The sequence below is a fragment of the Neorhizobium sp. S3-V5DH genome (genome assembly GCF_004343065.1).
Taxonomy (GTDB): domain Bacteria; phylum Pseudomonadota; class Alphaproteobacteria; order Rhizobiales; family Rhizobiaceae; genus Neorhizobium; species Neorhizobium huautlense.
This window is the reverse complement of record NZ_SMCL01000014.1, coordinates 1-115,343: the sequence shown is the minus strand read 5'-3', so window position 1 is coordinate 115,343 and position 115,343 is coordinate 1. Positions and strand designations below refer to the sequence as shown.

At 59.5% G+C, this 115,343-nt stretch carries 94 protein-coding genes, 8 pseudogenes and 1 other annotated feature (1 of these 103 running past the window's edge); of the genes and pseudogenes, 57 read left to right on the top strand and 45 right to left on the bottom strand.

Features of this window, described 5'->3' with window-relative positions:
* Positions 1-91, top strand: partial view of an ABC transporter permease gene (locus tag EDE09_RS18880; RefSeq protein ID WP_132412370.1) — the 3' portion only. The gene continues 752 nt to the left of window position 1, outside the view; only the last 91 of its 843 coding nucleotides appear in the window; its start codon lies beyond the left edge, outside the window; it ends in the stop codon at positions 89-91.
* A 75-nt stretch (positions 92-166) separates the two neighbouring features.
* Here EDE09_RS18880 and EDE09_RS18875 read toward each other — a convergent pair whose 3' ends face one another.
* Both EDE09_RS18875 and EDE09_RS18870 read right to left on the bottom strand, forming a co-directional pair.
* Positions 167-847, bottom strand: a complete 681-nt coding sequence (locus EDE09_RS18875) for an ATP-binding cassette domain-containing protein (protein WP_132412368.1) — start codon at positions 845-847, stop codon at positions 167-169.
* Entirely contained in the window at positions 819-1,793 is a 975-nt protein-coding gene (locus EDE09_RS18870; protein WP_132412366.1) for an ABC transporter substrate-binding protein, read from the bottom strand. The genes EDE09_RS18875 and EDE09_RS18870 overlap by 29 nt, the downstream gene beginning before the upstream one ends.
* A 190-nt stretch (positions 1,794-1,983) precedes the next feature.
* Here EDE09_RS18870 and EDE09_RS18865 point away from each other — a divergent pair, with 190 nt between their 5' ends.
* The 5 genes from EDE09_RS18865 to EDE09_RS18845 all read left to right on the top strand — a co-directional run bounded on the left by EDE09_RS18865 (position 1,984) and on the right by EDE09_RS18845 (position 8,494).
* On the top strand, positions 1,984-3,750 hold the full coding sequence (locus tag EDE09_RS18865; protein WP_132412364.1) for a PQQ-dependent methanol/ethanol family dehydrogenase: 1,767 nt from the start codon (positions 1,984-1,986) through the stop codon (positions 3,748-3,750).
* 111 nt (positions 3,751-3,861) lie between these two features.
* Positions 3,862-4,545 (top strand): response regulator transcription factor, encoded by a 684-nt coding sequence (locus EDE09_RS18860; RefSeq protein WP_245505198.1) that lies wholly within the window; start codon positions 3,862-3,864, stop codon positions 4,543-4,545.
* Positions 4,546-4,640: 95 nt separating this feature from the next.
* On the top strand, positions 4,641-5,792 hold the full coding sequence (locus tag EDE09_RS18855; RefSeq protein ID WP_245505197.1) for an FIST N-terminal domain-containing protein: 1,152 nt from the start codon (positions 4,641-4,643) through the stop codon (positions 5,790-5,792).
* Positions 5,789-7,981: a PAS-domain containing protein gene (locus EDE09_RS18850; protein WP_132412358.1), complete on the top strand. Its 2,193-nt coding sequence runs from the start codon at positions 5,789-5,791 to the stop codon at positions 7,979-7,981. The genes EDE09_RS18855 and EDE09_RS18850 overlap by 4 nt, the downstream gene beginning before the upstream one ends.
* A 75-nt stretch (positions 7,982-8,056) precedes the next feature.
* A complete protein-coding gene (locus tag EDE09_RS18845; RefSeq protein ID WP_132412356.1) occupies positions 8,057-8,494 on the top strand; it encodes a pseudoazurin in 438 nt (145 codons plus the stop codon).
* Positions 8,495-8,590: 96 nt separating this feature from the next.
* Here the strand turns inward: EDE09_RS18845 and EDE09_RS18840 are convergent, their stop codons facing one another.
* The 4 genes from EDE09_RS18840 to EDE09_RS18825 form a co-directional block, all read right to left on the bottom strand.
* The gene (locus EDE09_RS18840) at positions 8,591-9,376 is read right to left on the bottom strand and encodes a TIM barrel protein (RefSeq protein ID WP_132412354.1); all 786 of its coding nucleotides are present in this window, start codon (positions 9,374-9,376) and stop codon (positions 8,591-8,593) included.
* An 8-nt stretch (positions 9,377-9,384) separates the two neighbouring features.
* Entirely contained in the window at positions 9,385-10,395 is a 1,011-nt protein-coding gene (locus tag EDE09_RS18835; protein ID WP_132412352.1) for a Gfo/Idh/MocA family oxidoreductase, read from the bottom strand.
* Between the two features lie 10 nt (positions 10,396-10,405).
* Positions 10,406-11,305 (bottom strand): sugar phosphate isomerase/epimerase, encoded by a 900-nt coding sequence (locus EDE09_RS18830; RefSeq protein WP_132412350.1) that lies wholly within the window; start codon positions 11,303-11,305, stop codon positions 10,406-10,408.
* Between the two features lie 257 nt (positions 11,306-11,562).
* Positions 11,563-12,591 (bottom strand): LacI family DNA-binding transcriptional regulator, encoded by a 1,029-nt coding sequence (locus EDE09_RS18825; RefSeq protein WP_132412415.1) that lies wholly within the window; start codon positions 12,589-12,591, stop codon positions 11,563-11,565.
* A gap of 339 nt (positions 12,592-12,930) precedes the next feature.
* On the opposite strand from EDE09_RS18825, the gene EDE09_RS18820 reads away from it, so the two are divergent.
* The 4 genes from EDE09_RS18820 to EDE09_RS18810 are packed head-to-tail and all read left to right on the top strand — an operon-like array spanning position 12,931 to position 18,459.
* On the top strand, positions 12,931-13,986 hold the full coding sequence (locus EDE09_RS18820) for an imelysin family protein (protein WP_165924230.1): 1,056 nt from the start codon (positions 12,931-12,933) through the stop codon (positions 13,984-13,986).
* A gap of 50 nt (positions 13,987-14,036) precedes the next feature.
* Entirely contained in the window at positions 14,037-14,564 is a 528-nt protein-coding gene (locus EDE09_RS28270) for a hypothetical protein (RefSeq protein ID WP_165924229.1), read from the top strand.
* Positions 14,561-16,111: a multiheme c-type cytochrome gene (locus tag EDE09_RS18815; RefSeq protein ID WP_165924228.1), complete on the top strand. Its 1,551-nt coding sequence runs from the start codon at positions 14,561-14,563 to the stop codon at positions 16,109-16,111. Before EDE09_RS28270 ends, EDE09_RS18815 begins: the two co-directional genes overlap by 4 nt.
* Positions 16,108-18,459 carry an FTR1 family protein gene (locus EDE09_RS18810; protein ID WP_132412344.1) on the top strand — a complete coding sequence of 784 codons (2,352 nt, stop codon included), beginning with the start codon at positions 16,108-16,110 and terminating at the stop codon, positions 18,457-18,459. Before EDE09_RS18815 ends, EDE09_RS18810 begins: the two co-directional genes overlap by 4 nt.
* A 177-nt stretch (positions 18,460-18,636) precedes the next feature.
* Here the strand turns inward: EDE09_RS18810 and EDE09_RS18805 are convergent, their stop codons facing one another.
* Positions 18,637-19,473, bottom strand: a complete 837-nt coding sequence (locus EDE09_RS18805) for a ferritin family protein (protein ID WP_132412342.1) — start codon at positions 19,471-19,473, stop codon at positions 18,637-18,639.
* 155 nt (positions 19,474-19,628) lie between these two features.
* Between EDE09_RS18805 and EDE09_RS18800 the strand changes: the two genes are divergently transcribed.
* The 8 genes from EDE09_RS18800 to EDE09_RS18765 all read left to right on the top strand — a co-directional run bounded on the left by EDE09_RS18800 (position 19,629) and on the right by EDE09_RS18765 (position 28,797).
* Positions 19,629-21,920, top strand: coding sequence for a NosR/NirI family protein (locus EDE09_RS18800; protein WP_165924227.1), 2,292 nt, complete (start codon positions 19,629-19,631; stop codon positions 21,918-21,920).
* 24 nt (positions 21,921-21,944) lie between these two features.
* On the top strand, positions 21,945-23,864 hold the full coding sequence (gene nosZ / locus EDE09_RS18795; RefSeq protein ID WP_105372355.1) for a TAT-dependent nitrous-oxide reductase: 1,920 nt from the start codon (positions 21,945-21,947) through the stop codon (positions 23,862-23,864).
* Positions 23,865-23,896: 32 nt separating this feature from the next.
* Positions 23,897-25,237 (top strand): nitrous oxide reductase family maturation protein NosD, encoded by a 1,341-nt coding sequence (locus EDE09_RS18790; RefSeq protein WP_245505196.1) that lies wholly within the window; start codon positions 23,897-23,899, stop codon positions 25,235-25,237.
* On the top strand, positions 25,234-26,145 hold the full coding sequence (locus EDE09_RS18785; RefSeq protein WP_132412338.1) for an ABC transporter ATP-binding protein: 912 nt from the start codon (positions 25,234-25,236) through the stop codon (positions 26,143-26,145). Before EDE09_RS18790 ends, EDE09_RS18785 begins: the two co-directional genes overlap by 4 nt.
* Entirely contained in the window at positions 26,142-26,969 is an 828-nt protein-coding gene (locus tag EDE09_RS18780; protein WP_132412337.1) for an ABC transporter permease, read from the top strand. The genes EDE09_RS18785 and EDE09_RS18780 overlap by 4 nt, the downstream gene beginning before the upstream one ends.
* Positions 26,966-27,517 (top strand): nitrous oxide reductase accessory protein NosL, encoded by a 552-nt coding sequence (locus EDE09_RS18775; RefSeq protein WP_132412335.1) that lies wholly within the window; start codon positions 26,966-26,968, stop codon positions 27,515-27,517. Before EDE09_RS18780 ends, EDE09_RS18775 begins: the two co-directional genes overlap by 4 nt.
* Positions 27,510-28,481: an FAD:protein FMN transferase gene (locus tag EDE09_RS18770; RefSeq protein ID WP_165924226.1), complete on the top strand. Its 972-nt coding sequence runs from the start codon at positions 27,510-27,512 to the stop codon at positions 28,479-28,481. The genes EDE09_RS18775 and EDE09_RS18770 overlap by 8 nt, the downstream gene beginning before the upstream one ends.
* Before the next feature lie 148 nt (positions 28,482-28,629).
* The gene (locus EDE09_RS18765) at positions 28,630-28,797 is read left to right on the top strand and encodes a twin-arginine translocase TatA/TatE family subunit (protein ID WP_132412331.1); all 168 of its coding nucleotides are present in this window, start codon (positions 28,630-28,632) and stop codon (positions 28,795-28,797) included.
* A gap of 105 nt (positions 28,798-28,902) precedes the next feature.
* Here the strand turns inward: EDE09_RS18765 and EDE09_RS18760 are convergent, their stop codons facing one another.
* The 7 genes from EDE09_RS18760 to EDE09_RS18730 form a co-directional block, all read right to left on the bottom strand.
* Complete coding sequence (locus EDE09_RS18760) at positions 28,903-29,703, bottom strand: SDR family NAD(P)-dependent oxidoreductase (RefSeq protein ID WP_132412329.1); 801 nt, start codon at positions 29,701-29,703, stop codon at positions 28,903-28,905.
* Positions 29,704-29,714: 11 nt separating this feature from the next.
* Complete coding sequence (locus EDE09_RS18755; protein ID WP_132412327.1) at positions 29,715-30,884, bottom strand: zinc-dependent alcohol dehydrogenase; 1,170 nt, start codon at positions 30,882-30,884, stop codon at positions 29,715-29,717.
* A 144-nt stretch (positions 30,885-31,028) separates the two neighbouring features.
* Positions 31,029-31,556, bottom strand: coding sequence for a DUF4142 domain-containing protein (locus tag EDE09_RS18750; RefSeq protein ID WP_132412325.1), 528 nt, complete (start codon positions 31,554-31,556; stop codon positions 31,029-31,031).
* 188 nt (positions 31,557-31,744) lie between these two features.
* Positions 31,745-33,301 (bottom strand): SpoVR family protein, encoded by a 1,557-nt coding sequence (locus tag EDE09_RS18745; protein ID WP_132412323.1) that lies wholly within the window; start codon positions 33,299-33,301, stop codon positions 31,745-31,747.
* 12 nt (positions 33,302-33,313) lie between these two features.
* Positions 33,314-34,633, bottom strand: a complete 1,320-nt coding sequence (locus tag EDE09_RS18740; RefSeq protein ID WP_132412321.1) for a YeaH/YhbH family protein — start codon at positions 34,631-34,633, stop codon at positions 33,314-33,316.
* A gap of 24 nt (positions 34,634-34,657) precedes the next feature.
* Positions 34,658-36,607, bottom strand: a complete 1,950-nt coding sequence (locus EDE09_RS18735) for a PrkA family serine protein kinase (protein ID WP_105372344.1) — start codon at positions 36,605-36,607, stop codon at positions 34,658-34,660.
* Positions 36,608-37,239: 632 nt separating this feature from the next.
* Positions 37,240-38,139: a GNAT family N-acetyltransferase gene (locus EDE09_RS18730; protein WP_132412319.1), complete on the bottom strand. Its 900-nt coding sequence runs from the start codon at positions 38,137-38,139 to the stop codon at positions 37,240-37,242.
* A 249-nt stretch (positions 38,140-38,388) separates the two neighbouring features.
* On the opposite strand from EDE09_RS18730, the gene argE reads away from it, so the two are divergent.
* The 6 genes from argE to EDE09_RS18700 all read left to right on the top strand — a co-directional run bounded on the left by argE (position 38,389) and on the right by EDE09_RS18700 (position 45,030).
* Positions 38,389-39,525 carry an acetylornithine deacetylase gene (gene argE / locus EDE09_RS18725; RefSeq protein WP_105372342.1) on the top strand — a complete coding sequence of 379 codons (1,137 nt, stop codon included), beginning with the start codon at positions 38,389-38,391 and terminating at the stop codon, positions 39,523-39,525.
* 22 nt (positions 39,526-39,547) lie between these two features.
* Positions 39,548-40,471: a glyoxylate/hydroxypyruvate reductase A gene (locus EDE09_RS18720; protein WP_132412317.1), complete on the top strand. Its 924-nt coding sequence runs from the start codon at positions 39,548-39,550 to the stop codon at positions 40,469-40,471.
* Between the two features lie 59 nt (positions 40,472-40,530).
* The gene (locus EDE09_RS18715; protein ID WP_105372340.1) at positions 40,531-40,887 is read left to right on the top strand and encodes a cupin domain-containing protein; all 357 of its coding nucleotides are present in this window, start codon (positions 40,531-40,533) and stop codon (positions 40,885-40,887) included.
* A gap of 149 nt (positions 40,888-41,036) precedes the next feature.
* Positions 41,037-42,500 (top strand): aldehyde dehydrogenase family protein, encoded by a 1,464-nt coding sequence (locus EDE09_RS18710; protein ID WP_132412315.1) that lies wholly within the window; start codon positions 41,037-41,039, stop codon positions 42,498-42,500.
* Positions 42,501-42,514: 14 nt separating this feature from the next.
* A complete protein-coding gene (locus EDE09_RS18705; protein ID WP_105372430.1) occupies positions 42,515-43,555 on the top strand; it encodes a tartrate dehydrogenase in 1,041 nt (346 codons plus the stop codon).
* A 17-nt stretch (positions 43,556-43,572) separates the two neighbouring features.
* Positions 43,573-45,030 carry an NAD-dependent succinate-semialdehyde dehydrogenase gene (locus EDE09_RS18700; protein WP_132412313.1) on the top strand — a complete coding sequence of 486 codons (1,458 nt, stop codon included), beginning with the start codon at positions 43,573-43,575 and terminating at the stop codon, positions 45,028-45,030.
* 85 nt (positions 45,031-45,115) lie between these two features.
* Here the strand turns inward: EDE09_RS18700 and EDE09_RS18695 are convergent, their stop codons facing one another.
* Together EDE09_RS18695 and EDE09_RS18690 are read right to left on the bottom strand one after the other, a co-directional pair.
* Positions 45,116-46,390 carry an FAD-binding oxidoreductase gene (locus EDE09_RS18695; protein ID WP_132412311.1) on the bottom strand — a complete coding sequence of 425 codons (1,275 nt, stop codon included), beginning with the start codon at positions 46,388-46,390 and terminating at the stop codon, positions 45,116-45,118.
* 17 nt (positions 46,391-46,407) lie between these two features.
* Complete coding sequence (locus EDE09_RS18690; RefSeq protein ID WP_132412309.1) at positions 46,408-47,076, bottom strand: haloacid dehalogenase type II; 669 nt, start codon at positions 47,074-47,076, stop codon at positions 46,408-46,410.
* Positions 47,077-47,401: 325 nt separating this feature from the next.
* Between EDE09_RS18690 and EDE09_RS18685 the strand changes: the two genes are divergently transcribed.
* The 7 genes from EDE09_RS18685 (at position 47,402) to EDE09_RS18655 (ending at position 55,842) form a co-directional block, all read left to right on the top strand.
* The gene (locus tag EDE09_RS18685) at positions 47,402-48,238 is read left to right on the top strand and encodes a GNAT family N-acetyltransferase (RefSeq protein WP_132412307.1); all 837 of its coding nucleotides are present in this window, start codon (positions 47,402-47,404) and stop codon (positions 48,236-48,238) included.
* A 14-nt stretch (positions 48,239-48,252) separates the two neighbouring features.
* Positions 48,253-49,629 carry an aspartate aminotransferase family protein gene (locus tag EDE09_RS18680; RefSeq protein WP_132412305.1) on the top strand — a complete coding sequence of 459 codons (1,377 nt, stop codon included), beginning with the start codon at positions 48,253-48,255 and terminating at the stop codon, positions 49,627-49,629.
* Between the two features lie 239 nt (positions 49,630-49,868).
* Positions 49,869-50,585: an HAD-IA family hydrolase gene (locus EDE09_RS18675; protein WP_165924225.1), complete on the top strand. Its 717-nt coding sequence runs from the start codon at positions 49,869-49,871 to the stop codon at positions 50,583-50,585.
* Between the two features lie 79 nt (positions 50,586-50,664).
* Positions 50,665-52,272, top strand: a complete 1,608-nt coding sequence (locus tag EDE09_RS18670) for an ABC transporter substrate-binding protein (RefSeq protein WP_105372333.1) — start codon at positions 50,665-50,667, stop codon at positions 52,270-52,272.
* A gap of 118 nt (positions 52,273-52,390) precedes the next feature.
* Positions 52,391-53,341, top strand: coding sequence for an ABC transporter permease (locus tag EDE09_RS18665; protein WP_132412302.1), 951 nt, complete (start codon positions 52,391-52,393; stop codon positions 53,339-53,341).
* Between the two features lie 2 nt (positions 53,342-53,343).
* Positions 53,344-54,186, top strand: coding sequence for an ABC transporter permease (locus EDE09_RS18660; RefSeq protein WP_105372331.1), 843 nt, complete (start codon positions 53,344-53,346; stop codon positions 54,184-54,186).
* The gene (locus EDE09_RS18655; RefSeq protein ID WP_132412300.1) at positions 54,187-55,842 is read left to right on the top strand and encodes an ABC transporter ATP-binding protein; all 1,656 of its coding nucleotides are present in this window, start codon (positions 54,187-54,189) and stop codon (positions 55,840-55,842) included.
* Positions 55,843-55,883: 41 nt separating this feature from the next.
* On the opposite strand, the gene EDE09_RS18650 is transcribed toward EDE09_RS18655, so the two are convergent.
* Positions 55,884-56,360 (bottom strand): Lrp/AsnC family transcriptional regulator, encoded by a 477-nt coding sequence (locus EDE09_RS18650; RefSeq protein WP_105372329.1) that lies wholly within the window; start codon positions 56,358-56,360, stop codon positions 55,884-55,886.
* Between the two features lie 245 nt (positions 56,361-56,605).
* Here EDE09_RS18650 and EDE09_RS18645 point away from each other — a divergent pair, with 245 nt between their 5' ends.
* Complete coding sequence (locus EDE09_RS18645; protein ID WP_132412298.1) at positions 56,606-57,931, top strand: FAD-binding oxidoreductase; 1,326 nt, start codon at positions 56,606-56,608, stop codon at positions 57,929-57,931.
* 59 nt (positions 57,932-57,990) lie between these two features.
* Entirely contained in the window at positions 57,991-58,896 is a 906-nt protein-coding gene (locus EDE09_RS18640; RefSeq protein ID WP_132412296.1) for a LysR family transcriptional regulator, read from the top strand.
* Positions 58,897-58,905: 9 nt separating this feature from the next.
* Here EDE09_RS18640 and EDE09_RS18635 read toward each other — a convergent pair whose 3' ends face one another.
* Genes EDE09_RS18635 through EDE09_RS18620 form a run of 4 tightly spaced genes read right to left on the bottom strand, consistent with a single transcriptional unit; the run spans position 58,906 to position 64,669 of the window.
* Positions 58,906-60,273: an FAD/NAD(P)-binding oxidoreductase gene (locus EDE09_RS18635; protein WP_132412294.1), complete on the bottom strand. Its 1,368-nt coding sequence runs from the start codon at positions 60,271-60,273 to the stop codon at positions 58,906-58,908.
* Entirely contained in the window at positions 60,270-60,593 is a 324-nt protein-coding gene (locus EDE09_RS18630; RefSeq protein WP_105372325.1) for a (2Fe-2S)-binding protein, read from the bottom strand. Before EDE09_RS18630 ends, EDE09_RS18635 begins: the two co-directional genes overlap by 4 nt.
* Complete coding sequence (locus tag EDE09_RS18625; protein ID WP_132412292.1) at positions 60,590-62,578, bottom strand: hydantoinase B/oxoprolinase family protein; 1,989 nt, start codon at positions 62,576-62,578, stop codon at positions 60,590-60,592. Before EDE09_RS18625 ends, EDE09_RS18630 begins: the two co-directional genes overlap by 4 nt.
* A 6-nt stretch (positions 62,579-62,584) precedes the next feature.
* Entirely contained in the window at positions 62,585-64,669 is a 2,085-nt protein-coding gene (locus EDE09_RS18620) for a hydantoinase/oxoprolinase family protein (RefSeq protein WP_132412290.1), read from the bottom strand.
* A gap of 213 nt (positions 64,670-64,882) precedes the next feature.
* On the opposite strand from EDE09_RS18620, the gene EDE09_RS18615 reads away from it, so the two are divergent.
* Together EDE09_RS18615 and EDE09_RS28265 are read left to right on the top strand one after the other, a co-directional pair.
* The gene (locus EDE09_RS18615) at positions 64,883-65,989 is read left to right on the top strand and encodes an FAD-binding oxidoreductase (protein WP_105372322.1); all 1,107 of its coding nucleotides are present in this window, start codon (positions 64,883-64,885) and stop codon (positions 65,987-65,989) included.
* Positions 65,990-66,884: 895 nt separating this feature from the next.
* Entirely contained in the window at positions 66,885-67,046 is a 162-nt protein-coding gene (locus EDE09_RS28265; RefSeq protein ID WP_157949042.1) for a hypothetical protein, read from the top strand.
* Positions 67,047-67,384: 338 nt separating this feature from the next.
* Here the strand turns inward: EDE09_RS28265 and EDE09_RS18605 are convergent, their stop codons facing one another.
* Entirely contained in the window at positions 67,385-68,461 is a 1,077-nt protein-coding gene (locus tag EDE09_RS18605; protein WP_132412288.1) for a histidine kinase dimerization/phosphoacceptor domain -containing protein, read from the bottom strand.
* 88 nt (positions 68,462-68,549) lie between these two features.
* Entirely contained in the window at positions 68,550-68,909 is a 360-nt protein-coding gene (locus EDE09_RS18600) for a response regulator (RefSeq protein ID WP_105372319.1), read from the bottom strand.
* Positions 68,910-69,344: 435 nt separating this feature from the next.
* On the opposite strand from EDE09_RS18600, the gene EDE09_RS18595 reads away from it, so the two are divergent.
* The 3 genes and pseudogenes from EDE09_RS18595 to EDE09_RS18585 all read left to right on the top strand — a co-directional run.
* Positions 69,345-69,827 (top strand): Hsp20 family protein, encoded by a 483-nt coding sequence (locus EDE09_RS18595; protein ID WP_105372318.1) that lies wholly within the window; start codon positions 69,345-69,347, stop codon positions 69,825-69,827.
* 128 nt (positions 69,828-69,955) lie between these two features.
* Positions 69,956-70,282, top strand: a pseudogene (locus EDE09_RS18590) (IS110 family transposase); the annotation flags it as partial.
* Between the two features lie 54 nt (positions 70,283-70,336).
* A pseudogene (locus EDE09_RS18585) lies at positions 70,337-70,621 on the top strand (hypothetical protein); the annotation flags it as partial.
* A 99-nt stretch (positions 70,622-70,720) separates the two neighbouring features.
* Here the strand turns inward: EDE09_RS18585 and malQ are convergent.
* A complete protein-coding gene (gene malQ / locus EDE09_RS18580) occupies positions 70,721-72,637 on the bottom strand; it encodes a 4-alpha-glucanotransferase (RefSeq protein ID WP_132412286.1) in 1,917 nt (638 codons plus the stop codon).
* A 118-nt stretch (positions 72,638-72,755) separates the two neighbouring features.
* A complete protein-coding gene (locus EDE09_RS18575; protein WP_245505195.1) occupies positions 72,756-73,553 on the bottom strand; it encodes a MipA/OmpV family protein in 798 nt (265 codons plus the stop codon).
* Positions 73,554-73,923: 370 nt separating this feature from the next.
* Here EDE09_RS18575 and EDE09_RS18570 point away from each other — a divergent pair, with 370 nt between their 5' ends.
* On the top strand, positions 73,924-75,249 hold the full coding sequence (locus tag EDE09_RS18570; protein ID WP_105372315.1) for an ATP-binding protein: 1,326 nt from the start codon (positions 73,924-73,926) through the stop codon (positions 75,247-75,249).
* Positions 75,250-75,356: 107 nt separating this feature from the next.
* Here EDE09_RS18570 and EDE09_RS18565 read toward each other — a convergent pair whose 3' ends face one another.
* From EDE09_RS18565 to EDE09_RS18555, 3 genes are all read right to left on the bottom strand, one after another.
* Positions 75,357-76,079 (bottom strand): response regulator transcription factor, encoded by a 723-nt coding sequence (locus EDE09_RS18565; protein WP_105372314.1) that lies wholly within the window; start codon positions 76,077-76,079, stop codon positions 75,357-75,359.
* A 214-nt stretch (positions 76,080-76,293) separates the two neighbouring features.
* Positions 76,294-79,371, bottom strand: a complete 3,078-nt coding sequence (locus EDE09_RS18560; protein WP_132412282.1) for an efflux RND transporter permease subunit — start codon at positions 79,369-79,371, stop codon at positions 76,294-76,296.
* A complete protein-coding gene (locus EDE09_RS18555; RefSeq protein ID WP_132412280.1) occupies positions 79,371-80,618 on the bottom strand; it encodes an efflux RND transporter periplasmic adaptor subunit in 1,248 nt (415 codons plus the stop codon). The genes EDE09_RS18560 and EDE09_RS18555 overlap by 1 nt, the downstream gene beginning before the upstream one ends.
* A 421-nt stretch (positions 80,619-81,039) precedes the next feature.
* Between EDE09_RS18555 and EDE09_RS18550 the strand changes: the two genes are divergently transcribed.
* Positions 81,040-82,008 (top strand): glycosyltransferase, encoded by a 969-nt coding sequence (locus tag EDE09_RS18550; protein ID WP_132412278.1) that lies wholly within the window; start codon positions 81,040-81,042, stop codon positions 82,006-82,008.
* Between the two features lie 199 nt (positions 82,009-82,207).
* A complete protein-coding gene (locus EDE09_RS18545; RefSeq protein WP_245505194.1) occupies positions 82,208-82,684 on the top strand; it encodes an AAA family ATPase in 477 nt (158 codons plus the stop codon).
* Between the two features lie 338 nt (positions 82,685-83,022).
* On the opposite strand, the pseudogene EDE09_RS18540 reads toward EDE09_RS18545, so the two are convergent.
* The 6 genes and pseudogenes from EDE09_RS18540 to EDE09_RS18515 all read right to left on the bottom strand — a co-directional run bounded on the left by EDE09_RS18540 (position 83,023) and on the right by EDE09_RS18515 (position 88,281).
* A pseudogene (locus EDE09_RS18540) lies at positions 83,023-83,278 on the bottom strand (putative quinol monooxygenase).
* A gap of 299 nt (positions 83,279-83,577) precedes the next feature.
* On the bottom strand, positions 83,578-84,087 hold the full coding sequence (locus tag EDE09_RS18535; RefSeq protein WP_132412276.1) for a hypothetical protein: 510 nt from the start codon (positions 84,085-84,087) through the stop codon (positions 83,578-83,580).
* Positions 84,080-85,390 carry a hypothetical protein gene (locus tag EDE09_RS28475; RefSeq protein WP_132412274.1) on the bottom strand — a complete coding sequence of 437 codons (1,311 nt, stop codon included), beginning with the start codon at positions 85,388-85,390 and terminating at the stop codon, positions 84,080-84,082. Before EDE09_RS28475 ends, EDE09_RS18535 begins: the two co-directional genes overlap by 8 nt.
* The gene (locus EDE09_RS18525) at positions 85,387-86,145 is read right to left on the bottom strand and encodes an ABC transporter ATP-binding protein (RefSeq protein ID WP_132412272.1); all 759 of its coding nucleotides are present in this window, start codon (positions 86,143-86,145) and stop codon (positions 85,387-85,389) included. Before EDE09_RS18525 ends, EDE09_RS28475 begins: the two co-directional genes overlap by 4 nt.
* Positions 86,142-87,194 (bottom strand): iron ABC transporter permease, encoded by a 1,053-nt coding sequence (locus EDE09_RS18520; RefSeq protein WP_105372306.1) that lies wholly within the window; start codon positions 87,192-87,194, stop codon positions 86,142-86,144. Before EDE09_RS18520 ends, EDE09_RS18525 begins: the two co-directional genes overlap by 4 nt.
* Position 87,195: 1 nt before the next feature.
* Positions 87,196-88,281 carry an ABC transporter substrate-binding protein gene (locus tag EDE09_RS18515; protein WP_105372305.1) on the bottom strand — a complete coding sequence of 362 codons (1,086 nt, stop codon included), beginning with the start codon at positions 88,279-88,281 and terminating at the stop codon, positions 87,196-87,198.
* An 86-nt stretch (positions 88,282-88,367) separates the two neighbouring features.
* Here EDE09_RS18515 and EDE09_RS28255 point away from each other — a divergent pair.
* Positions 88,368-88,615 (top strand): annotated as a pseudogene (locus tag EDE09_RS28255) (IS3 family transposase); the annotation flags it as partial.
* Positions 88,502-88,618 (top strand) — a sequence feature (AL1L pseudoknot). It overlaps the preceding pseudogene by 114 nt.
* Before the next feature lie 978 nt (positions 88,619-89,596).
* Complete coding sequence (locus tag EDE09_RS18505) at positions 89,597-89,899, top strand: hypothetical protein (RefSeq protein ID WP_105372304.1); 303 nt, start codon at positions 89,597-89,599, stop codon at positions 89,897-89,899.
* Between the two features lie 200 nt (positions 89,900-90,099).
* Here the strand turns inward: EDE09_RS18505 and EDE09_RS18500 are convergent, their stop codons facing one another.
* From EDE09_RS18500 to EDE09_RS18475, 6 genes are all read right to left on the bottom strand, one after another.
* Complete coding sequence (locus EDE09_RS18500; RefSeq protein ID WP_105372303.1) at positions 90,100-90,315, bottom strand: hypothetical protein; 216 nt, start codon at positions 90,313-90,315, stop codon at positions 90,100-90,102.
* 97 nt (positions 90,316-90,412) lie between these two features.
* On the bottom strand, positions 90,413-91,108 hold the full coding sequence (locus tag EDE09_RS18495) for a TfuA-like protein (protein WP_132412270.1): 696 nt from the start codon (positions 91,106-91,108) through the stop codon (positions 90,413-90,415).
* Positions 91,105-92,256 carry a YcaO-like family protein gene (locus tag EDE09_RS18490; RefSeq protein ID WP_132412268.1) on the bottom strand — a complete coding sequence of 384 codons (1,152 nt, stop codon included), beginning with the start codon at positions 92,254-92,256 and terminating at the stop codon, positions 91,105-91,107. Before EDE09_RS18490 ends, EDE09_RS18495 begins: the two co-directional genes overlap by 4 nt.
* Positions 92,257-92,275: 19 nt before the next feature.
* Complete coding sequence (locus tag EDE09_RS18485) at positions 92,276-92,494, bottom strand: hypothetical protein (protein ID WP_105372300.1); 219 nt, start codon at positions 92,492-92,494, stop codon at positions 92,276-92,278.
* Positions 92,495-92,519: 25 nt separating this feature from the next.
* A complete protein-coding gene (locus EDE09_RS18480) occupies positions 92,520-94,334 on the bottom strand; it encodes a hypothetical protein (protein WP_132412266.1) in 1,815 nt (604 codons plus the stop codon).
* A gap of 11 nt (positions 94,335-94,345) precedes the next feature.
* On the bottom strand, positions 94,346-94,795 hold the full coding sequence (locus tag EDE09_RS18475) for a helix-turn-helix domain-containing protein (protein WP_105372298.1): 450 nt from the start codon (positions 94,793-94,795) through the stop codon (positions 94,346-94,348).
* 535 nt (positions 94,796-95,330) lie between these two features.
* Here EDE09_RS18475 and EDE09_RS28720 point away from each other — a divergent pair.
* From EDE09_RS28720 to EDE09_RS18425, 11 genes and pseudogenes are all read left to right on the top strand, one after another.
* Positions 95,331-95,672 (top strand): annotated as a pseudogene (locus EDE09_RS28720) (hypothetical protein); the annotation flags it as partial.
* Positions 95,673-95,750: 78 nt separating this feature from the next.
* Positions 95,751-96,260 carry a GNAT family N-acetyltransferase gene (locus tag EDE09_RS18470; RefSeq protein WP_132412264.1) on the top strand — a complete coding sequence of 170 codons (510 nt, stop codon included), beginning with the start codon at positions 95,751-95,753 and terminating at the stop codon, positions 96,258-96,260.
* A 433-nt stretch (positions 96,261-96,693) separates the two neighbouring features.
* The gene (locus tag EDE09_RS18465; RefSeq protein WP_105372295.1) at positions 96,694-97,452 is read left to right on the top strand and encodes an IclR family transcriptional regulator; all 759 of its coding nucleotides are present in this window, start codon (positions 96,694-96,696) and stop codon (positions 97,450-97,452) included.
* Positions 97,453-97,456: 4 nt separating this feature from the next.
* On the top strand, positions 97,457-99,166 hold the full coding sequence (locus EDE09_RS18460; RefSeq protein WP_165924224.1) for a hypothetical protein: 1,710 nt from the start codon (positions 97,457-97,459) through the stop codon (positions 99,164-99,166).
* Complete coding sequence (locus EDE09_RS18455; RefSeq protein WP_105372294.1) at positions 99,163-99,882, top strand: hypothetical protein; 720 nt, start codon at positions 99,163-99,165, stop codon at positions 99,880-99,882. Before EDE09_RS18460 ends, EDE09_RS18455 begins: the two co-directional genes overlap by 4 nt.
* Positions 99,879-100,850, top strand: coding sequence for a membrane dipeptidase (locus EDE09_RS18450; RefSeq protein ID WP_105372293.1), 972 nt, complete (start codon positions 99,879-99,881; stop codon positions 100,848-100,850). The genes EDE09_RS18455 and EDE09_RS18450 overlap by 4 nt, the downstream gene beginning before the upstream one ends.
* 17 nt (positions 100,851-100,867) lie before the next feature.
* Positions 100,868-101,899, top strand: a complete 1,032-nt coding sequence (locus EDE09_RS18445) for an ABC transporter substrate-binding protein (protein ID WP_132412262.1) — start codon at positions 100,868-100,870, stop codon at positions 101,897-101,899.
* Positions 101,900-101,987: 88 nt separating this feature from the next.
* Complete coding sequence (locus EDE09_RS18440) at positions 101,988-102,836, top strand: ABC transporter permease (protein ID WP_105372291.1); 849 nt, start codon at positions 101,988-101,990, stop codon at positions 102,834-102,836.
* A gap of 6 nt (positions 102,837-102,842) precedes the next feature.
* Entirely contained in the window at positions 102,843-103,649 is an 807-nt protein-coding gene (locus EDE09_RS18435; RefSeq protein ID WP_112800149.1) for an ABC transporter permease, read from the top strand.
* Between the two features lie 18 nt (positions 103,650-103,667).
* Positions 103,668-104,735 (top strand): ABC transporter ATP-binding protein, encoded by a 1,068-nt coding sequence (locus EDE09_RS18430; RefSeq protein WP_105372289.1) that lies wholly within the window; start codon positions 103,668-103,670, stop codon positions 104,733-104,735.
* A 17-nt stretch (positions 104,736-104,752) separates the two neighbouring features.
* Positions 104,753-105,133 (top strand): RidA family protein, encoded by a 381-nt coding sequence (locus EDE09_RS18425; RefSeq protein WP_132412260.1) that lies wholly within the window; start codon positions 104,753-104,755, stop codon positions 105,131-105,133.
* Here EDE09_RS18425 and EDE09_RS18420 read toward each other — a convergent pair whose 3' ends face one another.
* From EDE09_RS18420 to EDE09_RS18410, 3 genes are all read right to left on the bottom strand, one after another.
* Positions 105,134-106,687, bottom strand: coding sequence for an acetolactate synthase large subunit (locus tag EDE09_RS18420; RefSeq protein WP_132412258.1), 1,554 nt, complete (start codon positions 106,685-106,687; stop codon positions 105,134-105,136).
* A gap of 30 nt (positions 106,688-106,717) precedes the next feature.
* Complete coding sequence (gene gabT, locus EDE09_RS18415; RefSeq protein WP_132412256.1) at positions 106,718-108,025, bottom strand: 4-aminobutyrate--2-oxoglutarate transaminase; 1,308 nt, start codon at positions 108,023-108,025, stop codon at positions 106,718-106,720.
* 72 nt (positions 108,026-108,097) lie between these two features.
* Complete coding sequence (locus tag EDE09_RS18410; protein ID WP_105372285.1) at positions 108,098-108,685, bottom strand: cupin domain-containing protein; 588 nt, start codon at positions 108,683-108,685, stop codon at positions 108,098-108,100.
* A 352-nt stretch (positions 108,686-109,037) separates the two neighbouring features.
* Between EDE09_RS18410 and EDE09_RS18405 the strand changes: the two genes are divergently transcribed.
* Both EDE09_RS18405 and EDE09_RS18400 read left to right on the top strand, forming a co-directional pair.
* The gene (locus EDE09_RS18405; protein WP_245422881.1) at positions 109,038-110,291 is read left to right on the top strand and encodes a cation:proton antiporter; all 1,254 of its coding nucleotides are present in this window, start codon (positions 109,038-109,040) and stop codon (positions 110,289-110,291) included.
* Positions 110,292-110,941: 650 nt separating this feature from the next.
* Positions 110,942-112,393, top strand: coding sequence for a PAS domain-containing protein (locus EDE09_RS18400; RefSeq protein WP_132412254.1), 1,452 nt, complete (start codon positions 110,942-110,944; stop codon positions 112,391-112,393).
* Here EDE09_RS18400 and EDE09_RS18395 read toward each other — a convergent pair.
* A pseudogene (locus EDE09_RS18395) lies at positions 112,390-112,791 on the bottom strand (response regulator); the annotation flags it as partial. The gene EDE09_RS18400 and the pseudogene EDE09_RS18395 overlap by 4 nt on opposite strands.
* 304 nt (positions 112,792-113,095) lie before the next feature.
* Here EDE09_RS18395 and EDE09_RS18390 point away from each other — a divergent pair.
* A pseudogene (locus EDE09_RS18390) lies at positions 113,096-114,945 on the top strand (ABC transporter ATP-binding protein).
* 166 nt (positions 114,946-115,111) lie between these two features.
* On the opposite strand, the pseudogene EDE09_RS18385 reads toward EDE09_RS18390, so the two are convergent.
* Positions 115,112-115,343: pseudogene (locus EDE09_RS18385) on the bottom strand (IS110 family transposase); the annotation flags it as partial.

Sequence of the window (115,343 nt, the reverse complement as noted above, 5' to 3'; positions counted from 1 at the left end):
TGCCGTCACGCTCGCCACCTTCGTCGTATTTGGCCTTGTCGCCGTCTGGGGCTACGATCCTGCACGCGGGATGACCGCGCGAAAGGCATGACGCGCTGAGCGCTCGACACCGCCTTGGAGGAGAAGTGTCTGCGCCTCGTCGCCGCCCGACAATGCGGGGCGGCGACTACGATCTCGACATCGTCCCGCCGGCCGCCGACAACTGAAAAAACGCCCCGACCTTCCGATCCTCCTCGACGATCCGTGCCGGGCGACCCTCCATCCGGAGAATGCGTCCGGCAAGCCGCTCGGCCTCGGCGCGCACATGGGTGACCAGAAGCGTTGCACAGGGACGGTCGGCGATCAGACGTTCGAGCAGGCCCATCATCTCCGAGGCAAGCGACGGATCGAGGCTGACGAAGGGTTCGTCCATCAGCAGCAGGTCCGGTGCGCAGGCAAAGGCTCGCGCCAGCGACAACCGCCGCTGCTGTCCGAGGGAAAGCATGCCCGGGAAGCGATCTCCCAGTCCCGCCAACCCCACATCCTCCAGCCAGCGCCCGGCTTCCTCATGGGAAATCCGGGCGACGACCTTGAGATTTTCAATGGCCGTACGCCATGGCAGGAGGACAGGCTCCTGAAAGACCATGGCCAGCCGGGCCGTCACCCGACGACGTCCGGTAAAGCTGCGGTCGAGACCGGCGATGATGCGCAGCAACGATGTCTTGCCGATGCCTGACGGGCCGGTCAGCGCCACCGTCTCTCCCGGCGCCAGCGAAAGCGCGATCGAGCCGAGCACACCGCCCGGCCCGCCGCTTTGAAGATCGAGCCTGAGGACAGGCTCAGCTGCCGGGGTGATGGAAGACGCCATCGGGCAGCTCTTTCAGATCACCGACCAGATCGGTACCACCAAGTTCGGTCATCAGCGCCAGCATCCGCGCCGCAGCCCGTTCGTCGACCGCTCCCTGCTTCGGCGTGCCCGCCAGGAAGCCCGCTTTCAGCGCCTCGAACTCCGCATCGGTCTCCGCCCGCATCATCGGCCGGATGCGGTCCCAAGCCGACGGATCGGCGGAAAGCTTCTCTTTTGCCTGGCGAGAGGCTGCCGCAATCGCCTCGCCGAGTTTGGGATGAGCCTTCAGGACCTCGCCACGCACCACATAACCGACGAGCGGCGTTTCGGGATCGAGGCCGAGAGCCACGGCGGCCTCGTTTACCCCAAGCAGCGTGCGCATGCCCGCCGCCTGCATCCGGGCGCCGAAATTCCAGAAGTTCAGGGCGCCCTGCACCTCGCCGTCGAGCGCGGCCTTGTAGACCAGCGGCGGAGCGCCGAAGACCTGCTCGGTCGTGCCGGCAAGATCGAAATGCTCCACTTTCTGCGCATAGGCGCGCAGGATGAGCCAGCTTTTGTCGACCGGGCCGCCGGCGACGCCAATCTTCTGCCCTTTCAGGTCGGCAAGGCTCTTGGCCTGGCTGTCAGCCGGCACCATCAGCCCGCCAACGGCGCGCGAATAGGGAATGAAGACAAAATCGCGGCCGGCGGCCCGCTCGCGCGCCACCCAAAGCCAGTCGGAAACAATCATGTCCACCTCGCCGCCGATGAGCGCGATCTGGGCCGCGGGGGCGCCGGCGATATCGGTGACTTCCATCGAGAACCCGTTCGCCTTGTCGAAACCGTAGTGACGGATGGTGGCGGCTTCCCAGTTCACGGTGCCCGAAAGCTGAAGTGCCGCCCTCACCACGGGCGTTTCGGCAAATGCCGGCATGCTGGAAAGAAGCGCGGCGACTGCGGCGCCGGCAAGTGATTTCAGGAATGTCATGGTTCTCCTCCCCTTGACTAGGCGAATGGTATCTCCCGCTCACAAGGCTCGATATACGACCTATTGGGGGGGCCGACCGGCGCCGGGAACACCGACATTACGACCAAGGTCCAATTCATCGCGGTGGCGACTAGGCAGATGATCCGCGCTGTGGAGCCCGCATCCTTTGTGGGCATGGAGGGAGGATGTCATGAGGAGTTTCGTTCTGGCCGCGGTTGCGGCCATCGCCTGCGCAACTGCGGTGCAGGCCGGCGTAACGGAAGAGGATCTTGCAAAGGACGCCGAAACCGTCGGCGACGTCTTGACCAATGGCATGGGGCGCGGCCTGCAGCGCTTTTCGCCGATGGAAACGCTGAACACCAAGAACGTCAAGAATCTGGTGCCTGCCTGGGCGTTCTCGCTCGGCGGCGAAAAGCAGCGCGGCCAGGAAAGCCAGCCGATCATCTACGACGGCATCATGTACATCACCGGCTCCTATAGCCGCCTCTACGCCATCAACATCAAGACCGGCAAGGAAGTCTGGCAATATGATGCGCGCCTCCCGGAAGGCATTCTGCCCTGTTGCGACGTGGTCAACCGCGGCGCGGCGATCTTCGGCGACAACATCTATTTCGGCACGCTCGATGCTCGTCTCGTGGCATTGAACCGCAAGACCGGTGATGTCGTCTGGAACAAGAAAATCGCGGACTACAAGGAAGGTTACAGCTATACGGCCGCACCGCTGATCGTGAACGGCCTCGTCGTCACGGGCAATTCCGGCGGCGAATTCGGCGTCGTCGGCGAAGTGCAGGCGCGCAATGCGGAGACCGGCGAACTTGTCTGGACCCGGCCGGTGATCGAAGGCCACATGGGCACCTTCAAGGGCAAAGAAAGCACGATGACCGGGACGCTGAATGCGACCTGGCCTGGCGACTTGTGGAAGACCGGCGGCGGGGCGACCTGGCTCGGCGGCTCCTATGACGAAGACACCAAGACGCTCGTCTTCGGCGCCGGCAACCCCGCTCCGTGGAACAGCCATCTTCGCAACGCCGGCAAACCGGTAGAGGGCAACAAAGGCGACAACCTTTATGCCGCCTCCCGTCTCGGGATCGATCCGCAGAACGGCGAGATCAAGTGGCACTTCCAGACCACGCCGCGTGAGGGCTGGGACTTCGACGGCGTCAATGAGGTCGTTCCTTTCGTCGACAAGGACGGCAAAAAGCGCTTTGCGACGGCCGACCGCAACGGTTTCTTCTATGTGCTGAACCGTGAAGACGGCAAATTCGTCTCCGCTCATCCTTTCGTGAAGAACATCACCTGGGCGAAGGGCATCGATAAAACGGGCCGTCCGATCTACAACGAGGACAACCGCCCAGGCGATGCCGCGGCGGCGGCCAATGGCTCGAAAGGTCAGCAGGTCTTCGCCGTTCCCTCGTTTCTCGGTGGCAAAAACTGGATGCCGATGGCCTACAGCCCGAAGACCGGCTTGTTCTATGTTCCCTCCAACGAATGGGGCATGGACATCTGGAACGAGCCGATCAGCTACAAGAAGGGTGCCGCCTACCTCGGTGCCGGCTTTACCATCAAGCCGCTCTTCGAAGACCATATCGGCAGCCTGAAGGCGATCGATCCCAACACCGGCGAGATCAAGTGGGAGTATAAAAACGGTGCTCCGCTCTGGGGTGGAGCGATGGCTACCGCCGGCGGTCTCGTTTTCTTCGGAACGCCCGAAGGTGATTTCATCGCTCTCGACAACCAGACCGGCGAGGAGCTCTGGAAATTCCAGACCGGTTCCGGGATCGTCGGACAGCCGGTCACCTGGGAACAGGACGGCGAGCAATATGTCTCGGTGATTTCGGGCTGGGGCGGAGCTGTGCCACTATGGGGCGGCGAAGTGGCCAAGAAGGTCAACTACCTCAATCAGGGTGGCATGATCTGGACCTTCCGTCTGCCCAAACAGCTCGCATCGCTGAACTGAAGGAGCCGGGCGGAAACGCCCGGCTTCATCCTTTTCACCCGGGCCAGACAAGGCCGATGAAGACGGACCAAATCCATGTTAAGCTATCGCCAGCCCTTTCGGGAATTTCGCATGATGCCAGTTCCAGTACTCGAGAAACCCGTGCGCACGCTGAAATCGGCGCTGATCGTCGACGATCACCCGCTGTTCTGCGATGCGCTGGCGATGACCTTGACAGGCCCGGTCGGCATTCCCGACGTCGAGGCCGTCGGCACTTTGGAGGCGGCGCTCACCCGATTGGAAACTGGGCCCTTGCCTGACGTCGTGGTGCTCGACCTCAACCTGCCCGATGTCAACGGGCTCGATGGGGTGGTGCGCCTTCGCCGCGCCGTGTCGGAAACGCCGATCGTCGTGGTCTCGTCGCTCGATGAGATCCGGGTGGTGCGGGCCGCGCTGAAAGCCGGCGTGAACGCCTTCGTACCGAAGCATGCCTCGCGCGAAGAGTTCCGCGAGGCCTTCGCCGTCATCGCGCGAGGCGAAATCCACGCGAGCCGAATGGCACTCGAAGCCTCGGCGCCCACGCCGTCCGAAGAAGCGGTGAAGCGGCTGGCACTGCTGACGCGCCAGCAGGCGCGTATCCTGCAGCTCGTCTGCGCCGGCCGGATGAACAAGCACATCGCCTATGAGCTTTCCATCGCCGAAACCACGGTGAAGGCGCATATCACCGCCATCATGCGAAAGCTCGGCGTACAGACGCGCATGCAAGCCGTACTCTTCGCGCAGGAGGCGAGTTTCAGCACGATGGTAAGCGACTGAAAACAGTCTGGCCAAGCCGAACTTCGCGCTGGCGCATAGTCTCGGCGGATGCTTTAAACTTGATGACGGGGGAAAGGCGGAGGAGGCCATCGCCCGTGGATGAACGGTTCGTCGCGCGTGCGCTCGTTTCAGCGCACGACACCTGTCCGGTCGAGCGCCTGGCGGCAAGCCTTGGCCCTGGCCCGTTTTCGCTTGTCCTCCTTTTTGTCTCCCCTGAGGCCGATGTGCCTGCCATCGTTTCCGACGCGGCACAAGCCTGGCCGGGCGCACGGATCGCCGGCTGCACCACGGCTGGAGAGATTTCCGGTGCAGGTTATGATGAGGCGAGCATCGTGGCGGTCGGATTCCATTCTCGCTATTTTGCCGCCGAGACGCTGCTCGTCCCGGATCTCTCGAAGCTTGTGGCGAGCGAGCTTTCCGATGCGCTGCTTCATCTTCGCCAAACGCTTGCTCGTGACCACGGGCACTTTCCGGAAGAATTCGCCTTGCTTCTGGTCGACGGTCTCTCGACCCGAGAGGACGAACTGGCCTCGGCGCTCGCTGCGGGCACAGGGGCAATGCCGCTGATTGGCGGATCGGCCGGCGACGGCGCGTGCTTCCGCGAGACCTTCGTCTTCGACGGCAAACGGCTTCTTGCAAACGCCGCCGTGATATCCGTCATGCGTGGCGCCTGTCCGCTGCGAGCTTTCAAGATGGATCATATAAAGCCGACGGAACGCCGGATGGTGGTGACTGAGGCGGATCCGGCCGCCCGTATCGTGCGGCGTATCAATGCCGAGCCTGCCGTGCGCGAATATGCCCGCCTCATCGGTATGCAGCCGGAGAGCGTCAATACACTCACCTTCGCGATCCACCCCCTTACCGTCTGCATGGGTGAACGCCACCATGTCCGCGCGATTCAGCGCGTCCTGCCCTCGGGAGAACTTCTGTTTTTTTCCGCAATCGATGAAGGCATGGTTCTGACGATCGCAGAGCCACAGGATCTCGTCGGTCACCTGGCAAGCGAACTGCAAGCTCTTAAGAAACCGGGAGATCCGGTCGCCGTTCTCGCTTTCGATTGCGTTCTGCGGCGTGTCGAAGCTCAGGAAAAGCAAATGACAGGGCAGGTTTCAGCGCTGTTGCGGGAACATGGCGTCATTGGCTTCTCGACCTATGGCGAGCAGATCGGCCCCATGCATATCAACCACACGATGACCGGGCTCGCCTTCTATCCGCCCGGCACGGTCGTCTCGGAAAGCGCCCCATGAACAAACGCATCTCCGATGGTCTGCTCGATCCCGCAGATGGCGAGGCGCGCAATCTCGAAAAGATGCTCGACATCGCGGACGCCCTGATGCGCCATGTCGAGCAGAGCTCCGGAGACAGGGGAGCCGCCTTCGAGCAGTTTCGCCGTGCGGCCATACTCGAAGAGCGGGTCCGCCAACGCACGCGCGACCTGGAAGCCACGCTGAAGCAGCTCAACGACGCCAACAGCGCCACCGAGCGGGCAAGACGCGATCTCTCGCAGGCGATCGAGGCGATCGAAGAAGGCTTTGCGCTGTTTGATCCGGCGGAGGTGCTCGTTCTTTGCAACTCGCGCTTTTGCCGTGATCTTGGGGATGTGCGCCGCCAACTCTCGCCGGGGATAACTTTTGCCGACTATGTCGAGGTCGTGAGCCGTTCCGCACTGCTGGCGCTTCCCTCGGGGGTAACACCGAATGCATGGGCCGCGGAACGCATGCGGCTGCACCGGGCCCGGCAGGTTTTCAACGTCGGCTTGAGCGGCGACCGCTGGCTCCAAGTCAGCGAACAGCGCACTGCGGACGGCGGCACGGTCGTCCTTCAGACCGACATCACCGACATCATTCGCATGGAACGTTCCGAACGCGGCAAGCTGCTGGACGATCAGGCGCGCATGATCCGCGCGACGCTGGAGCACATCAACCAGGGCGTGGGCATCTTCGACGCCAACCGCCGATTAGCTGGATGGAACAGTCGGTTCGCCCAGCTTCTGGACATTCCCCTGCGGCTGTTGCGGCGGGGAACGCCCTTCAAATTGCTTGCCGACCGCATCGCCCGTACCGCGACCCTCGGCGACGGCTTTCCCGTCGACATACTGGCTCGCTGGGTTGAAGGCACGCTGCCGCGCGGGCGGCTTTCCTTCGAACTCCAGCATTCCTCGGGAATCATACTGGATGTGTTTGCGCAGGAGATGCCCGGGCGAGGGTTTGTCATGTCGTTCGCCGATGTCACGCGGGAGCGTCACGCGATACAGGCCATGATCCGCGCCAATGCCACACTCGAAGCGCGCGTGGCATCCCGCACGGGAGATCTGGCGGCGGCGCTCGCCGAGGCCGAACGAGCGAATTCGGCCAGAGTCCGCTTCGTAGCCGCGGCGAGCCACGATCTGCTGCAGCCGCTTTCCGCCGCAAAACTGTTCGTTGCGGCCGCACGGGACGATGCGGAAGCGACACCGATGCGAGGCACCCTCGAAAAAGCGCACAATGCCCTTGTCAGCGTGGAAGGGATACTCGGAGCCTTGCTCGACATCTCGCGACTGGAGGCGGGCGGAGCGGCAGTCGACATCGGGCCGGTCCCCCTTTCGGTCCTGCTGAAACAGCTTACCGATGAATATGCGCCCATTGCCGCCCGCAAGGGCCTGAGACTCGACATCCTGCCCTGCAGTCTGACGGTATCGAGCGACCCGACCTATCTGCGCCGTATCCTGCAGAATTTGATCAGCAACGCCATTCGCTACACCAACAGCGGTCGGGTTCTCGTCGGGCCTCGCCGGACGAAAGGTCATGTACGCATCGAAGTCCACGATACCGGACCTGGCATCGCTGCGGATCAGCAGCAAGCGATCTTCCGCGAATTTCATCGCATCCAGGGCTCGGCCTCGGCGTCCGAAGGCATGGGCCTTGGCCTTGCGATCGTGCAAAGAGCTTGCGGCCTGCTTGATCACGGGCTGGCGCTTCGCTCGGTGCCGGGACGCGGCACCTGTTTCTCGATCGATCTGGCCGTCGTCGCGCAGCACGCGAAACCCGCCTACCGGGAGGCAACGCCGACGATACAGGAGGAGCCTGGTGACAACAGCGATCGCATCGCGCTTCTGGTTGAAAACGATCTGGACCTGCGCCGGGCCATCGCGCTGCTGCTGGAGCGGCGCGGAGTGAGCGTGCTTGAGGCGACAAGCGGCGAAGAAGCGCTCTCTCTGCTGGAAGAGATCGGAATCGTGCCCGATGTCTACCTGGTCGACCAGCAGTTGGACGGAACGCTCACCGGGATAGAAACCGTGCAAGCCCTACATGCGGAATATGGCGAACGCCCGACCCGCATCCTCACTGCCAACCGCACCCCACAGACACGTCTTTCCGCGGACGCCGCGGGCATCGAAATCATGTACAAGCCGATCGCAGCCGAGGCGCTTGAGGCCTTCGTGCTGCATGCCGGCTGATCGGCACCAAGGTCGCATTGCGGCAGGCACCACCCTATGGGACATCCCTTCCACCCGAATTGGAGGAGGAAGGACATGAAGAAACTATTGGCGGCATCTGCCCTGATGATCCTTGCGGCCGGCGCGGTCCATGCGGGCGAGCACACCATCAAGATGATGAACAAGGGCGAAAGCGGCACCATGGTCTTCGAACCGGCCGCCGTCGTCGCGGCCCCCGGCGATACGATCCGCTTCGTTCCGACGGACAAGAGCCACAATGTCGAGGCCATCAAGGGAATGCTCCCCGAAGGCGTCCAGCCCTTTAAGAGCGAGATGAGCCAGGAATACGTGCTGACGGTCGCCGAGCCCGGCTACTACGGGGTGAAATGTTCTCCGCATTTCAGCATGGGCATGGTCGCCCTCATCCGCGTCGGAGACCCGCCCGCCAATCTGGAACTGGTAAAAGCCGTGAAGCTGCCCAAAAAAGCAGACGAGCGGATGACCGCTGCGTTTGAAGCTCTGGCGTCAAAGTAGGGCCCGTTGGGCGCGAGGCAAGAAGCCTGGAGCGCGGCGCGCAATTGCCTTGCATTACACGCTGCCCGAGCCTGGGCACGGGCAGCGGTTCTCGGTTCAAAGTTTGCTGGAAACGTAGCCAATGCTCTGGCGCACGGCGGCTTCCGGATGGGCCAGCGCATGCACTTCCTCGGCGAAAGGCTCGAAACTGTAGGGGCCGTCGAAGCCTGCGGCGATGAGCGCCCTGATCTGCGGAACATTCTCCAACCGGTCGGAAGCGTCGACCATCACACGATGCGCGTCGAGCATATCTTCGACAGCGACAGCCGGATCCACAACGCCGGAAATGTGCACCAGTCCGGTCCGATCCGGGAAGAACTCCGTTTCACCGGCAAGGTGATGGTGGAAGGTGTCGTGCACCAGTTTGTAGACGGCGCCGCCCTTTGCCGCATCGATGGCGCGAACTGCTTCCTTCTTGGTCCGCAGCGACGAAACCGGAAAGCCAAGCGGCTCGACAAGCCCCGTCAGTCCACGCTCCTCAAGAATGGGCTTCATGGCCCTCAGCGCCGCGACAAGATCGTCGAACGACACCTTGGTGCCGTCGTTGAGCGGGCACATGACGAGCGCGTTGGCTCCGCTCGCTGCCGCATAATCCGCAAGCGCCACCGCCTTCGACGGCAGATCGCCTGACCAGACGTTGAAGGGGTAGAGCGCGTTGATCGAGACGATTGTCACGCCTGACTTTTCGGCGGCAGCCTTGACTGCTTCGGGTTTGACCGTCCCGACGATATCGGGAAGATCGTTGCGGATCTCGACTTCTGTCAGGCCCAGACTACGGGCTGTCGCGAAGAATTGCTCGAGCGAAAGTTTGGGCGCGGTGATGTGATTGATGGCGAAACGCATCGAAGACCTCAATTGTAGAGCGCAGGACGCGGCGGCAGGTTGATTGCGATAGGTTGTCCCTCGGCCTCCTGGGCAAGAACACAGGCATCCGACGTGATCGCGGCCACATAGCCATCCCAGCAGTTCGGGCCCGCAGCGGTGCCCTTGGCAGCCGCGTTGACGAAATCCTGGAGTTCGACGTCGTAGCTGGCGATGAAACGATCCTTCCAATCGGTAAGAATATCGTTTTGGAGTTTGGCGCCAAGGCGCGTCTGGATTGCCATCGGTTCGGGCAGGCTGGCGATGCCGTCTTCGCCCACCACTTCGCACTGGATGTCATAACCATAGTGGCAATTGACGAAGATCTCGACGTCGATGATTGTCCCCTTGGCCGTCTCCAGGATGACAATCTGGGGGTCCCTGAGCTTCGCGTGACTGCGTGCCGCTGAACGGGGGAAGATCACTCTTGCCGAAACGTAGTCGTCGTCGAGCAGCCAGCGCAGCACGTCGATCTCATGGATCATCGTGTCATGGATCGCCATCGGCGTTACATATTGTTCCGGAACGGCCGGATTGCGGTGGGCAGCGTGAACCATGATCGGCGCACCGATCTTGGTGTCGACCGCCTGTTTCAGCGCAATATAACCGGCGTCGTATCTGCGCATGAAACCGACCTGCACCAGCCGCTTTCCATGAGCCGTTTCCGCATCCACGATGCGCTTTGCTCCCTCGGCGGTCGTTGCTAGAGGTTTTTCGCAAAAGCAGGGCTTGCCGGCGGCAATCGCCGCAAGCACGTATTGCTCGTGGGTTGCACCCCAGGATGTGATTAGCACGGCGTCGACATTGGGTGACGCGATCAGTTCTTCCCCCGTGCGGAAAACCACGGCATCTGGCGCTATGTCTCTTTTTACCGCTTCGGCGGAGGCGAGATTCAGGTCGCTCAGAGCGACGATCTTCGCACCCCCAAGAACCTGATTGATCCGGCGCGCATGGTCGCGCCCGATTGCGCCGGTGCCGATGACACCAATTCCGACAGTCATTGGAAAAGCCTCACTGTTGATACTTTTGAATGTAGTTGTTCATCTCGGCGCACATGAAGCGACCCGACTGGTCTGCTTTGTCTTCCCAGGCGAAGACGCAGGAGGTCATGATGCCGTCGAAACCGATCTCGGCGAGCGTCCCGAAAAAGTCGTCCCACGGCACTTCACCCTGACCGATGTTGAGGTGCTGGTGCACGCGCGCCTGGGTGCCGGGCGGATTGAGAATGTAGCGCAGACCGGAAGACGCCTTGTGATTGAACGTGTCGCCGACATGCACATGGGCCAACACGTCCTTCGCCTCGCGAAGCATCGCCCTCGTGTCGTCCCCGAAATAGAAGGTATGCGGCGCACAGTAGAGGAACTTGACATTTTTCGAATTGACCGTGCGGATGATGTCGAGGGCCGGCTGCAGTGTTTCGCACCAGTCCTCCGGATGCGGCTCCACATGCAGGTTGATGCCTTCCCGCTCGAAGATCGGAACGAGCTCTTCCATCGAGCGCCACCAGGCGTCCTCGCAGGCTTCGATCATCGAGCCGGTATGGCAGCAGTAACACGACCCCTTGTCCGGGTGCGGGCCGCGACCGAACTCCGAGTTCATCGTGTCGACTTCCAACTCGACCGCGATCTGAATGGCACGTTTCCAGTGCTTCACCGCCGCTTGCCGCTCGCTCTCGTCGTTGGAAGCCCAACGGTACATGGGCAGGAGCGAGGCGATCTTCACGTTCTCGGCGGCCAGCGCCTTCTTGAACGATTTGATCCGCTCCGGGAAAACCCGCGGCGCCTTGAACCACTCGAGAAAGTCGGACCGTGGGCTGAGTTCGATCCACTCGTAGCCTAGCTCACGCACCTTCCGCGGCAGCTCCTCAAGGCTAAGATGTCGATGCATGAACGGGTCGAGGGCGATACGCATGATGCTCCTTGCCTCCTTGCTGGAAATGACGCCTGAGGGCGTTTTAGGACAACAGAAATTCACTGACGAGGATCGGTGATCTTCATCATCATCGTTCGGGTTAGGACTTAAGTTATCCAGGTGGAGCTGCCTCCTGTCGCCACCACCGGACAGGACATTTTCCGAGTGAAGGGGAGTCGTCAACGTCTCTTGACGATCACAGGCTATCAGCGCTGATAGAAACAACAGGATGACGCATGATAGAATCTATCAAACCATCAAAGGCTTTCAGGAACCCAAAGCTGCGCGGGAAGGAAGCGTTGTCCCGGGGTTTCCGCCATGCCTTGTTCGATCGTATGAACCATGGTGGCAATCAAGTCGGCGCATAATTCGCGCAGCGGCGTCTGGAATACACCTGAGATACGCCGTTCAAGCAGAGCCTGTCGTGATTGCGGCGTCAACTCATTGACGAGGCAGCCGATCTTTTCGCTCTTGTTGGTTTCTCGCATAGCTTCGATTGCGCCCTCCATACCGCCCCCGATGCAGTAGACACCGACTAGATCGTCATGGCGAGAAATCGCGTCCATCAGCAATTCGTAGGTCAGGCGCCGTGTTTCAAGGTTGATGAGCGCATCCAGCACCTCGAACGTCGGAGCGTATTCCCGCATGTAGCTGCGAAATCCGGTCTCGCGGAGCGAGTGCCCGTGAAATCGGTGGCCGCCCAGCAGGAGCAGCAGTTTCCCCGATGAATGCGATAGCTTGGACAAAAGCCACGCTGCAGTCCGTCCCACTTTCATGTTGTTCGTGCCGAGATAGGCCTCCCGTACGCCTTGCGCAAAGTCGGAAAGCAGCGAGAAGGTGGGAATCCCGTGAGATTTGAGGGCGCTGACTGCCGAGGTGACATCGTAATGGTCTGGGCCGGTAGCACCAACAGCCTGCACCTTGCCCTTCATGCCGAGCAACAGGTCTGAAAGCTCGCCGGGCTCGCCGGACTTTGCAAACCGGACGTGCACCTGAAGGCGTCGGTCCTTGACCGCATGTGCGGCAGCCTGCAACTCCTCAGCGAAGGCCTGGTAGAACGCGTGGCGCTCCTTGCGCAATACAAAGCCGAGATCGTACGAAGGCAAATCTGCCAGCATTCGCTGCCGAATTATATTTGTACCGTGAAATCCGATCTGCTCGGCAGCAGAGAACACCCTCCTTGATGTTTCCTCCCGCACCGGCAATCGGGCATTCAAGACGCGATCGACAGTTGCAACGCTGACGCCGGCCGCTAATGCGACATCGGCAATGGTGGGACGCTTCATTGATACCACCTCTAAGGATAGGATTTCTTCGCAAGGCTGACATAAACTGTCATGAAGATTGAAGGAAACCAATCAGCAATTCGATGGTTTGTCGAGCATAGCAAGCGGCTCACGTGGACCTGTCTCATGCATCCCGAGCGCAGCCGCTACAGCGCCCCCACCTCCCCGACATTTCGTAAAAAATACATGACTGGCATAGTCAATATTTGCGCTGGCGCAAAGAGCGCTCGTGTCGCGATTGATAATCGTTCGCAACTGGCGTCTCACATCTCCACGTGAGGCGCCAGCATGATGCCAAGCGCCATTTCATCTCCGAAGCGATCAGACGAAGGATTTGCCATGAACACGAGTAAGCCAGCCCTGGCCATGATGCTTACGTCCGCCCTGCTGCTGCCATGCGGTGCCGTCGCAGCGGACGACGCGGAGAGCCGAGGCCTCGCGAATGTCAAGCAATTCACGCTCGATCACAATCGTCGCCTGATCGTCCAGGCTGAACTTCTGGAGGCTGCTCTTGTCGACTATGCTGGAACGATAGCCGCACATGGCGGCGACTATGCATCAGCCTGGTCTGCAGAAGGCCCGCGGCTTGCAAAGCAGATAGCATCAATCCGTAGCCTTTGGCTGGAAGCCTCGAACCATTACGAGACCATCGAGGGTATCGTTGCCGGCATTCCGGCTACCGCGAAATACGACCTCATCCTCGACGCGGGTAATCCGGGAACGGAAAGCGAGGACGTCGCCGAATACGATTTGAAGCTTCCCGACGGTACCGTTCTCAAACGTCCGGGCAACCTGTTCCACGGTGTCACGGAGCCGCTCTTTTGGGGGATGAACGAGGCCGGCATCAAACTCTCCGCCGACCTTAACGGCGATGGCAAGACCACCCGAGGAGAGATTCTTTTCGACGCCAATGTCGGTCTCGGCGCCGCCAGAGCGCTGGCTTTCTGGGCAAAAGCGCTGGAAGCGGACATGAGCGCCTGGACACCCAATCGCGAGGATGCCTTCACCTCCGTCGTCGTCATGACTCCGACCGTTGGGGACTATTTCGGCGAATGGAAGGAATCGCAGTTCATTTCCGGCGAAATCGGCGCCTTTGTCGCTCAAAGCCGTCTCGCCGATGTGCAGGGCATCATGGGTGGTTGCCGGAAGATGTATGCCGAGGCGCTCTCTCCGGTGGTAGCCGCCGGCGATGCCGATCTCGACAGCCGCATCAAGGCAGGTTTTGAGGAACTGCTTGCACTCGTGGACGACACGTATGCCAGGGAAGCTTCCGGTGCGGAATTCGGTGTCGAGGAGGCGGACGCGCTAGGCAACGACGCGCAGGACACTGCAGACCGTATCGTTGCCCTCGTCCTTCAAGCGGCCGCCAAGGCCGGTGTCCGGATCCGCGGCTGAGGTTTCTCGACTGAGCAGGCCCCCACGGGCCGACTACAGGAAGCGATGAGATGGAACACATCCGCCTCACTCCCCCGCCGGCCTGTCGGCAGCTCCTGGCCGATTACGGCCCGCGCAGACCGGGGCTTCGGCGTGCGTTGACGCTATGCCTGCTGTTTGCATTTTTGTTCGGCACGGGGTTGCATGTCGAATTTCTTGCGGCGCGCAACTGGAACGCCGGCGAGGTGGTGCTGTTGCTCCACATCATCCTTGGTCTGATCTTTGCAGCCGTTTTCCTGTCCTGGATCGCCGGGCATGTACTGCGCGGCCTGCCGAAGAGCCAACGGCCAGGTTTCACCTGGCTCAGTTGGATCCTGCTCGCAAAATATGCGGTCGTCCTCGTGACGGGCCTGATGATGGTGTTGCCAGCGTTGATCCATTTCGGTGGTGGCCTCTGGTTCTGGCGCTTCGAGGCGACTTATGTGCTGACCTTTCTGCATCTCTGGAGCACGGTTGCCGCAGCTGCGGGCCTTATTGTCCATCTCACGCTGCGGCACTGGGCGCCACCACCGGCCGGAAAGAGACGGCGTGCGTCATGAAGTACCAGTTCAAGGCCCATCTTCCCCCGCTTGCGCTCGGGATGCTTTCCGCTCTTGTCTTTCTAGCTGGGGCGGAACTGTTGCGCCCCGAAATCCCGGAGCCGGGGGTCGAAGTCGCAGACATCCCGTTCTATCAGTTGCCGTTCGGTCCGGATGAAGCGGGGCGTGAGCGGCCCTTCTGGCCGTCGCGCGTGCAGACGGAGAATGGCAAGATGGCGGATCCCAGCCAAATCCGGTCAGCAGCGGAGTGCGCGGCCTGCCACAGGCGCGAGTTCGATGAATGGGCGCCGTCCCTGCATGCCATCGCCGGCCGGGATACGGTCTATGAAAGAGCCGTTGAAGCCAACGAGGACCTCCATAAGGATGGCGTGGAGAAGGCACGGTTCTGTGAAGGCTGTCATGCGCCGGGCGAGGTGCTGGCCGGACGGACCAATCGTTTCAAATCCGTCATGCCGTCTGATGCGGAAACCGAGGGCATCACCTGCGTCATGTGTCATACGGCGATCCATGCCGATCCCGAGGAGGGCAACGGAGCACTGACGCTTGCGGTGAATACCGGGGTAGACCAGTTGTCCGATCCAATGATCCTGGCTGCGCCGCGTGATCACGCTCGCGCCTACGGTGCAGCGGAGACCAACGCGTTGATCGCGAGCGGGGATTTCTGCGGCGCGTGCCACACCGAGGCCTATGACGGCTCCATGTCGAAGGCGCAGAGCCGGCAGCATGTGCAGACGACCTTCAGCGAATGGCGCGACAGCTGGTACGGCCGCAACAATGTCACCTGCCAGGATTGCCACATGGCGCCGGATCCGGCTGCCTATGTGCGGCAGATCCGATCCGGTGATCTCAGCAAGCCCGTGCGGTATGCCCACAATTTCGTCGGCTCGAACTACTTGATGTTCGATACCAGCCTCGGATCCAAGCTCACCTTCCTGCGGGGAGGAATCCTGCCTGGTCTTTCGGATGCAAGAAACACCGAACTTGTTGCCCGGCAGGGCGAGGCTACACGGGCGCTGTTGCGCTCGGCCGCAGGACTTGCGCTGCGCAAGAGTGAAGTCGCCGAGGGGAATCTGCGTTTTTCGGTGGCCGTACAAAATCTCGGCGCCGGGCACAATCTGCCGACCGGGGTGATTGATCAGAAATACATGTGGCTGGAAGTCATCGTCCGGGATTCGACCGGCGCCGAGATCTATCATTCGGGTGCTTTCGACGCGGAACGCGGCGAGACCGATCCGGAGGCCGTGATCTGGCGGGAAGACTTCCTCGACGCAGAGGGCAAGCGCATTCCCGACCATCTCACGTTCGTTACGGCCACCATCTCGCATGTACGTCGCGGTGTGCCGCCGAAGGGAGAGGACGCTGTCATCTACGAGACGCAGCTTCCGCCGGATGCCAAGGGGCCATTCAGGCTGGAGGCGCGGCTCTGGTACCGCGTCGCCACCCAGGAATTTACCTATAACACGCTGAAGACGGACCTCGTCATTCCGCCGTTCGAGCTGGCGACCGCTACATTCAGCCTTCCCGATACCGAAAAGGTCCGACCATGATCAAAAATGCCTGCCGCGCCGCCGTGCTCGTGTTTGTTCTCATACTGGGATCGACAGCGCAGGCGCAGGTGGTTCCCTGGCAGGACGCCGAAGTGGTGAGGACGGAAAGTGCGCAGATACAGCGCCGATTGTTCCGGACGCCGGACGCCGCCCTTCGCAAAGAGGTCGAAGAGCGGCTGGAGCGGGTCACCCATCTGTGGAGCAACCAGCTCGAGGCAGCTTATGAACGGATGGGACCCAATGAGGCCCATCGTGTGGCCGAGTCCGTTGCGGCATTTGCCGAGGCTGTTTCCCGATGGGATTCGGTGAACGCCGCCACCGCGCGTGCACAAATTTGGACAGCCATGCTCGACGGCGCCTTTCGCGCGACCCTGGATTGCCTGGAGCAAGGTCGCATGGAGGATGCCGCCGCCTGGCTCAACATTCGTGAATATGCGCGCACATCCCGCGATACGGCTGCCAGCATCGCCATGCGCGAAGCGCTTGCGGGCCGCATTGAGGCGGAGCGTGCTCGCGAGGTCATCGAGGCGGAGCTGCTTGGCATCTATGCGGGTGAATTGCGCAAGGCAATCGCCGAAGCGCGGTCGCACCTAGCCACAGGCTATGGAGTGCAGTTATCCGCAGCTCTGTCTCGCGCAATCGGTCTTTACGCACTGCTATCCGACAATATTGCGAGCCGGCTCGAACCCGATGAGGGCAGGATACTCGGCGACGCCTTCGCGCGGCTCGCCCAAGCGTCGCCGACCGACGGGCAGGCCCTTCACTCGTTGGTCGTGCAGATCGAGGCGACCCTTGCCACCTATGCGCCGACCATCTTGTCCGCAGATGAACTCGACCGACGTGTTCGGCTACTGGCGCGCTTCATCGGCCTCGTTCCGGTGGAATACGAAAAGGGAGTGAGGGACGGCGAGATCACCATCCCTTTCGAATACTTCGAGGCCGGCCTGTTTCGCGACCGTGCGGAGATGCTGTTCGGTGACCTCGGCTACGACCTTGCCGCCCGGTCTCCCGGGTCGTTCGAGCGCTTTACTGCAATTCTCGCTCAGATGAAGACCCTGGTCGCGGACAAGGGTGACGAGACAGTTGTGCGATCTCTCGCGGACGAGGCGGGTAGCCTTCTTGCGGATCTCTATGGGACGAAGCTGAATCAGGGCGGCCATGAGGCCGCTCTGTCGCTGCTGCCGGATATTCTCAACGGAATTCTGCTGGTATCTCAGGCTGGCGACTGGGAGGAAGCCGAACTGAAACGGCTGGAAGCCTATGCGCTGTTCGATCCCGACATCGAGCAACGCCTGATGCCGCGCGCCCCGAGCCTGGCGCTGAAGATGGAGGCGGGCTTCTGGGAGGGCAGCGTCGCTGAACCGGGTCTGGGGCGCATCATTGCCGACCGCAGTCCGGAGTTGCTGAAGCAAACCATTGCCCGGATGAAGAGCGCGACGGAGGAGGCGAAAGAGGTGCTGAATACCCAGCTTTCATCATCCGGCGCCTTCCTGCAATCCCTTGCCATCCTGCTGCGAGAAGGATTGGAAGCCGTGCTGGTTCTTGCGTGCATGGTCGGTGCCCTGAAAGCGAACCGCATGCCGGCCGCCGGGAGAGGAGGCTGGCGCTGGCCGTTGAGCTGCGGTGTAGCGGTTGCGCTCGTCGGTTCCCTCGTACTCTGGCTGGTCGTCGGCAAATTGTTTGCAATGAGCACCCTGCAACGTGAACTCCTCGAGGGCGCAACCGCACTGATCGCGGCAGCGGTTCTTGTCTACGTGACCCATTGGATATTCCGCAAAGCCTATGTCGGGGATTGGGTGGGCGAAATACGCAGGAAGACTGCAGCCGCCACCCAAGCCAGGACCGGGGAAAAAGTGAGGTATTTCGGTTGGTTCACGCTGTTTGCACTGTCCTTCCTCGTCGTTTTCCGGGAAGGGTTCGAGACGGTTCTGTTCTACGAGGCCTTGCTGTTCGATGCCCCAGCCCTACCGGTGCTTGCAGGACTTGCAATCGGCGGACTGCTCGCCGCGGCCGTTGCCTATGCCATCCTCGGCCTGGGGGCGAAGTTGCCGGTCGCGGCCTTCTTTCGGCTAACGGGATGCCTGCTCGCTCTCCTCAGCATCGTCCTTATCGGAAGTGGGGTCCGTGGCCTGCAGACCGCAGCCCTCCTCTCCGCGACGCCGGTGGCTTGGTTCCCCGATCGCCCCTGGATGCAGCTCTATTTCGGCCTCTATCCTGTCGCCGAAGCATTGCTGGCACAGGCGGGTATGGCGGCTCTGCTGCTGCTGTCGGTAATCTGGCTGCTGCTGACAAAGGCGTTGGAGACGCGCGCCAGCAACACGCCGGTAGCGCCTCGGGAGCCGGTCTAGAGCTTGAGCATGAGAACCGCCGTCCCACACAACGCCGTCCGATCGCCATGCAGACCTGACATATCGACTTGCAAACACGTCAAGGGAGGCGTGGCTCATGGCTCGATCAAAGGCCGGCCGTCGGCAACTTGATCGGCGTGTGGCGAGCCCTGTGCGGCTGCCTATACCTACCTTCATCTACTCGCGGATGAATACGAGGCATTCGATGAGAGCTCCGGCCGAGAACTGCGCCTTCGCGCGCATATCTTCGTTCCTTTCGTGCTCCGCGAGATCCAGATAGGCATCGAGGATGAGTTCGCAGAGCGGAACAAGCCGTGTGTCGGCGCCTGGCAAGGCATTGTCCAGCACGCTGGTCCTGCCGTAGGGCTTGGCGAGGATATCTCCGCTACGTGCCCGCGACGCCACCGCCAACTTGCGCAATCTTTCCGCTTCATCCCGCGTAACCTCGTTGGCTTTTGCTTCAAGGTGATCTGCAAGGCGCAGTTCCAGCTGGGCCAGACCAGGACGCGCCGGATTTCCCTCCGCATGGCGCAAATTGTGAAAGGCACGCCGACGTTCGCGGCGAAGAGTTGCCACATGGCCCAGTTCCTCGCGCGCCATCTGTTCGGCAGCGTCCCGTATCTCGTCGGATGGCGCGTGGGCGGCGACATAGGTCCAGAACACAAAGGCGCGTTCCTCATTGCGTACCGCCATGGAGAAGGCCCGATATGAGCTGAGAAGTTCCGGCGCGACCATGCTCGCTCCCTCATCGTCGAACATTGCCTGCTCGGGGCGAACCACCGCCGGAATGGCAACAGCCGACTGCTCGATCCATCGATCGACATTGCCGAGATGCCCCTCTTCCTCCGCACACAAGGTTTCGAAGACAGCAGCAAGATCCGGGCGATGCTCTCTTCTCATGCGTTCGGCAAGCGCCCTATATCCGGCGATCGCCTCCTGTTCGAGAGCCCGGGCCATCGACAGAAGCGCTTGCATCGATTCGATCTGCCACGGTTGTTTTCCGTCGTCTGCCATTCTTGCTCCCTCGCCGGCTTTCCTGACGCGCATCCGCCAAGTCCAGCCAATCTGCGCGAAAGATGCCTCTCAAAGTTTGACTTAGCACAAAGTGCACCCGTGTTGCCCTCGATAGACAGGCTTCAACAGCATAGAGGCGTCGCGAAACGAAGCGGATGATAAAGAGCATAATTTCGAGCGGCAGTTGCAGGCCTCTGATCTGGCTGATCGCGTTGGTGGCCTTCCTCTTTTCCGCCATGGCGTTTACATCGTCCAGCCACGCCGCAGGTGCACTTTCCGGCTATCTCCACAAGGTGGAGCCGGACGACCTCTTCACGGGCGCTGACCGTTTCGGCGAGCCTGTTGGCGAGCCCCCGATCGTACCGGTTCTGCGTGGACAGGAATTGCTGGGTTACGCCTACCTCAACTCCGATTTCACGAGCTCTATCGGCTATTCGGGCAAGCCTATCCATATCGTCGTCGGCATTGATCCGAAGGGCATCATCCGCGGCTTCAAGCTCGTTGACCACAAGGAGCCGATCGTATTGATCGGCATTCCTGAGGAAAAGGTCGTTGCTTCCATGAACGCCCTGATCGACAAGGACATGGGCCGCGTGGCGTCAGGCGCCGAGCGGCCACCCCAGGTCGATATCGTCAGCGGCGCCACGGTCACGGTACTTGTCATGGGCGACAGCGTGTCGCGTGCGGCAGTCCAGCTCATTCGCGCCAACCGCATCGGTGTCGCTCTCGCACCGACGGCGGCGCCTTCCGCAGAGAACCGCAAGCTCGATCTGGCAAGGACCGCCACTAGCGATTGGCAGACACTTCTGGGCGACGGATCGGTTCGCAGCTTACGGATGACAGTGGGAGAGGTCTCCGATGCATTCCGCGCGGCCCGCCAAACGATTGCAGCGGACAAGCCGGAAACGAAGAACCGGGACGATCGTTTCATCGATCTCTATCTCGCGCCTGTCAGCGTCCCGGCGATCGGCCGTACTCTTCTTGGAAATTCCGCCTATGAGCGGTTGGCCGCGCAGTTGAAGCCGGGGCAGTCGGCAATCCTGGTGGCAGGCGACGGCGCCTACTCCTTCAAGGGTTCCGGTTATGTGCGCGGCGGCATTTTCGACCGCATCGAGCTTCTCCAGGACGGCCAAGGCCTGCGGTTCCGCGATCGAGATCACACCCGCATCCCGGCGCTGGCGGCGGAGGGCGCTCCCCGCCTGCGCGAAATCGCGCTGTTCGTGGTGCCCGCCGAATTTGCCTTCGACGTGACCGAGCCGTTCGAACTGCAGATGCTGGTGCAGCGCAGCGCCGAAGGCCGGGACAAATCGATTCTGCCCTACAACCTCTCCTATGTCCTACCGGACAGCTACGTAACGAAAGAGGCGCCGCCGGCACCGGCGCAGGCCGCAGCACCCCAAGCGGCCACGCCGGCGAGCGATATCCTTTCGGACGCGCAGGTCGCAGAGGGACAGCCGTTGTGGATGCGGATGTGGGACATGAACCGCATCAAGATCGGCATCACGATCGCTGCGCTATTGGTCCTTACCGCGATCTTCTTCTTCCAGGATTGGCTGGTAAAGCGCCCTGCCCTGTTTGCATGGATACGCCGCAGCTATCTCCTGTTCACCCTCGTGTGGCTCGGCTGGTATGCCAACGCCCAGTTGTCGGTAGTGAATGTCCTCACCTTCGTCAATTCGCTGATCACCGGCTTCAATTGGGAATTTTTCCTGTCGGCTCCGCTGATCTTCATCCTGTGGGCGGCGATTGCCGCCGGTCTTCTCTTCTGGGGTCGAGGCCCCTTCTGCGGCTGGCTCTGCCCCTTCGGAGCCCTCCAGGAACTGACCAATACAGTTGCGCAAAAGTTCAAAGTTCCGCAGGTCCGGCTTCCCTGGGGGCTGCATGAGCGGTTGTGGCCGATCAAGTACATCATCTTCCTCGGCCTCTTCGGGTTGTCGCTTTATTCCGTCGCACTCGCCGAAATTTTCTCGGAAGTCGAGCCGTTCAAGACTGCGATCATTCTGAAATTCGCCCGCGAATGGCCGTTCGTCATCTTCGCTCTGACCATGCTGGCTGCCGGCCTGTTCATCGAGCGCTTCTACTGCCGGTATCTCTGCCCTTTAGGCGCCGCTCTCGCCATTCCCGGGCGCATCCGGATGTTCGAGTGGCTGAAGCGCTGGCCCGAATGCGGCTCGCCCTGCCAGCGTTGCGCCAAGGAATGCCCTGTTCAGTCGATCCATCCGGAAGGCCAGATCAACGTCAACGAGTGCATCTACTGCATGCATTGCCAGGAACTCTACCATGACGACCACCGCTGCCCGCACATGATCCAGGTGCGGCTGAAGCGAGAAAAATTCATGGCTCTTTCGACACCCGCATCCCGGGGAGAACCCCCGCCAAAAACGGTTGTCACCCACAATGGCGCTCCGATCGGCAGGGCCGGCGGAACGTCGGAAAGCCCTGCGTGATCAACAAGCCTAAGAGAGGTTACTATGTCTAATGAGGAAAACCCGATGCGCCTGAACAGGCGTCAGATACTGGGGTCGACGGCCATTGCCGCGGCGGCCGGGGCGGCTTCTATCGGAGGCGCGCTCAGCCTGACAGGCGCCGTCGCCACTCCAGCGGCGGCCCAAGGGTCGTCCGACCACAGCTACGAGGTCAAGCCGGGTGAACTGGACGAATATTACACATTCTTCTCCAGCGGCCAGACGGGCGAGGTCCGGGTTGTCGGTCTGCCCTCCATGCGCGAACTGATGCGCATTCCCGTGTTCAACCGTTGCAGCGCCACTGGTTGGGGACAGACCAATGAAAGCCGCAAGATCCTAACTGAAGGGCTCCTCCCCGAATCCGTGGAATTCCTCAAGGATCTCGGCGGCACCTATGTCAACGGCGACCTGCACCATCCGCATCCTTCATTCACCGACGGCACCTATGATGGTCGTTATCTCTATGCCAACGACAAGGCCAATACCCGCGTTTGCCGTATTCGCCTCGACGTCATGAAGTGCGACAAGATCATCCAGCTGCCGAACCAGCACACCGTTCACGGCCTTCGCGTCCAGAAATACCCGAAGACGGGCTATGTGTTCTGCAACGGCGAAGACCGTGTGCCGATCCCCAACAATGGCAAGGTGCTTGACGATCACAAGCAGTATCACGCAATCTTCACCGCGGTGAATGGCGAAACCATGAAGGTTGCATGGCAGGTCATGGTCGACGGCAACCTCGACAATGTCGACTGCGACTATCAGGGCAAATATGCATTTGCGACCTGCTACAATTCCGAGGAGGGCGTCAATCTCGAACAGATGATGTCCAGCGAGCAGGACTGGGTCGTGGTCTTCAACCTGAAGCGGATCGAGGAAGCCGTCGCCAAGGGCCAGTTCAAGGAAATGGGCGGCGTGCCGGTGATCGATGGCCGCAAGGGTTCGCCCTTTACCCGCTACATTCCGATTTCCAACAGCCCGCATGGCATCAATACAGCGCCTGACGGGATCCATGTCGTTGCCAACGGCAAGCTGTCCCCAACCGTCACGGTCTTTGACGTTCGCAAGTTCGATGATCTGTTCGACGACAAGATCAAGCCGCGGGACTGCGTTGTGGCCGAGCCGGAACTGGGCCTCGGCCCGCTGCACACAGCCTATGACGGCAAGGGCAATGCCTATACCACGCTCTTCCTCGACAGCCAGGTCTGCAAGTGGAACATCGAGGACGCGAAGCGCGCCTACGCAGGCGAAAAAGTCAATCCGATCCGCCAGAAACTCGACGTCCACTACCAGCCGGGCCACAACCATACCTCGATGGGTCAGACCAAGGACGCGGATGGCAAGTGGCTTATTTCCCTCAATAAATTCTCCAAGGACCGCTATCTGAACGTCGGTCCTCTGAAGCCGGAAAATGATCAGCTGATCGACATCTCCGGCGACGAGATGGTCATCGTTCACGACGGCCCCTCCTTTGCAGAGCCGCATGACGCCACGATCGTCCACGCTTCGAAGATCAATCCGGTGCATGTCTGGAAGCGCGACGACCCGTTCTTCGCAGATGCCGTGGCCCAGGCCAAGGCGGATGGCATCGACCTGATGATGGACAGCGAAGTCATCCGCGACGGCAACAAGGTCCGGGTGTACATGACGTCGTCAGCGCCGGCATTCGGCCTGGAGACTTTTTCCGTGAAGCAAGGCGATGAAGTGACCGTCTATGTCACCAACATCGACGAGGTGGAGGATCTGACCCACGGCTTCGCCATCATCAACTACGGCATCAATATGGAGATCGGCCCGCAGGCTACCGCTTCCGTCACGTTCAAGGCCACCAAGCCAGGCGTCTGGTGGTATTACTGCTCCTGGTTCTGCCATGCCATGCACATGGAAATGAAGGGCCGCATGTTCGTCGAACCGAAGGCGGCGTGATGTCTCTTCGTCACCCGACGATACGATCTGGGATGGCGGCCTTCTTGGCCGCCATCCCAGCCGTGACGCTGGCGGCGGATATTTCCGTGTCACCGGCCGACGTCGCATTGCAGGAGGTTATCTCAAGAGCCGCGCCGGGAGACACGCTTGTCCTCTCGTCTGGCGATTACAGAGGTCCCATTGTGATCGACAAGCCTCTTGCGCTTGTCGGAAGGCCAGGTGCTGCCATCACAGGCAGCGGCGAAGGCAGCGTAATCACCATCGCTTCGCCCGGCGTGACTGTGCGTGGGCTCTCCGTCACCGGATCGGGCCGAAACCTGTCGATGCGGGATTCCGGTATCTATGCGACGGAGGAGGCAACCGGCGCAGTCATCGAAGATAATACCGTCACCGACAATATGTCCGGCATCTATCTCTATGGCGCGGCTGATTCCATTGCCCGCAACAACCGCGTGGTCGGCCTCAGATCCGGCCGCATGAGCGAGGCCGGTAGCGGCATCACCATCTGGAACTCACCCGGCGCCAAGGTAATCGGCAACGACGTCAGTTTCGGCCGTGACGGGATCGCGACGACCGCCAGCAAGAATAACGTCTTCAGCGGCAATCGCTTTTCCGATCTGCGGTTTGCGATCCATTATATGTACACCAACGACAGCGAGATCAGCGACAATGTCTCGACCGGCAATTCGGTCGGCTACGCGATCATGTTTTCGAAACGGCTGAAGATCGTCGGCAACGTTTCGAACGGGGATCGCGACCATGGGCTGCTTCTCAATGCGGCCAACAGTTCGGAAATCCACGGAAATACAGTCATCGGCCGGATGCAGCCGATCGATCGATGGCTTTCGGCCGGTCAGCAGACAGGCGAACATGGAATGCCGAAAACCGAGGTCGCGTTTGTGGCTTTAGAGGGCGGTGCTCGGCTCGGACCCGAAAAATGCGTCTTCATGTACAATGCCAACCGCAACCGGTTTGCGGATAACCACTTCGAAAACTGCGCCATCGGCATCCATTTCACCGCAGGCTCCGAAGGCAATCGGATGAGCGGCAATGCCTTCATCAACAATCGCAAGCAGGTCAAATATGTCGGCACCCGTTTTCTCGACTGGTCCTATGAGAACCGCGGCAACTACTGGAGCGATAATCCGGCTTTCGACCTCGACGGCGATGGCATCGCCGACAATCCCTATAGGCCAAACGATCTGATTGACCAGGTGCTGTGGACTTCGCCGCAGGCGAAGGTCCTAATGACCAGCCCGGCTGTTCAGGTCATCCGCTGGGCACAGGCCCAATTTCCGGCACTCCTGCCTGGCGGCGTGGTGGACAGCCACCCTCTGATGGCGCCGATCAATGAGAAGAAGGCAAGACCATGACGGCGACAGTTTCTGCTACCGGTATTTCCAAACGCTACGGCAATGTTCACGCGGTGAAGGACGTGTCCTTCGCGCTCAATGCCGGTGAGACGATTGCGCTTGTCGGGCACAACGGGGCGGGCAAGACCACGCTGATCAAGCTCATGCTGGGGCTGATCCGCCCGACCACCGGCACCTTGAAGATGTTGGGCGAGGATCCTGCCCAGGGCGACTTCCATGTTCGCCAGCGGCTTGGCTATCTGCCCGAAAGCGTGTCCTTTCACATGGCGCTGACCGGCCGGGAAACCCTTTCCTTCTATGCGCGCCTGAAGCGGGTCCCCCTTTCCTCCGCCGATGCACTGTTCGAACGCGTCGGTCTTGCTCAGGAAGCTGCCGACCGCCCGGTTCGCACCTATTCCAAGGGTATGCGGCAACGGCTTGGGCTCGCCCAGGCCCTACTTGGTGAACCGCGCGTCCTGCTGCTTGACGAGCCTACCAGCGGTCTCGATCCGGCGCTTCGCCGCAGTTTCTACGACCTGATTGGCGACTTGCGTTCCGACGGCGCAACGGTGCTGCTCTCTTCCCACGCATTGACTGAACTGGAAGACCGCGCCGATCGCGTCATCATCATCAACCGGGGCGTAAAAATCGCCGATGGAACGGTCGACGAACTGCGGCGAATTGCGCGCTTGCCCACCCGCATCGGCGTCCGCTTCGCCGAGGATCCCGGCCCCCAATGGCCTTCTGGAGAAACAGGCTGGAAGCGGACGCCCACAGGCGCCTTCGAAACCGAAGTCGCGCCGGAGGACAAGATCGCGCTTCTGCACAGGATGACCGTCCAGCCCGCAAAACTCGCGGATCTGACCGTGATCGAGCCGACGCTTGATGATCTCTACGCACATTTTCTGACGGGGCAGGCGTGCAAATGACCAACATTCTCATCATCGCCCGCAAGGAGATCCAGGAAGGATTGCGTAACCGCTGGGTCCTGGCAACCACGCTGCTGCTAGCTGCCCTTTCCCTTACCCTTTCCTTCCTCGGCAGCGCCCCAACTGGCAATGTCGGCGTCAACCAGTTGGATGTGGTGATCGTCAGCCTTTCCAGTCTAACGATCTTCCTGCTGCCGCTGATCGCCCTGCTGCTCTCGCACGATGCCATTGTCGGGGAATCCGAACGCGGCACCATGCTGCTGCTGCTCAGCTATCCGATTGGTCGTGGCGAGGTCATCTTCGGTAAGTTTTTCGGCCACCTGGCTATCCTCGCTTTTGCCACGTTGATCGGCTTCGGAGCCTCGGCGGCGGCCCTGACATTGACAGGTACGCATATCACCGGTGAAAGCTGGTTGGCCTTCCTCTCCATGCTCGGTTCCTCGGTACTGCTCGGCGCAGTGTTTCTTGCCATCGGCTATCTCACAAGCACGCTCGCCCGCGAACGCAGCACAGCAGGCGGCATCGCGATCGGCATATGGCTGTTTTTCGTGCTGATCTACGACATGGCGCTGCTCGGCGGACTGGTCGCTGCCCAAGGCCGCGCCGTGCCGGCCCTCCTGCTCGATCTTCTGCTTGTCGCCAATCCGACCGACGCCTACCGCCTGCTCAATCTTGGCTCCGGAAACGCCGGCGCACTGTCGGGCATGGGAGGCGTCGCCGCCAATAGCCGCCTGTCGACTCCTGTAATGATCGTGGCGCTCTCCCTTTGGACCATTGTTCCCCTTGGCCTTGCCAGTTTCTTTTTTTCCAGGAGAGAAGCATGAACGTTCCCCTGGCCATAATTGCGCTTGCCTCGACGCTCCTGCTTTCCGGATGCAGCGGTCAGGAAGAGGCAACCCCACCCGCTCCCTTCGCCCTTACCGAGGATGCGATGGGCCGCTATTGCGGCATGAACGTGCTCGAACATCCAGGGCCAAAAGGTCAGATCATTCTTGAACATATCCCGGAAGCGATCTGGTTTTCGTCGGCCCGGGACACCCTGGCCTTCACGATGTTGCCGGAGGAGCCGCGGGATATCGCAGCCATCTACGTATCCGACATGAGCAGGGCTCCAAGCTGGGAAGAGCCGGGAGCGGAAAACTGGATAGACGCAAAGAAGGCCTATTTCGTCATCGGCAGCACACAGCGCGGCGGCATGGATGCAGACGAAGCGGTCCCCTTCTCCGTTCAGGAGGATGCGCGCAGCTTCGCGCAACAACACGGGGGGAGGATCGTCGGTTTCAGCGATATTCCAAGGGATTACATCCTGAGCGCCGATGCGGCGACCGATACGGCATCAAATGACACCACGGAGGGGCACGCAGATGACTAGCGGAATATCACGCCGCAGAACGTTGCGGATCCTGGGTGCAGCCGCCGGGCTATCGTTGCTTCCCTCCCACGGTAGGGCCGGTGTGCAAATCGAGCCGGTCGTCTGGCATGGCCATGCGCTTGGAGCCGCGACCACGCTCATCCTCAACCATCCGGACCGCTCATTTGCGAAAAACCTGATCGGTCGCGTGGTGGCGGAAGCCCGCCGGCTCGAAGATATCTTCAGCCTCTATCGCAGTCATTCCGAGCTATGCGCGCTCAACCGTGTGGGTGCCTTGGCGGCTCCGTCGCGACATCTGGTGGCCGTGCTGCAAGCGAGCCGCGAAGCCTGGGAGAAAACGAACGGAATTTTCGACCCCAGCATCCAGCCGCTCTGGGCACTTTACGCCCGCCACTTCAGCAAGACTGATGCCGCGGCCTCCGGCCCTTCTCAGGTCGAGCTGGAGCAGGCCAGAACCTCCATTGGTTTTCAGCACCTGGAGTTCAGCCGTGATCGGATCGTCTTCAAACGGCCCGGTATGGCGTTGACGCTCAACGGGATCGCCCAGGGTTACGTCACGGACCGAGTGGTCGCTCTGATGCGGGAGAGTGGCATCGAAAGCAGCTTGGTCGACATGGGCGAAAGCTACGCAATCGGGACGAAGCCTGACGGGTCATCCTGGCGCATCGGATTGGCGGCAAACCAGACCGATACTCGAACAGACAAGGTCCTTCCGGTGGTGAATAAGGCAGTCGCCACATCAAGCTTCTCCGGTTTCCATTTCGACAACGCCGGGCGGTTCAGCCATATACTTGATCCCCGGAAAGGCAAGATCGCTCCCCTCTACCGCAGAGTGACCGTCATTGCCGATAACGCTACCCGGGCCGACGCCTATTCGACCGCCTTTGGTCTAATCGATCGGCAAACAATCCAAACAATACTTGCGGGAGAACAGACCGTTTCGGTTGATGCCGTCCCTGTCTAGATTTTCCGCCGATCTTGCTGTGAGCGCAGCCCTGCTTTCGCATCAACGCTGCGCTGGAACAACCAGGGAGTTCCCACGGCACGCAGTGTTCAAGACCGGATGTGGTTCGAGAAGTTCTATTCGTCGCAGCTAACTCAGGAGTAAAAAAATGGGTTCCTTTAGTGCCTGGCATTGGTTGATCGTAGTCGCAATCATCCTGCTGCTATTCGGTCGAGGAAAGATCCCTCAGTTGTTGGGTGATCTGGGGCAAGGAGTCAGAGCCTTCAAAAAAGGTATTTCTGACGACAATACGTCAGGCTCCGACGCAAGCCGTTAAGGGCGGGGCCGGATTATTTCGATGCAAGATCCTGTCCGCATCGGCACGGAAGGCCCTTACGTTAGCGGCATTCCAAAATATATTATGTTCCGCTGCCTGGCATCGTCAGTTCTTCGCGGAACCTGGTTCCGTCATCTTGCGGTGCTGCCTGGCTAGAACTTCGGACGGCGTGACGTTGGCGGCTGCCGACATCAGCTTGTTCTTCCATCCCGAGACGACGTCGCCTTCGCCTTCCATCATCGCGTCATAGCCAATCTTGGCGACCGGTGCCGGATCGTCCTTCTTGGCCTGGCCGACTCGTGTGTCCATGAGATCGGCGCGTTCGAAGAATTCGGTATCCGTCGCGCCCGGCATAAGGCAGGTGACCGTGACGCCGGTATTACTCAACTCTTCGCGCAGTGCGAAGGAGAAGGAGTTGATGAAGGCCTTGGTGCTGTTATAGACCGCCTGGAATGTACCGGGAATAAAACCGGCAATCGAACCGGTGAAAAGAATGCGCCCTTTACCACGGGCCCGCATGCGATTGCCGATATCATGGACCAGCGCCAACGTGCCGCTGATATTGGTGTCCACGACCCGTTGTACATCATCAATGTTTTCGTCAAGAAAGCCGTCGCCGAGGCCCCTGCCTGCGTTTGCCATCAAAAGGTCGATCGGTTTTCCGAGAGCGGAGATTCCCGCAACAAACCGGCGCACGCCATCGCGCGTTGAGAGATCGACCTGCATGGCTTCAACCTCCACGCCGAACTCCCTGAGCTTCGTCGCCGCCTCCTCGATTTGCGGCTCGTCTGCTGCGATAGCAAGATCATAACCATCCTGGGCCGCACATTTCGCAAGCTCGTAACCGATCCCCGACGAGGCGCCGGTGACGACCGCAAGGCCCTTGTCTGCTTCAGCAAGGCTCATGGCTTTCTCCTTCATGGTTTCATGACGACCTTGATGCAGCCATCCTGCTTGTCACGGAACGTCTTGTAGAGTTCAGGACCCTCTTCCAGCGTCGCGCGATGCGTTATGACGAAGGAGGGATCAATTTCACCTTTTTGGATCCGATCCATGAGGATCGGCAGGTAGTGCTGCACGGGCGTCTGCGCCATCCTGAACGTCAGGCCGCGATTGATGGCGGATCCCATGGGTACCTTGTCGAGGAAGCCGCCATAGACACCGACGATGGAGACGGTGCCGAAATTGCGGCAACAAAGAATTACCTGACGCAGGACATGCGGCCGGTCGGTGCCCATGAACATGGCGACCTTGATCCGGTCGATACGTGAGTCCCAGCTTGCCGAGGCATCCGCTTCCGTACCGACCGCATCGATGCACGCATCCGCTCCGCGGCCGTGTGTCAGTTCCATGATTCGGTCGTAGATGTCCTCGTCCAGAAAATCGAGAGTGATCGCACCCGCCGAGGCTGCAAGCGTCAGTCGTTCCGGTACCGCGTCAATCGCAATTACCCGTGCGGCGCCGAGCAGGAAGGCAGAACGGATGGCCATCTGGCCGACAGGTCCGCAGCCCCAGATCGCAATCGTGTCGCCCGCCTGAATGTTGCAGAACTCGGCGGCCATATAGCCTGTCGGAAAGATGTCGGAGAGGAACAGGACCTGCTCATCGGTCAACCCCTCCGGAACCTTGATCGGACCGACATCAGCGTAAGGCACTCTCAGATATTCCGCCTGGCCACCGCTATAGCCGCCAAGCAGATGGGAATATCCAAACAGGCCTGCCGGCGAATTGCCCCACAGCTTGGTCACCTTGCTCCGATCAGGGTTGGAACGCTCGCAACCCGAATAGAAACCGCGCTGGCAGAAAAAGCATTCGCCGCAGGAGATGGTGAAAGGCACGACCACCCGATCGCCCACTTTCAGCTTCGTATTATCCCTCCCCACCTCAACCACCTCACCCATGGTCTCATGGCCCATGATGTCGCCGCTACGCATCTCGGGCATGATGCCATCGTAAAGATGGAGGTCGGAACCGCAGATCGCGCAGGCGGTCACCTTGATGATGGCATCTCTGCCGTCCTGGATTTCAGGATCGGGAACGCTTTCGCAGCGGATGTCGTGTTTGCCATGCCAGGTCAGTGCTTTCACAGTAAGGTCCTCGTGAGCGTCCCGCGCCAATGACAAGCCTTTCGGCTTCGGACGGGCATCGAATGAGTTGCCGGTCTGCGACGGCTCACCGCTGTGCCGGAGGATCCACCACAGCGGGTGCAGCAGCCGAATCTGGCGTCGCGTTTACTTGTCCAGATCCTTGGCCATCTGGAGATGGTGCTCCAGGGCTGGAGCGGTCTTTGCTGCCCAGGCCTTGAGATCCGCGTTGTCTCCTTCTTCGCCATAGCGCTTGAAGAGATCCACCGCATCCTCATGGGCGTCGACTTGGTCCGAATGATACTGGTCCGTAAAGTCCTCCCCTTGCAGGCCCTTCAGCTTGTCGAGCATTTCCCGCTGTGCCTCGGTCATCGCCGTCGGCAAAGCGATCTTTACCTTGCCGCTGTCGACGAGCTGCTTAAGTTCTGTGGCCGTCTTCTGATGGTCCTGGATCATCTGCTGCGCGAAGGTCTTCGTCGCTGCGTCTGCACGTTCGACGGCGAGCTTGCTGGATTCGATTTCGAACATGTCGCTGGTCGCCGCTTCCATCACGAAATCCTCGGCCTTCGGAGGAACGCCAACAAGTGAATTCACTCCTGATTTTTCTGCTGCCGATTGGGCAAGAGCCGACGTCGCCACCATGACCATGGCAGCCGCTAGAACGGTCTGTTTCATAAGGATTCTCCTTTCGCACCAGAACGAACACGGCATTCCCTGCATGGTTCCAGACGATGTGTGAAAATCCGGCTGAGGAGGTCGGAAACAATCTTCCGATCTCAGCGCATGGCATGTCGCCACACCTGTCGTGGCACAAACCGGCTGCCAAGATCGAAGCGGGGAAGGCCGGGATGTTTAAGCAGGTGTCAGCTGGCTGAGCGCACTACGCCGCTATCCGTGGACGAGCACTCATAAAGCACCGCGCCGCTGGAAGCATCGATCCCTGTAAGGCTCAAGTCATATCCCCAGAGCCGGCGGATATGGCCGAGCGTGGCATCGCGTTCGCCCTCCTCCAAGAGGATGCCGTTCTTTACCCAATGCTGGAGCCGAAGCCGCCGGTCGCCGAGAAGATCAACATCGACCACCTGAATATCCGGCCGGTGCGCACCGGGATCATAGCTGCGGGCAAGCGCCGAGCGGACTGCAGAATAGCCCCGCTCGTCATGGATGGAGGCCACCTCGCAGAAACGGTCGGTGGCGCGATCGGAGAGATGAAACAGACGGAATCTGCGGATCAGCGCCGGGCTCAGATATTGCAGGATGAAGGATTCGTCGCGATGGTTCTCCCACGCATCGATCAGCGTACGCATCGCGTCGCCATTGCCGGCGATATCGGGAAACCAGTCCCGGTCCTCCGCCGTCGGCGCCATGCAGATACGCTCGATATCCTGCATCATAGCAAAACCTAAAGCGTAGGGATTGAGACCGGAAAAGCGTGGATCATTAAAGCTCGGCTGAAAAACCACGTTCGCGTGGCTCGCCAAGAGCTCCAGCATGGCGCCCTCGCTGATCTGGCCCTTATCGAACAGCCGGTTGAGGATCGTGTAATGCACGAAGGTCGCGCAGCCTTCGTTCATCACCTTGGTCTGACCCTGTGGGTAGAAATATTGCGCAATCACGCGCACGATCCGCAGGATCTCGCGCTGCCACGGCTCCAGAATCAGGCTATTCTTTTCGAGAAAATACAGCAGGTTCTCCTCTGGCAGATGGAGCGCCTTCCTGCGCTCCATCGCCTCCTGTTCCGCTTCCTCGACATCGGCGGCACCCGCCGTCGCCGGCAACGTGCGCCAGAGGTCGCTATAGGCCTGCTCCTCGTATTCCAGCCGTTCGCGCGCCCGCTCCGTCACCTTGGCCGGGGAAAGACGCGGCGGGCGGCGGTAGTGGAAGACGCCCTGGTCCATCAGTGCATGGGCCGAATCGAGAATTCCCTCCACGGCTGCAAGCCCATGCCGCTCCTCGCATTTGGCGATGTATTTTTTGGCGAAGTCCATGTAACCGAGGATCGCTCCGGCATCCGTCCACTGGCGGAAGAGATAGTTGTTCTTGAAGAAATGGTTGTGGCCGAAAGCGGCATGCGCCGTCACCAACGCCTGCATCGGCATGGTGTTTTCTTCCATGAGATAGGTGATGCAGGGATTGGAATTGATGACCAGTTCATAGGCGAGCCCGCGCATACCCTTGCGGTAGAGGTGGCTTTCGAAGGCGAAGCGCTTGCCAAAGGACCAGTGCTGGTACATCAGCGGCATGCCGATGGAGGAATAGGCGTCGAGCATCTGTTCGGAAGAGATGACCTCGATCTGGTTGGGATAGATATCCAGCCCCAGTTCGCCGACGGCGATCTCTTCGATGGCGTCGTAAGCGCGCGACAGCGTGGCGAAGTTCCATTCGGAACTTTCAAACAGCAAGGTGGCGTCGCGTGCCATGATCACTCCGTTTCATCGGCCGGGCTGGGCTCCCTTGTGCCGGGCAAAGAGTTTTCGGAAAACCGGATAGATATCGGCGGGCCTCGCGATGCGGGTCATCTGGAAATTCGCTATCCTGCTCTCGACAGCGCGATAGGCTCGCCAGAGGGCCGTGCCATTGTCCGTCGCGCCGAAAATCTCGCTTTCCCGCTCGTCGATAATCTCGACATAGGCATAGTACTGGCAGAGCTTCATAAGGGCGTCGCGCAAGAGCTGTGCACAGCGCTCGGAATCTCCGGTCGCATTGTCGCCGTCGGAGGCCTGCGCGGCATAGATGTTCCAGAGATTGGAGGGATAGCGATCGAGGATGATGCGCTGCATCTCCTCCAAAGCCGTGGAGACGATCGTGCCGCCGCTCTGCTTGCTGAAGAAAAAGGTCTCTTCGTCCACCTCCCGCGCCTCGTCGGTATGGCGGATGAAGACGATATCGATGCGCTCGTAGCGCCGTTTCAGGAAGAGATGCAGGAGCACGAAGAAGCGTTTGGCGAGGTCCTTTTCCCGCTCGCCCATCGAGGCGGAGACGTCCATCAGGCAGAACATCACGGCATTGGCATTGGGAAGCGGCTGGCGTTCGAAGCGATTGAAGCGCACGTCGACAGGATCGACATAAGCGATGCGCCTGCGCTTCCTTTCAAGTGCCTCCATCTCCTCGCGCATCGCGGCAAGGCGCCGGCGCTGCATCTGGGAAAGGTTCTCCTCCCCCTCCAGCGCGGCGATCTCCTCGGCAAGCTCCTGGTGTTCCTTGCTGTTCGGACGATGCAGCGCGATACGCCGTCCGAAGCTGTTGCGCATCGTGCGCCCGACATTGATGTTGCTCGGCGTGCCCGATGTGGTGAAGCCGACGCGATGAGGCTTGTAGGTGACGGTCTCCTTGAGATTGAGCTTGACCATGTCGGGAAGCTCAAGATCCTCGAAGAATAGGTCGAGCACTTCATCGCGCGAGAGAACGAAGAGGAAGTCGTCCTCCCCCTCGCCGCGGCCCGGCCCGCGGCCGACACCCTGCCCCCCGCCAGTCTCGGTTTTGCCGATCCGGTCACCCGCCGAAAAGCTCTCGTTGCCGGGAAGGACATGTTGCCGTTCACCGCTGGTCGAGGCGTTGCGGAAACTCGGCTCGTCAGCGCCACGCTTCGGCACCGGCACGCCATGCGCCGTATCGACATCGGCAATCCGATCGGATTTCACACGGTCGCTGATCGATCGCTTGAGTTCATCATGCACACGCCGGATGAAACGCTGCCGGTTGCCGAGGCTGCGGTCTTTGGGGTTGAGCCGGCGATCGATGAAGTTCGGCATTGACCCGCCCCCGCAACGGTATTGTCAGCCAGCCTTGTTGACACGCATGTACCAGTCAACGAGCCGCCGGACCTGCCGCACGGTATAGCCCCGCGCGGTCATGCGCTCGACGAAATCGGCGTGCTGCTTTTCGGTGGCACTGTCCTTCTTCGAACCGAAGCTGATGACCGGCAGGAGGTCTTCGACCTGACCGAACATCCGCTTCTCGATGACCTCGCGCAGCTTCTCGTAGCTCGTCCAGGCGGGGTTTCGCCCGCCGTTCCGGGCGCGGGCGCGCAGAGTGAATTTGACCACCTCGTTGCGGAAATCCTTGGGATTGGCAATGCCCGCCGGCTTTTCGATCTGCGAAAGCTCGCTGTTGAGAATGTCTCGGTTGAGGATCTGGCCGGTGTCCGGGTCCTTGAAATCCTGGTCCTCCAACCAGGCATCCGCATAAGCGATGTAGCGATCAAACAGATTCTGACCGTATTCGCTGTAGGATTCCAGATAGGCCTTCTGAATCTCATGGCCGATGAACTCCGCATAACGGGCGGCGATTTCCGAGCGGATGAAGTCGAGATAATTCGCCTCGACCTCCTTCGGGAACTGCTCGCGGCGGATGGCCTGTTCGAGGATATACATGAGGTGGACCGGATCGGCCGCCACCTCCTTGGTATCGTAGTTGAAGGTTTCCGACAGGACCTTGAAGGCAAAGCGCGTGCTGATACCGTTCATGCCCTCATCGACGCCGCCGGCATCGCGGTATTCCTGCAGAGACTTCGCCTTGGGATCGGTGTCCTTCAGGTTCTCGCCGTCATAGACCCGCATCTTGGTATAGGTCGGCGAATTCTCGTGCGGTGTCAGGCGTGTGGCGACGGTGAAGCGGCTGAGGTTTTCCAGCACTTCCGGCGCGCAGGGGCTGTCGGATAGCTCGCTCTCGCGCAAAAGCTTCTCATAGATGAGCCGCTCCTCGGTGACGCGCAGGCAATAAGGCACCTTGACCACGAGGATACGGTCGAGGAAGGCCTCGTTGTTCTTGTTGTGCTTGAACTGCAGCCATTCCGACTCGTTGGAATGCGCCAGCACGATGCCCTGATAGGGGAAGGCGCCGAAGTTTTCCGTGCCGTTGTAACTGCCTTCCTGCGTAGCCGTCAGAAGCGGGTGCAGCACCTTGATCGGCGCCTTGAACATTTCGACGAATTCCAGGAGCCCCTGCGTCGTGCGGTTGAGGCCGCCGCTGTAGGAATAGGCATCGGGGTCGGCCTGGCTGAAATTTTCGAGCTGGCGGATATCGACCTTGCCGACCAGGGCGGAGACGTCCTGGTTGTTCTCGTCGCCCGGCTCGGTCTTGGCGATGGCGATCTGGCGCAGGCGCGACGGCATCAGCTTGACGACGCTGAACTTCGAGATATCGCCGCCGATCTCGTCGAGGCGCTTGGTAGCCCAAGGCGAAATGAGACCGGTAAGACGCCGCTTGGCGATGCCGTATTTCTCTTCCAGAAGGTCGCCCATGCGTTCGCGGCTGAACAGGCCTAAGGGGGATTCGAAGACGGGGCTGATCTTGCCGTCGATGGCGAGCGTGTAGATCGGCTGCTCTTCCATCAGCTTCTTCAACCGCTCGGCAAGCGACGACTTGCCGCCGCCGACGGGGCCGAGCAGATAGAGGATCTGCTTGCGTTCCTCCAGTCCCTGCGCGGCATAACGGAAATAGCCGACTATGCGCTCGATCGTATCTTCCATGCCGAAGAAGTCGGAGAAGGAGGGGTAGAGCTTGATCGTGCGGTTGGCGAAGATACGCCCCAGGCGCTCGTCCGTGCTGGTATCGACGAGCTTGGCCTCGCCGATGGCCGCGATCATGCGCTCCGGCGCGGTCGCATACATGCTCGCATTGTCGCGGCAGCCAAGCAGGTATTCCTGTAGGCTCAGCGTCTCGCGCGCTTCACTAGCGTAGGCTTTTGAAAAGAGATCGAAAACGTCACTGCCGTCGGTTCGCATGGAACCCTCCCACAGTCGCCGGACCCAGCCGCATCAGCTGGCGGCCTGTAAAGTAATATACGAAAAAAACACGAGCTTTGTTCCCGCCGACTTCATAAAAGATATCAAATTATGTGCCCACGATATTTCGGTCGGATTTCTCTCCTTACTATCGCGCTTCCGCTGCGCCAGTTCCAGGTCGTTTTCAGTCGGTAGCTCGACGGTCGTAAACTTGTGCCTGCTTCTGCGAACCAGATAAGTTATCGTGAGGCAAACCAAGCCGTAGCGAAAGAACCGCTTGTGAATAGTGCTCGGGGCCTGCTGTCACGACTGTCGTTAGTTGCCGACACTATTCTTCTGGGCTGACACAGTCCGCCGTTGTTTGCACGACAACCACACTCCAGCATCAGACATCAAACCGCGCACCGTCTCGCGCGGCACGAGCAGGCTATCACGTCCGGCCAACCTCTTCCATCGCCAAGGGCGTCCGGAAATCCGTTTAGACCGTTTTATTGCTCGCCTGAATCCGAACGAGAATCCTTGCAGTTCGGTTTTGTGTTTCACAGATGCTCCGCAGCCCCTATTTCTATTGCGACAAGGCCGTGGCTCCTGAGGTCTATGAGATGCTGGTCGCTGGGATCAGCGCTGGCCGGTCAGCCGAGAGACTGTGAAACCATGCCGTAGACGACGGCATCGCCATCCTCTCCAGTCCCGTAGCTGGCACCTTCCTGCTTCACCATCGTCGTTACAGTATCGAAAACGGCAAGCCCAGACTGCTGGATGAAACTGGCGAACGGCCCTGCCTCGAAATGCGTGTCGAGTCGTAGGAAGCCATCGATATGCGCCGCGACATGGGGATGGGTGACCCTGATCGCGTCCTCGTCGTTGCGCGCAATAACCGGACCGACGACAAATCCCTTTCCGAAGCGGCGACGCATGGAATAGGCGCGTAGCACGTCGCCGTTATAAAGGCCATAACAGACTGAACTTCCGAACAGCCGCAGCAGATGCGCCCGGCGATCGATGCCGAAGGCCGGTGCATCCAAGGCAATGAGGGTATCCAGATCGCTGGGGTCCAACCGTCGCAGCACAGTACCCTCCTCCAGCGGCGGTGGTGCCGCAGGCGTCACGGCAGTCCCCTGACACTGATAGACTGTACGCTTTGGTTTGAAGCCCAGCGAGAAATAGAGGCGCCTGGCCTCGCGCGTCGAGTTGAGGCGGATGCAGTCATGGCCACAATCCGCCATGATGCGCTGCATCAGCCATTTGGCCGCGCCCCTTGCTTGCAGCCTCGGAGACGTAATCAACATGCCGAAGGTCGCGAAACTTGGACCATGGGGAAACCACATGGCGGACGCGCCGACACGGCCTATCTCGTCGAGTGCGACAAAGCCTTTTCCGATGTCGAGAAGATGCTGCCAGTCCGCGGCGCGATGCGGCCAGCCTACCGAAATCGACAATGCGTGAAGTTGCGAAAGTTCGACATTCGCGACGTCGGCGAAGCGCATCTCGAAATTGTCGACATTAAGGGTTCTGAGTAATTCGCTATCCATCATTCATCCAGCCGGATGGCATACCCTCTTCCCGGGCGAGCCGCTCGTTGTCCCGCGGTTATGTTAATGGACATCGCGCGAAACATTTCACTGCCAAAGCAAGGTTGAACACAAGATTTGACCGCATCACACCGACTTTCGGCAGCCATTGGTGTTCCATGCCTCTAACCTTGATCGTCAGAATTGGTTCGCATGTTCCGCAGGAACGGATGGACACATGTGTAATGACGATTTTCAGAGGCAGGAAGTATGACGACGCGCGCCGTGGACATATTAGAGAAGCTGGTCGGCTTTCGGTCGGTCGTCGGCATGCCCAATGGCGACATCGTCGAATGGGTTGTCGCCTATCTGAAGTCTCTCGGCATCTCGGCGCATGTCCTTCCCGGACCGGAAGGCGACAGGGCAAATCTCTTCGCGACGATCGGCCCGGCCGACAAGGCCGGCTATATCCTTTCCGGCCATACGGATGTCGTACCGGCAGCCGAGGCGGGCTGGAATAGCGATCCCTTCGTGGCAAGCGCGGAAGGCGACAAGCTCTATGGCCGTGGTACAAGCGACATGAAGGGGTTTCTGGCGGCGGCTCTCGCTGCCGTGCCTGCGCTGCTTTCACGCCCTTTGTCCCGGCCCATCCACCTCGCCTTCTCCTATGACGAGGAAGCCGGATGTCGCGGGGTTCCACACCTCCTCGCCCACTTGCCCGATCTCTGCGCTCCGCCGCTCGGCGCAATCATTGGCGAGCCGAGCGGTATGCGGGCCATTCTTGCCCACAAGGGTAAAGCGGCAGCGCGCCTGACGCTGAAGGGCCGATCCGGTCATTCCTCGCGGCCGGATCTCGGCCTCAACGCCGTCCACGCCATGACTGAGGTGCAGCAGGCCGCTGTCGCAGCTTCCCTTGAGCTGTCGCATGGACCGTTCGAGACCGAATTCGACCCCCCCTATTCCTCACTCTCGATCGGCACGATCAGCGGCGGTCAGGCGGTTAACATCATTCCCGAGCTCTGCACGATGGAGCTGGAGGCACGTGCCATCTCGTCAGCAGATCCCCAGGCGCTTCTCGCGCCTGTCCGGACAGCAGCCGAAGCATTGGAGCAGAAGGGGTTCGGCGTCGATTGGCAGCTCCTCAGCAGTTATCCAGCGCTGAGGCTTTCACCGACCGCTCATCTCGCCGATCTGCTGAGGGACCTCACCGGGATCGAGCCGCTTGCCGCGGTCAGCTACGGAACGGAAGCCGGCCTTTACCAGCGCGCAGGTATCGATGCGATCATATGCGGACCCGGCGATATCGGGCGTGCCCATAAACCCAATGAATTCATCGCGGCGAGCGAGCTTGCTGCCTGCCAAGCGATGATCGAGGCGCTGGGTGACAGATGCCGGGCCGAAACCTGACGAGCGAGAGACATAGCCAATCATGACATTTCTCTTCAACTCCGATGCCGCTCGCGGCCAGGTCTTTCGCGACATCCTCGCCCGTGAATTGCCAGATCTGCCATTCTCGATGGATGCAGCCAGCGTCGATCCCGATGCGGTCCGCTACATCATCACCTGGACCGTGCCCACGGACCTGTCGCGCTATCGCAATCTCGAAGTCGTTTTTTCAATCGGCGCCGGCGTCGACCAATTTCAGGCAGCAAAGATTCCGGATCACTTGAAGATCGTCCGGATGATCGAGGACGGCATTATCCGTATGATGCAGGAATATGTGACGCTTGCGGTGCTTGCGTTGCACCGCAACTGGCCGACCTATATCCGCCAGAAGCAGTCGGAATTTTGGAACTCCTTGCCGCCGGTGCAGGCCGCCGATCGCCGTATCGGCATTTTAGGCCTAGGCAGTCTCGCCCAGGCGTCCTTCGTTCGGCTGCAGCCCTTCGGCTTTCCGCTTTCGGGATGGAGCCGTTCGGCTCGCGAGATCGAGGGCGTGCACTGTTTCCATGGCGAATCCGGCTTGAAAGCCATGCTTTCGGAGACAGACATCCTGATATGTCTCCTTCCCCTTACCGACGAGACCCGCGGTTTCCTCAATGCTGAAGTCTTCCACCAACTGCCCCAAGGGGCAGCTCTGGTGCAGGTTGGCCGCGGGCAGCATCTGGACCACGAGGCGCTTATCTCGGCCCTCAACAGCGGCCACCTTTCCGGTGCGGTGATCGACGTCACCGATCCACAGCCTCTGCCGGCCGGGCATCCGCTTTGGAAGCATGAGCGGATCATCATCACGCCCTATACCGCCAGCGTCACCCAACCCCAGACGGCCGCACTCGCGGTTGCCAACAATATCAAGCTGCTGCGTTGCGGACTCGACCCCATGGGCCTGGTCGATCGCCAGCGTGGCTATTGAAGCCTCCACCCCCCCCCCGACAACCCCGAAACAGAAGTCCCTGCACAAAAGGAACAGCCATGTCGCTTCTCAAGACCATCGAGACCTATCCTTCATTCGCACCGCGCGAGGACAAGCCGACGGCGGAGCGGCTGATTTCCGGAAATCCGGAATTCAAGACCTGGGCGCAGGATACGTCCCATGGCGAACTTGTCCGAACCGGCATATGGGAAGCCACGCCCGGCCTGACGCATTCGATCAAGGGCGAAACCTTCGAGTATTGCCATATCATTTCCGGCGTCGTGGAAATCACGCCGAAGGATGGCAAGCCCGTGATCTACAAGGCGGGCGACAGCTTTGTCATGAAACCCGGCTTCGTCGGCGTCTGGAAGACGATCGAGACCGTCCGCAAGATCTACATCGTCGTCACGCCGTGAGACGCGACCCTTTGGCGGATCGGCGTGGCCGCAGAATACACCGTGAAGCGGTGTCAAAACGGATGATTGCGCCGTACCCCTTTCGTCTACCGGATCAAGCCATGCAGTTGATCCTGTAGAATTATCGCCAAGTGACCGGAGGTAAGCCGATGAGCCTGAGTTTCGATCCTGACAGCATCGCCCTACCGATGGGACATTTCATCGGCGATCGCTTGGTGGCAGCCGAAGGCGTGATTGCCATGCGCCGCCCTTCGGACGGCAAAGCCTATGCCGATTGTCCGGTCGCCAGCGCCGATCTTGTCGATCAGGCAGTGCAGACAGCAAAAAAGGCCCTGAAGGACAGCAACTGGAGCGGAATCCGTCCGCGTGAACGCCTGAAGGCGCTGCATCGCTGGGCGGATCTCATCGAGAAGAACGCCGTTGAACTGGCAAAGCTCGAAGCCCTCTCCTCGACCCGGCCGGTCGGCCATCTGGTCGACGGCGACATTGGCATCTCGGCCGAACAGATCCGCTTCTTCGCCGAATTCGCCGACAAGGAAGGCAGCGATCTCGTGCCGACCGACGACGGTAATCTCGGCATGATCATGACCGAGCCCTATGGTGTCGTCGGCGCGATCACGCCCTGGAATTTTCCCCTCAACATGGCTGCATGGAAACTCGGCCCGGCGCTTGCGGCCGGCAATGCGGTTGTGCTGAAACCGTCTGAATTGACTCCGTTCTCGACCATTCGGCTGGCGAAGCTTGCAGTCCAGGCGGGCATACCGGCCGGTCTGATCAACATCGTGCTCGGCGACGGCATGACGACCGGCAGCGCGATCACCGGCCATCCCGACATCGCCAAGGTGAGCTTTACCGGCTCCACCCGTGCCGGCTCCGCGATCATGGAAAACATCGCCCGCAACGGCATTAAGCCGATGACGCTGGAGCTCGGCGGCAAGAGCCCGCAGTTGGTCTTCGCGGATGCCGATATTGACAAGGCGGCAGCAGCGGTGACGGCGAGCATCACCAGCAATGCGGGCCAGGCCTGCGTCGCCGGCTCGCGCCTGATCGTCGAAAAGGGCATCGCCCCGATGCTGATCGACGCAATCCGCAAGAGGATGGCAGCCATCCTTCCCGGCCCGACCTGGGATGCGGCAAGCCAGTATTCCCCGATCATTTCGGAAAAACAGCGCCAGCGTATCGACGACATCATCGCAGCCTCGGTCTCTGAGGGTGCGGAATGCCTGACCGGTGGACGCTCCATGGACATGCCGGGATACTTCTACGCGCCGACGTTGGTGGCCGGCATCGACCAGAACTCGCCTGCCATCGTCGAGGAGATTTTTGGACCTGTACTGACGCTACAAACCTTCGAGGATGAAGAGGAGGCCATGAGCCTGGCCGATCATCCCAGCTACGGGCTGGCGGCGGGCCTCTTTACCAACGATCTTTCGCGCGCCATCCGCCTCACCCGCCGGCTGCAGGCCGGCACAATCTGGGTCAACCGCTACGGTCGCTCTCGTGACCACATCCTGCCGACCGGCGGCTACAAGCAGTCCGGCATCGGCAAGGATCTCGGCCGGGAAGCTTTCCAAGCCAATCGCAAGAGCAAGAGCGTCCTTATCAGCCTCTGAGGATTTTTATGAACATGACAACATACAAGGTTGCCCTGATCCCCGGCGACGGCATCGGCCGTGACATGGTTGCCGCTGCATGGCTTGTGCTGCAAAAGGCGGCCGGTCCTCACGGCTTTGGTCTCGAGGGCGCGGATTTCCCTTGGTCCTGCGCCTTCTACAAGGAAACCGGCGCGATGATGCCGGCCGATGGCATCGAGACGCTGCGCGGCTTCGACGCCATCCTCCTCGGCGCGGTCGGCTGGCCGGCCGAAGTGCCGGATTCAGTCTCGCTGCATGGCCTCCTTCTACCGATCCGCAAGAGTTTCGTGCAATATGCCAATATCCGCCCGCACCGGCTGCTCGCCGGCGTCGAGGGCCCGCTGAAGGCGACAGCCTTCGATATTCTCTGCATCCGCGAAAACACCGAGGGTGAGTATTCCGGCGCCGGCGGCCGCATCCATCAGGGCACGGCGGACGAAGTCGCTGTCGAAACCTCGATCTTCACCCGCAAGGGCGTCGAGCGCATCCTTCGCTTCGCCTTCGAACAGGCGCGCGGACGGCGCAAGAAGCTTGCTTCAGTCACCAAGTCAAACGCCCAGAAATATTCGATGGTCTTCTGGGATGATGTGACGAAACAGCTTTCGGCCGAATATCCGGATGTGGAGGTGACGAGCTACCATATCGACGCCATGGCGGCGCGGATGGTGATGGCGCCCGAGATGCTGGACGTCGTGGTCGCCTCAAACCTGTTCGGCGATATCCTGACCGATCTCGGCGCTGCCATCCAGGGCGGCCTGGGTTTTGCCGCCTCGGCCAATATCAATCCGGAGCGAAATGCGCCGTCGATGTTCGAGCCGGTACATGGCTCGGCGCCGGATATTGCCCATCTCGGTATCGCCAACCCGATCGCCACCGTCTGGTCCGGCGCCATGATGCTCGAGCATCTCGGCGAAAAGGACGCAGCGGCGGCCGTCATGAAGGCGATCGAGACGGTTACCGCAAGCGGTATCGGCACGGTCCCGGGCAAGCACAAGACGGACACCATTACCGCAGCACTGCTCGCTGCACTCTGAACCCAAGGACCGGATTCATGCAGAATTTGAAACGCCCCTCCCTGTTTCGCCAACAAGGCCTGATCGGCGGCAGTTGGGTCGCCGCAGGCTCCGGTAAGACAGTCGATGTTTTCGATCCGGCAAGCCAGGCCGTGATCGGCACCGTTCCGGACATGGGCGGCGACGAGACCCGTGCAGCGATTGAAGCTGCAAACAAGGCCTATCCGGCGTGGAAGAAAAAGACCCATGCCGAGCGCGCCACGCTGCTGGAAACCTGGTACGCCCTGATGCACGAGCATCTTGAGGATCTGGCACTGATCCTGACCACCGAGCAGGGCAAGCCACTAGACGAGGCGCGCGGCGAGATCCGCTATGGCGCATCCTTCGTGAAATGGTTCGCCGAAGAGGTGCGGCGCATCGGCGGTTCGACCATCCCCTCTCCGACGCGAGATCGCCGCATCATCGTGTTGAAGGAACCGGTCGGTGTTTGTGGTATCATCACGCCCTGGAATTTTCCGAATGCGATGATTACCCGCAAGATCGCGCCGGCACTCGCGGCCGGCTGCACGGTTGTGGTAAAGCCTTCAGAATTCACGCCCTATTCGGCGCTGGCGCTCGGCGTCCTTGCCGAAATGGCGGGTATTCCAGCGGGTGTCATCAATATCGTCACCGGCATGCCGACGGAGATCGGCAACGAAATCATGGCCAACACGACGGTGCGCAAAATCTCGTTCACCGGCTCGACTCCCGTCGGTTCGCTTCTGATGCGCGGGGCTGCCGACAGCATCAAGCGGCTCTCGCTCGAACTCGGCGGCAATGCACCCTTCATCGTCTTCGATGATGCGGATCTCGATCTCGCCGTTGAAGGCGCGATCATCTCGAAATTCCGCAATGGCGGCCAGACTTGCGTCTGCGCCAACCGCATCCTGGTGCAGTCCGGCATTTACGATCGGTTTGCCGAGAAGCTGACGGCACAGGTCGATGCGATGAAGGTCGGCCCTGGCACGGAGGCAGGCGTGTCGATCGGCCCGATGATCAACGGTGCGGCGATCGCCAAGATCAACCGCCATGTCGAGGACGCACTTGCCAAGGGCGCCAAGATCGTGACGGCAAAGGCGAACCTGCCGGCGGGCAGGCAGTACACGGCTCCGGTGGTTCTGACCGGCGCCACCACCGACATGCAGCTTGCAAGCGAAGAGACATTCGGTCCCGTCGCCCCCCTCTTCCGCTTCGAAACCGAGGAAGAAGCGATCGCGATCGCCAACGGTACGCCGTTCGGCCTCGCCGCCTATTTTTACACGGAAAACCTAAAGCGCGCATGGCGGGTCGGCGAGGCGCTGGAATTCGGCATGGTCGGACTGAATACCGGCCTCATCTCGACCGAGGTCGCTCCGTTTGGTGGTGTCAAGCAATCCGGTCTCGGCCGAGAAGGCTCGCAGCTCGGGATCGACGAGTATCTGGAAGTAAAGACCTTCCATATGGGCGGGCTCAACTGAGCCTGCCTGCCTGATCTCAAAGCCAGCAAAAAGGGTGGCCTGCGATTACAGCCCACCCTTTTTCCGATGCTTAGAAGGAGACGTCTTACTGGATCTTGTCCAGCATCTTGTAATACATGCCGACGAAAGGCAGGAACCATGGCTTGCCAAAATGGCCGGGGACTGCCGGCCATTCCAGCCCCTTGACCGGATTTCTGTCCGGCCGGCCGAGGATCGCATCGGCGATCGTCATTCCGAGATGAGTGGACAGCTGGGCACCATGACCGGAATATCCCATCGCGTACCATAGGCCGTCGTGGAAACCTGCACGCGGATAACGGTCCTTGGTGATATCCACCAGACCACCCCAGCAGTAGTCGATTTCGACATGGGCAAGCTGCGGGAAGATCCGGGTCAGGCTTTCACGCAGGATGGCGCCGCTCCTTGCGTCCGAACGCTGGTCCGACGTTGCCGAGAAGCGTGCCCGACCACCGAAAATCAGCCGGTTATCCGGCGAAAGACGCCAGTAGTTGCCGATATTCATGCTGTTGACGCAGGTCCGGTTGCCCGGCATCGTCGCGGCGATTTCCTGATCGGTCAGCGGCCGAGTGGCAATGATGAAACTGCCAACGGCCATGATGCGGCGGCGGAAATAGCCGAAATTCGGCGTCGTATAGGCGCCACTCGCCATCAGTACGCTGTCGGCAGTGACAATTCCGTTGGCCGTCTTGAGCACATTGCGGCCGCCCGACTTCGAAATATCGGTGACGGTTGCCTTCTCGACAATGAGGGCACCGCGACGCTTTGCAGCTTCCGCGAGGCCGACGACATAACGCCCCATATGCATCATGGCGCTCTTTTTGGACAGCATGGCGCCGTGGAAAGGCGAGCCGATCTCGCTTTTCAAGTCGTCGGGCGACAGCAAGGCCGTATCCGGATCGACTTCCGCATGAACTGCTGCAAAATTCTTCGCAAGCCCCTCGAAATGCTGGGGCTTGGAGGCAAGTTTCAGCTTGCCGGCACGGCGGAAATTGCAGTCGATGCCTTCCTCGGCGATGATCGCTTCCAGCGTGTCAATGGAAGCGTCCAGCGCCTTGTAGAGGGCGATCGCCCGCTCCTTGCCAAGCTCCTGCTTGGCCGAGAGGTAGCTGTGGGCGAGACCATTGTTCAGATGACCACCGTTGCGGCCGGAGGCGCCGTAACCCACCGTTTCCGCCTCCAGCACGATGACCTTGGCGCCGGCCATGGCGAGCTGCCTTGCTGCGCCAAGCCCGGTGAAGCCGCCGCCGACCACGGCAACATCGTAGTGACCTTCGATCGGGCCCTCCACGGCGCCTACAAAACGAGGCGCCGTATCATGCCAATAGGAGACGTATTTCATCGGCTCTCGCCTTTCCGTTAGAGGCCGACCACGCCTGGCAGGCCGGAAATGTCGGGGATTTCAGTATAACCATAGAAAGGGTTGGCCGGCTCATGGCCGCGGTTGACCCAGACCTTGTTCTTGATCCCGAGATCGTGCGCAGACATCAGATCGTAACGGAAGGACGAGGAGCAATGAAGGATATCTTCGGGGCCACAGCCAAGCATGTCGAACATGTATTCGAAGGCCTGGAAGCGCGGCTTGTAGGCATTGGCCTGCTGCGCAGTATAAACGGCGTGAAAAGGTGCGCCGAGCCTGGCGACGTTGGACGGGATCTGGTCGTCCATGGCGTTCGACAGGATGACGAGCGGGATTTCCTTGGCTACTTTGGCGAGACCTGCCGGAACATCGGCATGCGGACCCCAGGTCGGTACACGCTCATAGACCATCTTGGCGTCCTCGTCCTTGAAGGAAACGCCGTTTGCCTTGCAGCTGCGCTCCAGCGAGTTGTAGACGACGTCCGCATAGGGTTTCCAGTCACCCATGATCTCGTCCAGCCGATAGGCGGCAAAATTCTTGATGAACTTCTGCATGGCCGGCTCTGCGAGACGGTCACCGTAAAGATCGCGGGCAGCTTCGGCCATCTGGAAGTTGATAAGCGTGCCGTGGCAATCGAAGGTGATATATTTCGGGCGGAATGTCGTCATGCGCTTCGTCCTTGCGTGATGGGCCCTCGAGCCTTTCCTTTGATGACACGATCATAAGACCGCCTCCGGCATCATCGCCGACTGATTTGCCGAAATCCGAAGCAGAAAGTTCCGTATCACGGCGCTCGTTTGGCATTTGTTTGCGTATCACGCCGTTTCCTATGGCCGTCTGAGGGAGGTGTTCCTGCCTTGCCGGCCATCGCACGGCATAAGATGCGGTCCCGCCCTGATGCTTTGGCGAAAGATACCGCCGCCGACACCGCCTTCGGATAAACGTCCGGCCTCTTCGCCTCGAAACTTGAAGCGGAAACGGAGAATATCTTCCATGCAGGCCGGTGCGATCGAAACCAGAGCTTTTGAAGTGGAACACGTGGATGGCGCGGTGCAGTTGTCGCAGCAAGCGGGTTGGCCGCATCGGATCGAGGATTGGCAGGTTGCGCAGCATCTGAGTCAAGGTGTCGTGGCTGTTGACGATACCGGCAAGGTCGTTGGCACCGCCTTGATGACCCCCTATGGAAAAGACTACGCTACGATCAATATGGTCATCGTCGACGCCAGCCTGCGCGGCCGCGGTGTTGGGCGGCGGCTGATGGACGAGGCGGTGAACCTCGGAGGTGAGCGAGCTCTTCGACTTATCGCCACGGCGGACGGCCTGCCGCTCTACGAGAAAATCGGATTTCGCGAGACCGGGCAGGTATTCCAGCATCAGGGGGCCGTGGGCCAAGTTTCGGCACCGGCTGAGACTGAGGCGGCAACAGCAGCCGACCTGCTTGCGATAAGGACCATGGATCGGGATGCCTTCGGAGCAGACCGTTCCTCACTGATGACGAAGCTTGCCGAGATCGGCGAGTTTGCCGTCATTCGCCGCGACAGCAGGATCTGGGGCTTTGGCTGCATCCGAACCTTCGGCCGCGGTCAGGTCGTGGGGCCTATCGTTGCCACCACTCTCGAGGATGCGAAAGCCCTCGTCGCACATTTCATGAGCAGCAGGACCGGCGCGTTTCTCAGGGTCGACACCAGCAATGCCGACCTTGCCTCCTGGCTTTCAGAACATTCGCTCGCTCATGTCGGCGGCGGCGTCGCCATGGCGCGTCCTGCTGCAGCACGCCCAAGGACCTCGACCTTCACCACTTTCGCACTGGCCAACCAGGCCTTCGGCTGATCCGGAGAACATCAATGCTCAGCAATTCGCTTATCGAACTCGATCGCGCCCATCTGGTTCATCCCGTCTCGTCATTTCGCGGCCATGAACAGCAAGGCGTGCGGGTTTTGACCTCCGCTAAGGGCGCAACCGTCACCGACGCGCAGGGGCGCCAGCTGGTCGACGGTTTTGCCGGCCTCTGGTGCGTCAATGCGGGTTACGGTCACGATTCCATTGTCGAAGCTGCGGCGCGTCAGATGCGCGAGCTTCCCTATGCGACCGCCTATTTCGGTATGGGTTCACAATCAGCCATCCGGCTTGCGGCAGAACTTGCAGAACGGGCGCCGGGCGATCTGGACCACGTCTACTTCACGCTCGGCGGCTCGGATGCCGTCGACAGCACGGTCCGTTTCATCCGCTACTATTGGTTTGCAAAAGGTCAGCCGCAACGCGATCAGTTCATTTCGGTCGAACAGGGGTATCACGGTTCGTCGACCGTCGGTGCAGGCCTGACCGCCCTGCCGAATTTCCATGCCGGCTTCGGCATTCCCTTCGACTGGCAGCACAAGATTCCGTCACCCTACCCTTACCGAAACCCGGTCGGCCAGGATCCGCAGACGATCATCAATGTTTCGCTTGCTGCACTGAAGGCTAAAATCGAAGAGGTCGGCGCAGATCGTATCGCCGCCTTCTACATGGAGCCTATCCAGGGATCCGGCGGCGTCATCGTCCCGCCCAAGGGCTGGATGAAGGCCATCCGCAATCTCTGCACGGAATATGGCATCCTGTTCGTGGCTGACGAAGTGATCACCGGATTCGGCCGCACCGGGCCACTATTTGCCTGCACCGAAGACGACGTTGTTCCTGATTTCATGACGACGGCCAAGGGCCTGACCTCGGGTTATGTGCCGATGGGCGCCGTGTTCATGGCCGACCATGTCTACCAGGTGATCGCCAATGGCGCCGGCGCTTCGGCGGTCGGCCACGGCTACACTTATTCGGCTCATCCGGTCAGCGCAGCCGTCGGTCTGGAAGTTTTGAAGCTTTACGAGGGCGGATTGCTGGAAAACGGCGTCAAGGCCGGAGCGCGGCTAATGGCCGGTCTCGAAAGCCTGAAGGACCACCCTCTTGTCGGCGAGGTGCGCGGTCGCGGCATGTTGGCGGCAGTCGAACTTGTGACCGACAAGGCCGCCAAGACGCCGCTTCCGGCCGAAGCCGCACCAGCCCGCCGGGTCTTCGACCGTGCCTGGAACAATGGTCTGATCATCCGTGCCTTCGCCAACGGTATCCTCGGTTACGCGCCACCACTCTGCTGCACGGAAGCCGATATCGACGCAATCATAGAGCGAACGAGGAAGACGCTGGACCAGACGCTGGAAGATTCAGATGTCCGCAAGGCGGTGAAGGCCTGAATTCCTGCCCCCGTGCTGCTGGCCGAAATACCGCCGGCTGCCCGATTTCGGAATTTTGTGCCGGTCCACCCACCCGATTCGGCGAAAACCGTTCCGTCGAACTGTCAGTATTCTCTCTAATAAGACCTTAAAGCCCGAAAAAACGGGATTCTTGATAAAAGAAACCAGGGTCCGGAACAGCATATTCTTTCGCTCGCGCTCCATGGAGTCGCATGGCGATATCAACTGGGGATATGGAATTGACGAAATCTCTACCCGAATTCAAGTACATGAGCTTCGACGTGGTCGGCACGCTGATCGATTTCGAAGGTGGACTCACGACGTGCCTGCAGGCGATCGCCGCTGAAGCGAGTGTGACGATCGACAGCGAAGAGGCGCTTTCCCTCTATCGCGCCGCCCGTTATTCCGAAAAGGCCGACCTTTTCCCCGACGATCTGGTGCGTGTCTATCTCGCGATTGCGCCGAAGCTCGGCCTGCCGGGGGAAGAAGCCAATGGCATTCGCCTCAAGGAATCGGCCAAGGCCTGGAAGGCGTTCCCGGACAGTGCGGCCGCCATGGCCGAACTTGCAAAAAACTACCGCCTGATCGCGATGACGAATGCGCGCCTCTGGGCTTTCGACTATTTTTCGGCAGCGCTCGGCAATCCGTTTTATGCCGCTTTTACGGCCGATGATACCGGCACAGAAAAGCCCAATCCGGCCTTCTTCCGCCAGGTGTTTGACTTCGTTGCCAAGGACGGCGGTGACAAGACCGATGTCCTGCATGTCGCCCAGAGCCAGTATCACGACATCGGTGTTTCCCGCGAACTCGGCATGACCAATTGCTGGATCGAGCGCCGCCACGCGCAGAAGGGCTATGGCGGCACGATCGAACCGGCGCAGTTCACCAAGCCCGACTATCACTTCACCTCCATGGCCGGCCTCGCCGAAGCTGTGAGGACTGCCCGCGGGAACTGAACGAATTCAAGACTTTCAAGCCATCGGGCCAAACCACTGAAGATGGGTTGCCCGCCAACCAGCAGAAAAGGGGAATGACATGAACAACAAGATCACGAACTGGACCGCGTCGGACGACGCTATGATCGAGAATGCCATTCGCCGGGGTGCAAGCCGCCGTGAACTGTTGACGATGATGTTGGCAGGCGGTGTCGCGGCTTCCATGGGCAGCCTCGTCCTCGGCCGCGCCTCGAACGCGGTGGCTGCAACCCCGAAATCCGGCGGAAATCTCAAGGCGGCCGGCTGGTCGTCTTCGACAGCCGACACGCTCGACCCGGCCAAGGCGTCGTTATCGACCGATTATGTCCGTTGCTGCGCCCTCTACAACCGCCTGACCTTTCTTGATCAGGCCGGCACAGTGCAGATGGAACTTGCCGAAAGTGTCAAGAGCGGCGATGCCAAGGTCTGGACCGTCAAGCTGCGCTCCGGCGTCACCTTCCACGACGGCAAGCAGCTGACGGCCAAGGACGTCGTCTTCTCACTGAAGCGGCATCTCGATCCGGCCGTCGGCTCCAAGGTTAACGCAATTGCCAAGCAGATCACCGAGGTCAAGGATCTCGATTCCCTGACAGTCGAGATCACGCTCGCCAACCCGAATGCCGACCTGCCGACCATCCTGTCGCAGCATCATTTCATGATCGTCCAGGACGGCACGACGGACTTTTCAAGGGGTATCGGCACCGGTGCCTTCAAGATGGAAACCTTCCAGCCGGGCGTGAAGTCGATCTTCACCAAGAACCCGAATTACTTCAAGGGCGGCGCGCATGTGGACTCGTTCGAGTTCTTTGCCATCAGCGACGATAATGCCCGCGTCAACGCACTGCTCTCCGGTGACATCCATCTTGCTGCATCGATCAAGCCGCGCTCGATGAAGCTCGTCGAAAGCCAACCGGGCTTTGCCCTGTCGCAGACCACGTCGGGCAACTATACCGACCTCAACATCCGTCTCGACCTTGCGCCGGGCGACAAGGCCGACTTCGTTACCGGCATGAAATACCTGATCAACCGCCAGCAGATCCAGAAGTCGGTCTTGCGCGGCCTTGCCGAAATCGCAAACGACCAGCCGGTTTCTCCGGCCAGCCACTATCACAATGCCGACCTGAAGCCTAAGGGCTACGATCCGGACAAGGCAAAGTTCCATTTCCAAAAGGCAGGCCTCATCGGCCAATCAATTCCGATGATCACTTCGGAGGCCCCGACCTCGGCTGTGGAAATGGCGACCATCGTCCAGCAGTCCGGTTCCGAGATCGGCATGAAGTTCGACGTCCAGCGCGTACCGTCCGATGGCTACTGGTCGAACTACTGGCTGAAGGCGCCGGTTCACTTCGGCAACATCAACCCGCGTCCGACGCCGGACATCCTTTTCTCGCTCCTCTACGCGTCCAACGCACCGTGGAACGAAAGCCAGTACAAGTCGGAAAAATTCGATAAGATGCTGGTCGAGGCACGCGGCCTTCTCGACGAGAACAAGCGCAAGGAGATCTACAACCAGATGCAGGTGATGATTTCCGAAGAAGCCGGCACCGTCATCCCGGTCTATATCTCGAACGTGGATGCGATATCGGCAAAACTGAAGGGTCTTGAGGCCAATCCGCTCGGCGGCATGATGGGTTATGCCTTCGCCGAATACGTCTGGCTCGACGCCTGAGGCTGATGCCTGGCGGCAGGGGACGTTCCCTTGCCGCCAAGACTGCGCCTGACGACGCCATACCGGTTCGTGCGGAAAGGGCGCTGGCATTCTTGAACTTTCAGACAGGGAAACTCCATTGAGCACCTATGTCCTCGGACTCATCACCAACAGGCTCGGCAGCGCCGCCCTTACTCTGCTGATCGTCTCCTTCGCGGTCTTTTTCGCTACGGCCATGCTGCCGGGCGATACTGCAACGATCCTGCTCGGCCAGGCTGCGACGCCTGAAGCCGTTGCCGGTCTCAGAGCCGCCATGCACCTGGATGAGCCCGCCTTTTTCCGTTTCGCGCGCTGGCTCTTTGGCCTGCTGCAGGGCGATTTCGGAACCTCCTATGTCAACAATGTCCCGGTGGCGGAGCTGATCGGCGCGCGTTTCGTCAACACGATGCGCCTTGCCGGAATCGTCACGCTGTTTGCCGTCCCCCTATCCCTGACGCTCGGCATTACGGCGGCCATGTTCCGCGGTTCTGTGTACGATCGCGTTGTTACGATTCTGACGATCGGCGTCATCTCGGTGCCGGAATTCATGATCGCGACCTCGGCAGTGCTTCTGTTTTCCGTCTATCTGAAATGGCTGCCGGCCCTCTCCTTCGCAACCGATGTGGCCTCCTTCTGGCAAGTGTTGAAGATCTACGCCATGCCGGTCATCACGCTGACCTTCGTCGTTTCAGCCCAAATGATCCGCATGACCCGCGCTGCGGTCATCGATACGATCAAAACACCCTATGTCGAGGCCGCTATCCTCAAGGGCGCGTCGCGCCGGCGCGCTGTCCTGATTCACGCCCTTCCGAACGCGGTCGGCCCGATCGCCAATGCAATCGCGCTCTCACTCTCCTATCTCGTCGGCGGAGTCATCATCGTTGAGACGATCTTCAACTATCCCGGCATTGCCAAGCTGATGGTCGACGGTGTTTCCACGCGCGACCTGCCGCTGATCCAATCGTGTGCCATCATCTTCTGTGTCGGTTATCTCGCCCTCATCACCTTTGCCGATGTCGTCGCAATCCTGGCCAATCCGAGGGTGCGCTGATCATGACCACATCCACGACCATGCCCCGCGGTGCCAGATACCGGTTCAGCTGGATCGGAATGATCGGTTTTGCCATCATTCTCTTCTGGGCAATCATCGCCTTCCTGGCCCCGCATATCATCCCCTATCCGGTGGGTGAGATCGTCGATGAGGACTATTTCGGCCCGATGAGCAGCAAGCTCCTGCTCGGCTCCGACTATCTCGGCCGTGACATGCTTTCCCGCATCATCATGGGCGCCCGCTATACGGTCGGCATCTCGCTTGCCGCCGTCTGCCTCGCCTGTTTTTCCGGTGCGGCATTCGGCATGGCGGCTGCCGTGATCGGCGGCTGGTTTGACACGATACTGAGCCGTTTCCTCGATGCGCTCAATTCTATTCCGAGCAAGCTGTCGGGCCTCGTGATCGCTGCCGCGGTCGGGTCGTCGTTGCCCGTGCTGATCATCATGCTGGGCGTGATCTATATTCCCGGTGCTTATCGTTTTGCCCGGTCGCTCGCCGTCAACGTCAACACGATGGACTATATTACCGTCGCGCGTACCCGGGGTGAGGGCATTCCCTATGTCGTCTTTTCGGAAATCCTGCCGAATATCATCGGCCCGCTTCTGGCCGATTTCGGTATCCGTTTCGTCTTCATCGTCCTGCTTCTTTCCGGTCTCTCCTTCCTCGGGCTCGGTGTGCAGCCACCCTATGCGGACTGGGGCGCGCTGGTTCACGAAAATATCGGAGGCCTGCCTTTTGGCGCACCCGCGGTCATCGTTCCATCACTCGCCATTGCGAGCCTCACCATCAGCGTCAACCTGCTGATCGATAATCTGCCCAAGAAGATCAGAGATCGGAGCGCGTGAATGAAAAATCTCGTCGAAATCCGAAATCTCAAGGTGGAGGCAACGACCGATTCAGGCCGCAGCATCGACATTATCAAGGGTGTCGATATCGACATCGCGCCGGGCGAAATCGTCGCCCTGATCGGCGAAAGCGGATCGGGCAAGACGACGATCGCCTTGACGATCATGGGCTACGCTCGCCCCGGCTGCAAGATAACGGGCGGCAGTGTCACGGTCGCCGGCAAGGACATGGTGGCGCTCAGCGAACGCCGGCGCGCCAATGTCCGTGGTCTCGAAGTCTCCTATGTGCCGCAATCGGCGGCAGCCGCCTTCAATCCTTCCAAGCGCATCATCGAGCAGGTGATCGAGGTCACCCGCATTCACCAGCTGATGCCGCCGGCAGAGGCGCGCGAGAAGGCGGTCTCGCTGTTCAGGGCGCTGTCACTGCCAGATCCGGACGAGATCGGCAGCCGCTACCCGCATCAGGTTTCCGGTGGCCAGCTGCAACGTCTTGCTGCCGCGATGGCGCTGATCTCGGATCCGAAACTCGTCATTTTCGACGAGCCGACCACGGCACTTGACGTCACGACCCAGATCGAAGTGCTACGTGCCTTCAAGGCAGTAATGAAGAAGAGCGGCATCGCCGGCGTCTACGTATCCCACGACCTCGCCGTCGTTGCCCAGATCGCCGATCGTATCGTCGTCTTGCGCGGTGGTGAGGTTCAGGAAGTCGCCGGCACCAACGACATCTTGGCCGATGCCAAGCACCCCTATACGCGTGAGCTGCTCTCGGCCTTCGAACCAAAACCGCGGGCCGAAAGCATTGTTGCTGCTCTGGAACGCAAGCCGCTCCTGCAGGTCGATGGCCTGATTGCCGGTTACGGCCCGGTTCAGGCCGATGGCCTGCCGCTCGTGAAGGCGGTGCAGGAAGCAAGCCTTTCGCTCGAGCGTGGCCGCAATCTCGGAATCATCGGCGAATCCGGCTGCGGCAAGTCTACACTTGCCCGCTCGATTGCCGGGATACTGCCGGCCTCTGCCGGTCAGCTGACGCTCGATGGACGCAAACTTGCTCCTTCGGCCCGCCAGAGAAGCCGGGAACAGTTGCGCGAGCTACAGATCGTTTTTCAACATGCTGATACATCCCTCAATCCGGCAAAGTCGATTGAGGAAATCCTCGGACGGCCGCTGAAGTTTTATCACGGCATGAAAGGCAAGGCGCGCGACAGGCGGATCGACCAGCTCATGGATATGGTGCGCCTGCCGAAGGCGCTGCGCAGCCGCACACCGGCCGAGCTTTCAGGCGGACAGAAACAGCGCGTCAACTTTGCCCGCGCCCTCGCCGCCGAGCCGAAACTGATCGTCTGCGACGAGATCACCTCTGCCCTTGATACGGTCGTGGCGGCTGCCGTGATCGATCTCCTGAAGGAAATGCAGCGGGAGCTTTCGCTGTCCTACATCTTCATCAGCCATGATCTGTCGGTCGTGGAAGCAATCTGCGACGAGATCGTCGTGATGTATAACGGCCGCAAGATCGAAGAGATCACGCCGGCAATTTCGAAAGTGCCGCAGCATCCCTATTCGAAACTGCTGTTTTCATCCGTTCCGAAACTCGATTCCGGCTGGCTCGACCGGCTGGAACGCGATCCCGAACTGGTCAAGACCTACGTACGGGGCTGAGGCAATGCGGGCTGCCTCACGTTTCTGCCAGACAAGAGATGTCAGACCAGGAACAGGCTGGTCAGCGGCATATGCGCCTTGACGATCGGCGACTTCAAAACCACGAAGCTGAAATACTTGTCGATGCCGATATCCATGTCAGTCAGGCGTTCCATGATCGTCTGATATTCGCCAATTCCCGCGGTGACGAATTTGAGCATGTAGTCGTAACCGCCCGAAACCAAGTGGCATTCGATCACCTGATCGACCCGTTCCACCGCCGCAAGAAAGCGCGCAAAATCAATCTGCCGGTGGTTCTTGAGGGTGACTTCGGTAAAAACGGTGAGGGTCTGGCCCAGCTTGCCGATGTTGATCTGGGCCGAATACCCCTCGATATACCCCTCCTGCTGCAGCTTCTTGACACGCATCAGGCAGGGGCTCGGCGACAGGTTGACCAGCTCGGCCAGCTCGACATTGGTGATACGGCCATTCTTCTGCAATTCGTAGAGGATCTTGATGTCGATGCGATCGAGCTTCACGTCTGGACACCTTTCGCGCTATCCGGCAATCGCAGCATTTTATGCTGCTGATTTCCAGGATCAATTTTAACACCTTGGCTTTTCTTGTCTATTTCATTCTGCAAAAAGATCATCGGCACAATAAGCTGCATCCTAAACGGCGCGCAGAATCTTGTGCTGTTCGGCTGAAATGTGCGGTCACCACCGCGCAGACTGCAGCGCTATGTTGCGATATCGATCGAGTTGCGCCGAGGAGATTGGTCGTCATGCCAGCACCGCTCACGTTCATGAAAACCGATGGCGAATTGCCGCACTCCGCTGACGCGGTCGTCATCGGAGCCGGCATCGTCGGCGTCTTCACGGCCTATTATCTCGTCAGACGCGGTCTGAAGGTCGCGCTGATCGAAAAGGGACGTGTCGGCGCCGAGCAATCGAGCCGCAACTGGGGCTGGTGCCGTCAGCAGAACCGCGACGCGCGCGAACTCCCAATGGCGACGAAAAGCCTCGATCTCTGGGAAAGCTTTGCCGCTGAAAGCGGCGAGGACACCGGCTTTCGGCGTTGCGGCCTGCTTTATCTCAGCGACAGCGAGGAGGAGCTGGCAGGCTGGGCGCGCTGGCGTGATTTTGCCCGAACGGTTGGCGTCACCACCCATATGCTCGACAGCGCCGAGGCAAGCGAACGCGGCAAGGCGACCCGCCGAATCTGGAAGGGTGGCGTCTTCTCGCCGACCGACGGAACGGCGGACCCCACCAGTGCCGCTCCCGCCGTCGCCCGTGCGGTCGTGAAGCTTGGCGGAACCGTGTTGCAGAACTGCACCGCGCGCGGCATCGAAATGGAAAGCGGCAGGCTGTCGGCGATCGTTACCGAACATGGTACGATCAGGACCAAGATCGGGATCCTTTCGGGCGGCGCTTGGGCGTCCTCTTTCTGCCGCCAACTCGGCATCCGTTTTCCCCAGGCGTCCACCCGCTCCTCCATTCTCTCTATCGGTCCCGGTGAAGGCGATTTGCCGGATGCCCTGCATACAGCACGTGTTTCGGTGACGCGGCGCGGCGACGGCGGCCATACGCTTGCCATCAGCGGCCGTGGCCGGGTCGATGTGACCGCCCAGAACATGCGTTTTGCAACGCAGTTTCTGCCGATGTTCATGCGCCGTTGGCGCAGCCTTTCTCCAGGCGGGCTCGAAGGCATACGCAGCGGCCATGAAAGCCTTGCCCGGTGGCGGCTCGATCGCCCGACGCCAATGGAACATATGCGCATCCTCGACCCCGCCGTTGATGCTGGCACGATCAAGCTGACCTATGACCGTGCCGTTGAACTTCTGCCGGCAATCGGCAAGCGGCGCATCACAGCAAGTTGGGCCGGGTATATCGATTCCACACCAGACGGCGTTCCGGCCATCGGCGAAGTGGCAAGCGTTCCCGGCTTCATCCTTGCTGCCGGTTTCAGTGGCCACGGCTTTGGCATTGGCCCGGGCGCCGGTCACCTCATCGCCGACATCGTTACCGCCAGCACCCCGATCGTCGATCCGATCCCCTATCACCCGAAGCGGTTTGAAACCTCGTCATGGGGAAAGGTCGCCGACTTCTGAATCGTCCCGTCGCGCGATAAGGTGTCTAAAACCCCAGTCACGCATTCAAAGGATTTTCAATGCAGGCACGCCAGCTCGAAGTCTTTTGCATGCTGATGCGAACCGGAACGGTGACCGGCGCCGCCGCGATGCTGAACATATCGCAGCCGGCGCTCAGCCAGATCCTTCTGCATGCCGAGGATCAACTGGGTTTCAAGCTTTTCAACCGCGTGCGCGGCAAGCTGGTTCCGACGCGGGAAGCCGAGGAGCTTTATCCGGAATGCGAACGCATCTTTTCCGAGCTCAGCGCCCTTCGCCGCCGCACGACGGACATGCGCTTCGGCCGTACCGGGCTGATCCGGGTCGCGGCTTCCGCGCCGCCAGCCATGTCGATCGTGCCGAAGGCGCTGGTCGCGTTTCGCGCCTCCCATCCGGACATCGTCGTCCGATCGCTGATCGCACCGCTCGTCAATGTCGTCGACATGATCCGCGACGGCGATGCGCCGCTCGGCATTGTCATGAACAATTTCGCCCGGCCCGGCATCGACGTTGAGACGCTCGGGCACGCGGAACTGATCTGCATCATTCCCGAACATCACCGGCTTGCCGAACTGGAACAAATCGGTTTTGCCGATCTTCAGAACGAGATGTTGATCTCCTACCGCGCCGGCACGCTTCCCGGCCGATTGCTGGTGAGCGCCGCGGCTGCCGAAAAACAGATCTTCAATCCGGCGATCGAGATCGATATTTCCATCACCGCCCTGCCCTTCGTCCGCGACGGTTTCGGTGTCGCCATTGTCGATGGACTTCTGCCCTGGGAACAATTCGCGGGCCTCGTCCGGCGCCCGCTTCAGCAGAAGATTTCCGTGCCGATCGCGTTGCTGACTAGCCGAGACCGACCGCTCACGGGAAGTCATATTGCCATGCGTGACAGTCTGCGAGAGGCCTGTGCCGCGGTTTTGAATGCTGGCAATACCACCACCTGAGCCGGCTGGTCAGGCCTCGCGAACCCAGTCACCGATAGGCAGCGGCCTGACAGGCGCCTGTTCGCGCAACCGACCCGCATCGCAGACCTTTAAACCGGCCTTTTCGGCAATCAGCTCGACGCTGGCAAGCTGGCAGAAACGCCCCTGACAGCGCCCCATACCGACACGCGCAAGTGATTTGACCCGATTGGCTTCGGCACCGCCATAGACGACGCTTTCACGCAACTGACCGGCGGTCACACCTTCACAGCGACAGACAACGGTCTCGTCGGGAACGGCGCGGACGATATCACGCGGCCAGGGAAAGGCGCGGGCCATGGCGCGGGCGAAACGCTCGAGCCGCTCCAGCCGGCGCAAGTCCGGTCGCGCATCCGGGAAGGGCCAACCCATATCCGCAAGGCAGGCGATCGCGGCGAGACGGCCAGTGACCTCCGCACCATCGGCGCCGAGGATTCTCAGCCCATCGCCAGCAAGATAGAGCCTTTCGCCCGCTCGCCCCATGCGATCGGTGCGGGGCAGCCATTGCAACCAGCTTTCGTCATAGTCGAACGAGCAGCCGGCCAGACCCGCCAGCTGGGTTTCGGCACGCAGATGCCAGCCAAGACCCACCACGTCGCAGGACGCGACACGGCTTTTGCCGCGGGCATCGCGCCAGTGCATGGCGACAGGGCCCCGCTCATCGGTCTCGATCCGCTCCAGCGTCACACCGGCATGGTAAAGCCGGCCGAGCTTCGACCGCATCAAGATGCCCCTCAAAACCAGGGTGGGCCTCGCCAGCATGCCAGGCAATCCCGACACTTGGTTCCGAGACGAGGATGTGTCGAGGACTGCCGCGATATTCGCGCCAGCCTTCAGCAGCTGGGTGGCGATCAGCGTGAGCAATGGCCCCGAACCGGCAAGGACGGTCTGGCCACCAAGCGCGATCCCCTGTGCCTTCAGCGCGATCTGCGTTGCACCGAGGCTATAAACGCCTGGCGACTGCCAGCCAGGAACAGGCGCTAGGCGGTCCATGGCGCCGGTTGCAAGGATCAGGCGGGAATACGTGAAGTCCTGGCGTCCGGCAGGTGTCAGTGCCTGCAGAAGATTGCCTGCCGTCGAAAGCACGGAGCTTTGGGGGTGATAGTCGATCGCTCCGACCGCGACCATGCGGTCGAACAGGGAGTGGAGCGCGACGGCCTTGTGGGCTTCCGATCCGTAAAGCTGCTTCGGCGATCTCGTAAAACCCTCTGGCGACCGACGATAGATCTGGCCGCCGCCCTTGAGCCCCTCATCGATGACGACGGGTCTTATCCCCGCCTGAACCAGAACCTCGGCGGCGCGGATACCCGCGGGACCGGCGCCGACGATAACCACCTTTTCTCCGCTCCCGTCGGTCATGGCCAGATCTCCGGCGGCGCGGTTCGCAATTGCATGCCTTCGGCAATCAGGGTCGAACAGGCCCGAAGCCGCCGACCATCCTCCTGCCAGAGCCAGCAGTCCTGGCAGGCTCCCATCAGACAGAAGCCGGCCCGTTTTTCCGGCCCGAACTCCGATTGCCGCACGGCAGGTGCGGAGACGAGCACCGCGGTCAGCACCGTGTCCCCGGAAAGCGCCTTACAATCGACACCGTCCAGTCTGAACCGGACCTGCGGCCTGCCCTTTTCGGCAAGGCGCCTTATTCGCCCTGCAGGCCGGGCAGATTGCAATCCGGATGTCATTCCGCAGCCTCTTTCCGCTCGACGACGGGTTCCGGCATATCCTTGAAGCGTACCTGGACATCCGCAAACGCCGCCGCCACGCCGTCTGCTCCGACGCGACCCTTCATCCGGCGAAAGATCTCCGTCTTGGTGAAGAAGCGCCAGTGAATCGGAAGGCCCTGCAGGATTTCGGTCAGCAGATCATAGGCTTCTCGGGTCCATTGTGCCTCATATCCATCGCGCTCGGGGCCATAGTGGAAATGCTCATCCGGCACCGCGCGGGCGGCCCTCAGCTTTTCCGTTCCCGCCTCGTCCACCACGCCATCCTTGATGACAACGCCATAGTCACGTTCGGCAGCCTCGGCCGAGACGTAACCGCGAGCGACATCTTGTGCCACGCGCCAGACTTCGCGTTCGATCGGATTGCCGCGTCCACCGCCACCGGCAGACCGGATTTCCAGCACATCGCCGGGCTGCAGGATGGCGGTGTCGATATTGCCAAGCCGCTTGAATTCGTCGCTGCCGGGGTTCAGCACCATGTCGGAAAGGCCCGCCGCTTTGCCACCCAGTGTGCCCCAGGGGCGGAAGAAGCTGCGATCGCGGTTGCGGGCGGTGATGCGGCTATCCGGTGAAAAGACCCGGAAGGCCATTTCGGTTGCGAGACCACCGCGCCAGCGCCCCGCACCGCCGCTATCCCTGGCGAGCCCATATTTGACGAACTCGATCGGAACTTCCGTTTCAGTGATCTCTATCGGCGTGTTTTTGAGATAAGCCGCATCGGCGCCGGAACCATTGGTGCCGTCCCGATAGGGCATGCCTCCACCGCCGCCGACCACGGGATTGACTGCGGCGATAACCGTTCGGCCATTGCGTTCATCCGTTGTCATCACGTTGACGATGCAATTGTTGCCGGCCGGCGCTGCCGGCAACCTATCGGGCACCGCCTGATTGAAGGCGCCGAAGACGACGGAGCGAAGACGCGCGCAGGTGAGCGAGCGCATACCAACGGCTGCCGGCGCAATTGGGTTCAGCACGCTGCCCTTCGGTGTGATGCAGGTGAATGGCCGCGTCAGGCCGGTATTGAGCAGGATCTTCGGATTGAGCGTGTAGAGAATGTAATAGACACCGACCAGAAGCATGGTATGGCGCGGGTCGCCACCGGAGGGAACGTTGAGAGAGGAGCCGAGCTGCGGATCCGAGCCCGTGAAATCGAGGATTGCCTCGTCACCGCGGATCGTCAGCGTCAACTTCAGCCGGCAAGGATTGGCCTCGACGGAATCCTCGTCGGCATAATCGACGAATTCCCAGGTACCGTCCGGCATCGAGCGCAGAATATTGCGCGCTTGCGCCTCGGCATGGTCTAGCAAGACCTCGGTGCCTTCGAGAAAGACTTGCTTGCCAAATTTCTCGACCATAGCGAGGATCTTGCGTTCGCCCGTGTTGAGCGCCCCGACGAGAGCCTTCATGTCGCCGATATTGAGGTCGGGCTTGCGGACATTGGTCGTCATGATCCTCAGGATCTGCTCGTCGAAGACGTCTTCGTTGACCAGTTTCATCGGCGGAAATCGGATGCCTTCCTGATGAACTTCCGTCAGTGCCCGCGATAGCGAGGCGGGCACGGCGCCGCCCATGTCGGTATTGTGGATATGGCCGCCCGTCCAAGCGATGATCTCGCCCTCGTAGAAGACCGGCTTCCAGAGATGGGTGTCCGGCGCATGGGTGGCGACGAAGCAGGAATAGGGATCGTTGGTGAAGGCGACGTCGCCGGGCTTGTAATCGGCGATCATGTCGATCGCACGGGTATAGGTGAGGCCAGGATACCATGTGGCGCCAAGCCCCATCGGTACGCCAAAAGTCTCGCCCTTGCGGTTGACGAGCATGACAGTGAAATCCTCCGTCTCCTTGACGAAGGCTGAATGGGCCGTACGCTGCAGCGTATAGGCCATGTTTTCGGCAGCAGCACGGGTGTGGTTGGCGAACACCTGAAGGTTCAAGGGATCGAACATGAGCTGTTACTCCGAAAAGGTGAGGTGCAGATTCAGGTGGCTGTCGACTTCGACATGAGTCCCACCCGGAATGGCGAAAGTCGTGTCCTCCTGGGCAACGACGGCCGGCCCGGAAAAATGGCTGCCGGGGCGCAGGCGGTCTCGCCGGTGGAGGCCTATCCACTCGATGGTCTTGCCGGTAAAGACCGGGATCTCACGCTCGGCATTGGCCGCTTCGCCGCCTTCACGAGTGTCGACCGGGAATTCCAGAACTGGGCCTGCGCCGATTGCCGAAAGACGCAAGTTGACGATCTCGATCGCACCATCAGGATCATCGAAATCGTAGAGCCGTGCATGCATGGCGTGAAACGCTTCGTTGATCGAAGCGAATCTGCCTTCGGCAATCCAGGCGGCCTGGATCGGCACTTCGATCTCGAAGCTCTGGCCGAGATAACGCATGTCGGCGGAGATATTCAGCGTCGCGGCCCCGGCATGGCCCTGCCTCGCCAGCCAGTTACGCCCTTCAAGGGCAAGCTCTTCAAGAGCGCCGCGCAGCTGCGGCGCGGCCTCTTCGGAAAGATGGGTAAAGACGGTGCGGATGAAATCGCCACGCAAGTCGGCGACCAGACCACCAAGCGCGGAGACGACGCCGGGCCGCGGCGGGCCGATGACCTTGGCCATCTTGAATTCGCGAGCCAGAAAGGCGCCGAGCATAGGACCACCGCCGCCAAACGGCATCAGCGTGAACTCGCGCAGATCGACGCCGGCACGCGATGCCAGCTTTTCGACTTCGACGAACATTTCCGAAATGGCGATGTCGAGAATGGCCTGGGCTGCCTCTTCTGCCGTGCGGCCGATCTTCTCTGCCAGCCGGGTTAGGGCCGCGCGAGCAAGGCCAACATCGATCTGCAGTTGCCCGTAGGCCATCTGGCTATGGCCGAGCCAGCCGCAAACGGCCATGGCGTCGGTGACGGTCGCCTGTGCTCCGCCGCGACCGTAACAGGCTGGGCCGGGTGTCGAACCCGCCGATTCCGGGCCGACACGCAGAACGCCCTGCGCATCGACACTTGCGATCGAACCACCCCCGATGCCAATCGAGCTGACGGAGACGGAGGGAATATGTAGCGGGAATTCGCCGATCAGCTCACCGGTTCCGAATTGCGGCTCGCCATCGATGATCAGCGCGAAATCCGCCGAAGTGCCGCCGATGTCGAGGGTAAGAATATGCTTTTCACCGGCGCGCCGGGCAAGCCAGGCGGCACCGATGACGCCGGACGCGGTGCCTGACAGCAGCATCTGAACGCAGGAACGCTTGCCTTCGTCGGCATTCATGACGCCGCCGTTCGACTTGGTCAGAAGTGCCGGCGCCGTCACGCCACGCGACAGCAGCTTTTCTTCGAGCGCTGTCAGATAACCGGAAACACGCGGATGGACGTAACCATTCAGGATGGCGGTCGTCGTCCGCTCGTATTCACGGATCACCGGCCAGACCTCGCAGGACGTGAATACGAAGAGCTCAGGCGCGATACGGGCGATCTCCTGCTTTACGGCCGCCTCATGCGCATCGTTACGCCAGGAATGCAGGAAGGAAATGATGATGCCAGCCGCACCATTCGCCTTTGCCCTGGCGACCGCTGTCGCGACGACCGAAAGATCCGGCGCCTGCGCTTCGCTGCCATCTGCCCGCAGGCGGGCCGGAATGCCAAAGATCATGTCGCGGGCAATCAGCTGGTCCGGGCGGGCACAAAAGAGCGAATAGACGTCGGGCATCCTGAGTCGCGCCAGCTCGATGACATCTTCGAAGCCTGCATTGGTCATCAGCGCCAGCGATACGCCACGACGCTGGATCACCGTATTGATGCCGACCGTCGTCCCATGAACGAAACGGCTGACGGCAGAAGGCTCAAGTCCTTCCCGTTCAGCAAGAAGCGACAGTCCCGTCATCAGTTCAGCACCCGGATCATCGGGCGTCGTCAGGACTTTCAGGGAGGCAACGCGGCCAGAGCGTGTTTCAAGAGCACAGAAATCGATGAAGGTGCCGCCGATATCAACGCCGATTTTCCAGTCCTGCTGGTCGAAGGCGCCTTTGCCGGGCGTGGCCGAATTGTCCATTTCCAGGGTCCTTTCCTGCTGCTTGTCATGAAGCTGACACGGATTGGCGAAGCTGGTCCAAGAGCGAAAAAGCCACGTCCCATAAGTCGGGCTTATGTTTTGGCTTCCGCTGCCCATAGGCCCGACTTATGGGAGGCCGAGAAGCTCGACTTTGACACCGTTGGCTGCTCCCGAAATGGTGAAGGGCATGGAAGAGACGATGGAAACGGCTTCATGGATGTAATCGTTCTGGGAGGCGGCTTGATGGGGGCCGCATCAACCTATTTTCTCGCCCGGCGCGGCCTGCGGGTAACGGTGATCGAGAGAAACCGGGTCGGCAGCGGCGCGACCGTCGCCTCCTTCGGCAATATTCGCCGCAGCGGCCGTTACCTGCCCCAGCTTCCCCTCGCCCGGCGTTCGCTGACACTTTGGGGAAAGGCAGCTGAAATGCTGGGGCGGGACGTCGAGTTTCGCGCGACCGGGCATGTCCGGCTCGTTTTCAGCGAAAACGGGCTGAAGGAAATGCGCAACTTCACCGAGGCTGCGAGGCCCTGGGGCCTTGATCTTGAGGAGCTTGCACCGACAGAACTCCATTCAAGGTTTCCCGGCCTTGGTCCGGAAGCGATCGCCGCATCATTTTCGCCGGAAGACGGTAGCGGCAATCCGCGGTTGATTGCACCTGCATTCGCGGATGCCGCAAGCCGGATCGGCGCCAATATCGTCGAAAATGTCGATGTGCGGGCCATTCGCAGGACAGCCTTCGGTTTCGAGGTCGAGACATCGGCTGGCACCTATTCGGCCGAAGCCCTACTCAATACGGCCGGCGCTTGGGGAGCCAGCATCTCCGCCCAATTCCGCGAACCCGTCCCGATCGTCGCAAAAGGCCCGCAAATGGGCGTGACCGAACCCTTGCCGCACCGCGTTTTGCCGGTCGTCGGTGTCTGGGCGCATGACCATGGCGGGGGCTATCTGCGGCAGGTCGAGCGGGGAAACATTATATTTGGCGGTGGCGCGGAAAGGACAGATGTTTCGCTCGACAGCGGCCACGCCAAGGCGGATCCAGCTCGCCTGCCGCCGCAATTGCGCGCGCTCCTGCCGATCTTGCCGGCGCTGGCTAATGTCTCCGTCATCCGCACATGGTCCGGCTGCGAAGGATATGTCGCCGACGGTCTTCCTGTCATGGGACCGTCGGCCACGACACCCGGGCTCTTCCATGCCTTTGGCTTTTGCGGTCACGGGTTTCAGCTGGGGCCAGGCGTCGGTGACGTCATGGCGGAACTAATCGCGACAGGTGAGACGGAAACGCCCCTGTATGAGTTCCGTATTCAACGGTTCAGCTAGCCGAACATGGCACTCCAGGGTCCTGAACCAATTCGAGCCATCGACCCGTGCCGTGGATTCGCTAAGCCTCTGGAAAACGACTCACTCACACGGAAATGTCGGTCATGACCACCAAGCCTCGCAGTAAGGACCTCGTAGCGGTGGCCAGAAGCCTGGCCGCGGAGGTCGCGCCCTGCTATCCGGCATGCTGACCTGTCCGGTGCGGCCGAGGGCGGCCGGTTGTGTACGCAGGTCTCGCGCAGGGCCGTCCGGCCTCGGCGATGGTGCCTTAACACAACCCGACGCTCTTCGTCGGCGACGAGCCAGTCTCAGCGCTCGACCTCTTGGTTCAGGCACAGGTCGTCAATCTGCTCGTGAGCTGAGGTGCGAGCGTGATCCAGCGATGCTTGTCGTCGCGCACGACCTTGCCATAGTGCGGCACGTCTTAGATCGTGGGATGGTCATGTATCTCGATAAGTTCAACGAGACTGGGCCGAAGCAACCGATCTTCGGTGTGCAGGCAAACCAAGAACTTGCCTTGGGAGGGACTGACTGATTTGGAGCCGAGTATGGGACGGCTATCCATCGGCGCGGGGTTGGTTCGGCTTTTGCGGGTGCTGGTTGGGTCCGACCGTATATCCAACCTGTAGGTGCGGCCTTATATATGTCGTTAACCATAATGTTGTTCGCGCGGCTCAAGGCCCGATCTGTGAAAAAGAAGCCGTCCTCCCTCAAGATAAAGGGGATCATAGTAAGCCTGTGAGATGCCCGGGACGGACTCAGGTCCGTTTCTCAACGCTGCCCTTGCCCCCAGTTCTGCTACCCTCTAAGCTTGTTACCGGTGGACAAGGGGACGGGCGCTATGATCAACCCCCGAGAGCAAGTTATTAGCTGCTTTAACGAGAGGGGTTCCGTGGTGACAATTATCAAAGCCATGCGTAAGCCCGATCCAGATGCTGTCGATGAGGCGCCTTTAACGGTGATTTATTATACGGTGGACGGATACCTCGTAGAGCTTCTGCCCGACGGAAACTTCGAAATCGTTCTCACTCGCGAAAAACTCACGCGCGCTAAATAGCGAAGGACGTGGGATCATTCCTGGGCACCTTGTGACCAGCTGATCTCAGTCGTTTACGGTACTGGCCCGTCCCCAGAACAGATGCCAAGAAATTGAAGGAAATTGATAGGCGATGTGCAGAATGCTGGAATCGCTAGATCGCTTCCGTGTGTTGCGGCAGCAGCGGCCGGAGACTTGGTCAATGGGTTCTTTTTGGGATAACGCATTCTGATCAGTTGAAAGCAATGCTCGAGCCATTGGCGTAAGCGCTAACTCCGGCTTGCATCGAGAATGGTCGCATAGAGGCGCCCGCGCCGCCTAGAACTGATCTCAGCCGGCCGTTATGGCACGCGGATCAATCAGGCTTGGGCTGCGTCCCGCCGCCTGAAAGCGATGGTTACCGCCATGCCCTTACCCAGCTCGGACTCCACATCGATCTCGGCGTTGGCGTTATGTTTGACCGACTGGACGATCATGGCGCTGAGCTTGCCTCGTCGAGGCCAATCGGCCTTGTTGGAAAGCCCGACCCCGTCGTCAGCCACGATGACCTTGCATCCTTCGTCGTCAACAGTGCAACGGACCTTGACCTCACCACCGTCGCGACCGGCGAAGGCATATTTCAGGGCATTGGTCATAAGCTCATTGACCACAAGACCCACGGGCATGGCGACATTGACCGAAACCGGCCAAGCGTCGACTTTCATATCCAGGCGGATGCCTTCGATCGCATGTGCCGCCATCACGGATGAAGCGATCTGGCTGACATAAGTCCCGAGATCGACAGTTTCGGTTTCGCTGCCGGCATAAAGCGAGCGATAGAGGATAGACAGGGCTTCGATCCTGCCCGCCAGTTTGTTGAAGCGATCTGTCTCCTCGAGGCGTTGCGCGTTACGTGCCTCCATCCGGATCAACGCGGTGATCATTTGCAGGTTGTTTTTGACCCGATGCTGAAGCTCTTTCAGCAGAACGTCCTTTTCAGCAAGCGCTTCCGTCAAAACTGACGCCTCGTCCGGACGTTCGCGCTCTGACATCGCCAGCAATCGAAAGAGAGGCTGCCCGGCGTCTCCAACAATGGTATTTGACCAGGCATCAACGACCCGCTTCTCCGCGCCCGCCGGCAGACTGAAAGCCCCGAGATATTCTTCGTTTTCGAGCAATGCCGCAGCGAGTTCAGGTCCACCCGCCAAAGCAGGGGCCGGAGGGAGGATAGACCAGGATTTCTCTTGCAGTTGTTCTGCCGAAACGCCAGTCAGACGTTCGAATTCGATATTGCCGTAGACAAGGGTTTCGTCCTCCCCCAGTTCGGAGACCGCGACTGCGAAGGGGACATGGTCGAGAAATTGCCGGAAGCGATTGTCATCGAGCGCTTCGGCCAGATGCGGAAGATCGGAAACGGTTGGAGGTGGCGGCGGGTTTGGTTCTTCAGGATTTGTCATTGGACATCCGCGCTGACAGCACGCGAGAGTCCATATCATGGCATTGAAAGGGACGGCTAGCTATTTTGTCGATGGTCGATGCAGCCCTTCACGAAATCACGCGCCTTATCGCTTCAATGACAGCTTGATGAGTGTAGGGTTTCGGGAAAAACAGCGAACTGTCCGGCGCCTCGGTCCGCTCTATTCTTCGCTTGCCGGAGGTGATGATGATTTTGACAGCCGGCCATCGATCTTGGACCGTCCAAGCGAGCTTCAAACCGTCAACCTTCCCATGCAGATCAATATCGGTAAAGATCGCAGCTATCGAGGCCTCAGCAGCAAGAATTTCGAGAGCATCTTCGGCGTTGGCTGCTTCCAAGGTGTGGAAGCCTGCATCGCGCAAGTCGTCTGCCACAGCCATGCGGATCAACGGCTCATCCTCGATGACCAGAATGCTTGTCTGCGGCATGAATTGTACCGATCTCGTTTGCTCAGACGAAAAACTCGTTGGATCCCCAACATGTTCCTACCGGCCCGGCGCCGGTATCAGCTTCAACACCTACGACCCCATCCCGAGGCCGAAAGGAACAATCTCGCGCTGCAGATTGAATTTTCGAGACACCCAAGTTCCTGAACGAAGTGCTTCTCGTGTACAAAAAAGAGGTCGTCTTGACAGACTGCCCGTCATTGCGTCCTCCATCTGCTAAAATGGTACGAGGGATCGGTAACTCTAGTCGTCACTCAGGGACGCGGACCCTACGCGCCACCTCTTGAACCGTGATCCTGTTTTACTAGATCATTTACTGCCGGCTGCCAAAGCGGGGCCGCTTCGTTAATCAGGCGTCGAGGGCGTCTGAATCAGACGCTGTCTTGTACCCATGTTGCTTCAAAGGAGGATGTGGCTATGAGAACCACCACTTTTGATTTCTCTCCCCTGTTCCGGTCGAGCATTGGCTTCGATCGCATGCTCAATGCGCTCGAGGCCGCAAACCGCGTCGAGTCGATCGACAGCTGGCCGCCCTATGACATCGTCAAAACCGGAGAAAGCGACTATCGCATCGCCATGGCGGTCGCAGGCTTCTCACCGGACGAGATAACAGTCACGCAGGAGCAGAATATGCTCGTCGTGGCGGGTCAGAAGGAGGACAGCGAAGAGGGCCAGTATCTGCACCGTGGTATCACCGGCCGCGCGTTCCAGCGGCGGTTCGAGCTTGCCGACCATGTCAGGGTCACCGGAGCAAGTCTCGCCAATGGCCTTTTGACCATCGATCTGAAGCGGGAGATTCCCGAAGCGATGAAGCCGCGCCGGATCGAGATTTCCAGCGATCGGGCTTTGCCGAAGGCCGAAACCAAGCAGATCGAGTCTGACAAAAAAGCGGCAGCCTAAACCTGCGACAGCGGAACATGGTCCAGCTGCCGAGCGTGGCTCGGCAGCTGCGGCGAAGCTCTGCCTGCAAACAGAGAAAGGAGATGGCATGAAAGAGGCCGCACCCACTGAAAGACCGGATCACTGAGATGCAGGTGATGATGGAGGGACAGTCACACTTCCAGCCTTTCGGCTTATCCTATTGGGGTTTTGCAGATCTCAATAAGGGAATTGGAAGCACGACCGCCTCTTATGAATACCATATCGGGTCGACTACCACAAATCTTACAGCCATTTTGGTGGTGCAGGATTGTGCTGGTAAGATGCTGCGCTCCGGTCGGGTTAAGAACGACCGCCAGTCGCTGGATGGATTTCTCCAGCACTACCGCGAGAACAGCCACGCTGTTGTCGAGGCGACCCGCCACTGGATGGTGATGTACGATTGGCTCGACGACATTTGTGATGATGTCGTTCTCGGGCCGGCGCCGCAACATCCAACAAGTTCCATAGGTCAGTCAATGGAGCAGTTTATGAGAGAGGAAAGCGTCAGATATCCGATCGAAAACACAGCCACCGCAGCGATCAGCGCCGGGCATCTGCTTCACCCGTCAAGGCACTTCAATCACCCGCGTGAGGTGCTTGCCGCCAAGGACATCGGCAAGGAAGAAAAGCGGGCCATTCTCGCTTCTTGGGCATCCGATATCTATGCAATCGAGTCGATCCCCGCTCTTCGCCTTTATCCCGGCACGGACAAAGCGGTCTCCTATTACGAGATCATTGAAGCGCTGAAGGCCCTGGACATGGCCGATGAGCAATGCGGTCATCAGGGCGCGCCGGATTCCCCGACTGCTTACAAAACCTGATACTGCCGTCTTGCCGGCCATCGGCTCATTTTAGAAAGCGGCATTCATAAGCTACAGGAACGCGCTTCTACCGGAGACACCGGTTGTATGACCGTCTCTTTTGGGTCGCTCTTCAGACAGCGCCGCCGTAATTGATTTGTAAAGCGGATTGGTCGGCAGGTCCTCTATCAAGATCTTCAGCTTCAGCTGCCAATTGGGATACTCACTCGAAGTACCGGGGATATTTGTGGCAAGACTTTCTCCCAGCAAGTCGGATAGGCGCACCGTCACCAACATGCTTGATGCCCTCGCCAGTAAGCGGTGTAGACCGATCGCGACGTCTGGGACGATCGCGCCACCTTCAGCGGTGATAGCCATGTCGGGCGGTAGAAGACCGGTCTGCACCAATCCCTGAAGCAGCGCCCGTTTCCGCTTCTGCCGCTCGGAACGCAAGTGAGCGGCGGCCTCGTGATCGATGCGCCCGAGGTTTAGCTCTAAGGAGATATCGTCACAGCGCCACCAGCCGACCAGCGGTGGAAGATCGTGGGTCGAGAGACAAGCAAGCGAATACCGGGGAAGAGTTTTCGGCGCGAAGCCCTCATCATCGGCATCCTCGAAATAGAGAACCCGGTAACCCAATACACCCGCGTCCTCGATTGCAGGCCGAAACCCTTCCGGTACATTTCCGAGATCTTCCCCGACGATGATCGTCTTTTTAGCTTGGGAGATTTCCGCGAGGCTTTGGATCATCTGCGGAAACGGGTAGCGCAAATAGGCTCCGACAGCTGGCCTTTCTCCCTCGGGGATAAGAAAGAGCTGCCACAGGCCCATAGCATGGTCGAGCCGCAGTGCTCCTGCATATGCCATCGAGGCGCCAATCAGTTTCTTGTAGGGGGATGTAGCCCGGTCCATCAACGGCGCAGGCGATAATGGCACCAGGCCCCAGTCTTGCCCAGCGGAGCTAAAAGCATCGGGGGGCGCGCCAATATGCACTCCTCGAAGAACCAGGTCCGGCCTCGACCAGGTCGAGGATCCGTCCGGGACTTCACCCACGGCGAAGTCGAAATAGAGACCGATGCTGAGGCCGGCAGCCCTGGCATCGGCTGCGACTTCTTCGATCTGCAGGGTCGTCAGCCACTGAAGCCATGCGTGAAAATCGACCTGATCCTCGTTTGCCGCAGCAAAATCCTGGACCTCTGAGCTTCGGGGGTTACGGAACGATGGAGGCCAGTTCAACCAGCCGCTGCCGTGACCTTGCGCCGTCATCTGCCCTGAAATGGCTTCGAACAGGCAATGTCCATAAAGGTCACTGCCGCCAGTGGCTTTGAAATGTTCAAAAGCGGCGCTGCTGAAGCGGGGACTTTGCCGATCACCCGATTTCCAGCGTTGCCAAAGGATCTTGAGCGTCGCGAGCTTGACATGTGTCACCCCCACATAGTCCACGGTTTCAGAATATCTCAGTTTTGCAATCATTTTTTGGTCGACCATATCCTCGGAAAACCCCGGAACGCGGTCGACGGCTATGTAGAGAGGGTTAAAAAACAGGCGGTTGGACGGTGAATAAGGGCTGCAGCGACTTGGATCTGACAAAAAGAGCGCATGGAGCGGGTTGAGCCCTATGAAGTCTGCGCCGGACATTGCAGCGATCTGACAAAAGTTCTTCAGATCCTCAAAGTCGCCTATTCCGTGATTGCGGGAAGACCGAAGTTCATAAAGCTGGACAGAAATCCCCCAGACACCATTCTCCTGAAGCAGCTTCGGAATATAGCATCTCGCGCCTTCCGGAACTTCCAGGCGAGGCGGTGGTCTTTTTCCAACTGATTCAAGCGAGCTCCGATCTAAAAATCCCAACGCTTGCAGGAGCCGAAGCCTCGTTGTGCGCGGAACCTCCTGCACGACACCCTGAAGATCCTTATAGCTGGCCTGCATTCCGAGCGCCTCAGCCAGCTCATCAATCGCGATCTCGTTTTCGTCTGATGGATTTATCATCCAGATGGTCCTTGCTGCCCACGCGTATGTGGCGAAGCAAACAGGCTTCTCCTCCCAAGGTTCCCGATCTTCATAAATGATGATGCGGTCCGTTAGCTTGTCGCGACCTCAAGAAGCATCAGAATTTGTATCCCACAAAAAGAGAAACGGAGGGCTGCAATGGCTTCTCCACGATTGGGCTGTCAGCCGCGTCTCCGGTCAATATCCCGAGTTCGGCCTGCCCCCGCACAAGCCAATGCTCATCGAGAAGATAGGTGGCCGAAGCGGAAACATCGACGCGTTTCAGGCCCGCTTTTGCCTTGTATTCGGGCAAGCCGGAGGCTGCCGACTGGGCGGCATTCACACCAAAATAGGCTTCCATGTGTTTATCGTTGGCGACAATCGCCTCGGCCTTGGCGCCGAGAATGAGTTTTTCCGTCACAGGCTGGGAATAGCCGATGCCGAACGTACCGATAAGGCTCTCGCTGCCCTCGATCGTTTGCTCCATCTCGGCGTAGAATTCAACGGGACCTAGTTCATATGCCGCTTTGACACCGACTGTTGCCGCGAAATCGATGTCGCCCAGGCCTCGAAGCCGATCATCATCACCGTCGTCCCTGCCTGATTCATAGCCAATCTTTCCCGAGAGCGAGAAGCCGCCGTAGCGAAAGGGCGTGACGGCGACGCCTGAAGGATCAATCTCCAACCAGTCGTCATACGTGAAAAGGACCAAGGGGATGGGGCTGATCTTCAAGTCACCGCTACCCTCATATTCCGGCTCGTATTGAGCGCCACCGCCGACAATCAGGCTCCACTGCCGCTCAGGAAGCTTCTGATCGAACCTCCTTTGATCAAATTCCTCCTGGGGGACAGGTATCTGCTCTTCGGCCGCAGCGTCGGCGGCAAGCACGCCCGGCGCAATTCCGACAACGCCCATTGTGGCCCCAAGAGCCCATAAGGAAACACGCCTGCTGTCTGGCTTTGTGAAAAACATGAGGGCTCCAACGAGTTACTTTGCCGCCGGATCTGTCGCGACGACATGCGGATTCCTCTTTTCAGATCGGGCACCCTTCGAACATGTCATTGTGTTAAGGTATGTTACGGTCAGGCTCGCGAACGACTTCCACCCTGCGGCAGGACTCATAGCCAGCCTGTGACGCTCTTAACGTGTCGGTGCTTCTTGTTTTCAAGCAGGCGCTTTGGCTATGGGATAGCAATCCGGCCGCAACAAAATGTAACATCATATATGGATAGGCATTTTTTGGTTCATGTTACATGGAGACAGCCTGATTTGAGAACGGAAGATTATGAGAGTGCGTGTCCCACCGGGCCTGAGGACTATCCAAGGGCAGATCACCGCTCTTGCCATACTCGCCCTGTTGATAATCATCGTCCTGGCAGGGCCTTTGCTCGAGCGCTGGGTCCGGGACGATTACAAGATGTTGGATATCGAAGAGATAGCCGAACACGTCCAGGCCGTGAGCGGCCTTTTGGCGGTAGCCGCGCCAGGTGAGAGGCAGGTCATCCTCGACGCGGCCCGGCGCGCGGGTTGGGATTTCACGCTGCAGCCTTTGTCCTTGAGTGAAAAGTTTACAACGTGGTCCCCGGAATGGACTTTCTGGGCTCCGGTCATCGAATGGCTGTTCCCTCCCGACAATGCAATTTCACCATTAGGCGGATGGAGAACCTTTCTAAACGGGGACCGCATTGTTGCAATGCGAGTGGACGATACAACGATGTTGTTCACACCTGTCTCATCCGACCCTTTTCTGACGAGTGACTTCGTGGGGCGCGGCTCCTATATCCTGGTCGCCCTGATTACCCTCATTCTTCTTTTCTCTGCTTTTGCCGTTTGGGCAATTATGCTGCCGTTGCGGCGCATATCCGTGGCAGCGATGAATGCGGACATTTCAGATGACGGAGAAGTGTTCGAGGAACGCGGCAGCGCTGAACTCGTGGCCCTCGCCAAGGCTCTGAACAGCATGCGAAAACGGATCGCGATCATGGTGGAATCGCGGACTCGCATGTTGCGGGGCATCAGTCACGATCTTCGCACCCCTCTGACGAGGCTCCGGCTAAAGGCCGAACGTTTGCCGGCAGATCCGCTCCGGGAGGCCCTATTGTCAGATATAAATCATATCGACCGGTTGTTGGGTGAAAGTCTCGACTATCTGCGTGACAGCTACCGCAAGGAGCATGTCGAGCGGATAGACATTGCCAGCACTGTGCAGACAATCTGCAGCGAATTCGCCGATACAGGCTTCGACATCTCCTATAGGGGGCCGAACAGGCTGATAGTCAACTGCAGGCCGCTCGCCATCACCCGCGCTGTCACCAATCTCTGCGATAACGCCACCAAGTTCGCGAGCCAGGTCGTTGTCGATCTATATGCCGGTAGCGAAACGATAGCCATTGACGTCATAGACGATGGCCCGGGTATTCCCGAAACATTACGGCAGCGCGTTCTGGAACCCTTCTTTAAGATTGATAGCGCACGGAACGATGCGAATTCCGGATTTGGGCTAGGGCTGTCGATCGTCGCGGAAATCGTTCAAGCCCACGGGGGAGCGCTGGAATTCCTCGACCGCCGGCCAAACGGTTTTGTCGTCAGACTCATATTGCCTGCGCAGTGATGGTCTGTGACTTGTGGCGAAGGGGGCAGGACCTCGCTCGTGCACATACACACACCCACACAAGCGTCGCGTTATCAGAACTTGGAAATCCAAAGCATGAGCACGAGTTAGACGTGCTCGACCTTGGCGGTGAACATATATCCCCCAAGCCTTACGGTCTGAAGCAGTGCCGGCTCCCTCGGGTTGGCTTCGATTTTCTGTCGAAGACGGCTGATATGGACATCGATACTGCGCTCGATTGGACCCGCCAGACCGGAATGCGTCAGTGACAGAAGCTCCTCGCGGGTGATGACACGGCCGGGATTTCGGCAAAACGCCAACAAAAGATCCAGCTCTGTCGTGGTCAACGCCACGCGCGCATGACTTGGATCATGAAGCTGGCGGCGCATTGGATCCAGCTGCCAACCATCGAACCGGAGTTTTTGATGGCCAGAGTTCTTGATGAAGCCATACGAAGCTCTCCTCAATAGGCTTCGAACCCGCGCAACAACCTCTCGGGGGCTGAATGGCTTCGTAACGTAATCGTCAGCTCCGACCTCCAATCCTACGATCCTGTCAACCTCCTCGCCGAGTGCGGTTAACAAGATGATTGGAATTGTCTTTTCGGCGCGAACCTTCCTGCAAATGCTCAACCCGTCCTCGCCCGGCAGCATGACGTCAAGAATGATGAGATCATAAGGATTGTTGCGCAGAAGCGCCTTCATCGCGCCGCCGTCTTCGGCAACGGTGGGTGTCATACCGTTATCCTGCATGGTAAGCGCGAGGAGGTTCGCGATTTCGCGATCATCCTCCACAATCAAAATCCGCGCATTTTCCAAATTTGACTGCATGGTCTCTTGCTCCAATCCGCTAATTCTGCATGCCGCTTTAAGACCAGATATTTTGACTTGTTAAGATTTGTTGCAGCCGGGACGAAGCGATGCCTCTTAGCATATGGGTGGTTGTGGATCTCAGGCCAGAGGTTTTTCGCCGGACTACAGGAGCGGAAGGCCGAATAGCAGATCCTCGGCCTTCCGCGACCGCGCCACTTCGCCAGCAGTGGCGCTATAGCGGTGATCGGATACGCTCAGTCTCAGCCGACTGGAGGTATGGCTTGAAGATCCTGGCGATCCGATCACCGAAATCGGAAACGATGAGATGAAGCGAGGGGATTACGATCAGCGAGAGGAGTGTTGAGACCAACAGCCCGCCGATAACTGCAATAGCCATTGGCGCTCGAAATTCGCCTCCATCACCCACGCCAAGAGCCGAAGGGATCATGCCGCCGGTCATGGCGAGGGTCGTCATGACGATGGGGCGAACGCGCTCGGCACAGGCCTCGATGATCGCATCGACCCGCGAAAGGCCGTGCGCCTCCCGCTCGATGGCGAAATCGAGGAGCATGATGGCGTTCTTCGTGACGATACCCATCAGCATCAGCATTCCGATGACAACCGGCAGCGATATGGCGCTGCCGCTCAACCACAGCCCCGCGACGACACCGCCAATCGACAGAGGAAGAGACGCCAGGATCGTCCATGGCGCCAGAACGCTGCCGAACAAAAGTATCAGCACGACAAGAACGAGCATGATGCCCGATCCCATCGCCACCGCAAAGCTCTCGAAAACAGTGCTTTCCGTGTCGGAGTCTCCCGTTGCCTGAAGGCGGACGCCTTCCGGCAGGTTTTTCACACTTGGGAGTTGGAGCAGGCGCTCCATCCCCTGTCCGGATGTCAGCCCATCCGCCATATCCACGCCGATCTCGATCCGACGCTCACGATCGAGCCGCTCGATGGCTGAGATCGTCTCGTCGAAGCTGATGTCGGCCACGGACGACAGCGGGATACGAGTGCCATCGACGGCGGCGATGGTTAGCATTTCGAGCGTCGAGAGATCGTCACGGCCGTTAGGGTCAAGAACCACGCGAATGGGGATTTGCCGCGCGCCATCGGTGAAGCTTGGCAACTGGCTGTCGACATCGCCGACGGTGGACAAGCGGATGGTCTGGGCAATCGCATCCGGCGAAACGCCGAGCGTGGCGGCCTTGTCCGTTTGGACCTGGATCCTGAGCTCCGGACGCATGACGCCATTATCGATGGCTGGAGCGACAAACGCCGGATCGGCTGCCAGTTCCGCCACGATGGCATCGGCGGTCGCCAAGGCCGCATCGGTTCCCAGCAGCGCAAAGGACAGATCACGGCCACCACGCTCGTTGAGAAACCTCAGCTTCACATCGGGGATGGAGGCCAGCCTTTCTTCGATCTCGGCTTCCAGCGCAAACGAGGAGTGATCCCGCTTGGTCTTGTGGACAAGATCGATGAGAATGACCGCAAAGCGAACATCCTCCAACCCCGTGATGCTTGCACCGGCACGGGCAAAGACTCCTTCTACTCCGGGAAACTTACTGACGCGGTTAGCAATTTCGTCCGATACCGCGCGTGTCTCATCAAGGGTGGAACCGGGCGGCAGTTCGGCCGAGAGGGTGAGGCGTCCGGTATCCTCCTCCGGCAGGAAACCGGTCGGCAGCGACGAAAAGGTGAGCATTGCGAGGGCGAAGGAGCCTACAGCCAGACCAACAGTCACCCACCGCAAGTGCAGGCTCACCCGCAGCAAGTCCTGGTATGCCAGAATGAAAGTCCTCTTCTTATGCTCCACCGGAGGTGTTCCGGTCATGACATACGCTGCCAGGACAGGGGTAATCAGCCGCGCAACCAGCAGCGAGAAGAACACGGCGATCGCTACCGTCAGGCCGAATTGGCGGAAATACAGACCCACCTCGCCTTTCATGAAACCCACCGGTGCAAACACGGCGATGATGGTGGCGGAAATGGCAATGACGGCAAGCCCGATTTCGTCGGACGCGTCGAGGGACGCACGATAGGCGGACTTGCCCATGCCGCGATGGCGCACGACATTTTCTATTTCAACGATCGCGTCGTCAACGAGTATGCCGGTGACCAGCGTGATCGCCAGCAGGCTCAGGATGTTGAGGGAAAAGCCGAGAAGATCGATAACAAAGAAAGTGGGAATGATGGAGAGCGGAAGCGCTACCGCGGCGACAATCGTCGCCCGCCAATCGCGCAGGAACAGAAAAACGACGATAACAGCAAGCGCGGCACCCTCCACCAATGTGCTCATGGTCGAGGTAAAATTGCCTGCCGTATAGGTGAAGTTGTCGTCGACGAGGCTGAAGCGCACGTCGCTGTCGCGAGCGCCCATCTCCACCAGCGCTTTCGAGACCAGGTCCGCAACTGATATTTCGCTTGCGCCTTGCGACGGATAAACCGAAAAACCCACGACGTCGCCTCCCCCGAGCGTGGCGAATGTACGCGCTTCCGCCATACCGTCCTCGACCCTTGCGAGGTCTCCCAGCCGGACAGAGGCGTGGGGAGAAAGCGCAATGCGGTGATCGGCAAGTTCTGTAACGGTGTTTGCCGCCGCAACCGTCGTCAGGGCCTCCTCGCGACCGCCGAGAGAGCTCCTCCCGCCGGAGTTCTCAATCTGGCCTTGCGAGAGACTCTCATTGACGACGCTTGCAGAGAGGGAAAGCGCCTGCAGCCGGCCGGGATCGAGTTCGACGCGAATTTCCCGATCAGCCCCGCCGACACGCTCGATCCGTCCGACACCTGGCAAGCCCTGCAGGTTGCCCGCAACCACATCGTCTATATACCAGGAAAGATCGGCGACCGTCCTATTTGCACTCGACACTGCGTATGTCACGACCGATCGCGCTTCTTCCTCAACCCGCTCGACAACAGGCTCATCGATGGCCGCAGGCAAGTCGGAACGAATTTTTGCCACTGCATCTCGCACATCGACAACCGCCCGGTCAGGCGAAACCATGCCCAATTCGAACTCGACATTGGTCACCGATCGACCCTGACCAATGGTCGAGGTGATTTTTTTGATACCGGTCAGCGGCGCGACGGCGTTTTCTACCAGCCGCGTCACTTCAATCTCGAGTTCGCTCGGCCTCGCTCCGGATTGCTCGATCGTGACCTTGACCAGCGGAGTTATGACCGCGGGGAAATAGGTAACCGGCAATCGGGAGAAGCTGTAGAGTCCCGCCACCATCAGGATGACGAAAAGCAGAACCGATGGCAGCGGATTGCGGATTGCCCAGGCCGAGAGGTTCACGTTCATCAACGCACCGTCCCTTCGGAACGGTCGAACGCGGCCGTCTGGGGAGGCTCCGACCGCAGGCTGTCTTCCTCTGACACGACAACGGGCGTCACTCGATCCTGATCCCTCAGGAAGCCGCCTGCCTTCAGCACGACCATTTCGCCGTCCTCGACACCCTCGATGATCTCGACGAAATTGCCCTGCCGCAGGCCAGTCTGGACGATTCGTGTTTCGACGACATCGTCCTTTACGACATAGACACTGTGGGAAAGGCGCGTGCTTCTGACGGCCGTCGCCGGCAGGAAAACATTCGTCCGCGTCGAAGTATCGATGACAGCGCGTGCAAATACACCCGGAATAAGGCCTTCGCTTTCATCGAGCTCGATCCGAACCGTGCCGCTTCGCGTTTTGGGTTCTATTTGAGCCGCATTCAATCGCAGCGTGCCACCAAGCGGTTCGTCGCGACCAGGCACGGTTACTTTCGCGCGCATGCCCTTGCTCAGCCGGACGAAATTCGTTTCCGTGACTTCCGCTACGAACTCGATCCTGCCGTCCTTGGCAAGGCGAAACAGCGGGGTTCCCGAATCCGAAGTCATAATACCAACTCGGGCGTTCCGCTCCAGAACGAGACCCGATTCTGGCGCGCGTACGGTGCTCCTGCTGATCGCCAGCTCGATCTCCCTTCGTTCCTGCGCGATCAACTGCTCCTCGGCGCGCGCTAGCGCCAGTGACTGTCGCGCAAGTGCCGTCTCCACAAGGGCCCGGTCGTAAGCGTTTTGACGTTCATCCAGAACCTGATCAGCGATAATCCCCTTTGGTTGCAGCGTCAGGCTCCGGTCCAGCTGCTTTCGCGCCTCCCGCTCGGCAACAAGTGCAACCTCAACCTTGCCGCTCTCGACAGCCACGGCGGCTCTGGCGCGCAAGGCCCCTACCGCATTTTTGTCAAGCGCGAGCATTGCATCAGCTCGGTCAAACACGGCGAGCGGTTGACCCTGTTCGACCGTCTGGCCGACTTCCGCCAGGATCTGCTGTATTTCCCGGCCCGCAACCAGGGGCTGCACCATAACCTCCTCGCGAGCCGCAAGGGACCCCACGACCGATATTCGCTCGACCATATCGCCCTGTTTGGCAAAAGCGACTGTGACAGGCGCTTTGTCCCGTGCCAATGCAGCTGATCCAAGGACAGCAAACCCAAGCGCGAGAACCATGGCCCCTTTGCCGGGCAGCCAGAGAGACCAGAACCTGCTCAACCACACTTTTATATTCATGAAGCGACCTCTCTTCTGATGCCTTGGCCATAAAAGACATCCGGCAATTCGGGCCGCACCCTAGTGATCATGGAAGATCGCAACGTTTTATCGCGTTAAGATTTGTTGCGCTTCAACAACTCACGCTCGTTCGACAGTTCCTGGCGGCTATCGCAGGGTTAGGCGCACGAGACGGCTCCGTGCGGAAAGCCAGGGGCGTTCCTGCGATCTGTCGACGCCGTCGTCAGTGGTGCCTCTCATAATAGGAAAGGGCGACCTGTCCGGTAGAGCGCCCTGAAAGCGCTGCAGCTATTCATGACCGCCAGGTCGAACCGATTTGAAATTATTGGAAATCTACCGAAACCGATCGCAACAAATAGCAGCACCAACCTCGCCAATTCCCGCCTAAGCCGAACTCCTCACTTAACGGGAGTCGCACACCTTGATCACGATCGTATGTATGAAATGGGGCGCCGGATTCACGGCCATGCACGTAAATGCACTCTATGCCGGTGTCTTACGGCACATGGAGGAGCCATTCGAATTTGTCTGCCTGACCGACGACGGGTTTGGTCTTGCGTCGGGCATCGCGGTGCGGCCCATACCTGAACTTGCTCTTCCAGAGGGTGCTTGGAGGAAGGGATGTTGGCCAAAAATCGGAGTATTTTCGCCAGATCTTTTCCCGTCGGCAGAGGCGGTGCTGTTCCTTGACCTTGACGTCATCATCCAACGCTCTCTCGCTCCCTTCCTTGCCATTGTCCGAGAACGCCGGCACCTCGTCATTCAGCGGGAGTGGAATCCGGATCTTTGGAGCCTGCTTCCCATGTGGCTCAGACCAGATCGCGGAGCACAATCTTCGGTTTTTGGATTTTGCCCTTCAACGGCCGAAGCCATATTTAGCGACTTCGCCGCCCATACTGCCGAACGCATCAAGTCATTCAAAAACGACCAGACCTACCTCACACAAACGGTGAGACGGAGAAGCTACTGGCCAGCCGGCTTCTGCGTGAGCTTCAAAAGAAGCTGCACGAAATATTTCCCGCTCAATTTGCTCTTCCCGAAGGTCCGGCAGCCAAGCAAGGCCAGGATTGTCGTCTTTCATGGCAGACCTCGGCCGTGGGAAACAATGGTGAGAGAGGGTGAGCGCTGGGGCTCAAAGCGACGCTTTGGTATCGGTCCGGTTCCATGGATCAGACAGTATTTCGATCAAGGTGATGCCATGCTCACGTCGTTGCACGCTATAAATAAAGGAGGACCACAGCTTGTTTCAGAGAAGGCTCCCGCGTCCTCTCCACGTCCTAGATCACACGGGAATCGTGAATCAGAGGAAGGCCAGCAAGCTCCTATCATGGCCTGCGCTTGCGGATGCGATTGTTCAACGAACAACCGATTCTTCTCCGTTTCCAAATAAGTAGGTCCTTTTGCCGTGACCAAATTACTTCATGCCGTACACCGCATTCTCCTTTACGTTCCTCATCGCGATATCGCGGGCAAACTCCTGGAGAGCCTTGCGTCCCAAGGTTATTCGGCCGCGGCGGTTGCAGATCATGAAGAATTTTTAACGTCGCTCAGACAGGATCATTATGATGTCGTCGTGACCGGAACGAGACATGTCCGCGAAGTCAGGGCCGGAGGCCATCATCCTATCATCAACTACGAGGTCTTCATTCACCGACACCAATCAGGGGAGCCCCGAACCTATTTTCATATGGATGATTTCATCAACCGTATCCGCTTCTATACAGGAGCGGCGGTTTGAGGCGGCTTTCTTCCTTGAAACAAGACGAAGGCCAAAGTCGATCGCCGGTAGCTATAACCCCCGCCATCCCAAGCCATTGCTAGGTTGGGAACTGCGTTCCTCCCACGAGGCCCTTGCGAGTAGCGCGCCTGTCTTGATGGGCCGCGGGAGACCTGATGTTGTCGGCTATCTAACGCTCTGCGGCCTGCCGGTGCCAGCTCACACCGAGGCGGCGGCTAAAATTCATCCCTACAACAAGCGGGTTTTCCTCGCCCCATATTGGGACGACATTTATGCGCTGGACGCCGAGCGCAAGCAGGATCGGAAAGAGGCGGAGGCGGTCGGCTGAAACTTGCGACCGGCTTGGCTATAGGGCTCTTGAGCTGCCGCTGATGGGGATGGAACAGCGCGCCGACTTCTTGGCGGACAGCCTGCGACGGCGGTAATCTCACTATCAACTCTGGCAGCCGAAATATCGGGAAGCTGCCAGTCTGCTTCCCCCACCAAGTCCGTCATTCTGGCCAACTAGTCAGACGGCGGCCAGGCAGGGCCTTATTCGCTAGGACAAACCGCCCCACGGGTGTTTTGCAACGAACTTATGGGATTGGGCGTGCTAGAGGTGGAGCGCGAGAACTAGGTCTGACGGCCGGAAAAGATTTTGCCCTAACGTTGCTGGTAGCCGCAGATTTAAACGTCTTCGACGCACAACTCATGAACCTTCGCCATGAAAGCCTGGACGTAGTTCGTGCTCTTATTCAGTTTGAAATCCGAGGCGTGCCGCCAGTCTTCGAGCATCATCCACGCGTCGGGAACGTCATTGGACTGGTGGGTCTCGTAGCGTAGGCAGCCTTCCTCCTTGCGGGAGGGAGAGACGAGCCGAAGCAGTTCATCGCGAGCGGCCCGGCTTCGCCGTGAAGTAGGCCACGTTGGTGAGGTCAGCCATTCCGGTCTCTTTGTTCGTTAGGGTGACACCCGCATGGTTACGGAATGTCCGGAAAAGATCCCTCGCGCCTTTGCGGGAGCGACGATTTGGCATTCAGCTTGCGCCACGATGATCAGTTAAACCCATGATCGTCTTGCGGGCTTCTAACTCGAAGGGCGCCTTTCCTTGCTAACCGCCTGGCGAGGCTCTGACTGAACGTCCGCTGCTCAAGGGTAATGAGAGCAGCATTCAGGACCGGCTAAGAACTCTGACCGCAGCCATTCACGCGCGATATGTTGGATTTCTCGGTCAGATCTGGATCAAACGGTCCTTATGCCATACACCTCGTGTGCAGGGATAGGCAGCAGGCGATAAGCCATCTCCGCCTTCAGCTCCTCGTGGCGGGCGATCTCGTCGGGCGTCTTGTCCCTCTTGGCGCCCAGCGTGACGAACTCTTCCTTCACATGTCCGGGCTTGATCACGGCTTCGGCGGTCCGCCCGCGATAGCTGAAGCGAAACACATAGGGACCGGGAGGATCTGAAATAATGTCCTTGCCGCCGATCGATTTGTCGATGGTCAGCCGCCCCTCGGTCAGCGCCCGGGTCACCATTTCCAGCGCGTCGCGGCCGCCGGGACCGGAAAAAGCGGTCACAATCAGCACCTCGCGCCGCTCCAGCGGCGTGTCGGACAATAGCGGAAACGCCGCTTGCATGGCCTTCAGCGCATGCGCGACGCCGCCGGGAAAGCCGCCGCCGTGATAGGCGTTGATGCTGTCAAAGGTGAAGCTTATCGGGTGTCCGTTGTCGAGGACGGTGATCTCGTTAGACATGGGCATAGGCCCTCAGATTGGGGACGAGCCGGTCGAGGAAGCGTGTCGTCGCCGGCATGAAATGCGAACCGTGATGGAACATCGGATCGAGTGAGGAGAGGATCATTGTTCCCGATGTCGTGACCTTGTCCTCGTAAAGGATCGCCCGGTCTTCGCCATCGCGAGCGAGAACGGTGGCGTCGTCCGGCGGCGTGAACCAACCATGCAGATGCCAGGTTGCTTCGTTGTCGCCGATACCCGCCATCAGCGGATGGCTGGCCGCGGCCTCGGTGACGCGCACGCCGAGATCGGCGGCCGGATCGAGCCACCACCACCAGTTCGTCGGCGTACCGGTGAAGTCGACATGCGGCAGCCAGAGATCCGACCGGCTCTCGCCGAGCGCCACCACCGTGCCTCCGGCCGTGAGATGGCGAGCGATCACGTCCTTCTGGGCGATCATGCGCTGCGCCGGCGTACGGCATGGAACCCAGAGAATATCGTCGGGGCGCAGGATGTCGGCGAGCTCTTCGGGCGCGCAGATCACGTCGAATATCTCGGTGTAGCGCGGTCCTTCCAGGCTGCGGATATTGTAATAGGTGCCGGACGATGGAGCGACGACGCGTCGCCCCATCCGGCTCGACATGCGCATGCCGCCATAGGTTTCGGGCGCGGCAAGCGGCAGCTCGGCGGCCGGTAACGCAGGCGCTGAAGGCCATGGGTCGAGGCAGGGTCCGCCAAGCGTCCAGTCGATCATGCGCCGTGTCAGTTCGCCCGACAGGTTCCATTCCAGCCCCATCGAGCCGAGATCATTGCCGGCATGGGAAAAGATCCGCCCGCCTTTCGGCCGAGCCCATACCCAGTCGACCGGCACCCGCGCCGGACCCAGACCATTGACCGCCACAGCACCTTCGGGTAGCGGATTGCAACCCCGGCCGTAAAAGCCCGCCACGCCCTTGTTGGTCTCGAGCTTGGAAAGCTCGATGCCGGAAAACAGCGGATGGGCATTGACCGGGGAAAGGTCGAAATCGGCGCGCTTCGGCGCCTCGATCGGCCGGTACTGGCTCATGCCCTCGACCAGCGGCCGCACCATGTGGCCATTGAAGAACCAGCGTCCGCCGGCGTCGAGGAAGGCGGCGAGCGCCTCGCGCATCAGGGCCATGGCGTTCTGGTCGAGCTGGTTGCCGGTGATCAGGCCCTTGTGGGCCAGAAGCATGTCCGCGTTCAGCGCCGGCTGCTCGACGATCGTCACCAGACCCTCGGCCGCGGCCGCCTTCACCGCCTCGGACGGGGCCTCATACGCTGATTTCAGGTAGATCGTGGTCATGCTGCCTCTATCCCGGCGAAGGCCGGCAGGATTGCCCGGCGCGTCTCGCCCGTCGGTCCGGTGACGTCCACCCATCGCATCGCCACGCCGTAAAGTTCCGACAGTTTGTCGGGCTCGAGCATCTCGGCGACGGTGCCGTGCATCTCACGCCCTTCCGGCATCATCAACAGCACGTCGTCGGCCGCCGCCAGCGCATGGTTGGGATCGTGGGTGGTGAACAGGATCGCCTTGTTGCGGCGAAGTCTCAGCATGTTCAGGAGTTCCAGCGTGCGCGACTGGTTGCCGAGATCGAGTGCCGAGGTCGGCTCGTCGAAGACCAGCGCCGGCGATCCGGTGGCGATGGCCCGGGCGATCAGCACCATCTGTCGCTGGCCGCCGGACATGCGGTCGTAGCGAAGCTCGGTCAGATGGCAGGCGCCGACCTCGACCAGCGCCTCCTCGGCCGCCGCGCGGTCGTCGGCCGAGGGCTGGCCGAACAGGCCAAGCCGCGCCGCCCGGCCCATGATCACGACATCGAGGCCGGAAAGCTTGGCCTGCGAGGCGCCGTGCTGCGGCACGTAGCCAGCGATTTTCGGAGCGCTGCGGCGACCCTTCACCAGCGGCTGGAAGCCGAGCAGGGCGCGCAAAAGCGTCGTCTTGCCGCGGCCATTGGGGCCGAGCACCGCCATCGACCGGCCGACCGGCACGGTGAAGCTGATGCCGGAAAACAGCGTGCGGGCGCCAAACGAGACGGAGGCGTCTTCAAGGCCGATCATGTCCGGTTCGTCTCCTTGAAATGGCGGCGCAGCAGATAGCCGAACACCGGCGCGCCGACCAGCGCGGTCAGCACGCCAAGCGGGATCTCCGCCGCCGTCAGAGTGCGCGCCATGGTGTCGATCAGTGTCAAGTAGGCCGCGCCCAGCAGTGCCGATGCCGGGATCAGCGCGCGGTGGTCCTCGCCGACGAGGATACGCGCGGCATGCGGCACGACGAGCCCGATCCAGCCGATGATGCCGGCGACCGCTACCGAGGTTCCGGTCATCAGCGAAATGGCGGTGAAGATGTACCAGCGCTCGCGGTCCGGATTGACGCCGAGCGACCGGGCTTCTTGCTCCTCCAGCGCCAAAAGGTTGAGCCGATAGCGCAACAGCCAGACGGCGATGAGACCAAGCCCCATGCCCGGCACGGCGAGCCACAGGCGCGGCCAGGTAGCGGTCGAGAACGAACCCATCAGCCAGTAGACGATGGCCGGCAGCGAGGTATTGGGATCGGCGACGAACTGCACGACGGACACCAACGCCGCGAACAGCGCCCCGACGATCATGCCGGCGAGGATGACCGTGATCACCTCGGTGCGACCGTTGATACGGGCAAGAAGCCCGACCAGCACCAGCGCCGACAGGCCGAGCAGGAAGGCCATGCCGAGCAGCACGACACCGGAATAGCCAAACAGGATGGCGAGCGCTCCGCCAAAAGCGGCCCCCTGACTGATGCCGAGCACCTGCGGCGAGACCAGCGGATTGCGGAACACGCCCTGCAGGGCCGCGCCACCGACGGCGAGCGCCGCGCCTGACAGCGCCGCCAGAAGCACGCGCGGCAGGCGCACGAGCAGCACGATGCGCTCGTCCATCTGGGTCGGCGCGGCATCCGGGTTGAGGATCGCCGCCAGCAGGATCTCGCCGATCCGCGGCACGTCGACGGAAAAGCGTCCGGCGCCGATCGAAAACAGCATGGCGGCAATCAGCGCCAGCACCATAAGCCCGAACGCACCGATCCGCAAACCGATCAGGCTTTGGCGCCCGCTCTCCGTCGCCGCCATCGCCATCCTACTTCGCCTTGAACTGGGCGTAGTCGGTGGCGTCGCCCTGCATGCCGATCCACAGGATGCCGTCGATGTCCTCGTCGGTCAGGTCGTAGGCGTAGAGCGTCTTGTAGGCCTTTTTCATCTCGCCGCGCAGGTCGTACTGGAAGACGTCGGGATGCAGGAGATTGGCGAGCCACATCCAGGTCATTGGGCTTTCTTGGTTCGGCGGATCCCAGCGATAGCCGCCAAGCGGCATCTTGTAGACGCGCTTTTCCTGGGCGGCCTTGGTCAGCGACAGGATCGGGTCGTCATAGATCCGCTCAAGGCCGAGCTTGGCCTCGAAACTGTTGAGGAGAATGACATCCGGGTTCCACTCGGCGATCTGCTCCGGGCTGATCGTCGTGCCCTGGCCCTCGAGATTGGCGGAGGCCGAAGTGGCGCCGACCAGATTGATGTAGAAGGCGTTGTAGTTCCCCTTGTCGCCAGATGCCGTCAGACTTTCGAGGGCGCGGCCGAGATAGAGGACTTTCGGCTTCTGCTCCGCCGGAATCTCCTTCGACTTCGCCGCCATTTCGGCGGCCACCTGGTCACGCCAGCCATTGATCATCTCCGCCCGTTCGGGCTTGCCCATCGCGGTCGCCACCATGGCCTGGTACTGCTTGGTCTTCTCCTCCGTGCCGTAGGAGATCAAAAGGGCGGTCAGGCCGGCATTGACGATCGGGTCGACCAGGTCCGGGCCGCGATCGGCCCACTGGATGACGAGCTCGGGATTGGTGGCGGCCAGTTCCTCGACGTTCGGAATGAAGTTCGGCGCGGTGATATCGGAAGGAATGTCCTTGGCCTCGGGGAAGATCTTGCCGAGCACGCCCTCGACGATCGCCGACTTGGCGGTCGGGTTCATGCCGACCAGCTTCGAGGTTCCGCCGTCCATGGCGATGATGGTCGAAGCCATCGGGATCGGGATCGATGCGATCCGCTTGACCGGCTTTGGCAGTGTGACGGTGCGGTTCTCGTGGTCGATGATGGTGATCGGATCAGCGGTTGCGACCATTGGCTGCGCAAAAACGAATGCAACTGTAATCGCTAGCTTGTTCCGTCTGAAAAGCATGAAAACCCCCTAGAAATTCTATGACGCATATCCAATCGTAAATATGATTTATTTTGTCAAGATAATTGGGGTGACTGTCATCAAACGAGTGGGTGAGGAAGGTTGAAGTGGACAGCGGCAAGCGTGCGGGTTTGCCGAGTGACGTCGCGGAGAAGATGAAGGCACTGGAGCGGGAGAACCGCGAACTTCGTCAGGCCAATGAGATTTTGCGCAAGGCCTCTGCATATTTTGCCCAGGCGGAGCTCGAGCGCCCACTGAAGCGATGATCTCCTTCATCGATGCAAACCGCTCGGTGCTCGGGGTCGAGCCGATCTGCAGACTTTTGCCGATTGCCAAGAGGCCTTAGGCTGGCTTCCGTAATAGCGCGGCTACCACAACGGCAGGAACGCTGAATAGCATGTCCAAGGGAACGACGCGCTGTTTGAGATCGACGCCATAACAATAGCTTGGCTTATTTGACATTCATCTGGGGCTGCATGCAGTCGTTCCGATTTCGAACGAACTTACCCAGCGTAGAGTTCTCATCGTCCTGAGCCTCGTCGGCAAAGACTTCTGCGACCAGCAGAATTCCGACTACCGGTCGTCGACCGCGACAAGATTGCTCGTTGTGCGGAACCCACTGGGGATCCCTCCCGGAACTCCGCCAGAGAGATGCTGGCCTTTCGCTTTTCTCATCCTGATCATGGGCGCCACGCATGCTTTCGCCGCGCGAATGGAAAGACCGGTAGCGAACGGATCCCCCACCGGCCGGTGTTTATCCACGCCGTCAACTCGACCGAAACCGCGAAGACCGAGGGAGTCGCGCCGACCCTGGATGAGTGAGTTCTCACGACCTCCAAGTCGCACGCGCCTCGTTGATGGGCGATTTTGCCGAACAAACAAGCGGCCCTCTTTAGCTCCATCCGATCCGCGAAACATGCTCAAACGATTGTCACGCCGATGTCACGCGGCGGCGGCCAATGAATGCACTAAGGTATGAAAACTGTCCGTTAAGAGCATTTATCCGACGAGCAATTTTCGATGATCAAGTTATACCTCTCCTTGGCATTCTCCCTGATGGTTGCAGGAGCATCATTTGTGGCAGCCGTGAACCAGGGACCGTCTCAATCCCACTACCTACATCTGGCGAAGCAACACGAGTGAAGCGACATTTTCGCTCGAACGATCGACTGGCGCGCAGTCCTTCAACATGGCGCAAATGCAAACTGCACAGTTAAAACACTATCGGTGTTCGTCAGCCGCCGCCGCTTACCGAGAGCGCACGCGCATCTGAGGTCTCGTTTCCAGATTGGTGTATGTGGGGGAGAACCAAACCATGCCGGCAACGTCTGACTTCGTTCGGGAGCTGTTCGCAGCCGCCAACCAGATCGATATGATTACGATGTCCGAAGGCAGGAGACTTGTCGATAGGGCCGCATCGACGATCAAGGACCAGCGGGAACGGCTTGCGGAGATGGGCAAGATCCTTCCGGTGACACGAGACGTCACGGCGGATCTGCCGGGGTTTTTGGCATGTTTCGATCTGATGCCACCTCAACTGGTTTCCGTGACGCTGATGAAGTGCGCCGACGAGATCGTTCGTCTCGGACGACTGCTTGGAGAGCATGAAACTTGCTGAGTTAACCGTGCGTTAACGGTGTTCGGAACGCCGTCTGGACGAAGCAGCAGCGCTGGCGGAAATCTCCAGCGCCGCAGCTCCGTCCAGACGGTACCCCACTGCGGTGAGGCTCGACACGCTTCCATAGCTTGCGTGTCGAGCCTTCCAATGCCGCGCCCCTGGAGTCCCGGGAACGGCAACCGGCTTACCCCCTAAGCCGATTACTGATAGCGATTGCCGGTCGCCGTTCGTGAAGCCACAAGCCTTGCGATGTCGACTTCGACGTCGCTGTGCAGTTCCATGCTGATTGCTTCCAAGGTTACCGAAAGTCCTGCTTCCACCTCCCGCGACTGCAGTAGACGCGCAGTATCGCGCGCGTAAACGAGCAGGCGCGCCAAAGCTTCCAGCTCGGCATTCCGATCGATGTCATGCGTCATTGAAACGTCCCTCGTTCCCTCGGTCGGACGCGCAATCTAACCCGAACCGCAAAGGACTGGCGTGACATCGGCGTGACACAACGCGCGGCTGATAACGTCAGCAATCGCGCCACAGGGATGTACGATTGAATTCGAAGGAAGGAACCGTGCGCTGCCGGACCGTCTGGCGCAGGATTTGGATGAGAGAGAGGGCGTCGAGACGTTTCTGGTCTATATATTCCGACCTCAGGATTGCCAACAGTTCCGCGGCGCGATGGAATTCGATATCCGGGCAGCCTTCGATAATGGCACCCCAGGTCCGGACCTTGAAAAACAACGAATGGGCGCTTTGTGCCACCAACCGCTCTTCTGCAGAGGAGATGAGGTTTCGTCGGCGGCAGGGAGCGAGTGTGGCGGTCACGTTCACCAAAGGCAGGGTAAGTGCAAGATAGTTCATCTCCTTCGGCCCATGGAGCAGCGCCACGTCGGCGTCGTCGACCAAGGCTCCGCTCGCATAACCTTGAAATATCTCTCCGATGCCGACCATGCCGAAGGCCCGGCACTCAGCCGCCCGCAAGGCACCCATGCTTGCAGCACCGTAGATCGTTACCCCCTTTGCCAGGCCGTAGAGGATCTCCTTGTGCCAAACGGGAGCGACATATTCGAATGCACCATCGATCAAACCGATGACGGTTGCACCTTCATCAATCGCACGGCGCAGATCCCCCTGGACAGCCGGAGGGCGAACCTCGACCTCGGTTCCAGCGATTTCACTGGCATTCGGAAGGCTTGGCCCCGCAAACACGATCTTCATGGAATCAATGTCGCAGAAACTGCTCTTGGCCCCAATTTCTGCCGTCGTGCTCCCTCCGGATTTTCCAGGTCCGGGACCAGGATCTTTGAAACGGCAAAGGGCAGGTCCGGATGGCCAAGCGGGACCGATATTGCACGTCGAATGCCCGCCTGCGACAGACATCCGAGGATTTGGTCCAATCCGGCGGGGCCGCCACAGGGTGGGTCACGCCCTGGTCGTGCGTCAAACAGCCTTCGCAGACGATCTGAAAGGGGCCGCCGGTAACTTTCGGGAAAGATGTCGTCGCGGGCACCACTGATATGCGTGACCCGGGACTGGGCGGCCTCGGTGATTGCGCGAATTGCTGCTTGCTCGGGCCGTGGATGAGCACCGCAGCCGAAGGTCACGTCTACATAACGGGCAGAGGTTGATCGCAGTGCGCTTTTGTTCGCAAGGAAGGCGGCTATACAAGGAATTTTAAGGTCGCTGGTGATGTCGAACAGCTGCAGGGAGATGTCCTTATCCTCGATCATCGCAACGAGCTTCCTGACCCGCTGATCGGAGAAGGCTTCGGGTGCGACACATCGTGCATGCTGTCTTGGTTCGGAAAGCACCTGCCACAAAACATGGGCGTCCCGTTCGATCCGCTCGAGAAGGCCATGGAAGACCGTCTCGTCATGGTTATTCCCTGAGGCCAAACCGTCGGAAGATTGCCAGTACCGCCAGTCTGCCAATGTCCGATCGAGGCAAACAGCCTCCATCGGGACGTGGACCCGCCGCCCCGAAAGGAGATCTCGCCCCTCCACGAAAAAAAGCTCGTCATCCGGGCTCGGAACATGCTTGCCGCTCGCGACGAGCGAGGAAAGCAGGTCCGCCTCCTCGCCTTCCCGATCGAGCCTTAAGACCGATGTCAGTTTGGCTCCCAACACGGGTTCGCATGCCACGGCCCGCTCGAGAGCTTCCATGGCAGCCGAGGTTCTCGCGTCGGCGTCGGTCAAGCCCTTGCCTTGCGCGACCACGATGGATTTCGCGTTGGGGGTATAGGCGCACCAAACCGGAATTCCGATGCAGTCCAGTCCAGTTTGACGGCCGATGCGAGTGATACCGAACCGCTCCAGAAACGGAAATACCCGCTCGAAGGTCTCTGCAGGCGAGCAAATACGGTCCATGCCTCAGATCGACGTTTTGTCAGCCGTCGAATACACCGGAAGCCACCTGTTCCGAGGAGGAAACCGCGACAACCAGATTGACGCCTTTGACGATCGTTCCCCCTGCCCTTCTGAGATCATTTGCGGCAGCCAGCGGCCCGGACACCGGCGCCGCCATAGACTGGACAGTTCCCGCATCAAGGTCGGCAAGGTAGAGCTGCTCGTCACCTGGCAACCCGATCACAACAATTCTAGCCATCAATTCCCCCTTTTTGGATCAGCGATTAGAACCCGGCCTTCAACAGGCCCTCGCGGTACACGTCCTTTTGCCACTGTTCGCGCACCGGAAGTACGGACAGCCACTTGTCGACATCAAAGTGTGGATTGAGCTCCTGGGCCTTGCGCCGATGGATCCGCGCCTTGGCCATATCGCCAGCCATTGCATGGCTGGCAGCGAGGAGCCGGCGCGCCGAAGACGGATCCTCCATGCGCTCGATGTAGCCGATCGCTGCATCAAACCGGCCAAGGAAATAGCTGGCCCCTGCGGCGATCCAGAAATAGTCGTCCGGGCAAATGGGATTGAGCGCCATGGCCTTTTCGATCTTGGCCAGGCCTTCAGACGGTTTGGAAGCGTGGACCAGAGCGTCGGCATATCCGCATACGGCATCCGCCAGGTGCGGGCTCAGCTGTTCGGCCCGGTCGAAGGCTTCGAGGCTGTGATCTACGTCGCCGATATAGAGCTTCGACAAGGCGAGTTCCCGATGCGCCGATGCCAGTTCCGGCTCCAGGGTGACTGCCCGCTGTGCTACCTGCTCGGCCTGGCGGAGCAATTCACCATCTCCCCTCGCCGTCAAAACCCATTCCCAGGAATAGGTGCGCGACAGGCCGGCAAGAGCCGGGGCGAAGTCGTTGCGCATCTTGAGCGTCTCCCTGAACGCGTTCCGGGCACGGCGGACATCAGGAAGCGTGAACTTGTTAAGATGTTGTGAGCTTGCCAGATACGAACGATACACCTCCGGCTGGGCGCGGTAATCGGCAAGTATGGCCTCGCTGCGCCGGAGATGGTGGTTGATCGCCTCCACAACCATCTGCGCCACCTGCTTTCGATGCGAAACCAGCAGGTTTGGATCAAGATGAAACCGCTCCGCCCATAGGAGGCTGTCGGAGGGCAGAAAGATCATCTGCACAAAAAGCCCGTCCGGCCCAAGGCGAGTATCGATGACATAAGAAATCGCATGGGTTTCCAGTTGCGCAAGCTTATCAGGGTGGCTGCGGATTCGCTCGGCTGTGTAAGGAGCGACCACGGCCACCGTTCGCAGCGAGCACAGGCTGATGGTGATGTCTTCCAGGAGAGCGTGTGCGGGATAGGAGGCACGGTCATCGATACCGGTCGGAGCAAGGAGAACCAGCCGGGGGAGTTCGGACATGACCTGGACCGGCGGGATCGCGGCGTCGGTCAAGGCAGCCAATTCCGGTCGTCCTGGCAAAGCGGGCAACCGAGGCGTGGTACCGCCCTGGCGACGATGTGTCTCCACCAGGACTTCCTGGACCGCCATATCGTCCGGATGCCGCTCAAGCAGCTGCTTTGCGACCTCTTTGATCAGCGGCAGGTCCTGCCGATCCTGAGCGGCGGCGGCGGCAAGCAAAAGGTCCCGAAGCCCGCTCCAGTGGCGCTCTCGTTGCGTCTCCGCCCATGACTTCAGTGCAGAAGGCAGATCGACTCCATCGAGGAACCGCAGGGTCAGAAGTTTCGAAGCGGTGCGAAGCTGGTCGTAACCGGCAGGGTCAGCCGAAAAGAGCATGAAATCGGCATCCACCGGCAGGCCTGTCAGCTTGACGTTCAAAGTGGAAGATTCCATCGGCAACCGCCAGCCGCTGGCTGCACACTTGCGCACCCTTTCGATCATCTTGCGGAAGTTGGTTTTGGCTGCCTCCGGGTCTCCGCTCCAAAGTAATCGCGCCAGGTGTTCGCGTGGCAGTTTCTCCTCGCCTTCGACCATCATATAGACGAGAGCAAGCAATGCCTTTTCCGGAAGGGGTAGCCGCCCCTGTTCGTCATCGGCAATCCACAGGCTCCCAAAGGTCACCAACCGTAGCATGACTACGTCCGTCAGCCAGCGGCTCTCGGATCATCCGATTTGGTATCGGTTGCATCCGGGCCGCGGCTTAACGATTTGACGAGTTGAAGGATGTTCTGGCGCAGCTTGGGGTTCCCGACGCGCTGGAATGCGAGATTGAACTCGATCCCCTCACGGCTTCCAACGAACCTTGTCACGGCGTCGTCCTCCCTCACTTGCGACCTGTTGTCGCCGGCTGCATGGCTGGCGGGACCATCCTCGAAAAAGAAGGCGACCGGCACGTTCAATATGGTGGAAATGTGCTGCAGGCGACTGGCGCCAACCCGGTTGGTTCCTTTCTCGTATTTCTGAACTTGCTGGAATGTTATTCCAAGGTTTTCGCCAAGCGTTTCCTGGCTCATTTTAAGCATCGTCCGGCGCAGCCGGATCCGGCTTCCGACATAAACATCAATGGGATTAGGTTTCTTCTGGTCCATCGCCAAGGTCCCTCCGTCTTCGTCGAAGACTGCTCCACTCGCAAAGGTATTTCAACTGGTGCTCGCAAAATAGTCGCACAGATAATCCGGTCATCAGACGGCACCCTGGAGACCGCTCTCGCCGTCGTCCGCGAAGCACTATCAACAGCAACGGTGAGCTTGGAGCTTTCACGTCAGTCACAGTCGTTTGTAAGATGGAGACACACAGAAAGGTACCCGGCGATTCTGGCTTTGACCTGAAGCATGGTGCTAGCCTCCAGCCAACAGCTTCATCACCCGTGGACCTGATGCCACCCATGGCGGCCTTGCTTGCGGCTCGTGAGCAGGCTGCCTGGCGGAGCTTTTTCCTAGGTACTTTCTGCAATGTAACGGCTGCGGTACTTCGTTTAAATTCGCTTGCTTGGCCGATGACTAGAAACGGGAGGCACGGACCGAATGAAGAACCGCCGCGCATTGCCAAGGTGATCCATCACTCCAGGCTGTCACGGTCACTCAGGAGATTGCGGGGGGTCAGGCACAGCCTCAACCCTGCTCTTGAACATGCCGCCAGAGCATCTACTACCCTCTAATGCGCTACGTGACCGCCGTCGGCCTCGAGTAATCGCGAAACGGGGCTCTCCTGACGGAACTTTGCGGCGACGTCCGGTCCGGTCTCTGGGGTCACCGGGTCTTAAAGCCCTACCAAGGGTATCCGCATCGCGAGATCGAGCTTTTACGAGAAGCGACGATACCGATGCCTGAATACGCGGAAATGTCTCTGTCGCAGGCAAGCGGCGATCTCTCAAGTTTTACGAGCGACCCGATCTGGGCGGAACTGGCAGAGCACATCAGGACCAGAGCCATAACGCCGCTTTCTCCCGAATGGGGATGGTCAGCGTCGTAGAAGGCGTTTGATTTTGGCTGGCTCCGATGCTCAATTCATTCCAATTGAGCTGAACCTCATAACGGGCCGGAGGCCGATGTGTCGATCAAACAACAGGCCGTCATCAGGCAGCTATCGTCCGATGATGTCGATATATTTCGCAGAATACGGTTGGAGGCGCTTTTAGAGGAACCGCTTTCGTTCGCGAGCGTGTATGACGATTGGGCTCAGCTTTCTGACGACGAATGGCGCCACCATCTGGACCATCCGGTTTTCGTCGCGTTTGTTGATGGACGGCCCGTCGGCATGATGGGGGTCAAGTTCCAACGCCCGAGCCGGTTCTCGCATCGGGCGACAATTATTGGCGTCTATGTGCAGAAGGGTCAACGTGGGAGCGGGATGGCCACACAGCTTCTGGGCCACATCATCCAGCACGCAAAAGACCACGCGGTTTTGCAGCTTGAGCTTTCGGTGAACGCAGAAAATTCAGCCGCGGTCCGCTTTTATCAGCGCCATGGTTTCCTAGAGGTTGGTCGCATTCCGGATGGTTTTCGTGGTCACAACATGGAAGCTGACGAGGTAATCATGGTCCTCCGTTTGAATAGATAATCATCCCGAATTTGGCCGCCTGTGAACCTTCCGCAGCTGTCACGCTCGCAAAACGAATGACAAGGCGCTGGTGGTGATCACCGATCACCCCCACCGCTACCTTAAAAGGCTGGCCAACCCGTACCTTATCCAGCTCCCTTAGAAGACGATGCCATTTCTGATTTCGAGACATGGGAACGGCAGCCGGCGCGGTGCTGATTACTTTCGTCATCGAACGATTTTGGACTTTTCGGGCTATGGAAGAGCGGCGTTTCCAGCTCGGCCTGCGGGTTGATTTAGCCACCTTAGTGCGGAAGCCCTCATCAAGGACGGCCTCCGCCCCGGCGAAACTCTCTATCACAAACAAAGCATTAGCTAGAAAACAGAAGAAGTACGCACGCGGCCTCGCCGGCCGCGCTTGACATAGATCAATTAGCGACGCAGTATATTCCTTATGGATACAGAATATTCACATAGAATACAAGAAGAAAATTCGGGCGTCCGTCCTCTCTCCACGGCCCTCAAGACGATGGCCGTGCTTGATGTGCTCGCCCAAAGCAGTCGCGGCATGCGGTTGCCCGAAATTGCCACCGCTATGGAACTGTCCCGCCCAACCGCCTATCAGCGTCTTTTGACACTGGTCGAGGCAGGTCTGGTCGAGCAGGACCACGAAATGCGTTACCGCCTTTCCATGCATGCATGCCGACTTGCAGCCGCAGCATTGGAGCAAGCTGATCTGGGCACTCGCGTACAACCGATCCTTGAGACGCTGGTCGCCCGTGTCCAGGAAACGGCGTCAGTCGCCGTTCTTGACCGTGGCGTTCCGTGCATCGTTTCGCGCGTGGAATCGCACAGCGTTTTAAGGGCTGAGCAAAAGATCGGCACCACCATGTCGCTGGAAGGGTCAGCGTCCGGGCGGATTCTTACTGCGTTCGCTGATCCGGCAACGCTTGAACGCTTGAAGCAGAACGGCGAACCACTTGCGGCGGACGCGCTTCTCGATGAGGCCCGCGAGAAGGGGTACGCGGTGTCGAGCGGCTACACCCACAGCGGAGTGGTCGCGATCGCTGCGCCGATCTTCGACATCCACAACAAGTGCCTTTCCACGGTCTCGCTGGTGATGCCGGAAACGCGCTTCGTTCTCGAACTCTTCCGCGAACCGCTTCTCGAAGCGGCTCGCGCCATAACCAAAATGCAGCAGGGAGCGCGTTGAGGGCATGACCGCAACATCCAAACAGGCGGCAAAGCCGCTGCCGAGGCCAGGCCACGAGGTGATGAAGACATCGCGGCTTGCAGCCATTCAGCCCAGCCGGCTAAGCGGCACGCGCGCCTTCATGAACAAGATGATCCGCGAAAGATGGGACATTCGCATTGTTCGGTTCGACGTGGACGGAAACGCAGAAGGAACCGTCGTCTATTCAATCAAGGCGCCATACCAGGAATTCTCCTTCATTGGCTTTTCGCGTCCGCCAAGCCGCACCGCGCGAACAGGTCGCATCATCGGCCAAGCATGGGACATGATGGGCGCGCTGATCGAAGGCCCCGCTACGGAAGAAGAAATAGAAAGCGCGCGACGGGAGATCCCAAAGCTCTATACAGGCAGAGCGACGTCCAACGCTCTAATATGGTGTCGATCGAACCGATCGATGCGTGTATTCGATCAAACCATGGCAGCGCTGGCAGAGGGCCGTCAGCCTCACGGAGAGGACATCGCCCGCGTGTGCTACCTGATGCGCAATACCGGGCTTGATGGAAACGGAACCTTCGGCACGCGCTCCTTTCAATCGCTTGGAGCGCACCATGCCCTCGGCGGGGTTCTCGAAGCCCAGTTACTGACCGCCTATCTCATGCGCGAGTTTTCCTGCGACCTGGTTGAACATCTCGCCGCCAAGGCATCTTCGCAAGCCGTCAAGCTAGCTCCAGAACTCCGCCGTTACATCGGGGTGGGCAACGGCTCGGCCCTGGGGCTCATCTTCTTCGTGCACAAGCACCCGCGATTGATAGACCGGCTTCTTTCGGCTCGAGAGCACGCCATCGCGCTTGCGCGGGGGCTTGCCTTAAACAAATCCGATTACCGCATCGAACAGCTTTCAGACCTTCTTCAGCGCGCGATCGTCTTTCGCCGTCAGGACAGGATGGTCTACGAAACCTTCGCATCCAGCGCCCGGGTCGCGGACGATCTTGATACGATCTTGGCGCAGCTACACCGGTTCCGAGCCACCGGTGCTGTTCTGGGGCGTGAAACGGTTCGCCCGTTGGACGTACTGGCAGACGAACTCGACGGCAAAGTGGCGCCGGAAGCCTATGAAACGCTCTTGTCGCTATATCTGGAACTCGTACCGGATGAGGCCGATGCCCTTTTGAAGGGGGTCGAGGCACCCGATGAATTCGTCGTCTCTCCCGCAGAGAGTGTTGCAGATCTGATAACGCTGGTACGACAAGATTATCGGTGGGCCCTTGACGTGGATATGTCGGGCCCGGATGCCTACAGATACGTGTGGTACAAGTCTGAGACGGCAGAGGAGCCCCGACGCGGGGCCCGTGAAGAAGTGCCGGACGCCCTAGACCTCGGCCTGGATGTATGTGGCAGTATCCAATCCCTCCTCGCTGATCTCAATGCCGAAGACGGCAAACTTTCCATTGCTCGCTTTCTCTTAAAGCGCCCGCAGCACCGCCATATGGTGTCTCGTGTTCAGAGCCTGAGGGGCCAGGAATACCATACTCCCCGCGCCAATATTAACTCCGAAGCATTCGTTCCGATCGACCTTGTCAGGCTGATGAATGTCGGCATCCACGGCATCGACAAGTGCCGGGATTTTTTGAGCCGCAACCTGCGCGGTGTCCTCTATCACGGGGCTCCGACGCCTGACGATCTGCGTGCCGGTTACACCGGCATTTGGTACTATCCTGCGGAGCCAGTTCTATGAATATCTTGTCCAGCACCACGATGAGGGTGATGCCTCGCGAGATGCGCCTGATGTCCGAGCGCATCTTCTCCCTTTCCAGTCTCCCCAAGGGGTTCTTCCTCGCGGTCTGCGACTTTCCGATGTATTCGCAAAAGCGTGGCCTTGGCGGATTCGAATTGCTCGAAAGGCGCTTTGGCGACTTCAAGTCAGCCGACCCGGCGCGGATCAGCGTAGCGGCCGAGAACGGCAGTGCGATTGGGCTGGATGCGAACGGCGAACACGCGTGGTTTGTGCTGCCGACTGCCATCGATCTTCTTGGAGAGCTCGTCGCCCGCCATGGATCCGCGGAGCTAACGGTAGGCAATGTCGCAGACGCTGACGAACTGGCGATAGCGGCCGATTTGGGCGGGAGATCCGGTCTTGCCGTTACCGTCCTGGGGAACCTGCTAAGAGCGAAGCCTGCTCCTGTTAAAGGTGACGTTCGAGCAGACGACCCGATGCTATGGGCTCTCCTCGCCGGAGGCGTCGAGATCGAAGCTGACCTCTGGTGGCGCATCTATCACTTGGCGAAGCGGGCCCTTGCTACGGACAGTGTCGTGTCACGACGACATGCCGGACCGATGATTGTCAACGAAGACGGGACGGTTATCGGCCGCAAAGACAATGATGACGAGACAGATGTCTCATTCTTGGCTTCAAACCTTTCTGAACGGATCAAGGAAGGAGCCGGATCATGATCATCGACGGTTTGCAATGCGGCCACTTCGATCGTGCCGCTTTCGAAGCTCTTCTCGCGGGGAATGTGGGCGGCGTCGTCAACACCTGCGGCTTCTGGGAAGGTGCGGTCGAATCCATGGATTCAATAGCTCGTTGGCGAGACCTCGTTCGAGACAATGCCGACATCGCTGAAATCGCTCTTACCGCTCGCGATATCACCCGCATATCGGACGCAGGCAAGCTCGCGATCATCATGGGTTTCCAGAACGCCAACCTCTTCGAAGGGCGCATCCGCTTCGTCGAGATGTTTGCGGAGCTCGGCGTGCGGGTCGTGCAACTGACTTACAACAACCAGAACGAGCTCGGCGGGTCCTGCTATGAAGCGGAGGACTCCGGCCTGGCGCGCTTCGGCAGGGAAGTGGTCCGTGAGATGAACGCCACTGGGATCCTCGTAGATTGTAGCCATGTCGGCGATAGAACCACTTTGGACGCGATCAAAGTGTCTGAGAAACCAATCGCCGTAACACACGCCAATGCGCAGTCGCTCTTCATGCACAAGCGCAACAAGTCCGATGATGTCATTCGTGCGCTAAGAGATACGGGAGGCGTCATTGGCTGTGCAGCTTATCGGAACATCACCGGCGACGAATACTGCGCCTCCATAGAAGCATGGTGCACGATGGTTGCTCGCACTGTCGATCTTGCTGGCATCGACTCAGTCGCTATCGGCACCGACAAAAGCCACAATTTCACTGCGCCTGACTATGCGTGGATGCGCAAGGGCCGCTGGACCCGTGGCGAGGATTACGGCGCCAGTACTGCCGGCAAGCCGCTGAAGGCCGCACCGCCGGAATGGTTCAAAAAGGTCGAGGACATCCGCGTCATTCCGGATGGACTACGTGCCGTCGGGTTCTCCGAAGCGGAGGTCGGGCAAATCACCCATGGCAACTGGCTCAGGCTCTACGAAGCCACCTTCAGAAAATCATAAAAGAGGGAGAATTGAACATGAAAACGTTGTTGACGCCAAACCGTCGGCGATTCTTGCAGACCGCGGGAGCGGCGATCACAGCCTCGCTTGCCGCCCCCTATATCGTCCGCGCACAGGACAAGGTTCTGTATGTGAACACCTGGGGTGGACCCTGGGAGACTGCAGCCAAGACCCATCTGATCGAGCCGTTCACGAAAGAGACGGGCATCCAGGTCAAGACCGTGTCGCCTGTGTCGTTCGCCAAGCTTGCACAGCAGGTCAAAACGGGTACCTACGAGTTCGACGTCACCACGCTTGGCGCCGGAGAACTGATACGCGCCAATCAGGCGGGGATCATCGAAGAACTGGAGCCCCCCTATGAGGGCGGCCTTTTTGAAAACGGCGCTGCTTCCCATGCTTTCGCAACCGTGCTTGCGTGGCGGACCGACAAATACAAGGAGACGCCGAAAACCTGGGCTGATTTCTGGGATGTCGAGAAGTTCCCAGGCGGCCGCTCGCTCCAACGTTACGCCTCACGTGTCATTCCGCTCGCTCTGCTGGCTGACGGCGTGGCTGTAAAGGATCTTTATCCGCTCGACGTGGAACGCGCCTTCAAGTCGTTGGACAAGATCAAGCCGCATGTGCGGGTGTGGTGGACAGCCGGAGCCCAATCAACCCAGATCTTGCGTGACGGGGAGATCGACATGATCGGTATCTGGCACGGCCGCTATTTCGAGGCTGAAAAGACAGGCGCGCCGGTCGCCATGACATGGAATCAAGGCGAAATCGAACGGGCATACTGGGTCATCGCCAAGAACACCCCAAACCTCGACAGTGCCAGGAAGTTTGTCGAATTCGCCACCAGCGCTAAGCCGCTTGCAGGCTTCTCCAAGTCCGCCGACTACGGTCCGCTGAACCCGGCTTCGAAGGAGTTCGTCAGCCCGGAGGATGCCAAACGCATGCCGACTTCACCAGAGAATTACAAGCTTACCTTCGAGCAGGACATGGCGAACTTCGGGATCGATCCAGCAGAGCTTGCAGAACGGTTCGAGGAGTGGGCCGCGAGCTAAGGTTCGCTCGACCAATCCATCTCAATCAAGCGGCATCGCTAACGCGCGATGCCGCGTCGACCCCCGCATGCCATGGGAAGGGAAGGCAATGGGCTCAAGCCTCTCAAGACTGACGGAAAGGACCAATGTCTGGCCATGGCTTCTATTGGCGCCGCTCGGCATCTACATGCTGGTCTTTTTCGTCGTCCCGCTCGTCGATGTCGCGATCATGAGTGTGACGGATCCTCGTGTCTCGCTTGTAAACTACCAAAGAGTGCTGACAGGCGCGCTCTACCAGCGCGTGTTCCTCAACACCTTCCTGACCGCGGCTTTCGTGACAGTGTGCTGTCTGGCAGTCGGTTATCCCCTCGCCTACCTCATGGCGCACTCCAAGCCGCGCACAGCAATGCTCATCCTTTTGCTCGTGACGATGAGCTTCTGGACCAGCTTTCTGGTGCGAACCTACTCCTGGATGGTCCTGCTCGGGAACAATGGTCCATTGATCGCTCTGCTGCAGATGATCGGGATTGATGACACACCGCAGCTCCTCTTCACACGCTTCTCTTCAACGCTCGCGATGGTGCACATTCTCGCGCCATACATGATCATGAACATCTTCTCGGTCATGAAAAAGATCGACCCGGCGTTGATCCGATCGGCCGAGAGTCTCGGGGCCCGGGGCTGGTCGCTCTTTCGACATGTCTACTTGCCCTTGACCGCCCCAGGTATCGCGAATGGTTGCGTGCTGGTTTTCGTGATCTGCCTCGGATTCTATGTGACACCTGTTCTTCTTGGCAGCCCGCGAGAGCAGATGATCGCAGGTCTCATCGGTCACCAGATCGACGAATTCCTGGCCTTCGGCATGGGGTCAGCCATGGCGATGGTCCTGCTGTTGATTACCTTCGTGATCCTTGCCATCTACCACCGCCGCTTCGGCCTCGACAAACTTTGGGGGTGATCATTCATGAACACGTTCATGCGCTGGGCCGGCATCCTGGTCACAGTCTTCATTGCGGCACCCCTGGTGATTGTTGTGCCGATGTCTTTTTCGAGTGCAAGTTCGCTGCAGTTTCCGCCGCCGGGTTATTGGCTTGGCTACTACCGAGCTTACTTCACCGACCTCGACTGGTTGATACCGACTTGGAACAGTATCGTTATCGCCTCCGCGACAACTTTGCTGACCATGCTGCTGGTCGTGCCCGCCACGTTTGCCCTTGTGCGACACAAGTTCCGTGGAAAAGGCGTCGCCGATCTGATGATGCTGATGCCCCTTGCCGTGCCTCACATCGTCATGGCGGTCGGATACTACTCGTATCTCGGTGATCTCGGATTGGTCCACAGCCATATGGGCGTCATCCTGGCTCACACATGTCTCTCGGTTCCAATTGCGTTTCTGGTGCTATCCGCCAATCTGAAAGGCTTCGACCGGAATCTCGAGCGAGCAGCCTTAAGCCTTGGGGCAAGTCCCACCAAGACGTTCATTCACATCACCCTGCCGATCCTGCGGCCGGGCCTGATCATCAGCGCGCTGTTTGCCTTTATTCAGTCGTTCGACGAGACGGTTGTCGCGATCTTCATTTCCGGGCGTGACGCCGAGACCCTGCCGAGAAAGATGTTCGACAGCATCCGGCAGGAAGCTGATCCCGTGATCGCTGTGATTTCTACGTTGCTGTTCTTCCTCGTGTTGGTCGGCATCGCAACTCCCTATTTTATCAGCACCCTCCGCAGCCGCGCCCCTACGCCAAGCCGCTCACCTGCCGGCGCACACTAAATTCCCAAGGACTCACCGATGACGAGCTATCTTGAACTTTCCAATATCACCAAGGCCTACGGGAACTTTACGGCGCTGGATAACGTGAGTCTGTCGGTCGAAAAGGGAGAGTTTGTAACCTTCCTTGGGCCAAGCGGCTCCGGTAAGACGACGACCTTAATGATCGTTGCCGGTTTCGAGAAGGCAAGCGGTGGGAGTGTCCGTGTCGGGGGGCGATCCATTTCAGAGCTCGCGCCGCACGAGCGCAATATCGGTATTGTCTTCCAGAACTACGCTCTGTTTCCCCACAAGACCGCAGCGGAGAACGTCTATTTCCCACTGCAGATGCGTGGTGTGAATCGTGCAAAGGGACTCCGTCAGGCCGAAGACATGCTCTCCCTCGTCGGCCTAAAGGGGTTTGGCCACAGGCATCCAAAAGAGCTTTCGGGCGGGCAGCAGCAGCGCGTTGCGCTTGCACGCGCGCTTGTGTTCGAGCCCTCCTTGTTATTGCTCGACGAGCCGCTCGGCGCGCTTGACAAGAACCTACGCGAGCAGATGCAGATCGAGATCAAGCGCATCCAACGCAGCCTGGGCGTAACCACGATCTTTGTCACCCACGATCAATCCGAAGCCATGTCGATGTCGGACCGGATCGTTGTATTCGACAAAGGCCGGATCGAACAATGCGCGGCACCGCTTGACATCTATCACAGCCCGCAGACGTCTTTCGTCGCTTCGTTCATAGGTGAGAGCAACCTGATACCAGCAACGGTCACGAACGCTGCAGCCCGGATAGCCAATAGTCCTGTACTTGGCTCCTTCGATTATGCAGGATCTGACAATGCTCTGGCAGATGGGCAGGAAGTGACACTGCTGATACGGCCAGAACATATCAAGCTGTCTCGTAACCCGATCGAAGACCGAAAGAGCGCTAGGATGACGGTCGAGACGATCGTCAATTATGGCGACAACGCTCTTGTAATCGGCAGAGCCGGAGACATCCCGATGCGGGTAAGGGTGCTGGGCGCAGACGTTGTCATCATCAAGGAAGGCGAAGAATGCTGCATCAGTTGGACGCCTGACTCCGTCTTCGTCATCACCCGATAGAAAGGCGAGCATCTTTCATGACCTTAGAATTCTCCTCGATCATCGAGCGCTTTGGTGTAGGCAAGCGAGGGAGCCTTGCAGTTGTTCACGGCGGCACAGGCTATTTCGCCTGCACGCCCCAGGCTCCCTATGATGGTTCGCTCAGCGCCGCGGAGCAGGCGCGCCAGCTTCTGAACAAAGCAGAAGGCCGATTGGCCGAGATTGGTAGTGCTAAGGAGGGGTTGCTTTTCTGTGCGATTGTCCTTGCAGACATGCAGGACTACGCTGCGGTAAACGCGATTTGGGACGATTGGGTAGAAGGTACCGCTCCGCCTGCGCGTGCCTGCTTCGAAGCCACACTCGCCAGCCCGGATCTCAAGGTCGAGATGATCATGATCACCGCCACGAAGCCGGCGTGATCAGACCATTGCGGCCTCGATGAGGAACGGCCCCTTGCGGGACAGGGCAGCGGTATAGAGCTTTGCGAATTCCGCCGTGTTCGTCGCCCGGCCGGATTCGACGCCAAGACCTTTGGCCAGCGAGCACCAATCGAGCTTCGGCTGGTCGAGGTCGAGCATCTTGCGCGCATTTGCGCCATAGGAGTTCACGCCAACATTCGTCATTTCGCCTTGCAGGATGCGGTAGGCGTTGTTGGCAAAGACGATGGTGACGACATCGAGGTTTTCGCGCGCTTGCGTCCAGAGCCCCTGAACCGTGTACATGCCGCTGCCATCTGCCTGCAGGGCGACCACTTTGCGATCAGGCGCACCGAATGCTGCGCCTGCCGCCAGCGGAATGCCAATTCCAATCGATCCCCCTGTGATCGGCAGATGGTCATGCGGGTGGAGACAAGGAGAATGCGCAGGATATTGCCCAATTGAGGTGAGCGCTTCATCGATGACGATGGCATTCTCAGGCAGGTGCCGGGCAATGGCCAGACTGATGGCATCCGGCGTCAGCGCCCCATGGGGAACTTGGATGTCATGTTGCCCGAAGGTGTTCGGAGCAAAGTGAGCATTCGGCGCGACATCCAGGCTATCCGCCAGGGCCTCCAGTGCGGCCGCCAGATCATGCTCATGGTCCGCAAGTTGCACAATCTCGCAGCCGGGTGGCAATGTAGTGCTTGGCTTTCCGGGATAGGCGAAAAACGTGACGGGTCGCTGCGGACCGATACAGATGGCAACCTCAAACGGCTTCAGTGCCTCGACGGCCAGCTCGATGTTGTAAGGAATGGGCCTGACGGATGCGCGGCCCGCGCCACGGGCACCGCGGTCCGACTGCACCGAAAACAGCGAAGCGCCGGTTGCGGCGGCAATCCGTCCTGCTGTTGCGAGCGGTTTTTCCCGCAACGCGCGGCCACCGAGAATAATGATGACGCGCTTGCCGCTCTTCAGCGCCTTCACGGCCGCCTTCAATGCAACATCGTCCAGCGGAGGAGGAGCAGGAACGGAAACCGGGGACAGGATTTCGGGGGAAACCTCGCCCCAAGCGGCGTCCGCCGGCAGGATCATCGTGGAAACGCCGCGCTGCGCTATGGCGGCTGCAAAGCCTTCCTCCGTGCAGCGGCGAATGTCTGCGGGTCCATCCGCGCGACCGACCCAGTGGGACATCGGCCGTGCAAGGCTCTCGATATCGCTTGTCAGTGGTGCGTCATATTGCAGGTGGTAGGAGGCATGGTCGCCGACGACATTCAAGATAGGCGTGCGGGCGCGGCGCGCGTTATGCAGGTTGGCAAGGCCGTTCGCAAGACCCGGACCGAGATGCAGCAGTGTCGCGGCCGGTTTTTCTGTCATTCGAGCGTAACCGTCCGCCATGCCGGTCACCACACCTTCAGACAGGCCAAGCACGCAGCGCATCTGCGGCTTGCGATCGAGCGCCGCCACGAAATGCATCTCCGACGTGCCGGGATTGGCAAAGCAGACATCGACGCCGTTAACCAACAGGACGTCACAGAGCATATCGGCGCCGTTCATTCGCTTTCCTTTGCTGTTGATATTGGCGACCTAGGCCGCCGTTGCTGTTGCAGCATCCGAAAATGCCGCCTCGATGGAGGCCTCAAGTATGGCAAGTCCTTCCTCGAGCACATGCCATTCGATCGTCAGCGGTGGCAACAACCGGATTACGTTCAGGCGTGTTCCGCAAGAAAGGAGGATGAGGCCACGCGTTTCGGCCTCGGCGACGATACGGTTTGTGATATGAGGTGCGGCAGCCTTTGATTGGCGGTCCTCAACTAACTCGAATGCGACCATCGCACCAAGCCCGCGTACCTCGCCAATCCGCTCCATCCCTTGGCGTGATGCGATCGAGATAAGGCGGCCGGAAATCCGGCGCCCCACCTCCGCCGCGCGCTCACAGAGTTTTTCATCTTCGATGACATCCAGAACGGCATTGGCCGCCGCTATTGCGAGAGGATTGCCGGCATAGGTGCCGCCGAGGCCGCCCGGATGGGCTGCGTTCATGATTTCGGCCTTGCCGGTCACAGCCGAAAGCGGGAAGCCGCCTGCAAGCCCCTTTGCCATGGTAACCAAATCCGGCTTCACGCCCGCATGTTCGAAACCGAACATCTTGCCGGTACGCGCCATACCTGCCTGAACTTCGTCCGCGATGAGGACGATGCCATGGCGATCGGCAATCTCTCGGAGCCTGACGAGGAAGTCGCGTGGCGCGACGTTGAAGCCGCCCTCGCCCTGGACCGGCTCCACGATGAAGGCTGCTATACGTGCCGGATCCACGCCGGACGCAAAAAGCCGCTCCAGTTCCGCAACCGCCTGTTCAGTCGAGTAATCGAGGAAGGGATTGGGGAACGGCGCGTGATAGACGTCGGCCGGAAAGGGACCGAAGTTCTTCTTGTATGGCATAACCTTGCCGGTCAGCGCCATACCCAGCATGGTGCGACCGTGGAAGGCGCCCGAGAAGGCTATGATGCCCGCACGACCTGTATAGGCGCGGGCAATTTTTACCGCGTTCTCCACCGCTTCGGCGCCAGTAGTGACCAGCATTGTCCGGTTCTCGGCGCCAGTCGGTGCTATCTGGTTCAGTCGCTCCGCTAGCTGGATATAGCTTTCATAGGGTGCAACGTGAAAACAGGTGTGAGTGAAGCGGTTCGCCTGTTCGGCCACTGCCTTCATGACGGTTGGGTTGCGATGACCGGTATTGTTGACAGCAATACCCGCCGAAAAGTCAATGAAGCGGTTTCCCTCGACATCCCAAAGCTCGGCGTTCAGTGCCTTGTCGGCAAAGATGGTGCGGGTTCCCACGCCGCCAGCGACGGCAGCCTTCTGGCGTGCATGCAGATCATTGGAAGTAGCCATTGCAATATCCCCTTTTACCGACGGAGCACTCTATAGACCCGCTCATTATTTTGAGCAATAGCATAGTTGGCGCTAGAGGTACGGAGGGGAGCACGCGGAGATGACGACGGTTCTTTCAGCCGACAGATTGCGGAAGCGGTGCGGCTGGCGACTGTCAAACAGATATGCCTCGCCGGCCTTCAGGATCCTGACTTCCTCGCCAACTGTTATTTCCAGCTCGCCCTGGACGATATAACCCCCTTCTGAAGAAGCATGCTGCAGGAATGTTTCGCCCGTATCAGCGTTGGGTTCGTAGACTTCATGTAGGATTTGTAGGTTGTGAGCCCGGGCATCGCCCACCTGACGCAAGACAAGTGAGGCTTCTGGCCCGCTTGCAAGGCCCTGGGCTGGTACTCGAGAGGTAAGGTCGACAAGCTCATCCGCGGAAAAGAAGGGACCTTTGGGAGGGCTTCGTTCCGGTTCGAAAAATTCTCCCATGCCCATACCAAGGCCGCTCAAGATCTTTCGCAGCGTAGAGACAGACGGGCTGATCTTGTTCGTCTCGACGTTCGAAATTTGTGCATGTGGGACCCCTGCCCTTTCCGCAAGCTGCCGCTGTGACAGGCCCGCGGCGATACGCATCGCGTGAAGCCGGGCACCGATATCGAACCTTTCGTCCACCTGTTTTATCCACTCCGTTGACGACGCTCCGCTCAACCCTATGCACCTGTTTTAATGTTCGCGCAAATGGATGATATTTTGAGCGCGATTGCAAATCGTCTGTCGCGGCAGACTTGCTAAAGGGGGACGTACCCGTAGAGCAGTCTCGCCCGTTGATCGTCTCGCCTTGGCGCCCAACCGAAAGGGACAGAACCAGCGGTAGGTAAGGCCAAGACTGGCCCGCGTTTCGATCTGGCTTCGGCAACCTACGAGACAAAATCTTGGAACATACAGCGAAGCCAACCATTCTCTACCGGAGATCGGCAGACGAAGGTGAACGCTCTATGCAGCGAAGAAATAGGTTTGATCCTTGGTGACCCACGGCTGGGAACCAGACCCCTATGCAGTGGCGCTTACAGGCGCGGGGCTTCTCATCGCATTGGTAGCATGGCTACCGCTGGCTCTACGCCGACTTCCGCTCTCGCTTCCCATCGTTTGCTTGGCCATTGGCGGCCTGATCTACACGTCGCCATATCTGAAGTTGGACCCATCACCAGGTGCACACCCTTACGCCACCGAACGGTTGACGGAGTTCGTGGTTCTTGTCGCATTGATGGGCGCAGGCCTGAAGATTGACCGCCGGTTCTCATTCAAAGGGTGGAAAACCACTTGGCGGCTGTTGTTGATCACGATGCCGATGAGCATCATCGCGATAGCGTTCATTGGCACGACTATCCTTGGTTTAGGTGCGGTGGCTGCACTGCTTTTAGCAGCAAGCCTCGCGCCCACCGATCCTGTTCTTGCGGCCGACATCCAAGTTGCCGGGCCCTTTGAAGGGGGCGAAGACACTGTTCGCTTCACGCTGACGTCAGAGGCAGGCCTGAACGACGGGTTCGCATTTCCTTTCGTGCATCTTGCCATCGTTTTAAGTCTTGCGGCCACAACAGGAGAGCCCTGGTTCGCTCGTTGGCTGACCTTGCATGTCCTGTGGGAGGTGATTGCTGGCATTGGCTGCGGCTGGCTTGTCGGCCGTGTATTTGGTTGGGCAACCTTCAAGATGCCCGGCGATACGTTGGCAAAGACAGGCGACGGATTGGTAGCCATCGCAGCTACCTTCGTGTCGTATGGCGTGTCCGAGCTGCTGCACTGCTACGGCTTCTTCGCGGTCTTCGTTACTGCGTTGACATTGCGCAGCTCCCATCGCGACCACGACTTCCAGCGCGACATGCACGACATCACCGAGCAGATCGAGCGCATCGCGATGATGCTCCTGCTGCTTGCTTTCGGCGGCGCCATCGTCAATGGCTTGCTGTCCAGTATCGGCTGGATAGAGATTGTCGCCGTCCTGCTCATATTGCTGGTCGTTCGACCTGTAACCGGCTTGCTTGCACTTATTGGAGTCCGTGCGACGCTCACCGAAAAAATCACCATCGCCTTCTTCGGCATTCGGGGTGTTGGCTCATTCTACTATCTCGCCTATGGCCTGAATCACGGGCGGTTCGAGGACGGCGATCGATTGTGGGTCATCCTGTCGCTTGTCGTCTTCTTGTCGATCCTGATGCACGGGCTCACGGTGACACCAGCGATGCGTTGGCTGGATCGCCGGCACGGCCGGAAAGCTGACTGAAGCTCAGTCGAGCCAGGCAACACGGGGCCTACATCCACTTCTGAAAGAACACCACGCGGCGTGTCTCATGAAATCCTGGGCTGCATGGAGTTCTTGGCTGGTTGTACTTTCAAGCAGCGCGTCAGAACCAGATTCAGTGACAATGCGCAGATCGATATCGGAATAGGCGTTGGCGCGATCAGCAGCCATCGACCCCCGAGGAAAACGCGCAGCACCTTTGGTTCGTCTGCGAACGCAGCCAACCGCCGTTGCAATAAGGTCGTTTCTCGCCATTTCGAAAACGTCACATGGGAACGGTGTCCTCATGAGAGAGAGAGAGAGAGAGAGAGATTAACCCTTTGTGCAATTGCCGTAAGGGGGCCGACCGCCAGATGTGCGGGCTGGCCGTTCAACGCCCACTTCAGCCATGCCTCTGATGCGTCAACTACGGTCATTCAGCCATCAGACGGCGTACTCCGCCCTCCTCGTGCTCATCTATTTTTGAACCGGATCCCGACTTCAGCTCTGAAGAAGCTGACAGCCCTCCGGCTCCTGAGTTCAGAGAATTCTGGCCGATATGAACAATATCGTGCCATGGGCGTTAAAGAGATGCAAAACGCTGGAAGTTGGCGTATGGGGTTTTGGGTAACTCTCCGGGACGTGGTATTTATATGAAGTCGAATGTCGGCGAACGTGACCACGTGTCCAGCGCCACGATTATTACCGACCTTCCTGAAGGACTGAACACAGCCGACATCTTGCGATCCTTGCTAGCTGCAAGCAGCGACTGCGTGAAGATTCTCGACCTAGACGGCCGCCTGCTCTTCATGAGCGAGGGTGGCACACGGGTTATGGAGATCGAGGATTTTCGGCAAATTCAGCATTGCCCCTGGCCAGACTTCTGGTCGGGTCCCGAACAGCAAGCCGCTCTCGAGGCCATTGCGGCCGGACGCGAGGGCAGGTCATATCATTTTCAGGGTTACACGGCGACATTCAAAGGAACGCTGAAATATTGGGCTGTCGAGGTCCTTCCGATAAGGAACCGAGACGGGCGACCGAGCCATCTGCTTTCCATCTCGCGGGACATTTCCGCCGTACGCGCGGCCGATCTGGAGATTGATCGATTGATGGAGCAGGCTCGCCATCACGAGCTGCGTTTCCGTATGTTGGCCGACGCCATGCCGCAAATGGTCTGGTCGACCCGACCGGATGGGTATCATGACTATTACAACGCCCGCTGGTACGAGTTCACTGGCATGGCGGTCGGCAGCACCGATGGCGAGGGGTGGAACGGCCTATTCCATCCCGATGACCAGGAACGGGCCTGGGAGCGATGGCGTCATTCGCTGGGCACAGGCGAGCTTTACGAGATCGACTACCGCCTTCGACATCACTCGGGCGAGTACCGCTGGGTTCTGGGGCGGGCGTTGCCGATGCGAGATGCCGACGGCGCAATTGACCGCTGGTACGGAACTTGCACCGATATCCATGTGGCAAAGGAGACGGCCGATAGCCTCGCGCTCCTGAGCCAGGAACTCAGCCACCGCATCAAGAACATCTTCGCTATCATCAATGGCATTATTGGCCAGTCGGCACGTTGGTTCCCAGAGAGCAAGGCGTTCGCCTCGGACATCCAGCAGCGTCTCGCGGCCCTTGGTCGTGCCCACGATTTCGCCCGGCCACATAGCGAGGAATCTCGTTCTTCGGCGACGTTGCCCACACTACAGAATCTCCTCCAGGAAATTCTACGCCCCTATCGCACGGAGGACCAAGGCCGCCTCCAGATTTCCGGAGACGAAATTGCAATCGATGATCGTTCGGCCACGCCCCTTGCGCTGGTCTTCCATGAGCTGGCCACCAACGCGGCCAAGTACGGTGCCTTGTCGACGATAGAAGGCCGCGTGGCCATAGTGTTGGAGGCGCACGGGGAGCGCTGCCGCATCACCTGGACGGAAACCAATGGTCCACGCATTACGGGAGAGCCTGAAAGGACGGGCTTTGGGACCAAGCTGTCCCTGGTGAGCGTTCAAGGTCAACTGGGCGGGACTTTGGAACGCCGGTGGTTGCCGGAAGGCCTTCAGGTCGTCTTAGAATGCCCGCTCGCCAATCTCTTGCGGCATTAAGCGTGCTGTTCAAATACAACGAGCGGAGCTGGCGGGGCAGACAACTCACCACGGACAAATTCCAGCGCGTCCTCCACCTGGTTCGCATCATATGGTTTCGAAAGCACCCCGATGGTGTCTGGCACACCTGTCCCCAGCAGGGCTGGGTTTGCCGTCGTGAATACCACTTTGATGCCTAATTTGCCAAGCCGTTGTCCAACTAAGGTCCCGGTCGGGCCGTCCCGTAGATTCACGTCCACCAATGCTACGTCTGGCGACAGCTCGGCGAGCCGCGACGCAGTAGTGGAATCAGCCGCAATACCAATCACCTGATATCCCAAATCCTCCAGGACGGACTCCAGCTCGAGGGCCACCATAAATTCGTCTTCAACAATAAGTACGCGCTGCATGATGCCTCCGTGGTCGTCAAGTCGAGCAACGCGAGGCGTCGCACTCGGTTCCTCGCAGTTTTCAACTTTGGTCTTCCTAGTTTTGACCCGCGTTCACTCGATGGCCTGAGGTCTCTCAGCGCCATCAGCGGTCGTGTAGAGCACAGCAGTAGGTTTCGAGGACGTTCCCTCGTTCCGACGGGTATGATCGCTTCTCCTGAGGCCACGGATAAGCTGCTCATTCTGGTTTTTGGTACTGCCATGGGGTGCCCACGTGCACCGATGCATGGTTCAATAGGGTTATTTTCAGAGTTTGAATTCCAATGAGAGCACAATGTCTTTTTCAGATCGCATTTTCCAGCCATTCGAGACGCTGATCCGTCCTCTCGACATCCCTTACCAGCCCCTCCCAACTCAAGGGCCATTTGTGCTGCTCTGGCATTTCGCGCGGATGTTTCGGTACGCGCTCATCCCCATCGCCGTCTTCTCGATGGCAGTAGAGGGCATCAATCTCTTCCTGATTTGGAGCCTGTCCGATATCGTGGATGGGGTCACGAATAAGGGGGCGGCGACCTTTCTGGCAGAAGATTGGTCGCTGCTGGTCCTTATGGCCGTACTGCTCTTCCCAATTTCGCCTTTCTTCTCCTTCGTCACGAGCACCCTTTCCTCGCAAACCGTGGCGGTCTGCTTACCTTCTGCCATCCAGTGGCAAGGGCATAAGGCGGTCGAGCGGCAGGATATCGCGTTCTTTCACGACACGTTTGCCGGCCAGGTGGCTTCGCGACTGTCCCAAGTCTCGACCGCTGTGCAGCAACAGGTCGTTGTGGCCTTCTATAGCATTCCCAACTTTGCAGTTCATTTCCTGGGATCGCTTCTGCTGCTAGCTTCCGTCGGCTGGCAGTTGACGTTGCCGGCGCTGATATGGATCATGATCAGCATCGCCATTGCGATCGTAGCGGTACCGCATTTCTCGGAGCGATCGAAGCTCTCAGCGAAGCAGAGAAGCCTGGTGGTCGGCGCTATGACGGACCTCTATTCGAATATGCAGATGGTAAAGCAGTTTGCAGCAGAGGATAGCGAGGCTGGCGCTTTTTGCGAGGGATCTTCTCGAACGCTATCACTCGTCAGCAGCATGAAAGGCGGGTCTATATGGTGACCAGCGTCACAATAAACAGCGTCAATGCGCTCTTCTGGATCGCCATGCTCGGGATCGGGTTTCACGGGATGCTGAATTTATCGGTTTCGACTGGAGAGTTCGTTGCCGCGATCTACATCACCCAGCGGCTTTCGGGTAACGCTCGGGTCTTCATCGACATGGGACAACAAATCTTTCAAGCCGTCGGCACATTGCGCGACGCTATGCCTGTGATGACAACACCGCCAACCGTCGTGGATGCGTTGAATGCAAAGCCCCTGCAGGTAGGAACGGGCGAGATCCGATTTGACTCGGTTGGCTTCTCCTATCATCGCGAGAAGCCGGTGATCGACGGCTTGAACTTGACAGTCCATGGCGGTGAAAAGGTTGGACTAGTGGGGCTATCTGGCGCGGGAAAGACGACGCTCGTCAACCTCCTGCTCCGATTCTACGATCTCGACGGAGGTTCGATCGCTATTGACGATCAGGATATCCGGAGCGTCACGCAAAGCAGCTTGCGGGAAAACATCGGCGTCATCTCGCAGGATGTTTCCCTTCTTCACCGCTCGGTGGGTGACAATATCCGTTATGGTCGCCCGGATGCGTCCCATGACGAGGTTGTGCAGGCTGCTATTGCCGCTCATGCGCATGGGTTCATTGCTGATCTTAAGGACAAGGAGGGCCGCTCGGGCTACGATGCCTTCGTTGGAGATCGCGGGGTCAAGCTCTCAGGCGGTCAGCGCCAACGTATTGCCATCGCCCGCGTGCTGCTGAAGAAAGCGCCGATCCTCGTGCTCGATGAGGCAACTTCAGCCCTCGACAGCGAGTCCGAAGCTGCAATCCAGGAAAATCTCGCGAAGGTGATGGCCGGCAAGACAGTCATCGCGATCGCGCATCGCCTCTCCACCATCGCGAGCATGGATCGAATTGTCGTTTTAGGTGAAGGCCGCATCGTTGAAATGGGCAACCCAGAGGAGCTTGTGACGCGGAATGGGCTTTACACTCGCCTATGGCGGCGACAGACCGGCGGCTACATCGGCAATGACTAGCGCAGGTCCGGTGGAAGCGTTCGATGTCATCGGCTCCGTGGTTGCGAGTTCCTGCTGCTATCGACTTTGGCTTCTATCACCCCGAGTCTCGAAGGATGGGGTCCGCGCCGGTCCGCCAGGACGCGAACCCCACTGCCGACGCAGTACAGAACAAAAAGCAACGGTGTTAGGTGTCAATCGCGTTAGCGTGGTGTTCCCGCATTCTTGCGTTGAGGATGATGATCATCTTTCGCATGACGGCGACGAGCGCGACTTTGCCGGGTTTTCCTTTCGATTTCAGCTTTTCGAAGAAAGCTCTGATGCCGGGATCGAAGCGGATTGCCGGCAGGGCTGCGATGTAGAGGGCATCGCGAACCGGTTTTCGACCGCCGGCAATCATGCGCTTGCCGCGCATCTGG

Bases quoted from the DNA above. Each gene is read 5' to 3' on its own strand.
- EDE09_RS18875 (WP_132412368.1), bottom strand. From the start codon at position 847: ATGGCGTCTTCCATCACCCCGGCAGCTGAGCCTGTCCTCAGGCTCGAT.
- EDE09_RS18870 (WP_132412366.1), bottom strand. From the start codon at position 1,793: ATGACATTCCTGAAATCACTTGCCGGCGCCGCAGTCGCCGCGCTTCTT.
- EDE09_RS18865 (WP_132412364.1), top strand. From the start codon at position 1,984: ATGAGGAGTTTCGTTCTGGCCGCGGTTGCGGCCATCGCCTGCGCAACT.
- EDE09_RS18860 (WP_245505198.1), top strand. From the start codon at position 3,862: ATGATGCCAGTTCCAGTACTCGAGAAACCCGTGCGCACGCTGAAATCG.
- EDE09_RS18850 (WP_132412358.1), top strand. From the start codon at position 5,789: ATGAACAAACGCATCTCCGATGGTCTGCTCGATCCCGCAGATGGCGAG.
- EDE09_RS18845 (WP_132412356.1), top strand. From the start codon at position 8,057: ATGAAGAAACTATTGGCGGCATCTGCCCTGATGATCCTTGCGGCCGGC.
- EDE09_RS18840 (WP_132412354.1), bottom strand. From the start codon at position 9,376: ATGCGTTTCGCCATCAATCACATCACCGCGCCCAAACTTTCGCTCGAG.
- EDE09_RS18835 (WP_132412352.1), bottom strand. From the start codon at position 10,395: ATGACTGTCGGAATTGGTGTCATCGGCACCGGCGCAATCGGGCGCGAC.
- EDE09_RS18830 (WP_132412350.1), bottom strand. From the start codon at position 11,305: ATGCGTATCGCCCTCGACCCGTTCATGCATCGACATCTTAGCCTTGAG.
- EDE09_RS18825 (WP_132412415.1), bottom strand. From the start codon at position 12,591: ATGAAGCGTCCCACCATTGCCGATGTCGCATTAGCGGCCGGCGTCAGC.
- EDE09_RS18820 (WP_165924230.1), top strand. From the start codon at position 12,931: ATGAACACGAGTAAGCCAGCCCTGGCCATGATGCTTACGTCCGCCCTG.
- EDE09_RS28270 (WP_165924229.1), top strand. From the start codon at position 14,037: ATGGAACACATCCGCCTCACTCCCCCGCCGGCCTGTCGGCAGCTCCTG.
- EDE09_RS18815 (WP_165924228.1), top strand. From the start codon at position 14,561: ATGAAGTACCAGTTCAAGGCCCATCTTCCCCCGCTTGCGCTCGGGATG.
- EDE09_RS18810 (WP_132412344.1), top strand. From the start codon at position 16,108: ATGATCAAAAATGCCTGCCGCGCCGCCGTGCTCGTGTTTGTTCTCATA.
- EDE09_RS18805 (WP_132412342.1), bottom strand. From the start codon at position 19,473: ATGGCAGACGACGGAAAACAACCGTGGCAGATCGAATCGATGCAAGCG.
- EDE09_RS18800 (WP_165924227.1), top strand. From the start codon at position 19,629: ATGATAAAGAGCATAATTTCGAGCGGCAGTTGCAGGCCTCTGATCTGG.
- nosZ (WP_105372355.1), top strand. From the start codon at position 21,945: ATGTCTAATGAGGAAAACCCGATGCGCCTGAACAGGCGTCAGATACTG.
- EDE09_RS18790 (WP_245505196.1), top strand. From the start codon at position 23,897: ATGGCGGCCTTCTTGGCCGCCATCCCAGCCGTGACGCTGGCGGCGGAT.
- EDE09_RS18785 (WP_132412338.1), top strand. From the start codon at position 25,234: ATGACGGCGACAGTTTCTGCTACCGGTATTTCCAAACGCTACGGCAAT.
- EDE09_RS18780 (WP_132412337.1), top strand. From the start codon at position 26,142: ATGACCAACATTCTCATCATCGCCCGCAAGGAGATCCAGGAAGGATTG.
- EDE09_RS18775 (WP_132412335.1), top strand. From the start codon at position 26,966: ATGAACGTTCCCCTGGCCATAATTGCGCTTGCCTCGACGCTCCTGCTT.
- EDE09_RS18770 (WP_165924226.1), top strand. From the start codon at position 27,510: ATGACTAGCGGAATATCACGCCGCAGAACGTTGCGGATCCTGGGTGCA.
- EDE09_RS18765 (WP_132412331.1), top strand. From the start codon at position 28,630: ATGGGTTCCTTTAGTGCCTGGCATTGGTTGATCGTAGTCGCAATCATC.
- EDE09_RS18760 (WP_132412329.1), bottom strand. From the start codon at position 29,703: ATGAGCCTTGCTGAAGCAGACAAGGGCCTTGCGGTCGTCACCGGCGCC.
- EDE09_RS18750 (WP_132412325.1), bottom strand. From the start codon at position 31,556: ATGAAACAGACCGTTCTAGCGGCTGCCATGGTCATGGTGGCGACGTCG.
- EDE09_RS18745 (WP_132412323.1), bottom strand. From the start codon at position 33,301: ATGGCACGCGACGCCACCTTGCTGTTTGAAAGTTCCGAATGGAACTTC.
- EDE09_RS18740 (WP_132412321.1), bottom strand. From the start codon at position 34,633: ATGCCGAACTTCATCGATCGCCGGCTCAACCCCAAAGACCGCAGCCTC.
- EDE09_RS18735 (WP_105372344.1), bottom strand. From the start codon at position 36,607: ATGCGAACCGACGGCAGTGACGTTTTCGATCTCTTTTCAAAAGCCTAC.
- EDE09_RS18730 (WP_132412319.1), bottom strand. From the start codon at position 38,139: ATGGATAGCGAATTACTCAGAACCCTTAATGTCGACAATTTCGAGATG.
- argE (WP_105372342.1), top strand. From the start codon at position 38,389: ATGACGACGCGCGCCGTGGACATATTAGAGAAGCTGGTCGGCTTTCGG.
- EDE09_RS18720 (WP_132412317.1), top strand. From the start codon at position 39,548: ATGACATTTCTCTTCAACTCCGATGCCGCTCGCGGCCAGGTCTTTCGC.
- EDE09_RS18715 (WP_105372340.1), top strand. From the start codon at position 40,531: ATGTCGCTTCTCAAGACCATCGAGACCTATCCTTCATTCGCACCGCGC.
- EDE09_RS18710 (WP_132412315.1), top strand. From the start codon at position 41,037: ATGAGCCTGAGTTTCGATCCTGACAGCATCGCCCTACCGATGGGACAT.
- EDE09_RS18705 (WP_105372430.1), top strand. From the start codon at position 42,515: ATGACAACATACAAGGTTGCCCTGATCCCCGGCGACGGCATCGGCCGT.
- EDE09_RS18700 (WP_132412313.1), top strand. From the start codon at position 43,573: ATGCAGAATTTGAAACGCCCCTCCCTGTTTCGCCAACAAGGCCTGATC.
- EDE09_RS18695 (WP_132412311.1), bottom strand. From the start codon at position 46,390: ATGAAATACGTCTCCTATTGGCATGATACGGCGCCTCGTTTTGTAGGC.
- EDE09_RS18690 (WP_132412309.1), bottom strand. From the start codon at position 47,076: ATGACGACATTCCGCCCGAAATATATCACCTTCGATTGCCACGGCACG.
- EDE09_RS18685 (WP_132412307.1), top strand. From the start codon at position 47,402: ATGCAGGCCGGTGCGATCGAAACCAGAGCTTTTGAAGTGGAACACGTG.
- EDE09_RS18680 (WP_132412305.1), top strand. From the start codon at position 48,253: ATGCTCAGCAATTCGCTTATCGAACTCGATCGCGCCCATCTGGTTCAT.
- EDE09_RS18670 (WP_105372333.1), top strand. From the start codon at position 50,665: ATGAACAACAAGATCACGAACTGGACCGCGTCGGACGACGCTATGATC.
- EDE09_RS18660 (WP_105372331.1), top strand. From the start codon at position 53,344: ATGACCACATCCACGACCATGCCCCGCGGTGCCAGATACCGGTTCAGC.
- EDE09_RS18655 (WP_132412300.1), top strand. From the start codon at position 54,187: ATGAAAAATCTCGTCGAAATCCGAAATCTCAAGGTGGAGGCAACGACC.
- EDE09_RS18645 (WP_132412298.1), top strand. From the start codon at position 56,606: ATGCCAGCACCGCTCACGTTCATGAAAACCGATGGCGAATTGCCGCAC.
- EDE09_RS18640 (WP_132412296.1), top strand. From the start codon at position 57,991: ATGCAGGCACGCCAGCTCGAAGTCTTTTGCATGCTGATGCGAACCGGA.
- EDE09_RS18635 (WP_132412294.1), bottom strand. From the start codon at position 60,273: ATGACCGACGGGAGCGGAGAAAAGGTGGTTATCGTCGGCGCCGGTCCC.
- EDE09_RS18630 (WP_105372325.1), bottom strand. From the start codon at position 60,593: ATGACATCCGGATTGCAATCTGCCCGGCCTGCAGGGCGAATAAGGCGC.
- EDE09_RS18625 (WP_132412292.1), bottom strand. From the start codon at position 62,578: ATGTTCGATCCCTTGAACCTTCAGGTGTTCGCCAACCACACCCGTGCT.
- EDE09_RS18620 (WP_132412290.1), bottom strand. From the start codon at position 64,669: ATGGACAATTCGGCCACGCCCGGCAAAGGCGCCTTCGACCAGCAGGAC.
- EDE09_RS18615 (WP_105372322.1), top strand. From the start codon at position 64,883: ATGGATGTAATCGTTCTGGGAGGCGGCTTGATGGGGGCCGCATCAACC.
- EDE09_RS18605 (WP_132412288.1), bottom strand. From the start codon at position 68,461: ATGACAAATCCTGAAGAACCAAACCCGCCGCCACCTCCAACCGTTTCC.
- EDE09_RS18600 (WP_105372319.1), bottom strand. From the start codon at position 68,909: ATGCCGCAGACAAGCATTCTGGTCATCGAGGATGAGCCGTTGATCCGC.
- EDE09_RS18595 (WP_105372318.1), top strand. From the start codon at position 69,345: ATGAGAACCACCACTTTTGATTTCTCTCCCCTGTTCCGGTCGAGCATT.
- malQ (WP_132412286.1), bottom strand. From the start codon at position 72,637: ATGATAAATCCATCAGACGAAAACGAGATCGCGATTGATGAGCTGGCT.
- EDE09_RS18575 (WP_245505195.1), bottom strand. From the start codon at position 73,553: ATGGGCGTTGTCGGAATTGCGCCGGGCGTGCTTGCCGCCGACGCTGCG.
- EDE09_RS18570 (WP_105372315.1), top strand. From the start codon at position 73,924: ATGAGAGTGCGTGTCCCACCGGGCCTGAGGACTATCCAAGGGCAGATC.
- EDE09_RS18565 (WP_105372314.1), bottom strand. From the start codon at position 76,079: ATGCAGTCAAATTTGGAAAATGCGCGGATTTTGATTGTGGAGGATGAT.
- EDE09_RS18560 (WP_132412282.1), bottom strand. From the start codon at position 79,371: ATGAACGTGAACCTCTCGGCCTGGGCAATCCGCAATCCGCTGCCATCG.
- EDE09_RS18555 (WP_132412280.1), bottom strand. From the start codon at position 80,618: ATGAATATAAAAGTGTGGTTGAGCAGGTTCTGGTCTCTCTGGCTGCCC.
- EDE09_RS18545 (WP_245505194.1), top strand. From the start codon at position 82,208: ATGTCCGCGAAGTCAGGGCCGGAGGCCATCATCCTATCATCAACTACG.
- EDE09_RS18535 (WP_132412276.1), bottom strand. From the start codon at position 84,087: ATGTCTAACGAGATCACCGTCCTCGACAACGGACACCCGATAAGCTTC.
- EDE09_RS28475 (WP_132412274.1), bottom strand. From the start codon at position 85,390: ATGACCACGATCTACCTGAAATCAGCGTATGAGGCCCCGTCCGAGGCG.
- EDE09_RS18525 (WP_132412272.1), bottom strand. From the start codon at position 86,145: ATGATCGGCCTTGAAGACGCCTCCGTCTCGTTTGGCGCCCGCACGCTG.
- EDE09_RS18520 (WP_105372306.1), bottom strand. From the start codon at position 87,194: ATGGCGATGGCGGCGACGGAGAGCGGGCGCCAAAGCCTGATCGGTTTG.
- EDE09_RS18515 (WP_105372305.1), bottom strand. From the start codon at position 88,281: ATGCTTTTCAGACGGAACAAGCTAGCGATTACAGTTGCATTCGTTTTT.
- EDE09_RS18505 (WP_105372304.1), top strand. From the start codon at position 89,597: ATGCCGGCAACGTCTGACTTCGTTCGGGAGCTGTTCGCAGCCGCCAAC.
- EDE09_RS18500 (WP_105372303.1), bottom strand. From the start codon at position 90,315: ATGACGCATGACATCGATCGGAATGCCGAGCTGGAAGCTTTGGCGCGC.
- EDE09_RS18495 (WP_132412270.1), bottom strand. From the start codon at position 91,108: ATGAAGATCGTGTTTGCGGGGCCAAGCCTTCCGAATGCCAGTGAAATC.
- EDE09_RS18490 (WP_132412268.1), bottom strand. From the start codon at position 92,256: ATGGACCGTATTTGCTCGCCTGCAGAGACCTTCGAGCGGGTATTTCCG.
- EDE09_RS18485 (WP_105372300.1), bottom strand. From the start codon at position 92,494: ATGGCTAGAATTGTTGTGATCGGGTTGCCAGGTGACGAGCAGCTCTAC.
- EDE09_RS18480 (WP_132412266.1), bottom strand. From the start codon at position 94,334: ATGCTACGGTTGGTGACCTTTGGGAGCCTGTGGATTGCCGATGACGAA.
- EDE09_RS18465 (WP_105372295.1), top strand. From the start codon at position 96,694: ATGGATACAGAATATTCACATAGAATACAAGAAGAAAATTCGGGCGTC.
- EDE09_RS18460 (WP_165924224.1), top strand. From the start codon at position 97,457: ATGACCGCAACATCCAAACAGGCGGCAAAGCCGCTGCCGAGGCCAGGC.
- EDE09_RS18455 (WP_105372294.1), top strand. From the start codon at position 99,163: ATGAATATCTTGTCCAGCACCACGATGAGGGTGATGCCTCGCGAGATG.
- EDE09_RS18450 (WP_105372293.1), top strand. From the start codon at position 99,879: ATGATCATCGACGGTTTGCAATGCGGCCACTTCGATCGTGCCGCTTTC.
- EDE09_RS18445 (WP_132412262.1), top strand. From the start codon at position 100,868: ATGAAAACGTTGTTGACGCCAAACCGTCGGCGATTCTTGCAGACCGCG.
- EDE09_RS18440 (WP_105372291.1), top strand. From the start codon at position 101,988: ATGGGCTCAAGCCTCTCAAGACTGACGGAAAGGACCAATGTCTGGCCA.
- EDE09_RS18435 (WP_112800149.1), top strand. From the start codon at position 102,843: ATGAACACGTTCATGCGCTGGGCCGGCATCCTGGTCACAGTCTTCATT.
- EDE09_RS18430 (WP_105372289.1), top strand. From the start codon at position 103,668: ATGACGAGCTATCTTGAACTTTCCAATATCACCAAGGCCTACGGGAAC.
- EDE09_RS18425 (WP_132412260.1), top strand. From the start codon at position 104,753: ATGACCTTAGAATTCTCCTCGATCATCGAGCGCTTTGGTGTAGGCAAG.
- EDE09_RS18420 (WP_132412258.1), bottom strand. From the start codon at position 106,687: ATGAACGGCGCCGATATGCTCTGTGACGTCCTGTTGGTTAACGGCGTC.
- gabT (WP_132412256.1), bottom strand. From the start codon at position 108,025: ATGGCTACTTCCAATGATCTGCATGCACGCCAGAAGGCTGCCGTCGCT.
- EDE09_RS18400 (WP_132412254.1), top strand. From the start codon at position 110,942: ATGAAGTCGAATGTCGGCGAACGTGACCACGTGTCCAGCGCCACGATT.